This is a genomic window from Acidimicrobiales bacterium (assembly GCA_035294085.1).
Taxonomy (GTDB): Bacteria; Actinomycetota; Acidimicrobiia; order Acidimicrobiales; family Bog-793; genus DATGLP01.
On sequence record DATGLP010000008.1, the window covers coordinates 1 to 113999 of the forward strand.

118 protein-coding genes, 1 tRNA gene and 3 pseudogenes (1 of these 122 running past the window's edge) are annotated in these 113999 nt (G+C 74.7%); 103 read left to right on the top strand and 19 right to left on the bottom strand.

What is annotated here, in order from left to right; all coding sequences use genetic code 11:
- Positions 1 to 806: beta-propeller fold lactonase family protein (locus VKV23_02505; protein ID HLI14908.1), on the bottom strand; the 806-nt coding region annotated here is incomplete at its 3' end.
- A gap of 504 nt (positions 807 to 1310) precedes the next feature.
- Here VKV23_02505 and VKV23_02510 point away from each other — a divergent pair.
- The 58 genes and pseudogenes from VKV23_02510 to VKV23_02795 all read left to right on the top strand — a co-directional run bounded on the left by VKV23_02510 (position 1311) and on the right by VKV23_02795 (position 47637).
- Positions 1311 to 2117, top strand: coding sequence for a 3'(2'),5'-bisphosphate nucleotidase CysQ (locus VKV23_02510; protein ID HLI14909.1), 807 nt, complete (start codon positions 1311 to 1313; stop codon positions 2115 to 2117).
- A 176-nt stretch (positions 2118 to 2293) separates the two neighbouring features.
- Entirely contained in the window at positions 2294 to 4090 is a 1797-nt protein-coding gene (locus tag VKV23_02515) for an arylsulfotransferase family protein (GenBank protein HLI14910.1), read from the top strand.
- Positions 4091 to 4217: 127 nt separating this feature from the next.
- The gene (rpsL, locus tag VKV23_02520; GenBank protein HLI14911.1) at positions 4218 to 4589 is read left to right on the top strand and encodes a 30S ribosomal protein S12; all 372 of its coding nucleotides are present in this window, start codon (positions 4218 to 4220) and stop codon (positions 4587 to 4589) included.
- Positions 4589 to 5059, top strand: a complete 471-nt coding sequence (rpsG, locus tag VKV23_02525) for a 30S ribosomal protein S7 (protein ID HLI14912.1) — start codon at positions 4589 to 4591, stop codon at positions 5057 to 5059. Before rpsL ends, rpsG begins: the two co-directional genes overlap by 1 nt.
- 89 nt (positions 5060 to 5148) lie before the next feature.
- Positions 5149 to 7242 carry an elongation factor G gene (gene fusA, locus VKV23_02530; GenBank protein HLI14913.1) on the top strand — a complete coding sequence of 698 codons (2094 nt, stop codon included), beginning with the start codon at positions 5149 to 5151 and terminating at the stop codon, positions 7240 to 7242.
- Between the two features lie 155 nt (positions 7243 to 7397).
- A complete protein-coding gene (tuf, locus tag VKV23_02535; protein HLI14914.1) occupies positions 7398 to 8585 on the top strand; it encodes an elongation factor Tu in 1188 nt (395 codons plus the stop codon).
- A gap of 9 nt (positions 8586 to 8594) precedes the next feature.
- Positions 8595 to 8921 carry a 30S ribosomal protein S10 gene (gene rpsJ, locus VKV23_02540; GenBank protein HLI14915.1) on the top strand — a complete coding sequence of 109 codons (327 nt, stop codon included), beginning with the start codon at positions 8595 to 8597 and terminating at the stop codon, positions 8919 to 8921.
- Positions 8922 to 9160: 239 nt separating this feature from the next.
- The gene (gene rplC / locus VKV23_02545) at positions 9161 to 9805 is read left to right on the top strand and encodes a 50S ribosomal protein L3 (protein ID HLI14916.1); all 645 of its coding nucleotides are present in this window, start codon (positions 9161 to 9163) and stop codon (positions 9803 to 9805) included.
- Positions 9802 to 10521, top strand: coding sequence for a 50S ribosomal protein L4 (gene rplD / locus VKV23_02550; GenBank protein HLI14917.1), 720 nt, complete (start codon positions 9802 to 9804; stop codon positions 10519 to 10521). The genes rplC and rplD overlap by 4 nt, the downstream gene beginning before the upstream one ends.
- Entirely contained in the window at positions 10518 to 10808 is a 291-nt protein-coding gene (rplW, locus tag VKV23_02555; protein HLI14918.1) for a 50S ribosomal protein L23, read from the top strand. Before rplD ends, rplW begins: the two co-directional genes overlap by 4 nt.
- Positions 10809 to 10817: 9 nt before the next feature.
- Positions 10818 to 11654 carry a 50S ribosomal protein L2 gene (rplB, locus tag VKV23_02560; GenBank protein ID HLI14919.1) on the top strand — a complete coding sequence of 279 codons (837 nt, stop codon included), beginning with the start codon at positions 10818 to 10820 and terminating at the stop codon, positions 11652 to 11654.
- A gap of 13 nt (positions 11655 to 11667) precedes the next feature.
- Positions 11668 to 11946 carry a 30S ribosomal protein S19 gene (gene rpsS, locus VKV23_02565; GenBank protein ID HLI14920.1) on the top strand — a complete coding sequence of 93 codons (279 nt, stop codon included), beginning with the start codon at positions 11668 to 11670 and terminating at the stop codon, positions 11944 to 11946.
- A 1-nt stretch (position 11947) separates the two neighbouring features.
- A pseudogene (gene rplV / locus VKV23_02570) lies at positions 11948 to 12292 on the top strand (50S ribosomal protein L22).
- 299 nt (positions 12293 to 12591) lie between these two features.
- Positions 12592 to 13224: pseudogene (gene rpsC, locus VKV23_02575) on the top strand (30S ribosomal protein S3).
- A gap of 302 nt (positions 13225 to 13526) precedes the next feature.
- Positions 13527 to 13964, top strand: coding sequence for a 50S ribosomal protein L16 (rplP, locus tag VKV23_02580; GenBank protein HLI14921.1), 438 nt, complete (start codon positions 13527 to 13529; stop codon positions 13962 to 13964).
- A complete protein-coding gene (gene rpmC / locus VKV23_02585; GenBank protein ID HLI14922.1) occupies positions 13964 to 14167 on the top strand; it encodes a 50S ribosomal protein L29 in 204 nt (67 codons plus the stop codon). The genes rplP and rpmC overlap by 1 nt, the downstream gene beginning before the upstream one ends.
- Positions 14167 to 14436 (top strand): 30S ribosomal protein S17, encoded by a 270-nt coding sequence (gene rpsQ, locus VKV23_02590; protein ID HLI14923.1) that lies wholly within the window; start codon positions 14167 to 14169, stop codon positions 14434 to 14436. The genes rpmC and rpsQ overlap by 1 nt, the downstream gene beginning before the upstream one ends.
- Positions 14433 to 14801: a 50S ribosomal protein L14 gene (gene rplN / locus VKV23_02595; GenBank protein HLI14924.1), complete on the top strand. Its 369-nt coding sequence runs from the start codon at positions 14433 to 14435 to the stop codon at positions 14799 to 14801. Before rpsQ ends, rplN begins: the two co-directional genes overlap by 4 nt.
- Positions 14802 to 15107 (top strand): 50S ribosomal protein L24, encoded by a 306-nt coding sequence (gene rplX, locus VKV23_02600; protein ID HLI14925.1) that lies wholly within the window; start codon positions 14802 to 14804, stop codon positions 15105 to 15107. It abuts the gene before it with no gap.
- An 8-nt stretch (positions 15108 to 15115) separates the two neighbouring features.
- Positions 15116 to 15673 (top strand): 50S ribosomal protein L5, encoded by a 558-nt coding sequence (gene rplE, locus VKV23_02605; protein HLI14926.1) that lies wholly within the window; start codon positions 15116 to 15118, stop codon positions 15671 to 15673.
- Positions 15674 to 15675: 2 nt separating this feature from the next.
- On the top strand, positions 15676 to 15861 hold the full coding sequence (locus VKV23_02610; protein HLI14927.1) for a type Z 30S ribosomal protein S14: 186 nt from the start codon (positions 15676 to 15678) through the stop codon (positions 15859 to 15861).
- Positions 15862 to 15877: 16 nt separating this feature from the next.
- Positions 15878 to 16282 (top strand): 30S ribosomal protein S8, encoded by a 405-nt coding sequence (gene rpsH, locus VKV23_02615; GenBank protein ID HLI14928.1) that lies wholly within the window; start codon positions 15878 to 15880, stop codon positions 16280 to 16282.
- A gap of 33 nt (positions 16283 to 16315) precedes the next feature.
- A complete protein-coding gene (rplF, locus tag VKV23_02620) occupies positions 16316 to 16861 on the top strand; it encodes a 50S ribosomal protein L6 (GenBank protein ID HLI14929.1) in 546 nt (181 codons plus the stop codon).
- Complete coding sequence (rplR, locus tag VKV23_02625; protein ID HLI14930.1) at positions 16861 to 17223, top strand: 50S ribosomal protein L18; 363 nt, start codon at positions 16861 to 16863, stop codon at positions 17221 to 17223. The genes rplF and rplR overlap by 1 nt, the downstream gene beginning before the upstream one ends.
- 2 nt (positions 17224 to 17225) lie before the next feature.
- A complete protein-coding gene (rpsE, locus tag VKV23_02630) occupies positions 17226 to 17771 on the top strand; it encodes a 30S ribosomal protein S5 (protein HLI14931.1) in 546 nt (181 codons plus the stop codon).
- A 1-nt stretch (position 17772) separates the two neighbouring features.
- A complete protein-coding gene (gene rpmD, locus VKV23_02635) occupies positions 17773 to 18015 on the top strand; it encodes a 50S ribosomal protein L30 (protein ID HLI14932.1) in 243 nt (80 codons plus the stop codon).
- A 7-nt stretch (positions 18016 to 18022) separates the two neighbouring features.
- Complete coding sequence (rplO, locus tag VKV23_02640) at positions 18023 to 18511, top strand: 50S ribosomal protein L15 (protein HLI14933.1); 489 nt, start codon at positions 18023 to 18025, stop codon at positions 18509 to 18511.
- A gap of 72 nt (positions 18512 to 18583) precedes the next feature.
- Positions 18584 to 19879, top strand: a complete 1296-nt coding sequence (gene secY / locus VKV23_02645; GenBank protein HLI14934.1) for a preprotein translocase subunit SecY — start codon at positions 18584 to 18586, stop codon at positions 19877 to 19879.
- Positions 19880 to 20563 carry an adenylate kinase gene (locus VKV23_02650; protein HLI14935.1) on the top strand — a complete coding sequence of 228 codons (684 nt, stop codon included), beginning with the start codon at positions 19880 to 19882 and terminating at the stop codon, positions 20561 to 20563.
- Complete coding sequence (gene map / locus VKV23_02655; protein ID HLI14936.1) at positions 20560 to 21300, top strand: type I methionyl aminopeptidase; 741 nt, start codon at positions 20560 to 20562, stop codon at positions 21298 to 21300. Before VKV23_02650 ends, map begins: the two co-directional genes overlap by 4 nt.
- Before the next feature lie 154 nt (positions 21301 to 21454).
- Entirely contained in the window at positions 21455 to 21679 is a 225-nt protein-coding gene (gene infA, locus VKV23_02660) for a translation initiation factor IF-1 (GenBank protein ID HLI14937.1), read from the top strand.
- Positions 21680 to 21695: 16 nt separating this feature from the next.
- Positions 21696 to 21809, top strand: a complete 114-nt coding sequence (gene rpmJ / locus VKV23_02665) for a 50S ribosomal protein L36 (protein HLI14938.1) — start codon at positions 21696 to 21698, stop codon at positions 21807 to 21809.
- A gap of 2 nt (positions 21810 to 21811) precedes the next feature.
- Positions 21812 to 22189, top strand: coding sequence for a 30S ribosomal protein S13 (gene rpsM / locus VKV23_02670; GenBank protein HLI14939.1), 378 nt, complete (start codon positions 21812 to 21814; stop codon positions 22187 to 22189).
- 70 nt (positions 22190 to 22259) lie between these two features.
- On the top strand, positions 22260 to 22661 hold the full coding sequence (rpsK, locus tag VKV23_02675) for a 30S ribosomal protein S11 (GenBank protein HLI14940.1): 402 nt from the start codon (positions 22260 to 22262) through the stop codon (positions 22659 to 22661).
- Between the two features lie 16 nt (positions 22662 to 22677).
- On the top strand, positions 22678 to 23304 hold the full coding sequence (gene rpsD, locus VKV23_02680; GenBank protein HLI14941.1) for a 30S ribosomal protein S4: 627 nt from the start codon (positions 22678 to 22680) through the stop codon (positions 23302 to 23304).
- Positions 23305 to 23328: 24 nt separating this feature from the next.
- Positions 23329 to 24270: a DNA-directed RNA polymerase subunit alpha gene (locus tag VKV23_02685; GenBank protein HLI14942.1), complete on the top strand. Its 942-nt coding sequence runs from the start codon at positions 23329 to 23331 to the stop codon at positions 24268 to 24270.
- Positions 24270 to 24626 carry a 50S ribosomal protein L17 gene (gene rplQ / locus VKV23_02690; GenBank protein HLI14943.1) on the top strand — a complete coding sequence of 119 codons (357 nt, stop codon included), beginning with the start codon at positions 24270 to 24272 and terminating at the stop codon, positions 24624 to 24626. Before VKV23_02685 ends, rplQ begins: the two co-directional genes overlap by 1 nt.
- A complete protein-coding gene (gene truA / locus VKV23_02695; protein HLI14944.1) occupies positions 24623 to 25492 on the top strand; it encodes a tRNA pseudouridine(38-40) synthase TruA in 870 nt (289 codons plus the stop codon). The genes rplQ and truA overlap by 4 nt, the downstream gene beginning before the upstream one ends.
- A gap of 119 nt (positions 25493 to 25611) precedes the next feature.
- A complete protein-coding gene (gene rplM, locus VKV23_02700) occupies positions 25612 to 26061 on the top strand; it encodes a 50S ribosomal protein L13 (protein HLI14945.1) in 450 nt (149 codons plus the stop codon).
- A gap of 19 nt (positions 26062 to 26080) precedes the next feature.
- Positions 26081 to 26473, top strand: coding sequence for a 30S ribosomal protein S9 (rpsI, locus tag VKV23_02705; protein ID HLI14946.1), 393 nt, complete (start codon positions 26081 to 26083; stop codon positions 26471 to 26473).
- 7 nt (positions 26474 to 26480) lie between these two features.
- Positions 26481 to 27836 (top strand): phosphoglucosamine mutase, encoded by a 1356-nt coding sequence (gene glmM / locus VKV23_02710; protein HLI14947.1) that lies wholly within the window; start codon positions 26481 to 26483, stop codon positions 27834 to 27836.
- A 42-nt stretch (positions 27837 to 27878) separates the two neighbouring features.
- Entirely contained in the window at positions 27879 to 29723 is a 1845-nt protein-coding gene (gene glmS, locus VKV23_02715; protein HLI14948.1) for a glutamine--fructose-6-phosphate transaminase (isomerizing), read from the top strand.
- A complete protein-coding gene (locus tag VKV23_02720; protein HLI14949.1) occupies positions 29720 to 30112 on the top strand; it encodes a holo-ACP synthase in 393 nt (130 codons plus the stop codon). The genes glmS and VKV23_02720 overlap by 4 nt, the downstream gene beginning before the upstream one ends.
- Positions 30113 to 30115: 3 nt before the next feature.
- Positions 30116 to 31489 (top strand): NAD(P)H-hydrate dehydratase, encoded by a 1374-nt coding sequence (locus VKV23_02725; protein ID HLI14950.1) that lies wholly within the window; start codon positions 30116 to 30118, stop codon positions 31487 to 31489.
- On the top strand, positions 31482 to 32639 hold the full coding sequence (alr, locus tag VKV23_02730; protein ID HLI14951.1) for an alanine racemase: 1158 nt from the start codon (positions 31482 to 31484) through the stop codon (positions 32637 to 32639). The genes VKV23_02725 and alr overlap by 8 nt, the downstream gene beginning before the upstream one ends.
- Complete coding sequence (locus VKV23_02735; protein HLI14952.1) at positions 32629 to 33204, top strand: uracil-DNA glycosylase; 576 nt, start codon at positions 32629 to 32631, stop codon at positions 33202 to 33204. Before alr ends, VKV23_02735 begins: the two co-directional genes overlap by 11 nt.
- Position 33205: 1 nt before the next feature.
- Positions 33206 to 33721, top strand: a complete 516-nt coding sequence (gene tsaE, locus VKV23_02740; protein ID HLI14953.1) for a tRNA (adenosine(37)-N6)-threonylcarbamoyltransferase complex ATPase subunit type 1 TsaE — start codon at positions 33206 to 33208, stop codon at positions 33719 to 33721.
- Entirely contained in the window at positions 33718 to 34413 is a 696-nt protein-coding gene (gene tsaB, locus VKV23_02745; GenBank protein HLI14954.1) for a tRNA (adenosine(37)-N6)-threonylcarbamoyltransferase complex dimerization subunit type 1 TsaB, read from the top strand. The genes tsaE and tsaB overlap by 4 nt, the downstream gene beginning before the upstream one ends.
- Positions 34413 to 34976, top strand: coding sequence for a ribosomal protein S18-alanine N-acetyltransferase (gene rimI / locus VKV23_02750; GenBank protein ID HLI14955.1), 564 nt, complete (start codon positions 34413 to 34415; stop codon positions 34974 to 34976). Before tsaB ends, rimI begins: the two co-directional genes overlap by 1 nt.
- Positions 34976 to 36007, top strand: a complete 1032-nt coding sequence (gene tsaD / locus VKV23_02755; GenBank protein ID HLI14956.1) for a tRNA (adenosine(37)-N6)-threonylcarbamoyltransferase complex transferase subunit TsaD — start codon at positions 34976 to 34978, stop codon at positions 36005 to 36007. Before rimI ends, tsaD begins: the two co-directional genes overlap by 1 nt.
- 85 nt (positions 36008 to 36092) lie before the next feature.
- Positions 36093 to 36386: a co-chaperone GroES gene (groES, locus tag VKV23_02760; GenBank protein ID HLI14957.1), complete on the top strand. Its 294-nt coding sequence runs from the start codon at positions 36093 to 36095 to the stop codon at positions 36384 to 36386.
- A complete protein-coding gene (gene groL / locus VKV23_02765; GenBank protein ID HLI14958.1) occupies positions 36386 to 38014 on the top strand; it encodes a chaperonin GroEL in 1629 nt (542 codons plus the stop codon). Before groES ends, groL begins: the two co-directional genes overlap by 1 nt.
- Before the next feature lie 65 nt (positions 38015 to 38079).
- Positions 38080 to 38778 carry a CoA pyrophosphatase gene (locus VKV23_02770; GenBank protein ID HLI14959.1) on the top strand — a complete coding sequence of 233 codons (699 nt, stop codon included), beginning with the start codon at positions 38080 to 38082 and terminating at the stop codon, positions 38776 to 38778.
- A 52-nt stretch (positions 38779 to 38830) separates the two neighbouring features.
- The gene (locus tag VKV23_02775; GenBank protein HLI14960.1) at positions 38831 to 40399 is read left to right on the top strand and encodes a DUF2142 domain-containing protein; all 1569 of its coding nucleotides are present in this window, start codon (positions 38831 to 38833) and stop codon (positions 40397 to 40399) included.
- A 33-nt stretch (positions 40400 to 40432) separates the two neighbouring features.
- On the top strand, positions 40433 to 41554 hold the full coding sequence (locus tag VKV23_02780) for a GuaB3 family IMP dehydrogenase-related protein (protein ID HLI14961.1): 1122 nt from the start codon (positions 40433 to 40435) through the stop codon (positions 41552 to 41554).
- On the top strand, positions 41551 to 43938 hold the full coding sequence (locus VKV23_02785) for a hypothetical protein (protein HLI14962.1): 2388 nt from the start codon (positions 41551 to 41553) through the stop codon (positions 43936 to 43938). The genes VKV23_02780 and VKV23_02785 overlap by 4 nt, the downstream gene beginning before the upstream one ends.
- Positions 43931 to 45469, top strand: a complete 1539-nt coding sequence (gene guaA / locus VKV23_02790) for a glutamine-hydrolyzing GMP synthase (protein ID HLI14963.1) — start codon at positions 43931 to 43933, stop codon at positions 45467 to 45469. The genes VKV23_02785 and guaA overlap by 8 nt, the downstream gene beginning before the upstream one ends.
- Entirely contained in the window at positions 45466 to 47637 is a 2172-nt protein-coding gene (locus VKV23_02795) for a UvrD-helicase domain-containing protein (protein ID HLI14964.1), read from the top strand. Before guaA ends, VKV23_02795 begins: the two co-directional genes overlap by 4 nt.
- On the opposite strand, the gene VKV23_02800 is transcribed toward VKV23_02795, so the two are convergent.
- Positions 47615 to 49243, bottom strand: a complete 1629-nt coding sequence (locus VKV23_02800) for a hypothetical protein (GenBank protein HLI14965.1) — start codon at positions 49241 to 49243, stop codon at positions 47615 to 47617. The two genes, VKV23_02795 and VKV23_02800, sit on opposite strands and share 23 nt — an antisense overlap.
- A 643-nt stretch (positions 49244 to 49886) precedes the next feature.
- On the opposite strand from VKV23_02800, the gene sucC reads away from it, so the two are divergent.
- From sucC to icd, 7 genes are all read left to right on the top strand, one after another.
- Entirely contained in the window at positions 49887 to 51035 is a 1149-nt protein-coding gene (sucC, locus tag VKV23_02805; GenBank protein ID HLI14966.1) for an ADP-forming succinate--CoA ligase subunit beta, read from the top strand.
- Complete coding sequence (gene sucD, locus VKV23_02810) at positions 51032 to 51919, top strand: succinate--CoA ligase subunit alpha (GenBank protein HLI14967.1); 888 nt, start codon at positions 51032 to 51034, stop codon at positions 51917 to 51919. Before sucC ends, sucD begins: the two co-directional genes overlap by 4 nt.
- 254 nt (positions 51920 to 52173) lie before the next feature.
- Positions 52174 to 52758, top strand: coding sequence for a phosphoribosylglycinamide formyltransferase (gene purN / locus VKV23_02815; GenBank protein HLI14968.1), 585 nt, complete (start codon positions 52174 to 52176; stop codon positions 52756 to 52758).
- Positions 52755 to 54272, top strand: coding sequence for a bifunctional phosphoribosylaminoimidazolecarboxamide formyltransferase/IMP cyclohydrolase (gene purH, locus VKV23_02820; protein ID HLI14969.1), 1518 nt, complete (start codon positions 52755 to 52757; stop codon positions 54270 to 54272). The genes purN and purH overlap by 4 nt, the downstream gene beginning before the upstream one ends.
- Before the next feature lie 79 nt (positions 54273 to 54351).
- Positions 54352 to 55215, top strand: a complete 864-nt coding sequence (locus VKV23_02825; protein HLI14970.1) for a tetrahydrofolate dehydrogenase/cyclohydrolase catalytic domain-containing protein — start codon at positions 54352 to 54354, stop codon at positions 55213 to 55215.
- 42 nt (positions 55216 to 55257) lie between these two features.
- Positions 55258 to 56127: a methylenetetrahydrofolate reductase gene (locus tag VKV23_02830; GenBank protein HLI14971.1), complete on the top strand. Its 870-nt coding sequence runs from the start codon at positions 55258 to 55260 to the stop codon at positions 56125 to 56127.
- A 50-nt stretch (positions 56128 to 56177) separates the two neighbouring features.
- Entirely contained in the window at positions 56178 to 57374 is a 1197-nt protein-coding gene (gene icd, locus VKV23_02835; protein HLI14972.1) for an NADP-dependent isocitrate dehydrogenase, read from the top strand.
- 11 nt (positions 57375 to 57385) lie between these two features.
- On the opposite strand, the gene aceA is transcribed toward icd, so the two are convergent.
- Positions 57386 to 58672, bottom strand: a complete 1287-nt coding sequence (gene aceA / locus VKV23_02840) for an isocitrate lyase (GenBank protein HLI14973.1) — start codon at positions 58670 to 58672, stop codon at positions 57386 to 57388.
- A gap of 37 nt (positions 58673 to 58709) precedes the next feature.
- Complete coding sequence (gene aceB / locus VKV23_02845; GenBank protein ID HLI14974.1) at positions 58710 to 60398, bottom strand: malate synthase A; 1689 nt, start codon at positions 60396 to 60398, stop codon at positions 58710 to 58712.
- Positions 60399 to 60410: 12 nt separating this feature from the next.
- Here aceB and VKV23_02850 point away from each other — a divergent pair, with 12 nt between their 5' ends.
- On the top strand, positions 60411 to 61895 hold the full coding sequence (locus VKV23_02850; GenBank protein HLI14975.1) for a helix-turn-helix domain-containing protein: 1485 nt from the start codon (positions 60411 to 60413) through the stop codon (positions 61893 to 61895).
- A gap of 38 nt (positions 61896 to 61933) precedes the next feature.
- Positions 61934 to 62938, top strand: a complete 1005-nt coding sequence (locus VKV23_02855) for a malate dehydrogenase (protein HLI14976.1) — start codon at positions 61934 to 61936, stop codon at positions 62936 to 62938.
- Between the two features lie 384 nt (positions 62939 to 63322).
- Here VKV23_02855 and VKV23_02860 read toward each other — a convergent pair whose 3' ends face one another.
- From VKV23_02860 to VKV23_02875, 4 genes are read right to left on the bottom strand one after another with little or no spacing between them, the layout of a single operon-like run.
- Positions 63323 to 63703 (bottom strand): hypothetical protein, encoded by a 381-nt coding sequence (locus VKV23_02860; protein ID HLI14977.1) that lies wholly within the window; start codon positions 63701 to 63703, stop codon positions 63323 to 63325.
- Positions 63704 to 63709: 6 nt separating this feature from the next.
- Entirely contained in the window at positions 63710 to 64576 is an 867-nt protein-coding gene (locus tag VKV23_02865) for a succinate dehydrogenase/fumarate reductase iron-sulfur subunit (GenBank protein ID HLI14978.1), read from the bottom strand.
- Positions 64576 to 66378, bottom strand: coding sequence for a fumarate reductase/succinate dehydrogenase flavoprotein subunit (locus VKV23_02870; GenBank protein ID HLI14979.1), 1803 nt, complete (start codon positions 66376 to 66378; stop codon positions 64576 to 64578). The genes VKV23_02865 and VKV23_02870 overlap by 1 nt, the downstream gene beginning before the upstream one ends.
- On the bottom strand, positions 66378 to 67241 hold the full coding sequence (locus tag VKV23_02875; protein HLI14980.1) for a hypothetical protein: 864 nt from the start codon (positions 67239 to 67241) through the stop codon (positions 66378 to 66380). The genes VKV23_02870 and VKV23_02875 overlap by 1 nt, the downstream gene beginning before the upstream one ends.
- 133 nt (positions 67242 to 67374) lie before the next feature.
- Between VKV23_02875 and VKV23_02880 the strand changes: the two genes are divergently transcribed.
- The 3 genes from VKV23_02880 (at position 67375) to VKV23_02890 (ending at position 71322) form a co-directional block, all read left to right on the top strand.
- The gene (locus tag VKV23_02880; GenBank protein ID HLI14981.1) at positions 67375 to 68799 is read left to right on the top strand and encodes a sigma 54-interacting transcriptional regulator; all 1425 of its coding nucleotides are present in this window, start codon (positions 67375 to 67377) and stop codon (positions 68797 to 68799) included.
- A gap of 1 nt (position 68800) precedes the next feature.
- Entirely contained in the window at positions 68801 to 70834 is a 2034-nt protein-coding gene (locus VKV23_02885; GenBank protein HLI14982.1) for a VWA domain-containing protein, read from the top strand.
- Between the two features lie 215 nt (positions 70835 to 71049).
- On the top strand, positions 71050 to 71322 hold the full coding sequence (locus tag VKV23_02890) for a WhiB family transcriptional regulator (protein ID HLI14983.1): 273 nt from the start codon (positions 71050 to 71052) through the stop codon (positions 71320 to 71322).
- A 22-nt stretch (positions 71323 to 71344) separates the two neighbouring features.
- Here VKV23_02890 and VKV23_02895 read toward each other — a convergent pair whose 3' ends face one another.
- On the bottom strand, positions 71345 to 72172 hold the full coding sequence (locus tag VKV23_02895) for a hypothetical protein (GenBank protein ID HLI14984.1): 828 nt from the start codon (positions 72170 to 72172) through the stop codon (positions 71345 to 71347).
- A gap of 20 nt (positions 72173 to 72192) precedes the next feature.
- Positions 72193 to 72438 carry a WhiB family transcriptional regulator gene (locus VKV23_02900; protein ID HLI14985.1) on the bottom strand — a complete coding sequence of 82 codons (246 nt, stop codon included), beginning with the start codon at positions 72436 to 72438 and terminating at the stop codon, positions 72193 to 72195.
- Between the two features lie 185 nt (positions 72439 to 72623).
- Between VKV23_02900 and VKV23_02905 the strand changes: the two genes are divergently transcribed.
- Complete coding sequence (locus tag VKV23_02905; protein HLI14986.1) at positions 72624 to 72917, top strand: hypothetical protein; 294 nt, start codon at positions 72624 to 72626, stop codon at positions 72915 to 72917.
- 25 nt (positions 72918 to 72942) lie between these two features.
- Here VKV23_02905 and VKV23_02910 read toward each other — a convergent pair whose 3' ends face one another.
- Together VKV23_02910 and VKV23_02915 are read right to left on the bottom strand one after the other, a co-directional pair.
- Positions 72943 to 74124, bottom strand: coding sequence for a zinc-dependent metalloprotease (locus tag VKV23_02910; GenBank protein HLI14987.1), 1182 nt, complete (start codon positions 74122 to 74124; stop codon positions 72943 to 72945).
- A 59-nt stretch (positions 74125 to 74183) separates the two neighbouring features.
- A complete protein-coding gene (locus VKV23_02915) occupies positions 74184 to 75347 on the bottom strand; it encodes a PDZ domain-containing protein (GenBank protein ID HLI14988.1) in 1164 nt (387 codons plus the stop codon).
- A 113-nt stretch (positions 75348 to 75460) separates the two neighbouring features.
- Here VKV23_02915 and VKV23_02920 point away from each other — a divergent pair, with 113 nt between their 5' ends.
- Positions 75461 to 76468 (top strand): rod shape-determining protein, encoded by a 1008-nt coding sequence (locus VKV23_02920; protein ID HLI14989.1) that lies wholly within the window; start codon positions 75461 to 75463, stop codon positions 76466 to 76468.
- Here the strand turns inward: VKV23_02920 and VKV23_02925 are convergent.
- Complete coding sequence (locus tag VKV23_02925) at positions 76446 to 77090, bottom strand: HEAT repeat domain-containing protein (protein HLI14990.1); 645 nt, start codon at positions 77088 to 77090, stop codon at positions 76446 to 76448. The genes VKV23_02920 and VKV23_02925 overlap by 23 nt on opposite strands.
- A gap of 22 nt (positions 77091 to 77112) precedes the next feature.
- Here VKV23_02925 and VKV23_02930 point away from each other — a divergent pair, with 22 nt between their 5' ends.
- From VKV23_02930 to VKV23_02970, 9 genes and pseudogenes are all read left to right on the top strand, one after another.
- On the top strand, positions 77113 to 78321 hold the full coding sequence (locus tag VKV23_02930; GenBank protein HLI14991.1) for a PDZ domain-containing protein: 1209 nt from the start codon (positions 77113 to 77115) through the stop codon (positions 78319 to 78321).
- 18 nt (positions 78322 to 78339) lie between these two features.
- Positions 78340 to 80079, top strand: coding sequence for a DivIVA domain-containing protein (locus VKV23_02935; GenBank protein HLI14992.1), 1740 nt, complete (start codon positions 78340 to 78342; stop codon positions 80077 to 80079).
- On the top strand, positions 80080 to 83013 hold the full coding sequence (locus VKV23_02940; protein HLI14993.1) for a UPF0182 family protein: 2934 nt from the start codon (positions 80080 to 80082) through the stop codon (positions 83011 to 83013).
- 347 nt (positions 83014 to 83360) lie between these two features.
- A tRNA-Met gene (locus VKV23_02945) sits at positions 83361 to 83437 on the top strand.
- Positions 83438 to 83990: 553 nt separating this feature from the next.
- On the top strand, positions 83991 to 84881 hold the full coding sequence (locus tag VKV23_02950) for a restriction endonuclease (protein HLI14994.1): 891 nt from the start codon (positions 83991 to 83993) through the stop codon (positions 84879 to 84881).
- Between the two features lie 291 nt (positions 84882 to 85172).
- A pseudogene (locus VKV23_02955) lies at positions 85173 to 85262 on the top strand (transposase).
- Positions 85263 to 85552: 290 nt separating this feature from the next.
- Complete coding sequence (locus VKV23_02960; protein ID HLI14995.1) at positions 85553 to 85798, top strand: type II toxin-antitoxin system prevent-host-death family antitoxin; 246 nt, start codon at positions 85553 to 85555, stop codon at positions 85796 to 85798.
- Positions 85795 to 86184: a PIN domain-containing protein gene (locus tag VKV23_02965; GenBank protein HLI14996.1), complete on the top strand. Its 390-nt coding sequence runs from the start codon at positions 85795 to 85797 to the stop codon at positions 86182 to 86184. Before VKV23_02960 ends, VKV23_02965 begins: the two co-directional genes overlap by 4 nt.
- Positions 86185 to 86481: 297 nt before the next feature.
- Positions 86482 to 87186: an isochorismatase family protein gene (locus VKV23_02970; GenBank protein ID HLI14997.1), complete on the top strand. Its 705-nt coding sequence runs from the start codon at positions 86482 to 86484 to the stop codon at positions 87184 to 87186.
- Between the two features lie 178 nt (positions 87187 to 87364).
- Here VKV23_02970 and valS read toward each other — a convergent pair whose 3' ends face one another.
- Positions 87365 to 89977, bottom strand: coding sequence for a valine--tRNA ligase (gene valS, locus VKV23_02975; protein ID HLI14998.1), 2613 nt, complete (start codon positions 89975 to 89977; stop codon positions 87365 to 87367).
- 20 nt (positions 89978 to 89997) lie between these two features.
- Here valS and cysS point away from each other — a divergent pair, with 20 nt between their 5' ends.
- From cysS to VKV23_03040, 13 genes are all read left to right on the top strand, one after another.
- Entirely contained in the window at positions 89998 to 91353 is a 1356-nt protein-coding gene (cysS, locus tag VKV23_02980) for a cysteine--tRNA ligase (protein HLI14999.1), read from the top strand.
- A gap of 178 nt (positions 91354 to 91531) precedes the next feature.
- A complete protein-coding gene (locus VKV23_02985) occupies positions 91532 to 91732 on the top strand; it encodes a cold-shock protein (GenBank protein ID HLI15000.1) in 201 nt (66 codons plus the stop codon).
- 100 nt (positions 91733 to 91832) lie between these two features.
- Positions 91833 to 93065 (top strand): MFS transporter, encoded by a 1233-nt coding sequence (locus tag VKV23_02990; protein HLI15001.1) that lies wholly within the window; start codon positions 91833 to 91835, stop codon positions 93063 to 93065.
- Between the two features lie 695 nt (positions 93066 to 93760).
- A complete protein-coding gene (gene gmd / locus VKV23_02995) occupies positions 93761 to 94723 on the top strand; it encodes a GDP-mannose 4,6-dehydratase (GenBank protein ID HLI15002.1) in 963 nt (320 codons plus the stop codon).
- Positions 94724 to 94781: 58 nt separating this feature from the next.
- A complete protein-coding gene (gene ccmA, locus VKV23_03000) occupies positions 94782 to 95489 on the top strand; it encodes a heme ABC exporter ATP-binding protein CcmA (protein HLI15003.1) in 708 nt (235 codons plus the stop codon).
- A complete protein-coding gene (locus VKV23_03005) occupies positions 95479 to 96147 on the top strand; it encodes a heme exporter protein CcmB (GenBank protein HLI15004.1) in 669 nt (222 codons plus the stop codon). Before ccmA ends, VKV23_03005 begins: the two co-directional genes overlap by 11 nt.
- Positions 96144 to 96947: a cytochrome c biogenesis protein CcsA gene (ccsA, locus tag VKV23_03010; GenBank protein HLI15005.1), complete on the top strand. Its 804-nt coding sequence runs from the start codon at positions 96144 to 96146 to the stop codon at positions 96945 to 96947. The genes VKV23_03005 and ccsA overlap by 4 nt, the downstream gene beginning before the upstream one ends.
- A complete protein-coding gene (locus VKV23_03015; protein HLI15006.1) occupies positions 96944 to 97093 on the top strand; it encodes a hypothetical protein in 150 nt (49 codons plus the stop codon). The genes ccsA and VKV23_03015 overlap by 4 nt, the downstream gene beginning before the upstream one ends.
- Positions 97090 to 97575, top strand: a complete 486-nt coding sequence (locus VKV23_03020; protein HLI15007.1) for a cytochrome c maturation protein CcmE — start codon at positions 97090 to 97092, stop codon at positions 97573 to 97575. The genes VKV23_03015 and VKV23_03020 overlap by 4 nt, the downstream gene beginning before the upstream one ends.
- Positions 97576 to 97598: 23 nt before the next feature.
- On the top strand, positions 97599 to 99593 hold the full coding sequence (locus VKV23_03025; protein ID HLI15008.1) for a cytochrome c-type biogenesis CcmF C-terminal domain-containing protein: 1995 nt from the start codon (positions 97599 to 97601) through the stop codon (positions 99591 to 99593).
- Positions 99590 to 100141: a TlpA disulfide reductase family protein gene (locus tag VKV23_03030; GenBank protein HLI15009.1), complete on the top strand. Its 552-nt coding sequence runs from the start codon at positions 99590 to 99592 to the stop codon at positions 100139 to 100141. The genes VKV23_03025 and VKV23_03030 overlap by 4 nt, the downstream gene beginning before the upstream one ends.
- Positions 100138 to 100647: a cytochrome c-type biogenesis protein CcmH gene (locus VKV23_03035; GenBank protein ID HLI15010.1), complete on the top strand. Its 510-nt coding sequence runs from the start codon at positions 100138 to 100140 to the stop codon at positions 100645 to 100647. The genes VKV23_03030 and VKV23_03035 overlap by 4 nt, the downstream gene beginning before the upstream one ends.
- Positions 100644 to 101456, top strand: coding sequence for a hypothetical protein (locus tag VKV23_03040; protein HLI15011.1), 813 nt, complete (start codon positions 100644 to 100646; stop codon positions 101454 to 101456). The genes VKV23_03035 and VKV23_03040 overlap by 4 nt, the downstream gene beginning before the upstream one ends.
- A gap of 7 nt (positions 101457 to 101463) precedes the next feature.
- Here VKV23_03040 and VKV23_03045 read toward each other — a convergent pair whose 3' ends face one another.
- Positions 101464 to 102606, bottom strand: coding sequence for a cysteine desulfurase family protein (locus VKV23_03045; protein HLI15012.1), 1143 nt, complete (start codon positions 102604 to 102606; stop codon positions 101464 to 101466).
- Between the two features lie 4 nt (positions 102607 to 102610).
- Complete coding sequence (locus VKV23_03050; protein ID HLI15013.1) at positions 102611 to 103372, bottom strand: helix-turn-helix domain-containing protein; 762 nt, start codon at positions 103370 to 103372, stop codon at positions 102611 to 102613.
- A gap of 57 nt (positions 103373 to 103429) precedes the next feature.
- On the opposite strand from VKV23_03050, the gene VKV23_03055 reads away from it, so the two are divergent.
- The 3 genes from VKV23_03055 to purU are packed head-to-tail and all read left to right on the top strand — an operon-like array spanning position 103430 to position 106612.
- The gene (locus tag VKV23_03055) at positions 103430 to 104557 is read left to right on the top strand and encodes a P-loop NTPase (protein ID HLI15014.1); all 1128 of its coding nucleotides are present in this window, start codon (positions 103430 to 103432) and stop codon (positions 104555 to 104557) included.
- Positions 104558 to 104597: 40 nt separating this feature from the next.
- A complete protein-coding gene (locus tag VKV23_03060) occupies positions 104598 to 105749 on the top strand; it encodes an HD domain-containing protein (protein ID HLI15015.1) in 1152 nt (383 codons plus the stop codon).
- Positions 105746 to 106612, top strand: a complete 867-nt coding sequence (purU, locus tag VKV23_03065; protein HLI15016.1) for a formyltetrahydrofolate deformylase — start codon at positions 105746 to 105748, stop codon at positions 106610 to 106612. Before VKV23_03060 ends, purU begins: the two co-directional genes overlap by 4 nt.
- A 51-nt stretch (positions 106613 to 106663) precedes the next feature.
- On the opposite strand, the gene VKV23_03070 is transcribed toward purU, so the two are convergent.
- Positions 106664 to 107587, bottom strand: coding sequence for an SPFH domain-containing protein (locus VKV23_03070; GenBank protein HLI15017.1), 924 nt, complete (start codon positions 107585 to 107587; stop codon positions 106664 to 106666).
- A complete protein-coding gene (locus VKV23_03075) occupies positions 107584 to 108087 on the bottom strand; it encodes an NfeD family protein (protein HLI15018.1) in 504 nt (167 codons plus the stop codon). The genes VKV23_03070 and VKV23_03075 overlap by 4 nt, the downstream gene beginning before the upstream one ends.
- Positions 108088 to 108213: 126 nt before the next feature.
- On the opposite strand from VKV23_03075, the gene VKV23_03080 reads away from it, so the two are divergent.
- From VKV23_03080 to VKV23_03100, 5 genes are read left to right on the top strand one after another with little or no spacing between them, the layout of a single operon-like run.
- Positions 108214 to 108450: a DUF3107 domain-containing protein gene (locus VKV23_03080; protein ID HLI15019.1), complete on the top strand. Its 237-nt coding sequence runs from the start codon at positions 108214 to 108216 to the stop codon at positions 108448 to 108450.
- Between the two features lie 39 nt (positions 108451 to 108489).
- A complete protein-coding gene (locus tag VKV23_03085; protein HLI15020.1) occupies positions 108490 to 109443 on the top strand; it encodes an ArsA family ATPase in 954 nt (317 codons plus the stop codon).
- A complete protein-coding gene (locus tag VKV23_03090) occupies positions 109440 to 110606 on the top strand; it encodes an ArsA-related P-loop ATPase (protein ID HLI15021.1) in 1167 nt (388 codons plus the stop codon). The genes VKV23_03085 and VKV23_03090 overlap by 4 nt, the downstream gene beginning before the upstream one ends.
- 47 nt (positions 110607 to 110653) lie before the next feature.
- Positions 110654 to 111571, top strand: a complete 918-nt coding sequence (locus VKV23_03095; protein HLI15022.1) for a histidinol-phosphatase — start codon at positions 110654 to 110656, stop codon at positions 111569 to 111571.
- On the top strand, positions 111568 to 113055 hold the full coding sequence (locus VKV23_03100; protein HLI15023.1) for a sensor histidine kinase: 1488 nt from the start codon (positions 111568 to 111570) through the stop codon (positions 113053 to 113055). Before VKV23_03095 ends, VKV23_03100 begins: the two co-directional genes overlap by 4 nt.
- A gap of 10 nt (positions 113056 to 113065) precedes the next feature.
- Here the strand turns inward: VKV23_03100 and VKV23_03105 are convergent, their stop codons facing one another.
- On the bottom strand, positions 113066 to 113350 hold the full coding sequence (locus VKV23_03105) for a WhiB family transcriptional regulator (protein ID HLI15024.1): 285 nt from the start codon (positions 113348 to 113350) through the stop codon (positions 113066 to 113068).
- 253 nt (positions 113351 to 113603) lie between these two features.
- Here VKV23_03105 and VKV23_03110 point away from each other — a divergent pair, with 253 nt between their 5' ends.
- On the top strand, positions 113604 to 113999 hold the start of the coding sequence (locus VKV23_03110) for an MBOAT family protein (protein ID HLI15025.1). It continues 1044 nt past the right edge of the window; the window shows 396 of its 1440 coding nt (coding positions 1-396); the start codon lies at positions 113604 to 113606; the stop codon falls past the right edge of the window.

Consider the following 113999-nt stretch of genomic DNA (forward strand, 5'->3'; position numbering starts at 1 on the left):
CCGACGGTGATCGGCGACCCCGCCTGGCCGGTGGCGAGGTCGATCGGCGTGACGGTGTTCGAGCCCTCGTTCACGACGTAGGCGGTCGTGCCGTCGGGCGTGATGGCGATGGCCGTCGGAAAGTCCCCGACGGTGATCGGCGACCCCGCCTGGCCGGTGGCGAGGTCGATGGGCGTGACGGTGCCGGGAGGGCCGCCGGAGCCCAGGGGGCTGTTGGCGTTCACGACGTAGGCGGTCGTGCCGTCGGGCGTGATGGCGATCGCGTCCGGGTTCGTGCCGACGGTGATCGGCGACCCCGCCTGGCCGGTGGCGAGGTCGATCGGCGTGACGGTGTTCGAGCCCTCGTTCACGACGTAGGCGGTCCTCCCGTCCGGCGTGATGGCGATGGCCCTGGGGAAGGCGCCGACCGGGATCGCCTGCCCGTCCGTGCCGGTCCCGAGGTCGATCGGGGTGACGATGTTGTTGTTGTAGTTCACGACGTAGGCGGTCGTGCCGTCCGGCGTGATGGCGAGGTAGAAGGGACCGGGACCGGCCGGCATCGGCGAGCCCGCCTGGCCGGTGGCGAGGTCGATCGGCGTGACGGTGTCCCCCGAGCCGCCGTTCAAGATCGCGACGACCGCCGTCCAGCCGGTCGTGCTCGCCGACGCGGGCCCGGCGGCGATCGCGGGCCCCGTTGACGCGCCGAGCGCGAGGGCGCTGACGAAGCACGCGAGCCGGGCAGATGGCGAGGGCCGGCGGCCACCGCCGGCGCGACCCCGGCGTCGCACCGTCGATCGCGCCGTCTCGCGTCGCGGCGTACAGCGCATCGCTGCTCCCGGCACCCTCCTCGCACAGCGTCGCGAGCGTCGGGGACAGCGTACGCGGCGGCGCCGCGCGGCGCGCAAGGGGTCGCCTCCCCCTCGATCGCCGGGGTCGCGGGCGCTGGCGCGGGTGGATCGCCGGGGTCGCCGACCGAGTGCCGGGCCGGCACGCTAGCGTGGCGCTGGCGTGTCACGAGGAAGCGTCCGCAGGGTGACCGGCGCCGAGCGGCGCCTCGTGGGGCGAGGACGGGGCGCACGTACGGGCGGGGCGGGCGCGCCGCCTGTCGCACGGCCGGCAGCCCGCGGCTCGCTCGCCGACGTCGCGCGCGTCAGGACAGGACGCGCGCCGTGGCGATCGCCGGTCGAGCCGTCGCACGGCCGTCCGACGCGCGTGTCGCCGTCAGCGCCCACTCGATGGGGCGGGCGCAGGCCGGTGCCGCTGCCGCGGCCGTGCGCTCGCGGCGCGATCGCCCCTCGCGTCCGGGATCGCCTGGCGTCGGAGCGAGCGCTGTGACGGCCGCGAGGCGAGCGCCCGGATCCGGCCCGCGGCCGATCACCTCCCCGGACGTCCGAGGCCTCGAGGTCGCGCCCACGGACGACATCACGGCGGCCTGCATCGCGTTCGAGGCGGGCCAGCTGCTGCTCTCGCTGCGGGAGCGGCCCGACTCGGCCGTGAGCGCCGACGTGCGGTCGAACGAGCTCATCGTGGCGCGCCTTCGCCAGTCCTTTCCCGGCGACGCGGTGCTGTCCGAGGAGGCGCCCGACAGCGCCGAGCGCCTCGCGGCGGCACGGACGTGGATCGTCGACCCGCTGGATGGGACGCGCGAGTACGGCGAGCCCGGGCGCGAGGACTGGGCCGTCCACGTCGCCCTCGTGGTGGGCCACGAGCTACGCGCCGGGGCCGTGGCGCTGCCCGCGAGCGGGATGCTCTTCTCCACGAGCGCGCCGCTCCCCACCAGGCTCCGGCGCGAGGGACCGCCGCGCCTCGCGGTCAGCAGGACGAGGCCGCCGCCGGTCGCGGCGGCCGTCGCGGCCGCGCTGGGCGCCGAGCTCGTCCCGCTCGGATCGGCCGGCGCGAAGACGATGGCCGTCGTGCGCGGCGAGGTCGACGCCTACCTCCACGCCGGGGGCCAGTACGAGTGGGACTCGGCCGCGCCGGTTGCGGTGGCGGTGGCGAACGGGCTCCACGCGTCGCGCGTCGACGGCTCCGAGCTGCGCTGGAACCAGCCGAGCCCCTGGCTCCCCGACCTGCTCGTGTGCCGCCCCGAGCTCGCTCCCCGCCTCCTCGACGCGCTCGCCTCGGTCGGCGCCTCCTGAGCGGCAGCCGGGCACGCGGCCCGCCGCGAGGGCGCGGCCGCTATCGTCGGCCCGACCCCGGATGCGTCGGCGCCTCCCCGCGCCGGCGCGCGCGTGCCCGAGGGGAGGAGACACTGGCACGAACCGGCGACCGTCGAGCGCCCGGCCGCCTCGCCGCCCTCGTCGGCGTCGGCCTCGTGCTGTCGGCCTTCGGCGGCCGGGCCGCGTCCTTCCGCGTCCACCCCGACGTCTCGCGGGCTGACCCCCGCATCGCCCTGCTCGGCCGTCGGCTCGCGCCCGGCCAGCCCGTCGTCGTCTCGCCCGCGCCGGGCACCCGCACCGCCTCGCGAACGACCCAGATCAGCTTCCTCGGCGTGGCTCCCGCAGCGATCGGCCCCGTCGTGGTGACCGGCTCGCGCTCGGGGGCGCACCCGGGGGTGCTCCGCCCGTACTCGGACGGGGCCGGGGCGAGCTTCCTGCCGGCGAGGCCCTTCGACGCCGGCGAGGCCGTCACCGTGCGGACCGGCCTCGACCTCGTCGGCGCGCCCTCCGGCACGTTCCGCTTCGTCGTCGGCGAGCGCGTGCCGGTGACGCCGGGGCCGAAGCGCCCGGGTCCCGAGCTCTCGACGGGGGTCGAGCGCTTCGCGTCCGCGCCCGGCCTCGTCCCGCCGCAGGTGCGAGTCGTGCACTCCTCGCCTGCGGCGCGGCCCGGCGGCGACTTCTTCCTCGCGCCGAAGGGCGCGGTCGGCCAGTTCGGCCCCATGATCGTCGGACCGACCGGCCGCCTCATCTGGTTCCACCCGCTCCCGCCGGGCGAGGTGGCCTTCAGCTTCGACCTCCAGCGCTACCGGGGTCGCCCCGCGCTCGTGTGGTTCCAGGGACGGGTCGTGCGAGGCCACGGGGTCGGCGAGGACGTGATCGCCAGCACCTCCTACCGGAGGCTCGCCGTCATCCGCGGGGGCAACGGCTTCGCCCCGGACCTGCACGAGCTCCAGCTCGACGGCGCGACCACGGCGCTCGTCACGAGCTACCAGGCGCTGCGCTGGCCCGTCTCGCTCGGCGGCGTCCCGCGCACGGTCACCGCGCTCGACGGCATCGTCCAGGCGATCGACGTCCCGACCGGGCTCGTGATGTTCGAGTGGCACAGCCTCGACCACGTCCCGGTCACGAGGTCCGACTTCGCGCTGCCGGCGGGGCCGGCCGGCCTGTTCGACTACTTCCACGTCAACTCGATCCAGCAGCTGCCCGACGGCAGCCTGCTCGTCGGCTCGCGCAACACCTCCGCCGCGTACGACGTCTCGGTGCGCGACGGCGGCAGGGTCCTCTGGCAGCTCGGCGGCCGGGGCAGTACCTTCGCGCTCGGCCCCGGCGCCCGCTTCGCCTTCCAGCACGACACGCGCCTCGTGACGCCCGACACGATGACGATCTTCGACGACGAGGCGGCCCCGCGTCGCGGACCCCAGTCGCGCGCGCTCGTCCTCCACCTCGACCTGCGGACCCGGCGCGCGACGCTCGTGCGCGCCTACACCCACCCCGACCCGCCGCTCCTCGCGGCGGCGCTCGGCAACGTCCAGCTGCTGGCCAACGGCGACGTCGTCGTCGGGTGGGGGACGACGCCGTACGTCTCGCAGTTCACGCAGGCGGGCAGGCTCCTGCTCGACCTCGAGCTGCCCGCCGGCGACGACACGTACCGAGCCACCCGGCACCCCTTCGTCGGCCGCCCCGCCACGCCGCCGTCGGTGGCGCTCGCCCGCCTGCCCAGCGGGGCGCTGCGCGTCGAGGTGAGCTGGAACGGCGCGACCCAGGTCGCCGCGTGGCGGGCGCGCACGGGTCCCACCCCGGCCGAGCTGCGACCCGGCGCGAGCGCCCCCGACGCCGGCTTCCAGACGAGCTTCGCGATCGCCCGGCCCGGACGCTGGGTGGCGGTCGAGGCGATCGACGCCGCCGGGCACGTGCTCGGGCGCTCGCGCGTGCTCGCCGTGCCGAGCCGCTAGCCTCGAGGGCGACGGCGTGCCGGCGCGGGCGCCTTGCCTGCCGTCGGCTCCTCCCCTAGGATTGCCGGGCCGCTTCGGCGCGATGAGCGCCGCGGCGCGGCTCGTACCACGGCTCGAGAGGTCTCGCGTGCCCACGATCGCCCAGCTCGTCCGCAAGGGGCGGGCGTCCAAGCGAACGAAGACGAAGACGCCGGCGCTGAAGGGCGCGCCGCAGCGCCGGGGCGTGTGCACGCGCGTCTACACGACGACGCCGAAGAAGCCGAACTCCGCGCTGCGCAAGGTGGCTCGCGTCCGGCTCACGAGCGGCGTCGAGGTCACCGCCTACATCCCCGGCGTCGGCCACAACCTCCAGGAGCACTCGATCGTGCTCGTGCGCGGCGGGCGCGTGAAGGACCTGCCGGGCGTCCGCTACAAGATCGTGCGCGGCGCGCTCGACACCTCCGGGGTGCGCGACCGCGCCCAGGCTCGCAGCCGCTACGGCGCGAAGAGGGAGTCGTAGTGCCCCGCCACGGTCCCGCCCCCCGACGCGAGCTCCAGCCCGATCCGGTCTACCGTTCCGTCCTCGTCACGCAGCTCATCAACAAGGTGCTGAGCCGCGGCAAGCGCAGCCTCGCCGAGCGCATCGTCTACCGCGCGCTCGACGTCGTCGCCGAGAAGACGGCCGGCGACCCGATCGCGACCTTGAAGCGGGCCCTCGAGAACACGAGGCCGGAGCTCGAGGTGCGCAGCCGGCGCGTCGGCGGCGCCACCTACCAGGTGCCCGTCGAGGTCCGGCCACGGCGGGCGACGACGCTGTCGATCCGCTGGATCGTCGGCTACGCGAGGCAGCGGCGGGAGCGGACGATGGCGCTGCGCCTCGCGAACGAGATCCTCGACGCGGCGAACGGCCTCGGTGCGGCCGTCAAGCGCCGCGAGGACCTCCACAAGATGGCCGAGTCGAACAAGGCCTTCGCGCACTACCGCTGGTAGCGCGAACCCTCGGCAGCCTTCGCGCCCCAGGGCCTGGCCCTCGCGGCGCGTGTGACGGATCGAGTGCGACGAGCAGGAATACTGGACCTATGGCAGAGACCCCGAGCCGCGAGTTCCCCCTCGCCAAGACGCGCAACATCGGCATCATGGCGCACATCGATGCCGGCAAGACGACGACGACCGAGCGCATCCTCTACTACACGGGCCGCAGCTACAAGATCGGCGAGGTGCACGAGGGCGCGGCGACGATGGACTGGATGGTCCAGGAGCAGGAGCGGGGGATCACCATCACCTCGGCCGCGACGACCTGCCGCTGGCGGGACTGCTGGATCAACCTGATCGACACGCCGGGCCACGTCGACTTCACCGTCGAGGTGGAGCGGTCGCTGCGCGTCCTCGACGGCGCCGTGGCCGTCTTCGACGCCGTCGCGGGGGTCGAGCCCCAGACCGAGACGGTATGGCGCCAGGCGAACCGCTACCACGTCCCGCGCTTCTGCTTCGTGAACAAGATGGACCGTACCGGCGCGGACTTCTTCCGCACCGTCGAGATGATCCGCGACCGCCTCGACGCCACGCCGGCGGTCGTCCAGCTCCCGATCGGCGCCGAGGCGGACTTCGTCGGGGTCGTCGACCTCGTCGAGATGCGCGCCCTGACCTGGCGGGACCCGCTCGGCGAGAAGGTGGAGGAGGGCGAGATCCCCGCCTCGATGCGCGAGCAGGCCGAGATCGGCCGTCACGACCTGCTCGACGTGCTGTCGAACTTCGACGACGTCGTGATGTCCAAGTACGTCCACGACGAGGAGATCAGGCCGGAGGACCTGCGTCGCGCCCTGCGCGCCGGGACGATCGAGGGCCGGGTCGTGCCCGTGCTGTGCGGCTCGGCCTTCCGCAACAAGGGTGTCCAGCCCCTGCTCGACGCCGTCGTCGACTACCTGCCGAGCCCGCTCGACCTCCCCCCGACGACGGGCCATTCGCTCCGGGGCGACGAGGAGCTCGTGCGCGAGCCGCGCGACGACGCGCCCTTCAGTGCCCTCGCCTTCAAGATCATGAGCGACCCGTTCGTCGGCAAGCTCACCTACCTGCGCGTCTACTCGGGCACCCTCGCGAAGGGCTCGACGGTGCTCAACTCGACGAAGGACCGCCGCGAGCGGATCGGCCGGATCCTCCAGATGCACGCCAACCACCGCGAGGACAAGGACGTCATCTTCACCGGCGACATCGTCGCGGTCGTCGGCCTGAAGAACGTGACGACGGGCGACACGCTGTGCGACCCCGCGCACCCGATCGTCCTCGAGTCGCTCGAGTTCCCCGAGCCCGTCATCCACGTCGCCGTCGAGCCGAAGACGAAGGCCGACCAGGACAAGCTGGCGCGGGCCCTGTTCGCGCTCGCCGAGGAGGACCCGACGTTCCGCGTCCGCACCGACGAGGAGACCGGCCAGACGGTGATCTCGGGGATGGGGGAGCTCCACCTCGAGGTGCTCGTCGACCGGATGCTTCGCGAGTTCAAGGTCGACGCGAACGTCGGCAAGCCGCAGGTCGCCTACCGCGAGACGATCCGGGAGGCCGCGCACAAGGTCGAGGAGCGCTACGTGCGCCAGACCGGCGGGCGGGGCCAGTACGGGCACGTCGTCATCGACCTCGAGCCCACCGGGCCCGGCGGCGGCTACGAGTTCGTCGACAAGATCACCGGCGGCGTGATCCCGAAGGAGTACATCCCCGCCGTCGACCAGGGCATCCGCGAGGCCATGGAGTCGGGGGTGCTCGCCGGCTACCCGGTCGTCGACGTCCGCGCCACCCTCGTGTTCGGCTCCTACCACGAGGTCGACTCCTCCGAGATGGCCTTCAAGATCGCCGGCTCGCTCGCCTTCAAGAAGGCCGCCCGCCAGGCGCACCCCGTGCTGCTCGAGCCGATCATGGCCGTCGAGGTGGTGACCGCCGAGGAGTACATGGGCGACGTCATCGGCGACCTCTCGGCCCGGCGCGGCCGGGTCGAGGGGATGGAGCAGCGCGGCTCGAACCAGGTGATCCGGGCCCAGGTTCCATTGTCGGAGATGTTCGGCTACGCTACCGACCTGCGTTCTCGCACGCAGGGCCGCGCGACGTACACGATGCAGTTCGACTCCTACCAGGAGGTCCCCGAGTCGATCGCCCGGGAGATCGTCGCCCGGGCGACCGGGGAGTGACCGGCGAGGGCGCGGCGGCGCGACGGAGACGGAGGCGGCGGGGGCGACCCCGCCCGGCGAGTGGACCACGCGATCGAGGGTCTCGAGGCGGTCAACCCAACCAACGGCGGCGGGCCCGAGCGGTCCCGCCCTAAGAGACGGAGCTGTCGGCACCAATGGCGAAGCAGAAGTTCGAGAGGACCAAGCCCCACATCAACGTCGGGACGATGGGGCACATCGACCACGGCAAGACGACCCTCACGGCGGCGATCACCAAGGTCCTCCACGACCGGAACCCGAACGTCGCGTTCACGGCGTTCGACCAGATCGACAAGGCGCCGGAGGAGAAGGCCCGGGGCATCACGATCTCGATCGCGCACGTCGAGTACGAGACGGACAAGCGTCACTACGCCCACGTCGACATGCCGGGGCACGCCGACTACATCAAGAACATGATCACCGGGGCCGCCCAGGTCGACGGCGCGATCCTCGTCGTCTCCGCCGCCGACGGCCCGATGCCCCAGACGCGTGAGCACGTCCTGCTCGCCCGTCAGGTCGGCGTTCCGTCCATCGTGGTCGCGCTGAACAAGGCGGACATGGTCGACGACGAGGAGCTCCTCGACCTCGTCGAGCTCGAGGTGCGCGAGCTGCTCAACGAGTACGAGTTCCCCGGCGACGACACGCCCATCGTGCGGGTGTCGGCGCTCAAGGCGCTCGAGGGCGACCCCGAGGCCGCGGAGGGGATCCTCCGGCTCATGGAGGCGGTCGACAACTACATCCCCCAGCCCCAGCGCGACATCGACAAGCCCTTCCTCATGTCCGTCGAGGACGTGATGACGATCACCGGTCGGGGCACCGTGGCGACCGGCCGCATCGAGCAGGGCCAGGTGAAGGTGGGCGACGACGTCGAGATCGTCGGCCTGCGCCCGACGCAGAAGACGGTCGTCACCGGGGTCGAGATGTTCCGCAAGCTCCTCGACGCCGGGCAGGCCGGCGACAACGTCGGCGTGCTCCTGCGGGGGACGAAGAAGGAGGACGTCGAGCGCGGCCAGGTGCTGTGCAAGCCGGGCTCGATCACGCCGCACACCCAGTTCGAGGCCAACGTCTACGTCCTCACGAAGGAGGAGGGCGGCCGCCACAAGCCGTTCTTCACGAACTACCGGCCGCAGTTCTACTTCCGCACGACCGACGTGACCGGGACCATCAACCTGCCCGAGGGCACCGAGATGGTCATGCCCGGCGACAACACCTCGATGACCGTCGAGCTCCAGAAGCCGATCGCGATGGACGAGGGGCTCCGCTTCGCCATCCGCGAGGGCGGGCGCACGGTGGGGGCCGGTCGCGTCACGAAGATCTTGAAGTAGGGGCCCGACGTGGCTGACGGCGCCCGCCAGCGGATCCGCATCCGCCTCAAGGCCTACGACCACGAGGTCGTCGACCAGTCGACGAAGAAGATCGTCGAGACGGTGCTGCGCACGCAGGCGAAGGTGCGCGGGCCGGTACCGCTGCCGACGGAGCGGCACCGCTACACGGTGATCCGCTCGCCGCACAAGTACAAGGACAGCCGCGAGCACTTCGAGATGCGGGTCCACAAGCGGCTCGTCGACATCGTCGAGCACAGCCCGAAGACGGTCGACTCGCTCCAGCGGCTCGACCTGCCCGCCGGCGTCGACATCGAGATCAAGATCCAGACGGCCTGACCGGCCCCTTCTGCTATAGTCCACCCCTCGCCGCGCCCTCGGGCGCGGCAGGCCCGAGTACGACGTCCATGCGTGCCCCGTGCGCGGGGGACCGCGTGGCAACGCGTCGGATGCTCCGCCCGGTCCTCGGGCGGAGCACCCGCGTGGGAGACGGAGCGAGCGTGCCCCGGCTCCCTGCCGGGAGACGGCGCACGCAGCAGCGCAGCGAGCACGGCAGCGAGACAGCGAGACAGGAACCGATGGCAACGAAGGCGATCGTCGGCGAGAAGGTCGGGATGACCCAGATCTTCGACGCGGACCACCGTGCGATCCCGGTGACCGTCCTGCGCGTCTCGCCGGTGCGCGTCGTCCAGGTGAAGACGCCCGAGCGGGAGGGGTACGCGGCCCTCCAGGTCACCTACGGCGTGCGCCGGGCGAGCTCGCTCAGCAAGCCGGCGGCGGGGCACTTCGCCCGGGCCGGGGTCGAGCCGGGCCGGGCGCTCGTCGAGCTGCGCCTCGACGACACGACCGGCTTCTCGGTCGGCCAGGAGCTCGACGCGTCGATCCTCGCCGCGGGCGAGCGGGTCGACGTCACGGCGGTCTCCAAGGGGAAGGGCTTCGCCGGCGGGATGAAGCGGCACCACTTCGCCGGCCAGGGGGCCGCGCACGGCAACCACAAGAAGCACCGGGCCCCCGGATCGGTCGGGGCGTGCGCCACGCCGGCGCGCGTCTTCAAGGGGACGCGCATGGCCGGCCGGCTCGGCTCGGTGCGGGTCACGACGCTGAACCTCGAGGTCGTCGAGTCGGATGCCGAGCGCCAGCTCGTGCTCGTGAAGGGGGCGGTGCCGGGGCCGCGCGGCGGCCTCGTGGTGCTGCGCGACGCCGTGAAGGGTGGCTCGAGGTGAGCGCGCCGGCTGCGGGGACCGAGGCGGTGACGCTCGAGCGCCGCTCGGTGAGCGGCGAGCTCCTCGGGCGCGTCCTGCTCGACCCGGCGGTCTTCGCCGTGCCGGTCAACGTGCCGCTCCTGCACCAGGTCGTCACCGCCCAGCTCGCGGCGCGCCGCGCCGGTACCCACAGCACGCGCACCCGTGCCGAGGTGCGCGGCGGGTCGGCGAAGCCCTACCGTCAGAAGGGCACGGGGCGGGCCCGTCAGGGCTCGATCCGCGCCCCGCACTTCGCCGGCGGCGGCATCGCGCTCGGGCCCAAGCCCCGCAGCTACGCCCAGCGGACGCCGAAGAAGATGGTGCGCCAGGCCCTGCGCTGCGCGCTCTCGGCGCGGGCCTCGGCCGGCGGCCTCCGCCTCGTCGACCGCTGGGGGTTCGCCGTGCCGCGGACGAAGGACGCCGTCGCCGCGCTCGGCGCCCTCGGGTGCTCGGGCAAGGTGCTCGTCGTGCTCGAGCGCGCCGACGAGGCGGCTCGGCGCTCCTTCGCCAACCTGCGCCAGGTCGTCACCGTGCCCGCCGACCAGCTGAGCGCGTACGACGTCCTCGGGGCCGACGTCGTCGTGTTCACCGACGCGACCCTGCCGGGCACCGCGGTACCGCTGGAGGGCGCGGCCACGGGGCAGGCGGCCGGGGCGCCCTCGGCGCCGGACGACGAGCCGGGAGGCGAGGCCGCATGACGAGCGAGCGGACGGTGCTGCTGCGCCCGGTGATCTCGGAGAAGTCCTACGGGCTCATGGACGACGGGGCCTACGTCTTCGTCGTCGACCCCCGAGCGTCGAAGGTGGAGATCCGCCAGGCCGTCGAGCGGGCGTTCTCGGTGCGCGTCGCGAGCGTCAACACGCTCGTGCGCAAGGGCAAGCGCAAGCGGAACCGCCGCGCCGCCACCTACGGCAGGCGCCCCGACACGAAGCGGGCCATCGTCCGCCTCGCCGGCGGGGACCGCATCGAGCTGTTCGAGAGCTGAGGAACCGGGATGGGAGTGCGCAAGCGCAGGCCGACGAGCGCCGCTCGGCGGTTCCAGTCGGTCTCGGACTTCTCCGAGATCACGAAGGACCGCCCGGAGCGCTCGCTCACCGCGCCGCTGCCCGCGAGCGGCGGACGCAACAGCTACGGGCGCAAGACGGCGCGCCACCGGGGCGGCGGCCACAAGCGCCGGTACCGGATCGTCGACTTCTGGCGCGACAAGGACGGGGTACCGGCGCGCGTCGCTGCCATCGAGTACGACCCGAACCGCAACGCTCGGATCGCCCTGCTGCACTACGCGGACGGGGAGAAGCGCTACATCCTCGCGCCCCAGCAGGTCGGCGTCGGCGACGTCCTCCAGTCCGGCCAGGGCGCGGAGATCCGGCCAGGCAACGCGCTGCCGATCCGCTACATCCCCGTCGGCTCGGTCGTCCACAACGTCGAGCTGCGGCCGGGCGGCGGCGGGAAGCTGGCGCGCGGCGCCGGGATGAGCGTGCAGGTCGTGGCGAAGGAGGGCGCCTTCGCCACGCTGCGGCTGCCGTCGACGGAGATGCGGCGGGTCTCGATCGACTGCCGGGCGACGATCGGCGTCGTCGGCAACGCCGAGGCGGAGCTCGTGTCGATCGGCAAGGCGGGGCGCAACCGCTGGCGTGGGGTGCGCCCCCAGACGCGCGGGGTGGCGATGAACCCGGTCGACCACCCCCTCGGCGGGGGCGAGGGCAAGAGCTCGGGCGGCCGCCACCCGGTGTCGCCCTGGGGCAAGCCGGAGGGACGGACTCGGCGCCGCCACAAGGACTCCGACCGGCTGATCGTCCGGCGCCGGCGCACGCGCGGCGCGCGGCGCTAGGCAGGGAGGGAGCATGCCTCGCAGCCTGAAGAAGGGCCCGTTCGTCGACGAGCACCTGCTGCGCAAGGTCGACGCGCTCAACGCGAGCCGCGAGAAACGGGTCATCAAGACGTGGTCGCGTCGCTCGACGATCATCCCCGACATGGTCGGCCACACGATCGCGGTGCACGACGGGCGCAAGCACGTCCCCGTCTACATCACCGAGTCGATGGTCGGCCACAAGCTCGGCGAGTTCGCGCCGACGCGCACCTTCCGCTACCACGCAGGCCAGGAACGCCAGGGGAGGCGCTGACGTGGCGACGAGGACGAACGAGCGTCCCGGGACGCGCGCCGTGCTGCGCCACTCGAGGATGTCGAGCTACAAGGCGCGCGAGGTGCTCGACCTGATCCGCGGCCTCGACCTGGCGCGGGCGCGCGAGGTCCTCGAGCACTGCGACCGGGCCGCGGCGCCGGTGATCGCGAAGCTCCTCGCCTCCGCGGCGGCCAACGCCGAGAACAACGACGGCCTCGACCCCGAGGAGCTCTACGTCGCGACCTGCTACGCGGACGAGGGGGCGACGCTGAAGCGCTGGCGCCCCCGGGCCAGGGGCCGGGCGACGCGCATCCGCAAGCGGACGTGCCACATCACCGTCGTGCTCGCCCGCATGGACGAGCAGACCCTCGCGCGGCGCCGGGCGCGCGCCGCAGCCGAGGCCGCCGAGCGCCGGGCGCGCCGCGTCGCGGCGACGCGCCGCCGGCGCGCCGAGGAGGCCGGGAGCGCCGCGCCGGCGCCCGAACCGACGGCGGGTGAGGTCGGGGAGGGCGCGGCCGAGGCACCGCCCGAGGGCGCCCGGGTCGAGCAGGACGCCGAGCCGGAGGCCGCCGCGCCGACCGCGTCGGCGGAGGCGGGCGACCCGGGCGCGCCCGAGGAGCGTGCCCTTGAGGAGGGCGAGGACTGATGGGCCAGAAGGTCAACCCCTACGGCTTCCGCCTCGGCGTCACGACCGACTGGAAGTCCCGCTGGTTCGACGACCGCGGCTACCAGGACGCCGTGGTCGAGGACTGGAAGATCCGCGACTACCTGATGCGCCAGCTCGAGGCGGCGGCCGTCAGCCGGATCGAGATCGAGCGGACGCGCGACCGCCTGCGGGTCGACGTGCACACGGCCCGCCCCGGCATCGTGATCGGCCGGCGAGGCGCGGAGGCCGACCGGCTGCGCCGCCAGCTCGCTCGGATCGCGAAGAACCCGAACGTCCAGCTCAACATCCAGGAGATCAAGCAGCCGGAGCTCGACGCGGCGCTCATCGCGCAGGGAATCTGCGACCAGCTCGCTCGCCGGATCAGCTTCCGCCGGGCGATGAAGCGTGCCATCCAGACGGTCCAGAAGGCGGGCGGCCTCGGCGTCCGGGTCCAGTGCTCGGGTCGGCTCGGCGGCTCGGAGATGGCGAGGCGCGAGTCCTACCGCGAGGGGCGAGTCCCCCTGCACACCCTGCGGGCCGACATCGACTACGGGATGCGCGAGGCGCGGACGAGCACCGGTCGGGTCGGGGTGAAGGTCTGGATCTACAAGGGCGACATCCTCCCCTACCGCGCTGTTGCGGAGGACAAGATCGCGCGCGAGGCGGCGATGGCGGTCGGGGAGACCTCCGGCCAGGCGCGGCGGCGCATCGTCACCGCGGGCGGCGGCCGACGGCGCGTCGAGGGCGTCGGCGAGGTTCCCGTGCCGGGAGCGCCCGAGGAGGTCGCCGCCGCGGCGCCGGACGCCGAGCCCGCCCCCGCGGCGCTGCCCGACGACGCCCTCGAGCGGCTCCTCGCCGAGGAGGAGGAGATCGAGCGGCGGACGCGCGGCGAGCACCACGAGGCACCGCACTTCCGCAAGGAGGCTGACTGACGATGCTCATGCCTCGCAAGGTCAAGCACCGCAAGCAGCACCGGGGACGGCTCACCGGCGCGGCGAAGGGCGGTACCAGCGTGGAGTTCGGGGACTTCGGCATCCAGGCGCTCGAGCCGGCGTGGGTGACGGCGCGCCAGATCGAGGCCGCCCGGATCGCCATGACGCGCCACGTGCGCCGCGGCGGCAAGGTGTGGATCCGGGTCTTCCCCGACAAGCCCGTGACCCAGAAGCCGGCCGAGACGCGCATGGGGTCCGGCAAGGGGAACCCCGAGCGCTGGGTCGCCGTCGTGCGGCCGGGCCGCATCCTCTTCGAGCTCGCCGGGGTCGACGAGCACCTCGCGCGTGCCGCCATGGAGCGCGCCATCCAGAAGCTGCCGATGAAGGCCCGCTTCGTCGTCCGCCAGACCGCGGGCGCGGCCTCGGAGGTGCAGGTCTGATGGCGAAGGCCTCCGAGCTGCGCAAGCTCGAGCCGGCGGACCGCGCGCAGCGCCTCGCCGAGGCGCGCCAGGAGCTGTTCAACCTGCGCTTCCAGCTCGCGACGGGCCGGCTCGACAACGTGAGTCGCCTGCGCGTCCTGCGCCGGGAGATCGCGCGCCTGCTCACCATCGAGGCAGAGCAGGCGGCAGGCAGGGGGGCGTGATGGGCGAGGCGACGGCGCGGCGCAACGCGCGCAAGGTGCGGGAGGGCACGGTGGTGTCGCGTGCGATGGACAAGACCGCGGTCGTGAGCGTCGTCGAGCGCGTGCGCCACCCGCGCTACGCGAAGACCGTCCAGCGCACGAAGCGGCTGTACGTCCACGACGAGGAGAACGCCACCGGCGTCGGGGACCGGGTGCGGGTCGCCGAGACCCGCCCGCTGTCCAGGCTGAAGCGCTGGCGGCTCGTCGAGATCCTGGAGCGTGCGCGGTGATCCAGCAGGAGACACGCCTCAAGGTCGCCGACAACTCCGGCGCGAAGGAGGTGCTCTGCATCAAGGTGCTCGGCGGGTCGCGCCGGCGCTACGCGCGCATCGGGGACGTCTTCATCGCGACGGTGAAGGACGCCGCGCCCGGCGGCGCCGTGAAGAAGGGCGACGTCGTGCGCTGCGTCGTGGTGCGCGCGAAGAAGGAGAAGCGACGGCCGGACGGCAGCTACATCCGCTTCGACGAGAACGCCGCGGTGCTGATCAACGACCAGCTGCAGCCGCGGGGGACGCGCATCTTCGGGCCGGTCGGTCGGGAGCTTCGCGACAAGCGCTTCATGCGCATCGTGAGCCTCGCGCCGGAGGTGATCTAGGTGAAGATCCGCAAGGGCGACCGGGTCCAGGTGCTCTCGGGCAAGAGCCGGGGCAGGACGGGCGAGGTGATCCGCGCCCTGCCCGCCGAGAACAAGGTGATCGTCTCCGGCGTGAACATCGCCAAGCGCCACACGAGGCCGACGAGGGCGACCATGCAGGGCGGCATCATCGACAAGGACATGCCCCTGCCGGTGTCGTCCGTCGCGATCATCTGCGGCCGCTGCGGGCCGACGCGCGTCGGCTACGCCTTCGACGACGACGGCGCGAAGCGCCGGGTGTGCCGCAAGTGCGGGGGGGCGCTGTGAGCGCCGCCGTGCTCGCCCCGCCTCGGCTCAAGGTCCGCTACGAGACCGAGCTCCGCCAGGCGCTCAAGGCCGAGCTCGGGCTCGCGAACGTGATGGAGGTGCCGCGCCTCGAGAAGATCGTCCTCAACTGCGGCGTCGGGCGGGCGACCCAGCAGCAGTCGCTGCTCGAGGGGGCGGTGCGCGACCTCGAGGTCATCTCCGGCCAGCGGCCGGTCGTGACGAGGGCGCGCCGCTCGATCGCGGGCTTCAAGCTGCGAGAGGGCAACGCGATCGGCGCCATGGTCACCCTGCGCGGCGACCGGATGTGGGAGTTCCTCGACCGGCTGATCAGCCTGGCGATCCCGCGCATCCGCGACTTCCGGGGCCTGTCCCCGAGGTCGTTCGACGGCCGGGGCAACTACACCTTCGGGGTGAGCGAGCAGCTCATCTTCCCGGAGGTCGACTACGACCGCATCGACACCGTACGCGGCATGGACATCACGATCGTGACGACGGCTCGCACCGACGCCGAGGGCAGGGCGCTGCTCACCGCGCTCGGCTTCCCGTTCCGACGCGAGGGGCAGTAGCGATGGCGAAGAAGGCACTGGTCCAAAAGCAGCAGCGCAAGCCGAAGTTCAAGGTCCGCGCCTACACGCGCTGTCGTCGTTGCGGGCGGCCGCGGGCGGTCTTCCGCCACTTCGGCCTGTGCCGGATCTGCCTGCGCCAGCTGGTCCACGCCGGCGAGGTTCCCGGCGTCACGAAGGCGAGCTGGTGAGAGGAGGCGAAGGCCGATGACGGTGACGGACCCGATCGCCGACATGCTGACGCGCCTTCGCAACGCCAACGCGGCGATGCACGAGACGGTCCGCATGCCCGGCTCCAAGCTGAAGGTGTCGCTCGCCTCGATCCTCGAGCGGGAGGGCTACATCGCCGGCTTCTCGACGACGACCGACCGGCGGTCGCCCGGCACGGTCCTCGAGATCAAGATGAAGTACGCCCCCGACCGGACCCGGGCGATCGCGGGGCTGCGTCGCGTGTCGACGCCAGGGCTTCGCGTCTACGCGCGCGCCGACCAGCTGCCGCGCGTGCTCGGCGGGCTCGGCGTGGCCGTGCTCTCGACGAGCAGGGGCCTGCTCACCGACCGCGAGGCGCGCCAGCAGCACGTCGGCGGCGAGGTGCTCTGCTATGTCTGGTGACCGGGCGCGCCGGCCCGGCGGGAGGTCGGCGTGATGTCGCGCATCGGACGTGCACCGATACCGCTGCCCGCGGGCGTCGACGTGCGCCTGGAGGACGGCCGCATCGCCGTGAGCGGACCGAGGGGGCGCCTCGAGCGGGCGCTCCCGCCGCAGATCTCGGTCCGCCACGACGCGCCGGGCTCCCGCCTCGTCGTCGAGCGGATCGACGACGCGCGCACGAGCCGTGCCCTGCACGGGCTCACCCGCTCGCTCGTCGCGAACATGGTGACGGGCGTCACGGAGGGCTTCGCGAAGGAGCTTGAGATCGTCGGCGTCGGCTACCGGGCGAGCGCGCGCGGGCCGTCCCAGCTCGAGCTCGCCCTCGGCTTCAGCCACCCGGTCGTCGTCGACGCCCCGGAGGGGATCACCTTCGAGGTCCCCGCACCGACGCGCGTGACGGTGCGCGGGATCGACAAGGAGAAGGTCGGCCAGGTGGCAGCCGACATCCGCAGGATCCGCAAGCCCGAACCCTACAAGGGCAAGGGCGTCCGCTACGCAGGCGAGGTCGTCCTCCGCAAGGCAGGGAAGGCTGGCAAGTGATGAGCAGCGCAGCACGCACCCACGAGCTGCGGGCCCGGCGGCACCGCCGCGTCCGCGTCAAGGTCGTCGGGACGCCCGAGCGTCCCCGGCTCGCCGTCTACCGCTCGAACCGCCACATCGTCGCCCAGGTGATCGACGACGTCGCGGGGCGCACGATCGCCGCCGCCTCGACGGTCGAGCCGGCGCTGCGCTCGGGGCCGACCGGGAACGTCGCCGCGGCGAGCACGGTCGGCCGCCTCGTCGCCGAGCGGGCCCGGGCACGAGGCGTGGTTCGCGTCGTCTTCGACCGGGGTTCCTCCCGCTACCACGGCCGCGTCGCCGCGCTCGCGCAGGCGGCGCGCGCGGCGGGATTGGAGTTCTAGCGATGGCCGAGCTGCAGCTCGAGGAGCGCACGATCAAGGTGAACCGGGTCGCCAAGGTGGTGAAGGGCGGCCGGCGCTTCTCCTTCACGGCGCTCATGGTCCTCGGCGACGGACAGGGACGCGTCGGCCTCGGCTACGGCAAGGCGAAGGAGGCCGGGCTCGCGGTGCAGAAGGGGATCGAGGAGGCCCGCAAGCACCTCTTCGAGGTCCCGCTTGCGGGCTCGACGATCACGCACCCCGTGATCGGCGAGGCCGGGGCGGGGAGGATCCTGCTCAAGCCCGCCGCGCCGGGCACCGGCGTGATCGCCGGGGGTGCGGCGCGGGCCATCCTCGAGATGGCCGGCATTCGCGACATCGTCGCGAAGTCCCTCGGGACCTCGAACGCCATCAACGTCGCGCACGCCACCATCGCCGGGCTGCGGGCGCTGCGCCGTCCGGACGAGGTGGCGCGCCTGCGCGGGAAGGCCGCCGGCGAGATCGTGCCCGCCGGCGTCCTGCGCGCCTACGAGGAGCGCCGGCGCACCCAGCTCGCGGCGGGGGGGCGCTGACGTGGCCCGACAGGCTGAGTCCCTCCTCGTCACCCAGGTCCGCTCCGCGATCGGTACGAAGCCGAAGCACCGCGGGACGCTGCGGGCGCTCGGTCTGCGCCGCATCGGCTCCCGGCGGGTCCTGCCCGACCGCCCCGAGGTGCGCGGCATGCTGGCGCGCGTCGCCCACCTCGTGCGGGTCGAGCCCGCCGAGGCGGCCGACGCCCCGGGTGCCGCCCGGCCCCGGCCGTCGAGAGCGAGGTGACCGCCTGATGTACCTGCACGAGCTCACCCCGGCCCCCGGCGCGCACCGGCGTCGGCGCCGCGTCGCCCGGGGCATCGCGGGCAAGGGGGGCAAGACCGCCGGACGAGGGACGAAGGGCCAGCGGGCGCGCGCGAGCGTGCGGCCCGGCTTCGAGGGCGGGCAGCTCCCCCTCACCCAGCGCGTCCCGAAGCTGCGCGGCTTCGCCAACCCCTTCCGCGTCGCCTACAACGTCGTCAACCTCGACGCCCTCGACGCCGTCGAGGGCGACGAAGTCACGCCCGCCACCCTCGAGGCGGCCGGGCTCGTCCACCACGGGGGCCTCGTCAAGGTGCTCGCCCGCGGGAGCGTGGGGCGCCCGCTGCACGTCTCCGCCCACGCCTTCTCGCGTGCCGCCGCCGCGGCGATCGAGGCGGCGGGCGGCCGCGTGACCGTGCTCGAGCCGCCCGACGGGGCCCGCCGGCCACCCGCCTCGGGGAACGCCCTCGCGAACCGGTAGGGTAGGCGTCCTGCTCGCGAGTCGCGGCGAGGTGGGGCGGCCCGGCGTGGGCCGAGACGCACGGGAGGCACGGTGCTCTCGAGTCTGAAGCAGATCGTCCGGGTCGCCGACCTGCGGAACAAGGTCCTGTTCACGCTGTTCATCATCGCCGTCTACCAGCTCGGCGCGAACATCCCGGTGCCCGGCATCAGCGTGAGCGCCATCCAGAGCATCACGAACAAGTCGCGCGGCTCGGGCATCCTCGGCTTCCTCGACCTGTTCTCCGGCGGTGCGCTCGCGCGCGCCGCGGTGCTCGGGCTCGGGATCATGCCCTACATCACCGCGTCGATCATCATCCAGCTCCTCGTCACGGTGATCCCGAAGTTCGCCGAGTGGCGCGACCAGGGTGCCGTCGGCCAGCGCAAGCTCACCCAGGCGACGCGCTACCTCACCGTCGTGCTCGCCATCATGCAGTCGTCCGGCCTCGTCTTCCTGCTCCACTCCGGCCAGCTCTTCGGTGGCTCGGCCTCGGGCAGCCTCAACCTCATCCCGGACTTCACGGCCTGGCGCGTGCTCTTCATCATCCTCACCTTCACGGCGGGCACGGCCTTCGTGATGTGGCTCGGCGAGCTCATCACCCAGCGGGGCATCGGGCAGGGGATGTCGATCCTCGTCTTCGCCAACGTGGTCGCCACGCTGCCGCTCGACGTCACCTTGATCCGCAGCCAGCGGGGGTGGGCGGGCCTCGCCATCATCGCCCTCGTGTGCCTCGCGCTGCTCGTCGCGATCGTCTTCACCGAGCTCGGCCAGCGGCGCATCCCGGTGACCTTCGCCCGGCGGGTCCAGGGCCGGCGCATGTACGGGGGGCAGAGCACCTACATCCCGCTCAAGGTCAACCACGCCGGCGTGATCCCGATCATCTTCGCGTCGTCGCTGCTGTACATCCCGGTCCTCGTCGCCACCGTCCTGCCCTGGCAGGGAGTGCGCAACTGGATCCAGGCGAACCTCTACAGCGCCACGGGCGGCGTGTACCTCGCGCTCTACGGGCTGTTCATCATCGTCTTCACCTTCTTCTACGTGCAGGTCAACTTCGACCCGCCGCAGCAGGCCGACACCATCCGCAAGCAGGGGGGCTACATCCCGGGGATCCGGCCCGGCCCGCCGACCGAGGCGCACCTGTCGCGGATCTTGAACCGGATCACCCTGCCCGGGTCGCTCTTCCTCGCCTTCGTCGCCCTCGTGCCGTCCGCGCTCCTCGCCGCCTGGCACATCTCGGGGATCCCCTTCTTCGGCACGACGCTGCTCATCAGCGTCGGCGTCGCCCTCGAGACGAACAAGCAGATCGACAGCCAGCTGACGATGCGCAACTACGAGGGCTTCCTGCGCTAGGTGGTACCGGGCGCACGGCTCATCGTCCTCGGCAAGCAGGGCGCAGGCAAGGGGACACAGTGCGTCCGGCTGTCGCGCCACTACGTCGTGCCGCACATCGCGACGGGCGACATGCTGCGTGCCGCGGTGAAGGCGGGGACGTCGCTCGGGCGCGAGGCGAAGCGCTACATGGACGCGGGCGAGCTCATCCCCGACGAGGTCGTCCTCCAGCTGGTCGCCGAGCGCCTCGACCAGGACGACACGAAGCGGCGGGGCTTCGTCCTCGACGGCTTCCCCCGCACGGTCGTGCAGGCGGAGCGCCTCGACGAGCTGCTCAGGCCGCTCGAGCTCGACTGCGTCGTCGACCTCGTCGTGGCGACCGAGGTCGTGCTGCAGCGTCTGGCAGGTCGGCGCGTCTGTGCCGACTGCGGCGCCAACTACTCCCTCTCCGCGCCGCCGCGGGTCGACTGGATCTGCGACGTGTGCGGCGGCGAGGTCGTCCAGCGCCCCGACGACACGGAGAGCGCGATCAAGCGCCGTCTCGCCCTCTACGAGGCGCAGACGAAGCCCCTCGTCGCCCGCTACGAGGCGTCGGGCAAGCTCGTGTGCGTCGACGGCGAGGGGAGCCCCGACGAGGTCACGGACCGGCTCGTCAAGGTGGTCGACCAGCGCCTCGAGCCGAGGCTCGCGGGGGACACCCGGTGATCCGCACCCCCGAGGAGATCGCCAAGATGCGGCGCGCCGGCCGGGTCGTCGCCGAGATCATGGAGCGGACACGGGCCGCGATCCGTCCGGGGGTCACGACGCGCGAGCTCGACCGCGTCGCCCGCGAGGTCCTCGCGGCGCGAGGGGCGCGCTCGAACTTCCTCAACTACCACGGCTTCCCCGCCACGATCTGCACCTCGCCGAACTCGATGATCGTCCACGGCATCCCCGGCGACTACGTCATCGAGGAGGGCGACCTCATCTCCGTCGACTGCGGCGCGATCGTCGAGGGCTACCATGGCGACGCCGCCTACACCCACCCCGTCGGCGAGGTCTCCCCGCTCGCGCGCTCCCTCGTCGAGGTCACGCAGGCGGCGCTGTGGGCCGGGATCGAGCAGATGCACCCCGGCCGCCGCCTCCACGAGATCGGTCGGGCCGTGCAGGCGGTCGCCGAGGCGGCCGGCTTCTCGGTCGTGCGCAAGTACGTCGGCCACGCCATCGGCACGGCCATGCACGAGGAGCCGCAGGTGCCGAACTACTGGCCGGGGGTCCCCGGCCCGAAGCTCCAGGTGGGCAACGTCTTCGCGATCGAGCCGATGGTGAACGCGGGCGGTCCCGACACGATCGAGCTGGACGACGGCTGGAGCGTGCTCACGGCGGACGGGAGCCTGTCCGCGCACTTCGAGCACACCGTGGCGGTCACCGAGGACGGGCCGGAGGTCCTCACGGCCCCGTAACGGCGAGGGGCCGGAGCTGCTAAGCTCGCGCATCGCCTCGGTCACCGGGGAAGAGCACGCGCGTGCGCTCGGTGCCGATGGCTCGTGGCCGGCCGGCCTGCGGGTGCCCCGATCGCCGGCGCGCCGCTAGTGGGATCGCTGCGAGGAGGAAGACCTGCCCAAGCCGAAGGAGGATGCGATCGTGCTCGAGGGCACGGTCGTCGAGCCGCTCCCGAACGCCATGTTCCGGGTCGAGCTCGAGAACGGCCACAAGGTGCTCGCCCACTCCTCGGGCAAGATGCGCATGCACCGCATCCGCATCCTCCCCGGGGACCGGGTCCAGGTCGAGATCACGCCGTACGACCTGACGCGCGGCCGCATCACCTACCGGTACAAGTAGGCGGGGAGGGGACGACGTGAAGGTGCGACCGAGCGTGAAGCCGATGTGCGAGAAGTGCAAGGTCATCCGCCGCCACGGGCGGGTCATGGTGATCTGCGACAACCCGCGCCACAAGCAGCGGCAGGGCTAGCGATGGCACGCATCGCCGGAGTGGACATCCCGCGGGAGAAGCGGCTCGAGATCGCCCTCACCTACATCTACGGCATCGGGCTCTCGACCGCCCAGCAGATCTGCGCGGCGACGGGGATCAGCCTCGACACGCGCGTGCGCGACCTCACCGACGAGGAGGTCGCGACGCTGCGCACCTACATCGACCAGCACCTCAAGGTCGAGGGCGACCTGCGACGCGACGTCGCCCAGGACATCAAGCGGAAGATGGAGATCGGCTCCTACCAGGGCCTGCGGCACCGCCGCGGGCTCCCCGTGCGTGGCCAGCGCACGCACACGAACGCCCGGACCCGCAAGGGGCCGAAGAAGACGGTCGCCGGCAAGAAGAAGGTGCGCAAGTAGTGGGCGCCTCGCCTGCCGGCGGCGTGCTGCGAGCGCTGGGGCTCGCCCGCGCGCTCGACGGGGAGGTTTGATGGCGAAGACGACGAAGCCAGGCGGGCGCCGTCCGCGTCGGCGCGAGCGGAAGAACGTCGCGCACGGCGTCGCCCACATCAAGAGCTCCTTCAACAACACCATCGTGTCGATCACCGACCACGAGGGGAACGTCATCGCCTGGGCATCCGCCGGCAACGTGGGCTTCAAGGGCTCGCGCAAGTCGACGCCCTTCGCCGCCCAGATGGCGGCCGAGCAGTGCGCCCGGCGGGCGATGGAGCACGGGGTGCGGCGCGTCGACGTGCTCGTGCGCGGCCCGGGCTCCGGGCGCGAGACGGCGGTGCGCTCGCTCGCGGCCACGGGCATCGAGGTGACCGGCATCAAGGACGTCACGCCCATCCCGCACAACGGGTGCCGCCCGAAGAAGCGGCGCCGGGTCTAGGCGGCGGAGGAGGAGGATGGCCCGCTACACGGGCCCGGCGTGCCGCCTGTGCCGCCGGGAGAAGGTGAAGCTCTTCTTGAAGGGCCCGAAGTGCGAGAGCATGGCGTGCCCCATCGAGCGCCGTCCCTACCCACCGGGCGAGCACGGACGCGACCGCTCGCGCCAGGGCTCGGAGTACCTCGCGCAGCTGCGCGAGAAGCAGAAGGCGCGCCGCATCTACGGCGTCGTCGAGCGCCAGTTCCGCAACCTCTACGGCGAGGCGAGCCGCCAGAGCGGCATCACCGGCGAGAACCTGCTGCGGATGCTCGAGCTGCGCCTCGACAACCTCGCCTACCGAGCGCTGTGGGGGACGAGCCGTGCCCAGGCGCGTCAGCTCGTCAGCCACGGGCACGTGCGCGTGAACGGCAGGCGGGTCACCATCCCGAGCTACCGCGTCCGGCTGGGCGACGTCGTCTCCCTCGCGCCGGGGCTGCGGGGCAACATCGTCGTCCGCCACAACCTCGACACGATCGACCGCCCCGTCCCCGGCTGGCTCGAGGTCGAGGAGGACGGCTTCGCCGTGCGCGTGCGCGCGCTCCCCGAGCGCGAGCAGATCGACACGCAGGTGCGCGAGCAGCTCATCGTCGAGCTCTACTCGAAGTAGCGGAAGGACAGGAGCGAGCGAACGATGCTCATCATCCAGCGGCCCACCGTCGAGGCGGTCGGGGAGGAGGAGGGCAACCGCCAGCGCTTCTCCATCGGTCCGCTCGACCCCGGCTTCGGCCACACCCTCGGCAACTCGCTGCGGCGGACCCTGCTCTCGTCGATCCCGGGGGCGGCCGTCACCCAGGTGCGCTTCGACGACGCCCTCCACGAGTTCACCTACCTGCAGGGGGTGAAGGAGGACGTCTCCGACATCATCTTGAACCTGAAGGACCTCGTCCTGCGCGTCGAGTCGGACGAGCCGGTGACGCTGCGCGTCGACGTCCGAGGCCCGGCCGAGGTCACCGGTGCCGACCTGCAGGCCACCGCCGAGGTCGAGATCTTGAACCCGGACCTGCACCTCGCGACGGTGAACGCGAAGGGCCGCCTCGCCATGGACGTGACCGTCGAGCGGGGCAAGGGCTACGTCTCGGCGGAGCGCAACAAGCGGTCCTCGGCGATCGGGGTCATCCCGGTCGACGCCATCTTCTCGCCGGTGCGACGGGTCGCCTTCAGCGTCGAGCCGACCCGCGTCGAGCAGTCGACGGACTACGACCGCCTCGTCCTCGACGTCGAGACGGACGGCTCGATCTCGCCGCGCGCCGCGCTCGCCTCGGCGGGCCAGACGCTGCGGGCGCTCGTCGGCCTCGTCGCCGAGCTCTCCGAGGAGGCCGAGGGGCTCGAGCTCGGCGACGCCGCCACGGCGACGAGCGGCTCGCCCGACCTCGACCTGCCCATCGAGGACCTCGACCTGTCCGAGCGGCCGCGCAACTGCCTGAAGCGGGCCCAGATCAACACGATCGGCGAGCTCGTCCAGCGCACCTACGCTGACCTGCTCGCGATCACGAACTTCGGGCAGAAGTCCCTCGACGAGGTGATCCAGCGCCTCGACGAGCGCGGCCTGTCGCTCGCCGGCGAGGGCTTCTGATGCCGGCTGCCCCGAAGAAGGGCCGCCGCCTCGGGGGCGACGCGGCCCACCAGAAGGCGATGCTCGCCAACCTCGCGGCCTCGCTGTTCGCCGCGGAGGCGATCGTCACGACCGAGGCGAAGGCGAAGGCGCTGCGGCCGGTCGCGGAGAAGCTCATCACGAAGGCGCGCGCCGGCGGCGTGCACAACCACCGCCAGGTCGTCGCCTTCCTGCGCGACAAGGACATGGCCCACAAGCTCTTCGCCGAGATCGGCCCACGCTACGCGGACCGCCCCGGCGGCTACCTGCGCATCCTGAAGCTCGGGCCGCGCCCGGGCGACAACGCCCCGATGGCGCGCGTCGAGCTCGTGGGTTGACGCCGCCGGCGGGCACCGTCGGCGAGGCGAGCGACGAAGCGGCCCCGGGCGGGCCGCTTCGTCGCGTCGTGCTCGGCCTCGCCTACGACGGCACCTGCTTCCGCGGCTTCGCCCCGCAAGCCGGCGAGCGCACCGTCGCCGGCGCGCTCGGCGCCGCGCTCGAGGTTGCGCTCGGCGAGCCCGTCGAGCTCACCTGCGCGGGGCGCACCGACGCCGGGGTGCACGCCCTGGCCCAGGTCGTCCACCTCGACGCGCCCGCCGATCGCCTCTCGAGGCGCCTTCGCGCGCCGAGCCTCGAGCCCGGGGCGCCGCTCGAGCGCCTGCAGCGCTCGCTCAACCGGCAGCTCGCGGGCGAGGTCGTCGTCTGGCGGGCGGAGCTCGCGCGGCCCGGCTTCGACGCCCGGCGCTCGGCGCTGTCCCGCCGCTACCGCTACCTCGTCGATGCGCGCCCCCGACCCGACCCGCTGCGCCGGCGAGACACCTGGCAGGTCGGCGCCGCCCTCGACCTCGCCGCGATGCGCCTCGGGGCGGACCCGCTCATCGGCGAGCACGACTTCTCCGCGTTCTGCCGGCGAGGGCGCACGGCCGCCGGCCCGCTCGTGCGCCGGGTGCTCGACGCGAGCTGGACGGTGCTCGCCGACGGCCGGTGGGCCTTCGAGGTCGAGGCGCAGGCGTTCTGCCAGCAGATGGTGCGTGCCGTCGTGGGGATGCTCGTCGCCATCGGTCGGGGTCGCGCGCGCCCGAGCGACGTCGTGGCCCGGCTGCGCAGCGGTCGGCGCGAGGGCGCGCCACCGGTCGCCCCGCCGCACGGCCTCGCGCTCGTCGCCGTCCGCTACCCCGCCGAGCTCGGTGGGACCTTCTGCTGAGGAACCGCCGTTTGCAGCGGGCGGTGGCGTCGCCTAGCCTGGTGGCGCCGCAGGCCGGCGCGCGCTCGGCGAGCGCTGGCGCGGCGCTCGCCGCGACCTCGCGACCAAAGGACCACGCAGTGCGCACCTACTCCCCGAAGCCCGCCGACGTCGTGCGGGCCTGGCACGTCGTCGACGCGGACGGCGCCGTCCTCGGCCGGCTGGCGAGCGAGGTGGCACGGGTGCTGCGCGGGAAGCACAAGGCGATCTTCGCCCCGCACCTCGACGCCGGCGACCACGTCGTCGTCGTCAACGCGGCGAAGGTGGTGCTGAGCGCCGGCAAGGCGGCCGACAAGCGCGCGTGGCGTCACAGCGGCTACCCCGGTGGCCTGCGCTCGACCACCTACGCCGAGCTCCTCGCGACCCGTCCCGAGGAGGTCGTGCGGCGCGCCGTGCGCGGCATGCTGCCGAAGAACGCCCTCGGGCGCCGGCTGCTCGGGCGGCTGAAGGTGTACGCCGGGCCGCTGCACCCGCACGCGGCCCAGGCCCCGGTGCCGCTCGTGCTGGCGGGTGTCCGCCGGGCGAGCTAGCGAGAGCTCGAGGAGGGACGTGCCCACCCCGCTCACCCAGTCGACCGGTCGACGGAAGGCGGCCGTCGCGCGCGTCCGGCTGCGCGCTGGCACGGGCAGCGTCACCGTCAACCGCCGCCCGCTCGAGGAGTACTTCCCCTCGGCGACCCTCCGCCAGCACGCCACCGAGGCGCTGCGCGTGAGCGGTCGGGCCGGCGGCTACGACGTCGAGGCGACGATCGACGGCGGCGGCGTCTCGGGGCAGGCCGGGGCGCTGCGCCTCGGGATCGCGCGCGGCCTCGCCGCGCTCGAGCCGGAGCTGCGCGCCACGCTGAAGCGCGCCGGCCTGCTCACACGGGACGCCCGCGAGAAGGAGAGCAAGAAGTACGGGCTGAAGAAGGCGCGCAAGGCACCGCAGTACTCCAAGCGCTGAGCCGCCCGTGACCCTGCGGTTCGGCACCGACGGCATCCGCGGGGTCGCCAACGTCGAGCTGACCCCCGAGCTCGCGCTCGCCGTCGGGCGCGCCGCGGCCCGCCGGCTCGCGGGCGACGCCTTCCTCGTCGGGTCCGACACCCGCCGCTCGAGCCCGATGCTCAAGGCCGCCCTCGCCGCGGGCCTCGCGGCCGAGGGGCGCCGCGTCGTCGACGTCGACGTGCTCCCGACGCCCGGGCTGGCCTTCCTCGCGGCCTCGCGTGCCGTGCCGGCCGCGATGGTGTCGGCTTCCCACAACCCCTTCGACGACAACGGGATCAAGCTCCTCTCGTCGGCGGGCACGAAGCTCCCCGACGCCGAGGAGCGCGACGTCGAGGAGGAGCTCGAGGCGATCATGGCGGGCGAGCGCCGGCCAGCCGAGCCCGTGCTCGGCGCACGCGTCGGCTCGATCGCCGCCGACGGCAGGGGGCTCGAGGAGTACGCGGCGCACCTCGCCGGCTCCGTCGACCTCCGGCGCGCGCCTCGCCTCGCCGTCGTCTGCGACTGCGCGAACGGCGCGGCGTCCACCCTCGCCCCGCAGGTGCTGCGGAGCGTCGGCCTCGCCGTGCACGCCGTCGCGGCAGAGCCGAACGGCACGAACATCAACGACGGGTGCGGCTCGACGCACCCGGAGCGGCTCGCCGCCGAGGTCGTGGCGCGCCGCGCCGACCTCGGGCTCGCCTTCGACGGCGACGCGGACCGCCTCATCGCCGTCGACCACCTCGGCCAGGTCGTCGACGGCGACCAGCTGCTCGCCCTCTTCGCCCTCGACCTGCACCGCCGGGGCGAGCTCGCGAGCAACGGCGTCGTCGTCACGGTGATGAGCAACCTCGGCCTGCGCATCGCCCTCGAGGCGGCCGGGATCACCGTCGTCGAGACGCCCGTCGGCGACCGCTACGTCGCCGACGCCCTCGACGAGCACGGCTTCGTGCTCGGCGGCGAGCAGTCTGGCCACATCGTCTTCCGGCGCCAGGCGACGACGGGGGACGGGATCCTGACGGCGCTGCGGCTCGTCGACCTCCTCGCGCGCGAGCGGCGGCCGCTCGCCGAGCTCGCCGCAGCGGCGATGGTGCGCCTCCCCCAGGAGCTGCGCAGCGTGCGCGTCCTCGCCCCGAGCCGCCTCAGCGAGGCGGCTGGCGTCTGGAGGGAGGTCGAGGCCGTCGAGGCGCGCCTCGGCGCGCACGGCCGGGTCGTGCTGCGGGCGAGCGGGACCGAGCCCGCCGTCCGGGTGATGGTCGAAGCCGGGACGCACGAGCTCGCCCGCTCGTGTGCCGAGCACCTCGCCGCCGTCGTCGCGCGCGAGCTCGGGGTGGCGAGGCGCTGAGCCGGGCGCGGCGTGCGCCGGCGCGCGCTTAGCCTTGCTCGCGTGTGCGGCATCATCGGGGCGACCGGGGCGGGCGAGCCCTTCGGGGTCATCGCCGCCGGGCTCGCCGCCCTCGAGTACCGCGGCTACGACTCCGCCGGGCTCGCGGTCGTCGACGCCGAGCACGGGCGCCTGTTTCGCGTCCGGGCGGCGGAGCGTGCCCGCTCCCTCGAGCGCCTCGAGCTCGCCCGCGCCTCGGCGCCGGCGGCCGGCGCCGCGATCGGCCACACGCGCTGGGCGACGCACGGGCCGCCGACCGAGGAGAACGCGCACCCGCACCTCGACTGCACCGGCCGGGTGGCCATCGTGCACAACGGGATCATCGAGAACCACCGCGAGCTCGCCGCCGAGCTCGAGGCCCGCGGGCACGCGCGGGCGTCGGCGACCGACTCGGAGGTCCTCGCGCACCTCCTCGAGGAGGAGATCGGCGAGGGCCGCTGCCTCGGCGAGGCGCTGCGCCGGGCGGCCGGTCGCCTGCGCGGGGACTTCGCCGTCGCCGCGATCTCGACGAGCGAGCCGGACTGCATCGTCGCGACGCGCTCGAGCGCGCCGCTCATCGTCGGGCTCACCGACTCGCTCGGGCTCGTCGCGTCCGACGTCGCCGCGCTCCTCGCCACGACGCGGCGCCTCTACGCGCTCGGGGACGGCGAGGTGGCGACGATTCGGCCCGGCTCGCTCGAGGTCGTCGGCCCCGACGGCGCGCCCGTCGTCCCGGTGCCGCTCGCCGTCGACTGGGACGTCGCCGCGGCGCGAAAGGGCGGCTACCCGGACTTCATGTCGAAGGAGATGCACGAGCAGCCGCTCGCGCTCGCCGAGACGCTCCTCGGGAGGGTGGGCCCGGCCGGCGAGACCGAGCTCGAGGAGCTCGAGCTGCGCGAGGCGGACCTCGCCTCGCTGCGGCGCGTCGTCTTCGTCGCGTGCGGCTCGAGCTTCCACGCCGGCCTCGTCGCCCGCCAGGCCGTGGAGGCCTGGGCGCGGCTGCCGGCCGAGGCGGACATCGCGAGCGAGTTCCGCTACCGCGAGCCGGTCCTCGAGCCGGGCACCCTCGTCGTCGCGATCAGCCAGTCCGGCGAGACCGCCGACACCTTGCACGCCGTGCGCGAGGCGCGTCGGCGCGGCGCAGCGGTCCTCGCGCTGACGAACGTCGTCGGCTCGGTGATGGCCCGCGAGGCGGACGGCGCGCTCTACACGCGTGCGGGACCCGAGGTCGGCGTCGCCTCGACGAAGTGCCACCTCGCCCAGCTCGCCCTGCTCGAGGCGTTCGCCCTCCACCTCGCGCGCGTGCGCGGGGCGCTCGGCGGCGAGCGGCTCCGCTCGATCGCACGTGCGTTGCGCGCCCTGCCCGACGCCGTCGCCGCCTCGCTCGCGCGCGCCGCCGACTACGAGGCCGTGGCGCGGCGCTTCGCCGGGGTGGAGGACTTCTACTTCCTCGGGCGACGCGCCGGCCTGCCGGTCGCCCTCGAGGGGGCGCTCAAGCTGAAGGAGCTCGCCTACGTGCGCGCCGAGGCGTACCCGGCGGGGGAGATGAAGCACGGGCCGATCTCGCTCATCGAGCCGGGGGCGGTCGTCGTCGTCGTCGCGACGCGCTCGGCCCTCTGGGAGAAGCTGATGTCGAACGTCGCCGAGATGCAGGCGCGCGGTGCCACGGTCGTCGCCGTCGCCGAGGAGGGCGACGCCGAGACGGCCCGTCGCGTCGACGCCGTCTTGGAGGTCCCGGCGGTCTGCGAGCTGTGCTCGCCCGTCGTCGACGTCGTCCCGCTCCAGTTCTTCGCGTACACGATCGCGCGCGCGCGCGGCAACGACGTCGACCGGCCGCGGAACCTGGCGAAGGTCGTCACCGTCGAATGAGGCGCGCGCAGGCAGGCGTCCTCGGCATCGGGCTCGACGCCGTCGAGGTGGAACGCTTCCGTTCCGCCCTCGAGCGGCGCCCCGAGCTCGCCCGGCGCCTGTTCACCGCCGGCGAGCTCGCGGCCTGCGCGCCCCGGCGGGACCCGGTGCCGGGCCTCGCGGCGCGCTTTTGCGCGAAGGAGGCGGCGATGAAGGCGCTCGGGGTGGGGCTCGGCGCGTTCGGCTTCCACGACGTCGAGGTGGTCCGCACGGCCTCGGGCCGGCCCGAGCTGGCGGTGACCGGCCGGGCCCGCGAGCGCGCCGCCGCGCTCGGGGCTCGCCGGCTCACGGTCTCGCTCACCCACACGGCCCGCCTCGCCTCGGCGGTCGTCCTCGCGTCCGGGGGCTGACGCGTGCAGCCCCTCCTCACCGCCGCGGAGATGGCCGCCGCCGACGAGCGGGCGCGCGCCGAGGTCGGCCTCGAGACGCTCGTCGAGCGCGCCGGGCGTGCGGTCGCCACCGAGGCGATCGGGCTCCTCGGCGGCGCCTACGGTCGGCGCGTCGTCGTGCTCGCGGGCCGGGGCCACAACGGCGACGACGGACGCGTCGCCGCCGCCTGGCTGCGCCGGCGCGGCGCGCAGGTGCTCGTCGTGCCCCTCGCCGAGGCGCCCGCCCAGCTGCCCGCGTGCGACCTCGTCGTCGACGCCGCGCTCGGCACGGGGTTCAGGGGAACCTTCGACGCCCCGGCGGCCCCGCCGGGGGCCGCCGTGCTCGCCGTCGACCTCCCCTCGGGCGTCGCCGCCGACACCGGCGAGGCCTGCGGGCGGCCGCTGCGAGCCGACCTCACCTGCACGCTCGCGGCCCTCAAGCCCGGCCTCGTCCTCGGGGAGGGGCGGGCGCTCGCGGGCAGGGTACGCCTCCACCGCATCGGGATCGACGTCGGCACGCCGGCCCAGCACCTCGTGGGCGACGAGGACCTGGCCTGGCTCCCGGCCCGCGGCCTCGAGAGCCACAAGTGGCAGAGCGCGCTCTACCTCCTCGCCGGCTCGCCCGCGATGGCCGGCGCCGCCGCCCTCGCCGCGTCGGGGGCGGCGCGGGCCGGCTCGGGGATGGTGCGCGTCGGCACCCCGGGCTCGCTCGGACCGGCACCGGTCGCCGAGGCGGTCGCCCGTCCGCTGCCGGCGGAGGGCTTCGCCAGCGACGTCCTCGCCGAGCTCGGGCGCTGCCGGGTCCTCGTCGCCGGCCCGGGGCTCGGCACCGCACCGGCGACGCGCGCCGAGCTGCGGGAGGTCCTGCGCGGCGCGAGCCTGCCGCTCGTGCTCGACGCCGACGCGCTCAACCTGCTCGGCACGGCCGAGGAGGCGGCCGAGCTCCTCGCCGCGGCCGGGGACCCCGCCCGCGCCGTGCTCACCCCCCACGACGGGGAGTACGCGCGCCTCGAGGGCGCGCCGCCCGGGCCGGACCGCCTCGCCGCGGCGCGCCGCCTCGCCCGGCGCACCGGCGCCGTCGTGCTCGTGAAGGGCAGCACGACCGTCGTCGCCCACCCGCTCGGCGAGGCCCTCGTCGTCACGGCCGGCTCGGCGCGCCTCGCGACGGCGGGGACCGGGGACGTCCTCGCGGGGATGATCGGCGCCTTCGTGGCGCGCGGGCTCCCGCCGCTTCGCGCCGCCGCGCTCGCCGCGCACGTCCACGGGCGCGCCGCGTCCGCCGGCCTCGCCGAGGGCCTCGTCGCGTCGGACCTGCCGGCGCTCGTCGCCGCCCACCTGAGCGGACGCGGCGGTGGCTGAGCGGTTCCGGCCCGCCTGGGTCGAGGTCGACCTCGACGCCCTCGAGGCGAACGCCCGGCGCCTCGCCGCCCACGCGGCACCAGCCGCCCTGTGCGCCGTCGTGAAGGCCGACGCCTACGGGCACGGCGCCGTCGAGGCCGCACGGGCCCTCGTCGCCGGCGGGGCGGCCGCGCTCGCCGTCGCGCTCGTCGAGGAGGGCGTCGCGCTGCGCGAGGCGGGGATAGACCGGCCCGTCCTCGTCCTCGCCGAGCCGACCGCCGAGGCGATGGTCGAGGCCGCGGCGCGCGACCTCACCCTCACCGTCTACCGGCCGGAGGGCGTCGCCGCCGCGCGCTCGGCGGCCCGGGCGGCTCGGCGCACGCTGCGCGTGCACCTCAAGGTCGACACGGGCATGCACCGGCTCGGGGCCGACCCGGGCGACGTCCTCGAGCTCGCCGCCGCCGTCGCCGCCGCGCCCGAGCTCGAGCTGGAGGGGGTCTACACGCACCTCGCGACGGCGGATGCCCCCGACGACCCGTTCACCGATTACCAGCTCGCCTGCTTCGCGGCGCTGCGCGCCGAGCTCAAGGCCGCCGGCCTGGCGCCGCCGGTCGCGCACGCGGCGAACTCGGCGGCGACGATCGCGCGCCGCGACGCCCACCTCGACTGGGTGCGCTGCGGCATCGCCTGCTACGGCCTCGCGCCGAGCCTGGAGCTCGCCGAGGCGGTCGCCGCCGTGGGCGGGCTGCGCCCGGCGCTCTCGCTCAAGGCCCGGGTCCACCTCGTGCGCCGCCTGCCGGCCGGCAGCCGACCGAGCTACGGGCGCCTCCAGGCGCTCGCGACGGACAGCTTCGTCGCGGTCGTGCCCCTCGGCTACTACGACGGCGTGCCCCGCGCGCTCTCCCGCCACGGCGGGGAGGTCCTGATCGGCGGGCGCCGGCGCCCGATCGTCGGGGCGGTGACGATGGACCAGCTCCTCGTCGACTGCGGCCCGGCGGGCGACGTCGCTCCCGGCGACGAGGTCGTGCTCCTCGGCCGCCAGGGCGCCGAGGAGGTGACCGCCTGGGAGTGGGCGCAGCGCCTGTCGACGATCGCCTACGAGGTGCTCTGCGGCATCGGGCCGCGCGTGCCGCGGCGCGCGCTGCGCTCGACCGGAGGCGGTGGCCGCTAGCATGCTCGCCGTGTCGGCGCTCGCCGAGCTCGAGCGCGCCGCCCTCGCGTGCACGGCCTGCCCGCTCGCCGCGGGCCGGACCACGGTCGTCTTCGGCACGGGGGACCCGTCGGCCGACCTGATGCTCGTCGGGGAGGCGCCCGGGCGCGACGAGGACCTCGTCGGCGAGCCCTTCGTCGGCCGCTCCGGGCGGCTCCTCGACCGCCTGCTCGAGGAGGAGCTCGGGCGCAGCCGCGCCGAGTGCTACATCGCGAACGTCGTGAAGTGCCGTCCCCCCGGCAATCGCGACCCGCTGCCCGAGGAGGTGGCGGCCTGCCGGCACTTCCTCGACGGCCAGGTGGCGATCGTCGCGCCCCGCGTCGTCGTCACCCTCGGCAACTTCGCGGCGCGCACGCTCCTCGGGACCCCGGACGGCGTCACCCGGCTGCGCGGCCGCACCTACCCCTTCGCCGGCGGCGTCGTCGTCCCGACCTACCACCCCGCCGCGGCGCTGCGCGGCGGCGGCCTCGTGCTCGCGCAGATGCGGGCCGACCTCGTGCGCGCGAAGCGCGCGCTCGCGTCCTGACGTGGGGCCGCACGCCCGCCTCACCCTGCGCTGCCGCGACGCGGCGGAGACGGCCGCGTTCGGGGGCCTGCTCGCGCTCGTCGTGGAGGTCGGCGACGTCGTCCTGCTCTCGGGCGAGCTCGGCGCCGGCAAGACGACCCTCGTGAGCGGCCTCGTCGCCGCGCTCGGCGGGGGGGCGGCGACGAGCCCGACGTTCACCCTCTGCCACCGCTACGACACGGCGCCGGTCGTCTGGCACGCCGACTGCTGGCGGCTCGCCGATGCGGCGGAGGCAGCCGACCTCGCCCTCGACGAGGCCCTCGAGGAGGGCGTCGTCGTCGTCGAGTGGGGAGAGCTCGTCGCGCCCGTGCTCGGCGCGTCGGCGCTTCGCGTCGACCTGGCGCCCGTGCCGGGCGCGCCCGGCGAGCGGGTCGTCGACTGCCGGGGCCCCGCCGCCTGGGAAGCGCGCCTCGAGCGACTGCGCGCCCGGTGCCTCGAGCGCGGCCTCGCGATCCAGGCGGCGAGGGCGGCGCCGTGAGGGTGCTCGCCATCGAGACGGCGACCGAGGAGGTCGGCGTCGGCCTCGGCGTCGACGGGACGCTCGCCGCGTCCGTCGCCGTGCGCTCGGGGCACCGCCACACCGAGGCGCTGCACCCCGCCGTCGAGGCGGTGCTCCGGGAGGGCGGGCTGCGCCCCGCCGACCTCGACGCCATCGCCGTCGACGTCGGGCCCGGGCTGTTCACGGGCCTTCGCGCCGGGATCGCCGCGGCGAAGGCGCTCGGCTTCGCCCTCGGCGTGCGCCTCGTGCCGGTGACGAGCACCGCCGTGCTCGCGCACGCGGCGGCCTGCGCCGAAGCCGCCGTCGTCCCCGTCGTCGACCTGCGGCGCCGGTCGCTCGCCTTCAGCCTGCCGGGGGAGGAGGACGAGCCACGCCTCGGGCCGCTCGAGGACCTCGTCGCCGCGCTGCGCGAGCTCGGCGACGTCGTGCTCGTCGGCGACGGGGCGCTTCGCCGGCGCGAGGAGCTGGCCGCCGCGCTCGCCGCTCGTCGGGGGTCGCTCGCCTTCGCGGGCCGCGAGCTGGCGGCGCCGCCGGTCGTCGCGCTCGCCGAGCTCGGCGAGCACCGGGCCACGCAGGGCGCGCTCGTCGACCCGGCGGCGGTGGTCCCCTGCTACCTGCGCGAGCCGGACGCCCGGGCGAACTTCGCGACGCGCGCCGGCGCGAGCGTCTGATGCTGCGCCGCCGCCGGGCCGTCGCGCCCCCGGCGCCGCCGGGCGAGGTGTCCATCGCCGCGATGCGACGACGGCACGTGCGCGCCGTCGTGGCGATCGAGGAGCGGATCTTCCCCCGGCCGTGGTCCGCCGCGCTGTACCTGAGCGAGCTCGCCGCACCGAAGGGGCGCGCCTACTACGTCGCCCTCGCCGGCGGGGCGGTCGTCGGCTACGCGGGGGCGATGCTCGTCGGGGACGAGGCGCACGTGACGACGATCGGCGTGGCGCCCGAGTGGCAGCGCCGGCGAGTCGGGACGCGGCTGCTCGCGCGCCTGCTTCGCGACGCGCGCCGAGCCGGGGCGCGCTCGGCGACCCTCGAGGTCCGGATGTCCAACACCGGCGCCCAGGAGCTGTACCGACGGTTCGGCTTCGCACCGGCGGGGATCCGCAAGAACTACTACGCCGAGGTCGGGGAGGACGCGCTCGTCATGTGGGCGCACGACGTCGACTCCGACGCCTACGGCGAGCGCCTGGAGGCGATCGAGCGCGCCCTCGCCGCGGCGCAGGAGGAGGCGCAGCGCTGATGGGCGATCGGGCTCGCCTCGTGCTCGGCGTCGAGACCTCCTGCGACGAGACCGCCGCGGCGGTCGTCGCGGGGGGCCTCGAGCTGCGCTCGTCGGTCGTCTCGAGCCAGGTCGACCTGCACGCCCGCTTCGGCGGCGTCGTCCCCGAGATCGCCGGCCGGGCGCACCTCGAGCGGATCGTCCCGGTCGTGGCCGCCGCGCTCGCCGACGCCGGCTGCGGGCCGGACGGGCGCGGCGGGGAGCCGATCGAGGCGGTGGCGGCGACGATCGGACCCGGTCTCACGAGCGCGCTCGTGGTGGGCGTCTCGGCGGCCAAGGCGCTCGCCCTCGCCTGGGGCGTGCCCTTCGTCGGGGTGAACCACCTCGAGGGACACCTGTACGCGGCGCTGCTCGACGACCCGGGCCTCGTCTTCCCCGCCGTCGTCCTCCTCGTCTCGGGCGGCCACACGCTCCTCGTCGCGATGGACGGCCCCGGCCGCTACCGCCTGCTCGGCCGGACGCTCGACGACGCGGCGGGGGAGGCCTTCGACAAGGTGGCCCGCTTCCTCGGCCTCGGCTACCCGGGCGGGCCGGCGATCCAGGCGGCGGCGGCCGGCGGGGACCCCGGCGCCGTCGCGCTGCCCCGCCCGCTGCTCGGCCAGGGCCTCGACTGCTCCTTCAGCGGCCTGAAGACGGCCGTCGTCCGCTACGTGCGCGAGCACCCCGGCGTGGCGAGCGCGGACGTCGCCGCCGCGTTCCAGGCGGCGGTGGTCGACGTCCTCGTCGACAAGGCGCTGGCCGGGGCGCTCGCCGTCTCGGCGCGCTCGATCTGCCTGGCGGGCGGCGTCGCCGCGAACGGGCCGCTCCGGGCCGCCGTCGCCGCGGCCGCGGCCGAGCGCGACCTGCACCTCTTCCTGCCGAGTCCGGCGATGTGCACGGACAACGCGGCGATGATCGCCGCGGCGGGCCACTTCCGCCTCGAGCGGGACGGGCCGACCCCGCTCGACGCGGGCGCCGAGCCGAACCTGCCGCTCGCCCCCGTGCCGGCCTGAGCGACGGTTGCCAGCGGCCGGGCGGACCGGTATGGTTAGCACTCGCAAGGTTCGAGTGCCAACGCAGCGAAACAGGAGGCCGCACATGAAGCTCCAGCCGCTGGAGGACCGCATCGTCGTCCGCCCGAGCGAGGCGGAGGCGACGACCGCCTCGGGCCTCGTCATCCCCGACACGGCCAAGGAGAAGCCCCAGCAGGGCGAGGTGCTCGCGGCCGGCCCCGGCCGGCGCGCCGAGAACACCGGCGAGCTCATCCCCCTCGACGTGAAGGTCGGCGACACCGTCGTCTACTCGAAGTACGGCGGCACCGAGATCACGATCGAGGGCGAGGACCTGCTCATCCTGTCGAGCCGTGACGTGCTCGCCAAGGTGGTGAGCTGATGGCGAAGGCCCTGCGCTTCGACGAGCCGGCCCGGCGCGGCCTCGAGGCGGGCGTGAACAAGCTCGCCGACACGGTGAAGGTCACGCTCGGGCCGAAGGGGCGCAACGTCGTGCTCGACAAGAAGTTCGGCGCGCCGACCATCACGAACGACGGCGTGACGATCGCGAAGGAGATCGAGCTCGAGGACCCCTACGAGAACATGGGGGCGCAGCTGCTGCGCGAGGTGGCGACGAAGACGAACGACGTCGCCGGTGACGGGACGACCACCGCGACGGTGCTCGCCCAGGCGCTCGTGCGCGAGGGGCTGCGCAACGTGGTCGCCGGGGCGAACCCGATGGCCCTGAAGCGCGGCATCGAGCGCGGCGTCGCGGCGGCCGTGGAGTCGATCCGCGCCCAGGCCCGCGACGTCGAGGGGCGCAACGAGATCGCGCAGGTCGCGGCGATCTCTGCCGCGGATGCCTCGATCGGCGAGGTGCTCGCCGAGGCGATCGACAAGGTGGGCAAGGACGGCACGGTGACGGTCGAGGAGTCGAACACCTTCGGGCTCGAGCTCGACTTCACCGAGGGCATGCAGTTCGACAAGGGCTTCCTCTCGCCCTACTTCGTCACCGACGCCGAGCGCCAGGAGGCGGTCCTCGAGGACCCCTACGTCCTCATCGTCAACTCGAAGATCTCGGCGGTGCACGACCTCGTGCCGCTCCTCGAGAAGGTGATGCAGACCGGCAAGCCGCTCCTCGTGATCGCCGAGGACGTCGAGGGCGAGGCGCTCGCCACGCTCGTCGTCAACAAGATCCGGGGGACCTTCTCCTCGGTCGCCGTGAAGGCGCCCGGCTTCGGCGAGCGCCGCAAGGCGATGCTCGGCGACATCGCCGTGCTCACCGGCGGCCAGGTGATCTCGGAGGAGGTCGGTATCAAGCTCGAGAACGCGACGCTCGACCTGCTCGGCCGGGCGCGCCGCGTCGTCGTGACGAAGGACGACACGACGATCGTCGACGGCGCCGGCTCGCCCGAGGAGGTGAAGGGCCGGATCAACCAGATCAAGCGCGAGATCGAGGAGACCGACTCCGACTGGGACCGCGAGAAGCTCCAGGAGCGCCTCGCCAAGCTCGCCGGTGGCGTCGCCGTCGTGCGCGTCGGGGCGGCCACCGAGGTCGAGCTGAAGGAGAAGAAGCACCGCATCGAGGACGCGCTCTCGGCGACGAGGGCGGCGATCGAGGAGGGCATCGTCGCCGGCGGCGGCACCGCCCTGCTGCGCGCCCGCGCCGCGGTGCGCAAGGCCGCCGAGTCGCTCGCCGGCGACGAGGCGACCGGGGCCCAGATCGTGGCGCGCTCGCTCGAGGAGCCGCTCAAGTGGATCGCCCTGAACGCCGGCCTGGAGGGCGCCGTGCTCGTCCAGGAGGTGGAGGCGCAGGAGGGCCCCGTCGGCCTGAACGCGGCCACGGGCGAGCTCGTCGACCTCGTCAAGGCCGGGATCATCGACCCGGCGAAGGTGACGCGCTCCGCGCTGCAGAACGCCGCGTCGATCGCGGGCCTCCTGCTCACGACCGAGGTGCTCATCGCCGAGAAGCCGGAGAAGAAGCCCGAGCCCGCCCACGCCGGACACGGCGGGGGCATGGGGATGATGTAGCGCCGCTCGCCCCGGGGGCGACCCGCCGCTCGCCCGGCCGCCCCCGGGGCCACTACGCTCGCGCAGTGCGACCCGGGACCTTCCGACAGGCGGTGCCGCGCCCGCCCGGGGCACGCCCCGGCGCCCCCCCGCCGTGGGAGGCCCTGCCCGGTGCCGCCCGCTCGCACGTGCCGCTCGCGGCGGTCGTGGCCGCGCTCGAGGGCCTGCGCGACGGCGGCGAGCCCGCCGACTGGGCGGTGCTCGTCCCCCTCTTCGAGCGCGCCGGCGAGGCGCACGTCGTGCTCACCCGTCGGGCTCGCTCCCTGCGGCGCAACCCCGGCCAGGTCGCCTTCCCCGGTGGCCGGCGCGACGAGGGCGAGGGGCTGCTCGCCGCCGCGCTGCGGGAGGCGGCCGAGGAGGTCTCGCTCGACGCCAGCCTCGTGACGTGCTCGGCGCCGCTCGGGGTGGCGCCGGAGGCGACGAGCGACCGGCTCGTCGGCGCCTTCGCCGCCGTCCTCGCCGAGGCCCCGCTGCTGCGCCCGAACGCCGCGGAGGTCGAGGCGGTCCTCGAGGTGCCCCTCGTCGCCCTCCTCGCCCCCGGCGCCGCGTGGAGCGAGCGCTGGACGAGCCCCGGGCGGGCCGAGCGCACCCTCTACTTCTTCGCCGACGGCGCGAGCCTCGGCGACGACCTCGTGTGGGGACTCACGGCGCGGCTGCTGTGGGCACTCCTCGAGCGGGTCGCCGCGGCGCTGCCGGGCCTCGCCGCCGCTCCGGCGCTCGGCTAGCGTGCTCGCCGGTACGCCGGCGCGAGGCGGTAGGAGGGGGCGGGACGGCGCGGTGATCGAGCGACGACGCGCAGGGGCGCGCAGCCGCCCGCTCCGGGCGTTCGCCGTCGCCTTCGCCCTGTGCTTCGCCGCGATGGCGCTCTGGAGCCTCGCCACGCCGCTGTTCGGCGCGCCCGACGAGCCGGTGCACGTCGAGAAGGCGGCGGCGGTCGTGCGCGGCGAGCTCGTCGGCCGGCTCGTCGGGGGCGCGTCGAACCCGCTCGCCGTGGTGACGGTGCCCGCCTTCTACGCCGAGATCCGCAACGAGCCGACCTGCTTCCACACCCACCCGAAGGTGCCGGCGAGCTGCGCGAGCCTGCCGGCGCCGAGCGCGAAGCCCGAGCCGGTGCTCATCTACACGGCCCGCTACCCGCCGCTGTACTACGCGCTCGTCGGCCTGCCGAGCCTGCTCGGCGAGGGGAGGCTCGAGCTCTACCTCATGCGCCTCGTGTCGGCCGCGCTCGCCTCGGCCTTCGTCGCCCTGGCCTTCGCGTGCGCCGCCGCCTCCTCGCGAAGCCGCCTCCTCGTCCCGGCGCTCGTCGTCGCGCTGACCCCGATGGTCCTGTTCCTCGGGGGGGTGGTCAACCCGTCGAGCTTCGAGATCGCCGCCGCCCTGTGCGCCTGGACGAGCGGCGCCCTCCTCGTCCTCGAGCGCCACGAGGCCCCGCCGAGGGCCCTCGTGGCCGCCTTCGCGGTCTCGGCGTGCGCCTTCGAGCTGGCGCGCGCCATCTCGCCGTTCTGGCTCGCGCTCGAGGGGCTCGTGCTCGTCGCCCTCGCCGAGCGGCGCGCGCTGCGCTCGCTCCTGACGGACGCGCGGGTGCACGTCGCCCTCGGCGCCATCGTGTGCTGCGGGATCGTGGCGGTCGCCTGGACCGTGCGCGAGCACGCGACCGACGTCTTCTCGCGCGTCTCGGTGCCCGCGGGGGTCCCCGAGCTCACGATCCTCGAGCGCTCCTTCGCCCACAACGCCTTCTACGTCCCCGACATGGTGGGCATCTTCGGGTGGTTCGACACGCACCCGCCGCTCGCCACCTTCGTGCTGTGGTACGCGATGGTGGGCGCGCTGCTCGTCGGGGGCGCGCTGGCCGCGACCCGCCGCCAGCTCGCCGTGCTCGCGTCGTTCGTCCTCGCCGTGCTCGTCGTCCCCGTCGCGATCTCCTCCTCGCAGGCGCACGCCGTCGGCTACGTCTGGCAGGGGCGCGACACCCTGCCCTTCGCCGTCGGCCTGCCCGTCGTCGCGGCCTCGCTCGTCGCCCGGCGCCTCGCCGGCGCAGCGGACGTCGTGTGCGCCCGGGCGACCGCCGTCCTCGCCGTCCTCGCCGTCCTCGCCCAGCTCGCGGCGTTCTTCGAGGCGCTGCGCCGCTACGCGGTCGGCGTCGCCGGGCCGGACTTCGCGTTCCTCCTCCACGCGCCCTGGCAGCCTCCCGCCGGGTCGCTGGCGCTCGTCGTGGCCGAGGCCGTCGTGCTGGTCCTCGCCGGCGCGGCCGCCGTCGCCGCCGCCCGCGCCCCGGCGGCGGGGGAAGGCGCCCGGCTGGCGGCGTCGCCCCTGCTCGAGCGGGCGGGCGCCGGCGCCGCCCGTTAGCCTGGGTCCTCCGTCCGGCGGGGAGGGGCGCAGGTGGGCGAGGTGGACATCGGGCTCGGCAGGTCGGCGCGGGTCGGCTACGCCCTCGAGGACCTCGCCATCGTGCCCTCCCGCCGCACGCGCGACCCGGACGAGGTCGACCTCGGCTGGCAGCTCGACGCCTTCCGCCTCGAGCTGCCCGTGCTCGTCGCTCCCCTCGACGCCGTCGTGAGCCCGGCGAGCGCCGCGCTGGCCGGGCGGCTCGGGGCGCTCGCCGTCTTGGACCTCGAGGGCCTGTGGACGCGCCACGAGGACCCGGCGCCGCTGCTGGCCTCCCTCGCCGGCCTCGACCCCGAGCGTGCCGTCGCTCGCCTGCGGGAGCTGTACGCCGCGCCGGTGCGGCGCGACCTCCTCGTCGCGCGCATCGCCGAGCTGCGGGCCGCCGGCCTGAGCGCCGGGGCCGTGAGCCCGCGCTGCGTCGCCGAGCTCGGCCCCGCCCTCGTCGAGGCGGAGCTCGACCTCCTCGTCATCGCCGGCACCGTCGTGTCCGCCGAGCACGTGGCGAGGGGAGGCGAGCCCCTCAACCTGAAGCGCTTCATCCGGGAGCTCGACCTGCCGGTCGTCGTCGGCGGCTGCGCCTCCTACCAGGCCGCGCTCCACCTCATGCGCACCGGCGCGGTGGGCGTCCTCGTCGGCGTGCCGAGCGCGCCCGGCGAGCGCTGCGGGATCGAGCCGGTGCTCGGCATCGGCGCCCCGCTCGCCACCGCGATCGCCGACGCCGCGGCGGCGAGGACGCGCCACCTCGAAGAGACGGGCGTCTACGTCCAGGTGATCGCGACCGGCGGGCTGCGCACCGGGGCGGAGGTGGCCGTCGCCATCGCCTGCGGCGCGGACGCCGTGATGCTCGGCGCGCCCTTCGCCGCGGCTCGCGAGGCCCCCGGCGGCGGGGCGCTGTGGGGGGCGTCGGGCGCTCACCGCAGCCTCCCCCTCGGCGGGTGGTGGCGCGAGCCGGTGACGACCACCTTCGCCGAGCTGCTGCGCGGGCCGGCGCGGGCCGCGGACGGGCGGACGAACCTCGTCGGGGCGCTGCGCGCGGCGATGGCGCTGTGCGGCTACGCGAGCGTGCGCGAGCTCCACAAGGCCGAGCTCGTCCTGCGCCGGCCGCCCGGGCGGTGAGCGCGCCCGTGGCGCCGCCGGCGGTGGCGCCGGCGCCGGGGCGCCCGGGGCTCGGGCGGCTGCGGCGGTGGCGCCACCGAGACGACGCGCTCGCGATCGGCGGCCTGCTCCTCGTCACCGTCGCCTACCTCGCGCCGGCCTTCAAGGACGGCGCCGCCTTCGCCCCGGCGGACCTCGGGCGCGGCCTCTCGTTCCTCACGAGCCTCGCCCACGCGGCGCCGAACCACGACGTCGTGAACGGGGACATCATCACGCAGTCCCTGCCCTGGCACCTGCTCGACTGGCGCCTCGTGCACCGCGGGGAGCTCCCGCTGTGGAACGGGCTCGCGGGGACCGGGATGCCGCAGCTCCTCAACTTCGAGTCGGCCGCCCTCGCCCTGCCGACCCTCGTCTCCTACCTCTTCCCGCAGTCCCTCTCGTTCCTCGTGGCGGTCGCGGCGACGCTCTTCCTCGCCGGCTGCGGCGCCTACGTCTGCTGCCGGGTGCTCGGCGCCCGCCCCGGGCCGGCCGCGCTCGGCGGGGTCACCTTCATGCTCTCGGGCTTCTTCAGCGGCCGGCTCGGCTGGTCGATCACCGGCCCGTTCGCCTTCACGGGCTTCCTCGCCGCCTTCCTCCTCCTCGCCTACCGCCGGCCGGGGCTGCGCCACGTCGTCGGGCTCGCCGCGTCGGTCGCCTTCGCCGTCTACGGCGGCTTCCCGGAGGCCTACCCGCTCATCGCCATCGGCCTCGCGGCCTTCCTCGGCGTCGGGGGCCTCGCCGCCCTCGCCCAGGGCCGCCTCGAGCTCGCCGGGATCGGGCGCGCCCTCGCCGGCTCGCTCGCCGGCCTCGCCCTCGCGGCGCCGCTGTGGCTCGGCGGCCTGCCGCTGCTCCGGGCGTCGACGCGCTCGGGCGCCCACCTCTCGGCGGGCCTCCCGCTCTCGGCGCTCGCCCTCGTCGTCACCCAGGGCTACGACGGCCTCCCGCTCGGCACCCCGGCGCACCCGCAGGGCACCTACTTCGGGCCGCTCAACTACTTCGAGACCGCCGCGTACGTCGGGGTCGTCGCGCTCTTCCTCGCCGCCGTGGCGCTCCTCGCGGCCTGGCGCCGCCCCGCCGTCCTCGGTGCGGCGGCCGGCGCGCTCGCGTCGGCGCTCGTCGCCTACCAGCTCGGCAGCCACGCCCCCGTCCAGCGCCTCCTCGCCGACGTGGGGCTCGGGGCGGTCGCCGTCCAGCGCATGCTCGTCCTCCTCGCCTTCTTCCTCGCCGTGCTCGCCGCCCTCGGCGCCGAGGCGCTGTGGGCGCGCGCCGGCGAGCGCCGCCTGCGCGTCGCCTCGGGCCTCGCCCTCGCCCTCGCCGTGCTCGCCGTGGCCGCCCTGTGGGCGAAGTCCGGGGGGTCGCTCCCGCCGGCGGACGCGGCGGTGCGCCGGCGCTCGCTCGCCTGGCCGAGCGCGTCGCTCCTCGTCGTTGCGGCCGTCGCCCTGGCAGCTCGCGCCGGCCCCCGCCGGGCGCTCGGCCGCCAGGTGCGCGCCGCGCTGGCGGCGCTCACGGGGGGCGCGCAGGTGGCCTTCCTCCTCGTCGCGGGGGTGGGGATCAACTCCTACGCCCGCGACCCCTTCCCGGTGACGCCGGCCGTGGCCGCGCTCGCACGCCGGGTGGGCACCGGCCTCGTCGCCCTCGACGGCGGGAACGTCGCGTGCCCGAGCCCCGCCGGGGCGTGCGGCGTGCGCCAGTGGACGGACACGGGCCTGTACCCGGAGATGAACGTCGCCTACGGCATCGACGAGCTCGCCGTCCACGACCCGCTCATCCCGAAGGCGTACTTCGACGCCTGGCCGGTGCCCGACGCCGGCCAGGACGCCGGCGGGACGAACCTGTTCGCCCCGGCGGTGACGAGCGCGGCGCTCGCCCGCCGCTACGGCGCGGCCTACGTCCTCGCCGGCCCGCACCGGCCCGCACCGGCCGGAACGCGCCTCGTCGCGGCGATCCCGACGCACGCCGGCCGTCTCCGCCTCTACGCGGTGCCCGGCGCCAGCCGCTTCAGCCTCGAGGCGGGCGGGCGCGACCTCCCGGCGAGCGGCCGCTCCGCCGGCGACGCGGCCTACCAGGTCGCGCTCCCGGCGTCGAGCGGCGGCACGCTCGTCGCCCGCATCACCGCCGTGCCCGGCTGGCACGCGAGCGCCGGCGGGCGGCCGCTCGCCGTGCGGGCCGTCGACGGCCTGCTCGCCGTCGAGGTGCCGCCGGGCACGCGCTCGGTCACCCTCCGCTACTTCCCGGCGCTGCTCGGCGTCGGCTTCCTCCTCGCGCTCGTGGCGCTCGTCGCGCTCGTGCTGGCGGGCGTCCTCGGCCGCTTCGTCGCGCCCGGACGCCGCCGGCGGGGCTCGCTGGTAGCCTCGGCGGGTGGCTAGCGGCTTCGACACCGTCCTCGTCGTCGACTTCGGCGCCCAGTACGCGCAGCTGATCGCCCGGCGCGTCCGGGAGGCGCGCGTGCACTCGGAGATCGTCCCGCACACGCTGAGCGCCGCCGAGCTGGCGCGCCGGCGGCCGGCCGGGATCATCCTCTCGGGTGGCCCTCGCTCGGTCTACGCCGAGTCCGCCCCCGACCTCGACCCCGGCGTCTACCGCCTCGGCGTACCGCTGCTCGGCATCTGCTACGGCGCCCAGCTCATCGCCCGTCAGCTCGGCGGGGAGGTCGCCCGTACCGGCAGCGGCGAGTACGGGCGCACCCCCCTCGAGGTGACCGCCTCCTCGCCCCTGCTCGGCGCCGCGCCGGCGCGCCTCGACGTGTGGATGAGCCACGCGGACTCGATCGTCGCGGCGCCGCCCGGCTTCAGCGTGAGCGCTCGCACGGCCGAGGTCGCCGTCGCCGCCCTCGAGGACCGCGAGCGCAAGCTGTTCGGCGTGCAGTTCCACCCCGAGGTGGCGCACACCGAGCGCGGCCAGGAGCTCCTCGAGCGCTTCGTGCGCGACGTCTGCGGGTGCCGGCCCACCTGGACGCGCACCTCGGTCATCGAGCGCGCCGTCGAGGCGGTGCGCGCCCAGGTGGGCAGCGGCCGGGTGCTGTGCGCCCTGTCGGGCGGCGTCGACTCGGCGGTCACCGCGGCCCTCGTCCACAAGGCGGTGGGCGACCAGCTCACCTGCGTCTTCGTGGACACCGGGCTGCTGCGAGCCGGCGAGCCCGAGCAGGTCGAGGAGACCTTCCGCCGCCAGTTCGGGCTGGACCTCGTCCACGTGAAGGCGGCGGATCGCTTCTTCGCCGCGCTCGCGGGCGTCGTGGATCCCGAGGCGAAGCGCAAGGCGGTCGGCGAGCTGTTCGTCCGCATCTTCGAGGAGGTCGCGGCCGACCTGCCCGACGCGTCCTACCTCGCCCAGGGGACGCTGTACCCGGACGTGATCGAGTCCGGCTCGGCCCACGCGGCGACGATCAAGTCGCACCACAACGTCGGGGGCCTGCCCGAGGAGATGGGCCTCGAGCTCGTCGAGCCGCTCCGGGACCTGTTCAAGGACGAGGTGCGGGCGATCGGCGAGGAGCTCGGCCTGCCCGAGGAGCTCGTGAGGCGCCAGCCCTTCCCCGGGCCCGGGCTCGCGGTGCGCGTCGTCGGCGAGGTGACCCCCGAGCGGGTCGCCACCGTGCGCGCCGCCGACGCGATCGTCCTCGAGGAGGTGCGCCGTGCCGGGCTCGACGGCCGGCTGTGGCAGGCCTTCGCCGTCCTCCTCGGCCTGCGCTCGGTCGGCGTCATGGGCGACGAGCGCACCTACGCGCACCCGGTCGTCGTGCGTGCCGTCGAGAGCGAGGACGCGATGACGGCGGACTGGGCCCGGCTTCCCGCCGAGCTGCTCGAGCGCATCTCGAGCCGCATCGTGAACGAGGTGCCCGGCGTCAACCGGGTGTGCTACGACGTCACGTCGAAGCCGCCGGGCACGATCGAGTGGGAGTGAGCGCGACGCCGGTACCCGAGACCGCCGGCCCCCGGCGCGCCGCCTTCCTCGAGGGCCTCAACCCGGCCCAGCTCGAGGCGGTGACCTACGACGGCGGCCCGCTCGTCGTCCTCGCCGGCGCCGGCTCGGGCAAGACGCGCGTGCTCACCCGGCGCATCGCCCGCCTCGTCGCGGACGGCGTCGCGCCGTGGCGCATCCTCGCCATCACCTTCACGAACAAGGCCGCCGACGAGATGCGCCGGCGCGTCGTCGACCTCGTCGGCGAGGCAGCCGAGGAGATGTGGCTCGCCACCTTCCACGCGGCGTGCGCGCGCATCCTGCGGCGCGAGGCGCCCCGCCTCGGCTACCGGCCGGGCTTCACCATCTACGACGAGGGCGACCAGCGCCGCCTCGTCGAGCACGTGCTCGAGGCGCTCGGCCTCGACACGCGCCGCTACGCGGCGCGCGCCGTGGTCGGCGCGATCAGCCGGGCGAAGGCCGCCCTCCTCGACCCGACGGCGTACGCGGCGCGCGCCACGACGCCCTTCGAGGAGGTGGTCGCCGAGGTCTTCGCCGTCTACGACCGCCGGCTGCGCGCGGCGAACGCCTTCGACTTCGACGACCTGCTTGGCGTGACGCTGCGCCTGCTCGCCGGGGACGAGGAGGTCGCCGAGCGCTACGCGGGGCGCTTCAGCCACCTCCTCGTCGACGAGTACCAGGACACGAGCTACGTCCAGGGCGAGCTCGTGGCCCTCCTCGGGGCGCGCCACCGCAACGTCTGCGTCGTCGGCGACCCGGACCAGTCGATCTACGGCTTTCGCGGGGCCGAGGTGCGCAACCTCCTCGACTTCGAGCGCGCCTTCCCCGAGGCGCGCACCATCGTCCTGGACCAGAACTACCGGTCGACGACGACGATCCTCGACGCGGCGAACGCCGTGATCGGCAACAACGTGGCGCGCGAGGACAAGCGCCTGTGGAGCGCCCTCGGGCGCGGCGAGCCCGTCGCCTGCTACCGCGCCGGCGACGAGCGCGACGAGGCGACCTTCGTGGCGGGCGAGATCGCCGCGCTCGCCCGCGCCGGCTCGCGCCTCGGCGACATCGCCGTCTTCTACCGGACGAACGCCCAGAGCCGGGCGATCGAGCAGGCGCTGGCGGACCGCGGCATCCCCTACAAGGTGGTCGGGGGCACCCGCTTCTACGACCGCCGGGAGGTGCGCGACGCGCTCGCGTTCTGCCGGCTGGCGGCGAACCCCGACGACGAGGTCGCCCTGCGCCGGGTGGTGAACGTGCCGCCGCGAGGCATCGGCGCGACGACGCTGCGGCGCCTCGAGGAGCTCGCGGCGAGCGAGGGCCTCTCCTTCGCCGCCGCGCTCGAGCGCCACGGCGCGGCGAAGGTGACCGGCCGGGCGGCGGCCGGCGTCGAGGCCTTCCTCGCCCTGCGCCGCCTGCTCGCCGAGCTCGCGCCCGAGCGCCCCGACAAGGTGCTCGCGACGGCCCTCGAGCGCAGCGGCTACCTCGCGGCCCTCGAGGCGGAGGCGGAGGGGCCCGCCGGGCACGAGGCAGCGGGGCGCCTCGAGAACCTCGCCGAGCTCGCCGGCGTCGCGGCCGGCTTCGAGGACCTCGAGTCCTTCCTCGCCGCGACCTCCCTCGTCGCGGCGGCCGACGAGCTCGACGACTCGGGGGGACGGGTCGCCCTCATGACCCTGCACGCGGCCAAGGGCCTCGAGTTCGGCACCGTCTTCCTCACCGGCATGGAGGAGGGCGTCTTCCCCCACGGCCGGGCGCTCGAGGACCCCGACGACCTCGAGGAGGAGCGGCGGCTGTGCTACGTGGGGATCACCCGCGCCCGCCAGCGCCTCTACCTCACCCACACCTACCAGCGCACCCTCTTCGGCCAGACCCGCGACAGCCTCGTCAGCCGCTTCCTGCGGGAGATCCCCGCCGAGCTGCGCACCGAGGTGGGCGCCCCCGCCCCGGCCCCGCGGCCCGCGCCGGCCGAGCGCGCCGGCACGACCGGCGCCGAGGCGCTCGGGCTCGTGCCGGGCGACCGGGTCGTGCACGCCCGCTGGGGCGAGGGCCGGGTCGTCGCGACCCGCGGCGAGGGAGAGCGCGCCGAGGCGACGATCGCCTTCCCCGGGCGCGGCGAGCGGCGCTTCCTCCTCGCCCTCACCCCCCTCGAGCGGGCCTGAGCGGGCTGCGCCGGGCGTAGAGGGCGAGGGGGGCGGGCACGGGCTCGAAGCGGGCGCGCAGCTCGGCGCGAAGCGCCGGGGTCCAGGGCACCCGGAAGCTCGCGGGCGACTCGAGCAGGACGTAGTCGGCGCGCTCGAGCCAGGACCGCCACTGGCCGACGAGGGCCGCGGCGGGCACCCCGCCGCTCTGCGGGGGGTGCCTCGGGTCGAGGGCGAGCCAGTCGCCGGTCGAGTCGACGACGGCGGGGCAGCCCGGGCGGGCGGCGAGGAAGCGGTCGGCGGTGATCGTGAGGATGGCCGCGTCCGTGAGGACGCACGCGCCGGGGGGGATCGCGTCCATGAGGAGCGGCCCGGGGTCGCCGGTGCGAGCCGTCGCCGCGGCGACGAAGCCGGCGGTCGCCGCGGCGACGAGGCCGACGCCCGCGAGCAGCGCGGCGGCGGCGACGGCGCCAGCGGCCGCGCCGGCGCGGCGCGCCCGGCGCGAGCGGGCGAGCGCGCCGGCGAGGCGGACGGCGCGCGCCGCGGCGCAGCCGGCGGCGGGGGCGAGGAAGGCCCAGGCGAAGTAGACGTAGTGGGCGTAGTACTCGGGGGGGACGAAGATCGCGCCGACCACGGCGAGGCCGCTGGCGAGGGCGAAGCACTCCGCCGCGTCGGCGCGTCGGGCGAGGGCGGGCGCCAGGCTGCCGGCGCCGAGCGCCGCGAGCTCCGCCGCGCCGACGACGTCGGGCAGGAGCGACGTCGAGTTCGGGGAGAAGGCGCTCGACAGCCCCCGGAGTCCGGTCAGCCCCCAGAGCCGGTCGCGCACGGGCGAGCGCCGGCGCGTCGCGTGGCGCAGGAGCTGGGACGTGACGACGTCGTGGGCGAAGGCGTGGGGGGCGAGGAGCGCGAAGGGGAGCACGAGGGCGCCCGCCCCGGCGAGGGTGCCGGCGGCGAAGGGGAGGAGGCGCCGGGGCCCTCGGGTGGCGAGGACGAGGCAGGCCAGCGCGATCGGCGCCAGCGCGAAGAGCTTCACCGCGACCGCGACGCCGAAGGCGAGGCCGCCCGCCGCGAGGCGCCGCGGCGAGGCCGGCGCGCCCGACGAGAAGGCGAGGTTGGCACCGAGCAGGCAGAACAGTGCGCAGTAGGGCTCGAGCATGACGGTGCGCAGCGCGAAGTAGGCGGTGGGGAGGACGGCGAGCACCGTGCCGGCGGTCGCCGCGGCGACGAGGCCACGGTGGCGCACGAGGAAGGCGGCGAGGAAGGCGTTCAGCCCCCCGACGAGCGCCGTCGCGACGCGCGCCCACGCGAGCGCCTCACGGGTCCCGACGAGGTGGGCGAGGCCGGCGAAGGGGCTGAGCAGGAGGGCGATGCCGGGCGGCTGGAGGAAGACGAAGTCCCGGTAGGGGAGGAGGCCGCTCGTGAGGCGCAGCGAGGCGCCGAAGTTGACCCCGTCGTCGTACTCGAGCACCCCGTAGAGGGCGTTGTGGGCGCCGAGGTGCGCGAGGGCGAGCGCTGCGCCGAGCAGGCCGACCGCACCGAGCACCGCCGCGCGCGCGGCGCGCCCCCCGCCCGGGCGGGCAGGCCGCGCGCTCCGGGGCGCGTCGAGGGCGAGCGGTCCGGCGCGCACCTCGGGATGGTAGCCGGGGGCTCGGGAGGCGGCCGAGGCACTCGCCGTGGGCGCGTGACCGGGCCGGGCGCCCGGCGCCCGACCCGCCGGCGCGACGACGGGGCACGCTCGCGAGGTGCCGCTCGGCGTCGCGACCGCAGAACGGCGATCGTGAGGCGGCGCGACGGCGTGGCGAAAGCTGGGGGAGCCTGCTCGGCAGCAGCGTTCAACGGCTCTGATCGACGTCGTCGCGATGTCCGTGCACACTGGCCCTCATCGGCGAGCTCGGCGGCAGCCGGCTTCCTCGCCGAGGAGCACGGCGTCGACGTGCAGGCGATCCGCCGGCGCTGCCTGGGCGTCGCGGCGCGAGCCCGGGCCGGGCGGCACCTCGTTCCACCCCGTCGGCTTCGCCGCGCTGCGCGCGCTTCGAGCCGGCGTGCGCCGACGCGCTCGCGCAGGAGGCGCTCGAGCGCCCGGTCGACGACGAGGAGCTCGTGGCGGCAACCTGCGACGCGCTCGGCGTCGAGCCGAGCCGTCTGGGCGCCTGAGCCCGGCGGCGGATTGGGAGCCGAATCCGCCGCTGCGTAGTATTGGCCCGCACCCCGAGGCCGGAGCCGCCGCTCGAGATGGGTCGCGGGCCGCTGTTCGTCGCGAGGAGGCGCTCGTGGACCTGTTCGAGTACCAGGGCAAGCGGTACTTCGCCCGCTACGGCATCCCGGTCTCCGAGGGCGACATCGCGGACACGGTCGACGAGGCGGTCTCGGTCGCCGGCCGCCTCGGGTACCCGGTCGTCGTGAAGGCGCAGGTCCTCGTCGGCGGACGCGGCAAGGCGGGCGGGGTCCGACTGGCAGCCGACGAAGCCGAGGTCCGCGCCAACGCGGCGGCGATCCTCGGCCTCGACATCCGGGGACATCGCGTCCGCCGGCTCTGGCTCGAGCGGGCCTCGGAGATCGCCGCCGAGTACTACGTGAGCTGCACGCTCGATCGCGCCGCGAGGAGCCACCTCGTCCTGTGCTCGGCGCGCGGCGGCGTCGACATCGAGGAGGTGGCGGCGAGCGACCCGGGCGCCATCGCCCGCCGCCTCGTCGACCCGCTCGACGGCCTGTCGGCCGAGGAGGCCGAGGCGCTCGCCGAGGAGGCCGGGATCGACCTCGGGGCCCGCCGAGGCGTCGCTCGCGTCCTCGTCGACGCCTACCGCTGCTACGTCGAGGGCGACTGCGACCTCGTCGAGATCAACCCGCTCATCTTCACCCCCGACGGCCGGGTCCACGCGCTCGACGCCAAGGTGACCCTCGACGACGCCGCGGCGTTCCGCCACCCCGAGTGGGCGGAGTTCGCGAGCTTCGACGAGCTCGACGCGCGCGACCGGCTCGCGAGGGAGAAGGGGCTGCAGTACGTCGGGCTGGACGGCTACGTCGGGATCATCGCCAACGGCGCCGGGCTCGCGATGAGCACGTGCGACGTCGTCGAGCAGGTCGGGGCAGAGCCCGCCAACTTCCTGGACATCGGCGGCGGGGCGAGCGCGGAGCAGATGGCGACGGCGCTCGAGGTCATCAGCAGCGACCCGAAGGTGCGCTCCATCCTCATCAACATCTTCGGCGGGATCACCCGGGGCGAGGAGGTGGCGAACGGGATCGTCCAGGCGCTCGGGCGAGTCGACATCGCTGCCCCGATCGTCGTGCGCCTCGACGGGACGAACGCCGAGGAGGGCCGGGCGATCCTCGCCCGGCACGCCTCGGGCCGCCTGCGCACCTGCGCCACGATGGTCGAGGCGGCGCGCACCGCCGGCGAGCTCGCGAGGGCGGCGCGGTGAGCATCTTCGTCGACCGGGAGACGCGCGTCGTCGTCCAGGGCGTGAGCCCGACGAGCCAGGGCCTCTACCACGCGCTGCGCAACCGCGCCTACGGCACGGCCGTCGTCGCCGGCACGAACCCGCGCCGGGGCGGCGAGGTCATCGAGGGCATCCCCGTCTACGCGACGGTGCGCGAGGCGGTGGCCGAGACCGGGGCGAACGCCTCCTTCATCGCCGTGCCGCCGGCCGGCGCCCCCGGCGCGATCCTCGAGGCCGCCGAGGCCGGGATCCCCTTCGTCGTGTGCATCACCGAGTTCATCCCCGCCAAGGACGAGGCGCTCGTCTTCGCGACGCTGCGGCGTCGGTACCCGGGGACCCGGCTCCTCGGGCCGAACTGCCCCGGCGTGATCAGCCCCGGGCAGGCGAACATCGGCATCACACCGAGCGACATCGCCCTCGGCGGCGGGCCCGTCGGCCTCGTCAGCCGCTCGGGCACCGTGTTCTACCAGGCACTCTACGACCTCACGCAGCACGGGGTCGGCCAGACGACGGGGGTCGGCATCGGCGGCGATCCCGTGCCCGGGACCGGCTTCATCGACGTGCTGGCTGCCTTCGAGGCGGACGAGGAGACGAGGGCCGTGCTCTTGATCGGGGAGATCGGCGGCTCGGAGGAAGAGCGCGCCGCGAGGTTCATCGCCGAGCAGATGACGAAGCCCGTCGTCGCCTACATCGCCGGGGTCACCGCGCCCGAAGGGCGCAAGATGGGGCACGCCGGCGCCATCGTCTCCGGCTCGCACGGCACCGCGCGCGCCAAGATGGAAGCCCTCGCGGCCGCGGGGGTCGAGGTGGCCCAGAACCCGACCGAGGCCGCCGAGCGCATGGTCGAGGTGGTCTCGAAGCTGTAGGTGCAGCAGGCCGCGCCCGGGCAGCGGCTGTCGCAGGTCCTCGCCGCCGCCGGGCGCCTCCGTGCCGCGGCGGGGCCGGTTGCCGGGCGCGAGGCGGCGCCGGCCCCGGCGCCGAGCGTGGGGCGCGGCGGTCGCCTCGCCGCTCGGAGCGGTCGCGGCGCGGCGCGCGCCGGGACGCGGAGCTGGCGCCCGGGGCGCCTGCCGCTGGTCCGTTGGCCAGGCTCGCACGCGTCGGGTCCCTGTAGGGTGCGTACGTGCGCGTCGCTGTGCTCGCGTCCGGGACCGGATCGCTCCTCGGGGCGATCGTCGAGGCAGGCCTGCCCGTCGTCGTCGCCGTCGTGGACCGCCCCTGCCCGGCAGAGTCCGTGGCGCGAGCGGCCGGCGTCGCCGTGCTCCGGGTGGAGCGCCGGGACTTCTCGCCGTCGTTCGATCGCGAGGCCTACACGAAGGAGCTCGTGGCGGCGCTCGAGGCCTACCGGGTCGACGTGCTCGCGATGGCCGGCTTCGGCACCGTGCTCGGCGCCGCGGCCCACGAGGCCTACCCCGGCCGCATCCTCAACACGCACCCGGCGCTGCTGCCGGCGTTCCGCGGCTGGCACGCGGTCGCGGACGCCCTGCGCGCCGGGGTGAAGGTGACGGGCTGCACCGTCCACGTCGCGACCCTCGAGGTCGACGCCGGGCCGATCCTCGCCCAGGAGGCGGTGCCCGTGCTGCCCGGCGACGACGAGGCGAGCCTGCACGAGCGGATCAAGGCCGTCGAGCGCCGGCTCTACCCGGCGACCATCGCCGAGTTCCTCGAGGGCCTCGAGGGCGCGGCGCGCGAAGGAGGTTCCCGGTGAGGGCGCTGCTGTCCGTCTACGACAAGACCGGGCTCGTCGCGTTCGCCCGCGGGCTCGAGGCGCTCGGCGTCGAGCTCGTCGCGAGCGGCAACACGGCTGCGGCGCTCGCCTCCGCCGGCGTCGCGCACCGCGAGGTGGCCGAGGTGACGGGGGCGCCCGAGATGCTCGGCGGTCGGGTGAAGACGCTCCACCCGGCGATCCACGGCGGCATCCTCGCCGACCGGGGCGACCCCACGCACCTCGCCGACCTCTCGGCGCGGGGCATCGAGCCGATCGACCTCGTCGTGTGCAACCTCTACCCGTTCGCCGCTGCGCCCTCCGTGGAGATGATCGACGTCGGCGGGCCCGCCATGGTGCGCGCCGCGGCGAAGAACCACGAGCACGTCGCGGTCGTCGTCGATCCCGCCGACTACGGCGAGGTCCTCGACGAGCTGCGCCGCGAGGGCGCGCTCAGCGCGCCGACCCGCCGGCGCCTGGCCCGCGCCGCCTTCGCGCACACCGCCGCCTACGACGCGGCCATCGTCGCGTGGTTCGACGAGGGCGCCGCCGACCCGCTGCCGCCGACGCTCCACCTCGCCCTCGAGCGCTGCCAGGAGCTGCGCTACGGCGAGAACCCCCACCAGGCCGCCGCCCGCTACCGGCGCGTCGGCGGGCCGGCGGGCTTCTGGGAGGGCGTCGTCCAGCACGGCGGGCGCGAGCTCTCCTACCTCAACCTCTTCGACGCCGAGGCCGCCTGGCGCCTCGTCCACGAGCTCGCCGCGCTCGAGCCGGGGGGCGCGGCGGCAGTGATCGTGAAGCACGCGAACCCCTGCGGCGCCGCCATCGCCCCGGACCTCGCGAGCGCGTACGCCCGCGCCGTGCAGGGGGACCCGCTCTCGGCCTTCGGGGGGATCGTCGCCCTGTCGGGGCCGGTCGACGCGGCCCTCGCCGAGGCCATCGCGGCGGGCCCGCTCGCGGACGTCCTCGTCGCCCCGTCGCTCGAGCCGGCGGCGGTCGAGGTCTTCGCCGCGAGGCGCAAGAACATGCGGACGCTCGTCGCCCCGGCCCCCTCGCCCGAGCCACTCTCGCTGCGCCAGGTGGCGGGCGGCTTCCTCGTGCAGGAGCCCGACCGCCTCCTCGCGGCCCGGTCCTCCTGGCGGGTCGTGACGAAGGCGGTGCCGAGCGAGGCGCAGTGGCGGGACCTCGAGCTCGCCTGGCGCGTGTGCGCGCGCACCGGCTCGAACGCGATCGTCCTGGCGCGAGACGGCGAGGTCGTCGGCGTCGGGGCCGGCCAGCAGAGCCGCGTCGACGCGGCCCTCCTCGCCGGACGCAAGGCCGCCGGCAGGGCAGCGGGCGGGGCCGGCGCGAGCGACGCCTTCTTCCCCTTCCGCGACGGGCTCGACGCCCTCGCCGACGCGGGGGTGGGCGCCGTCGTCCAGCCGGGCGGCTCGCTGCGCGACGACGAGGTGGTCGCCGCGGCCGACGAGCGCGGCCTCGCCATGGTGCTGACCGGGGAGCGCCACTTCCGCCACTGAGCGCGCTCCCGGGGAGGGTCGGGGCCGCCGCCTATCGTTGCGCTGTCCGGGCGCCTTGCCCGGCGGGGGAGGCAGGCCGGTGACCGCGATCGTGCTCGACGGCGACGCCCTTGCGAAGAGGATCCGCGCCGAGGTGGCCGAGGAGGCCGAGGCGATGGCACGCGCCGGGGTGCGGCCCGGCCTCGGCACGATCCTCGTCGGCGACGACCCGCGCAGCGCCCGCTACGTCGCGATGAAGCACGCGGACTGCGCCGAGGTCGGTATCGCCTCCTTCCACGAGGAGCTCCCGGCGAGCGCCACCCAGGCCGAGCTCGAGGCGGCGATCGAGCGCTTCAACTCGAACCCCGCCGTCGACGCCTACCTCGTCCAGCTCCCGCTGCCGTCGCACCTCGACGAGGAGGCGGCGCTGCGGGCCGTCGACCCGGACAAGGACGTCGACGGTCTGCACCCGGTCAACCTCGGCCGCCTCGTCATGGGCAGGCCCGGTCCGCTGCCGTGCACGCCGGCCGGCATCGTCGAGCTCCTCGCGGCCTACGAGGTGCCCGTCGAGGGGCGTCACGCGGTCGTCATCGGCCGCGGGCTCACGATCGGGCGCCCGCTCGCCCTCCTCCTCGCGCTCCGCCGGCCGGGCTGCAACGCCGCGGTCACCGTCGTGCACACCGGCGTGGCCGATCTCGGCGCCTACACCCGGCAGGCCGACGTGCTCGTCGCCGCGGCCGGCCAGGCGGGGCTCGTGACGAGGGACATGGTGAAGCCCGGCGCGGCCGTCGTCGCCGCGGGGGTGAGCTTCGACGGCCGTCGCCTGCTCTCCGACGTCGCCGACGACGTCGCAGAGGTCGCCGGCTGGCTCACGCCGCGCCTCGGCGGTGTCGGTCCGATGACGAGGGCGGAGCTCCTGCGCAACGCGATCGCCGCGGCCCGCCGGCGCCTCCCGCCCGCCTGAGGGTCCTGCCGGCTCGCCGGCAGGTGCGAGACTGGTCCACCCATGGCGCGCATCGTCGATCTCCTCGCGAGCGGGTGGTCGCTGTCGGTCGAGCTGTGGCCACCGCGCACCGAGGAGGCCGCGCGCCGCCTCGAGGCGACGCTCACGGGCCTGGAGGCGCTGCACCCGACCTTCGCCTCCATCACCTACGGCGCGGCCGGCTCGACGCGCGAGCGCACGCACGAGCTCGTGCTCGCGATCCAGCGAGCCGGGCGCATGACGCCGATGGCGCACCTCGTGTGCGCCGCGCACCGGCGGGCCGAGCTCGTCGACATCCTCACCCGCTACCGCGACCACGGCGTCGAGAACATCCTCGCGCTGCGCGGCGACCCGCCCCTCGACACCGAGGGCCCGCTGCCGGCGGGGGACCTGCGCCACGCCATCGAGCTCGTCGTGCTCGCGAAGTCGCTCGGCGACTTCTGCGTGGCCGTCGCCGCGCACCCCGAGGGCCACCCCGAGGCGCCGGACCTCGCGACGGACCGGGCGCACCTCGCCGAGAAGCTCGCCCTCGCCGACTTCGCGATCACGCAGTTCTTCTTCCGTGCCGACGACTACTTCGGCCTCGTCGCCGACCTCGAGGCTCGCGGCGTGCGCAAGCCGGTGCTGCCGGGCATCATGCCGGTGACGAACGTGCGCACCCTGAAGCGGATGGCCGAGCTGTCCGGCTGCACGATCCCGCCCGAGGTCGCCGGCCGCGTCGAGGCCGTGGCGGGCGACCCCGAGGCGGTCGTCGCCGTCGGCGTCGAGGTCGCGACCCGCCTCGGGGAGGAGCTCCTCGCCGGCGGCGTGCCGGGCCTGCACTTCTACACGATGAACCAGGTGCGGGCCACGCTCGCCATCTGCGAGAACCTCGGGATCGCGCGCCGCGCCTAGCGCGCTGGCTCGATGGGCGCCTCGCGCCGGCCCGGCGGTAGTGTCGGCGCATGGCCGACAAGATCACCATGGCGCCCGACGGCACCCTCTCGGTGCCCGACGAGCCGATCATCCCCTTCATCGCCGGCGACGGGACCGGGGTCGACATCTGGCCCGCCGCGCGCCTCGTCCTCGATGCGGCTGCCCGCAAGCACGGCAAGTCGATCGCCTGGAAGGAGGTGCTCGCCGGGGAGCGGGCGTTCCAGGAGACCGGGAGCTGGCTGCCCGACGAGACCGTCGAGGCCTTCCGGGAGCACCTGATCGGCATCAAGGGGCCGCTCACGACGCCGGTCGGGGGCGGGTTCCGGTCGCTCAACGTGGCGCTGCGCCAGCTCCTCGACCTGTACGTCTGCCTGCGGCCGGTGCGGTGGTTCACGGGCGTGCCCTCGCCGGTGCGCCATCCCGAGAAGGTCGACATGGTCATCTTCCGGGAGAACGTCGAGGACGTCTACGCCGGCTACGAGGTCCAGGAGGGGACCGAGCAGGCCCGCGAGCTCATCGAGCTGCTGCGCGAGCGCTTCGGCTTCGAGATCCGACCCGACTCGGGCGTGGGCATCAAGCCGATCTCCGAGTTCGGCTCGAAGCGCCTCGTCCGGGCGGCGATCCAGTACGCGCTGCGCCGCGGGCGCCGCAGCGTCACCCTCGTCCACAAGGGGAACATCCAGAAGTTCACCGAGGGCGCGTTCCGCAACTGGGGCTACGAGCTCGTGCGCGAGGAGTTCGCCGACGTCGCCGTCGGCTGGGACGACTGCGGGGGAAAGCCCGGCGAGCGCCTCCTCGTGAAGGACGTCATCGCCGACATCGCGTTCCAGCAGGTGCTCACCCGTCCCGACGAGTTCGACGTCATCGCGACGACGAACCTGAACGGCGACTACCTCTCCGACGCGCTCGCCGCCCAGGTCGGCGGGATCGGCATCGCCCCGGGGGCGAACGTCAACTACGTGACGGGCCATGGCGTCTTCGAGGCGACGCACGGGACCGCCCCTCGCTACGCGGGGCAGGACAAGGTGAACCCCGGCTCGGTGATCCTGTCGGGGGTGCTCATGTTCGAGCACCTGGGCTGGGACGGCCCGGCGCGCGACATCGTCGCGGCCCTCGAGGCGACGATCGCCGAGAAGATCGTCACCTACGACTTCGCCCGCCTCATGGAGGGGGCGAAGGAGGTGCGCTGCTCGGAGTTCGCCGAGGCCATCGTCGAGCGCCTCTAGGCGGGCGCCGCTCAGAACTGCTGCTCCTCGGTCGACCCGGCGAGGGCGAGCGTCGAGGAGCGGCCCGCCGAGACGACCCGCAGCAGCTCGTCGAACCAGCCGGCACCGACCTCCCGCTGGTGGCGCGTCGCCGTGTAGCCCTCCGCCTCGAGCGCGAGCTCGCGCCCTTGGAGGTCGACGTAGGCGGGCATGCCGTCGCGCGCGTAGCCGAGGGCGAGCTCGAAGGCCGACGCGTTCAGCGCGTGCCAGCCCGCGAGGGTGACGAACTGGAAGCGGTAGCCCATGGCGGCGAGCTCCTTCTGGAAGCGGGCGATCGTCTCGTCGTCGAGGTGCCGCCGCCAGTTGAACGAGGGCGAGCAGTTGTAGGCGAGGAGCTTGTCGGGGTACTGGGCCTTCACCGCCTCGGCGAAGCGGCGTGCCTCGGCGAGGTCGGGCGTCGAGGTCTCGCACCACAGCAGGTCGGCGTAGGGGGCGTAGGCGAGCGCGCGGGCGATCGCCGCCTCGAGGCCGGGGCGGCAGACGAAGTAGCCCTCGTCGGTGCGCTCGCCGGTGAGGAAGGGGCGGTCGCGCTCGTCGACGTCGCTCGTCACGAGGGCGGCGCCGAGCGCGTCGGTGCGCGCGATGAGCAGCGTCGGGACGTCCGCCACGTCCGCGGCGAGGCGTGCGGCGGCGAGCGTCCGCAGGTGCTGCGAGGTGGGCACGAGGACCTTGCCACCCATGTGGCCGCACTTCTTCGCCGAGGCGAGCTGGTCCTCGAAGTGCACGCCGGCCGCGCCTGCCTCGATCATGGCCCGCATCAGCTCGTAGGCGTTGAGCGGGCCGCCGAAGCCGGCCTCGGCGTCGGCGACGATCGGCACGAGCCAGTCGCGCCCCTCGACGGCGCCCCCACGCTCGAGGCGCTCGACCTCGTCGGCGCGCCGGAGGGCGTTGTTGAGCCGGCGGACGAGCGCGGGGACGCTGTTGGAGGGGTAGAGGCTCTGGTCGGGGTAGACCTCGCCGGCGAGGTTCGCGTCGGCGGCCACCTGCCAGCCCGACAGGTAGATGGCCTGCAGGCCGGCGCGCACCATCTCGACCGCCTGGGCACCGGTCATCGCGCCGAGCGCGGCGACGTAGTCCTGCGAGGACAGCAGCTCGAAGAGCCGCTCGGCGCCGCGGCGCGCGAGCGTGTGCTCGACGAGCACGGAGCTGCGCAGCCGGACGACGTCCGCCCCTCGGTAGGGGCGCTCGACCCCGCGCCAGCGAGGCGCCTCGCGCCAGCGCCGCTCGAGGGCCGCTGCCTCGTCCATGGTCCGGTCCATCGTCACCTCGCTTCGTCGCACGCCGGCACCAGCCCCCTCACTCGAGGAGCTCGCCGGCAGGGATGGTGAGGAAGGGGAGGAAGTCGTCGGAGAGCGCGACCTGCTCGAAGACGGCGCGGGCGCGTGCGAGGCGCCCGTCGGCGGCCGGGTCCCCCGTCGTGCGCCGGGCGACCTCGGCCGCGGCGAGGGCGCGCACGAGGGGCGCGTCGACCCTCGCGCCGTCGGGCAGCACGACGCCGTGGTGCACCCACTGCCAGACCTGGGCGCGGCAGATCTCGGCGGTCGCGGCGTCCTCCATGAGGTCGTCGATCGCGGCCGCCCCGGTGCCGCCGAGCCAGGCGTCGAGGTAGGCGATGCCGACCGAGACGTTGCGCCACAGCCCCTCGCGGGTGATCCCGCCCGGGGGGCACTCGACCGCGAGCAGGTCGGCGGCGCCGACGGCGACGTCGTCGCGGGTGCGCTCGAGCTGGTTCGGCCGCTCGCCGAGCACGGCGTCGAACTCGGCGCGCGCCGTCGCGACGAGGTCGGGGTGGGCGACCCAGGTACCGTCGAAGCCGTCGCGGGCCTCGCGCCGCTTGTCCTCGGCGACCTTGCGCAGCGCCTCGGCCGTGACCTCGGGCTTGCGCCGGTTCGGGATGAAGGCGGCCATCCCGCCGATGGCGTGCGCCCCGCGCCGGTGGCAGGTCGCGACGAGCAGCTCGGTGTACGCGCGCATGAACGGGACCGTCATCGTCACGCTGGAGCGATCCGGGAGGAGGAAGCGCTCGTGGCGCCCGAGCTTCTTCGCCACCGAGAAGATGTAGTCCCACCGCCCCGCGTTCAGCCCGCAGGCGTGCTGGCGCAGCTCGAAGAGGATCTCGTCCATCTCGAACGCGGCGAGGATCGTCTCGATGAGCACGGTGACGCGGATGCTGCCGCGCTCGAGGCCGAGCTCGTCCTCGGCGAAGCAGAGCACGTCCCGCCAGAGCCGGGCCTCGAGGTGGCCCTCGAGCTTCGGCAGGTACAGGTAGGGGCCGGCGCCGGCCTCGAGGAGGGCTCGGGCGTTGTGGAACAGGTGGCAGCCGGCGTCGAACAGGCTCGCGGACATCGCCTCGCCGTCCACGACGACGTGCCGCTCGTCGAGGTGCCAGCCGCGGGGGCGCACGACGAGCGTGGCCAGCTCCTCGCCGAGGCGGTAGACGCGCTCGGGGGTGGCGAGCTCGAGGCTGCGGCGGGCGGCGTCCTGCAGGTTGGCCTGCCCCGTGACGATGTTCGACCAGGTCGGCGACGTGGCGTCCTCGAGGTCGGCCATGAAGACGCGCGCGCCGGAGTTCAAGGCGTTGATCATCATCTTGCGGTCGGTGGGCCCGGTGATCTCGACCCGCCGGTCGACGAGCGGCGCCGGCGCGGGCGCCACCTTCCAGGCCCCGGCGCGCACCGCGGCGGTCTCGGCGAGGAAGTCGGGGAGCTCGCCGGCGTCGAGGCGGGCCTGGCGTGCGCGGCGGGCCTCGAGCAGCTCGGCCCGGCGCGCGCGGAAGCGGCGCTCCAAGGCGACGAGGAAGTCGACGGCGTCCGGCGTGAGGACCCGCGCGGCGAGCGGGTGCGCGTCGTGCGCGAAGCCGGTCGCCTGCTCCATCGTCTGCGTCGTCGCTTCCATGACCCTCCCTGCGACCTCCGTGCGCTTGAACTCGCGCTCTGCGCCAAGTATTGACAGAAGCGCCAAAATTTGTAAGGAATAGATCTGCACTTCTGCATAGATATGAGAAAAATCTCCGAAATTTCATCGGACGGGCGGCTGGATCCTCTCGTCTTCGGCCTGCGCCTGCGGCACCAGCGCCGGCGGGCGGGGATGACGCTCGCGCGCCTCGGCGAGGCGGTCGGGCGCCCCGCCTCCTACCTCTCGCAGCTCGAGAACGGGCGACGCGAGCCGCGCCTGTCCACGGTGAACGACCTCGCCCGGGCGCTCGGGTGCGCGCCGGGCGACCTCCTCGAGCCCGAGCCGCCGGACCGGCGGGCCGCCCTCGAGCTCGCGCTGGCGCGCCTGCAGGAGGACCCCCGGTACCGCGCGCTCCGCCTCCCCTACCTGCGGCCGTCGGCGCGCACGGAGGATGCCGTGCTCGAGCACATCGTCGCGCTCTTCGAGCGCGTCTCGGCCCTCGAACGGTCGCGGTCCTCGGCACCCGCCGGCCAGGGGGCGCGCGCCGCGAACGCGGCGATGCGCGAGGAGATGCGCCGGCGGGACAACTACTACCCCGAGATCGAGGCCGTGGCGGCCGAGGCGGTCGCCGCCATCGGCGAGGAGGGCGGCACCATCGTCTCCGAGCGCGCCCTCGCCGCGCTCGCCGCCCACTTCGGCTTCTCGATCGCCCGAGCGGCCGACCTGCCGGCGTCGACGCGCTCGGTCACGGACCTGCGCAACCGGGTGATCTACGTGGCGCAGCGCAACGACCTCCCGCCGCGCGCTGCCCGCTCGGTCGTCGCGCAGACCCTCGGCCACTTCGCGCTCGGCCACAGCGACCCCGCGGACTTCGCCGAGTACGTGCGCCAGCGCGTCGAGGCGAACTACTTCGCGGGGGCGCTGCTCGCGCCTGAGCGCCTCGCCGTGCCGCTGCTGGCGCACGCCAGGGCGACCGGCGACATCTCCGTCGAGGACCTGCGCGACGTCTTCTACATCTCCTACGAGATGGCCGCGCACCGGATGACGAACCTCCTGACGCGGCACTTCGACATCCCCGTCCACTTCCAGCGTTCGGACCCCGAGGGGGTGCTATGGAAGGCGTACGAGAACGACGGGGTCCCGCTGCCCGCCGACGACGACGGCACGGTCGAGGGCCAGCGCCTGTGCCGCCACTGGAGCGCCCGAGCCGCGTTCGACGCGGAGGACGCCTTCAGCCTCCACTACCAGTACACCGAGACGCCGGCGGGCGAGTTCTGGTGCTCGACGAGCATCGAGGCCGACGGCTCGACGCGCCACGCGGTCACCTTCGGCGTGCCCGCCGCCTACGCGCGGCACTTCCGCGGCCACGACACGGTGCGGCGGGCCCGATCGACCTGCCCGGACCCGTCCTGCTGCCGGGAGCCGAGTGCGGCGTCGGCCGCCCGCTGGGCGGGGCGCGCCTGGGCCTCCGCGCGCGACCGCAGCCACTTCGTCTCGGGCCTGCCGGCCGACGTCGCCTCGTTCAACCCCTTCCCGGGCGTCGACATGGCCGAGGTCTTCGCCTTCCTGGACCGCCACGCCGACTGAAGGTGCGCCGGGCGACCGCCTGCCGCTAACCTCCGGCCGTGACTGACCGCTCCTCGCCCACCAGGCGCCCGCTGCGCGTCGCCGTGACCGGCGCAGCCGGCCAGATCGGCTACTCGCTGGTCTTCCGCATCGCGGCCGGCGAGGCGTTCGGCCCGGACCAGCCCGTCGAGCTCCGCCTCCTCGAGATCGAGCCGGCGATGCCGGCGCTCGAGGGCGTCGTGATGGAGCTCGAGGACTGCGCGTTCCCGCTGCTCACCGACGTCGTTGCGACGACCGACCTGGCCCGGGCCTTCGACGGGGCCTCCTTCGCGCTCCTCGTCGGCTCGGTCCCGCGCAAGGCCGGGATGGAGCGCAAGGACCTCCTCGGCGTGAACGGCGCCATCTTCCGCCCCCAGGGCCGTGCGCTCGCCGAGCACGGCGCGAGCGACCTGCGCGTCCTCGTCGTCGGCAACCCCTGCAACACGAACTGCCTGATCGCCCGGTCGAACGCGCCGGAGGTGCCGGCCGAGCGCTTCTTCGCGATGACCCGCCTCGACGAGAACCGAGCCAAGTCCCAGCTCGCGAGGAAGGCGCAGGTGCCGGTGCGGGCGGTGACGAACGTCGCCATCTGGGGGAACCACTCCTCGACGCAGTTCCCGGACTTCGCGCACGCTCGCATCGACGGCCGGCCGGCGCCCGAGGTGATCCCCGAGCGCGCCTGGCTCGAGGGGGAGTTCATCTCGACCGTCCAGCAGCGCGGCGCCGCGGTGATCCAGGCGCGCGGCGCGTCGTCCGCGGCGTCGGCTGCGAACGCGGCGATCGACTCGGTGCGCTCCATCGTCAGCCCGACGCCGCCGGGGGACTGGTGCTCGCTCGCCGTCGTGTCCCACGGCGAGTACGGCATCCCCGAGGGGCTGCAGTTCGGCTTCCCGGTGCGCTCGGACGGCACGGCCTGGAGCGTCGTCGAGGGCCTCGAGCACGACGAGTTCGCCCGCGAGCGCATCCGCATCACGACCGAGGAGTTGCTCGCCGAGCGGGCCGAGGTCCTCGACCTGCTCACCTGAGCCGTCGCGCGCCGCGTCGGCGCGGCGCCGGCTCGCCGTCGGGCTCGGCGGCGGACCCGGCTCGGGCGAGGGCTTCCTGACGACGAGGGCGTGGGCGTCGGGCCAGCTCGCCGGGCGACCACCCGGGCGCGTCCCGCGCCGCGCCTCCTCGCGGACGAGGACGGGCGAGCGCCGCGTCGGGCGGTTCGGGCGTGCACGGCGTCGCCTCGGGCCGCACGAGGGCGCTGGCCGCGCCCGGGCGCTCGCCGCCCGCCGGCAGGGGGCATCCTTCCCGCTCGTGGTCGTGCGGCGCTGAGGAGCCCCGACCGTCTCGCCTCGCTCGTGCGTCGCCTCCTCCGGGGCTGGCGCGCCGCGGCCGTCCCCGCTCCGGGCGCGCTCGCCGCCCTACCCGAGCTCCGTCGCCTCGGCGAGCTCGCCGAGGGGGCCGGCGAGCGCGGCGAGGCGCTCCTGGGCGGCGAGGAGGACCGCCGCGTCGCCGCGCACCTTCACGCGCCCGGCGGCGAGCACCTCGGCGAGGGCCCGCCCCGAGGCGATCTGGAGGGCCGTCTCGTAGTCCTCGACGAGGACGACCTGCGCGTCGGCGACGCCCGGGCGACGCACGCCGGGCGAGGGTCCCCCGAGGACGACGGTGTAGGCGACGTCCCCTGCCGGCGTGCCGGTGATGACCTGGCCGATCGCGAGCGGCGGGCCGTCGGTGGCGCCGTCTCCCCCCTGGCTGACGACGTCCGCGAGGGCGCAGAACCACTCGTCGGACAGGAAGCGCATCCCCACCTACGAGCGGCGTCCCCGGCGCGTGCCGGCCACGATGACCTCGTTCGCCCGCGCCGCGGGGGTGTCGGCGAGGGCGACGTGCGCGGGCGTGGGTGCCGGGCGGCGGCGGATCTTGCGGCCCAGCCACGCGACTGGGTCGTAGCGGACGTCGACCGCCCGCTCCTTCAGGGGGATGATCGCGTTGTCGGTGATGTGGATCCCCTCGGGGCACACCTCCGTGCAGCACTTCGTGATGTTGCACAGGCCGATGCCGAAGGCGCGCGAGACGGCGTCTCGGCGGTCCAGCGTGTCGAGCGGGTGCATCTCGAGCTCCGCCAGGCGCACGAAGAAGCGGGGGCCGACGTAGCGCTCCTTGTTCTCCTCGTGGTCACGGATCACGTGGCAGACGTTCTGGCACAGGAAGCACTCGATGCACTTGTGGAACTCCTGGAGCCGGTCGATGTCGATCTGGGCCATGCGCCGCATGCCGTCGGGGTCCCGCGGGCCGAGGCGCGTCGTCGGGATGCGGCGCGCCTCGGCGAAGTTGAACGAGACGTCGGTCACGAGGTCGCGCAGGATCGGGAAGGTGCGCAGCGGGGAGATCGTGACCGGCTCGCCCGCGGGCAGGCTGGACATGCGCGTCATGCACATGAGGCGCGGGATGCCGTTGACCTCCGCGCTGCACGAGCCGCACTTGCCGGCCTTGCAGTTCCAGCGCACCGCGAGGTCCGGCGCCAGCTCCGCCTGGACGCGGTGGACGACGTCGAGCACGACCTCGCCCTCCTGGGCCGCGAGCGTGTAGTCGCGGAACTCCCCGCCCTGCTCGTCGCCGCGCCAGATGCGCAGCGTCACCTGCGCCGGCCGGTCGGCGCCCGCTCCGGTCGCCATCAGTGCGCCTCCTCGAACAGCGCCCGCAGCTCGGCGGGCATCTCGGGGAGCGGCTCGGGGGAGACGACGACGTCACCGCCGACGAGCCGCGTCACCATGTTCAGCTTCCCGAACCGCTCGTCGTCGGCGCTCGGGTAGTCGTCGCGGGTGTGTCCGCCGCGGCTCTCCTTGCGCTCGATCGCCGCGAGCGTCGTGCAGCGCGCCACCGCGAGCATCGACTCGAGGTCGAGCGCGAGGTGCCAGCCCGGGTTGAACTGGCGGTTGCCCTCGACGGTCACCTCGGCCGCCCGCTTGTCGAGCTCGTCGAGGCGGTGGACGGCCTCGACGAGCTCGGCCTCCGTCCGGATGATCCCGACGAGGTCCTGCATCGTCTCCTGCAGGGCGTGGTGCACCGCGTAGGGGTTCTCGCCGCCCTCGTGCTCGAAGTAGGCGAGGGCGTGCCGGGTGGCCTCGTCGACGAGCGCGTCGTCGACCGGCGCCGCCTCGCGCCGGCCGAGCGCGTGCTCGGCGGCCGCGGCGCCGGCGCGCCGGCCGAAGACGAGGAGGTCGGAGAGGGAGTTGCCCCCGAGCCGGTTCGCGCCGTGCATCCCGCCTGCCACCTCGCCGGCGGCGTACAGCCCGGGGACGGTCGTGGCCGCGGTGTCGGCGTCGACGCGCACGCCGCCCATGACGTAGTGGCAGGTCGGCCCGATCTCCATCGGGTCCTTCGTGATGTCGACGTCGGCGAGCTCCTTGAACTGGTGGTACATCGAGGGCAGGCGCCGCCGGATGTACTCGGGGGGGCGGCGCGAGGCGATGTCGAGGTAGACGCCGCCGTGCGGGCTGCCCCGCCCGGCCTTCACCTCGGCGTTGATCGCCCGGGCGACCTCGTCGCGCGGCAGGAGCTCGGGGGGTCGGCGGAAGTCCTTCTTGTTGTCGTACCACTGGTCCGCCTCCTCGATCGAGGAGGCGGTCTCCTTCGCGTAGTACTCGGGGATGTAGTTGAACATGAAGCGCTCGCCGTCGCGGTTGCGCAGCACCCCGCCGTCCCCGCGGACGCCCTCGGTGACGAGCAGGCCGCGCGCCGAGGGCGGCCAGACCATGCCGGTCGGGTGGAACTGGACGAACTCCATGTCGATGAGGTCGGCGCCTGCCCACAGGGCGAGTGCGTGGCCGTCGCCGGTCGACTCCCAGGAGTTCGAGGTGAACTTCCAGGCCTTCCCGATCCCGCCGGACGCGAGCACGACCGCCTTCGCCCGGAAGACGACGAAGCGGCCCGACTCGCGCCACAGCCCGAGCGCCCCGTTCACCGCGCCCGAGGAGTCCTTGAGGAGGCGGAGCACCTTGCACTCCATGAAGACCTCGATGCCGAGGCTCACCGCCTGGTGCTGCACCGTCCGCAGCAGCTCGAGCCCGGTCCGGTCGCCGACGTGCGCGAGGCGGGCGTAGCGGTGGCCGCCGAAGTCCCGCTGGAGGATCCGGCCGTCGGGCGTGCGGTCGAAGATCGCGCCCCAGTCCTCGAGCTCGAGGACGCGCTCGGGCGCCTCCTGGGCGTGCAGCTGCGCCATGCGCCAGTTGTTCAGCATCTTGCCGCCGCGCATCGTGTCCCGGAAGTGGACCTTCCAGTTGTCCTCGGGCCAGACGTTGCCGAGGGCCGCGGCGACCCCCCCCTCGGCCATCACCGTGTGCGCCTTGCCGAGGAGCGACTTGCACACGACCGCGGTGCGCGCGCCGAGCGAGCTCGCCTCGATCGCGGCGCGCAGCCCCGCGCCGCCGGCGCCGATGACGAGGACGTCGCAGGTGTGCGTCTCGAGGTCCGGCATCAGATGATCCTCGGGTCGTGGATCGTGCCGCTCGCCACGAGCCAGGTGTACAGGTCGGTCACGACGATCGAGAAGAGCGAGCACCAGGCCCACAGCTGGTGGTGCTCGTTGAGCGGCGTCGAGACGTTCTTCCAGAAGAAGTAGCGCAGGCGCGCCCGGGAGAAGCGCTTCAGGCCCCCGCCGCACAGGTGCCGGCAGGCGTGGCAGCCGAGCGTGTAGGCCCAGATGAGCACGGCGTTGGCGACGAAGATGAGCGTCCCCACGCCGAGGCCGACCCCGTCGCGAAAGCGGAAGGCGGTGATCGCGTCCCAGGTGAGGATGCCGGCGAAGATCACCGCGAAGTACCAGGTGTAGCGGTGGATGTTCTGGAGGACGAGCGGGAAGCGGGTCTCGCCGGTGTAGCGGCGGCGCAGCCCCCGGGCCCGCTGGGAGCCGGCGTCGGGCACGGCGCACGCCGGCGGGGACAGCCACAGCGAGCGGTAGTAGGCCTTGCGGTAGTAGTAGCAGGTGGTGCGGAAGGCGCCGGGGAAGATGAGGATCAGCCAGGCCGGCGAGATGCGCCAGAAGTCGCCGAAGAGCGGTCCCCACACGTAGCCGGCCGTGACGCACGAGTGGGTGAGGCACGGCGAGTAGTAGGGCGAGAGGTAGTCGCGCCCGACCGAGCCGGCGTAGAAGTCGCCGTTGCGCAGGGCCGCCCAGATCGAGTAGCCGATGAAGCCGAGCAGGCCGGCGGCGACGGCGATGGGCTGGACGCGCCAGCGGTCCCGGCGCAGCACGCTCGAGAGCGGCGGCCCGCCGCGCGGCCCCCCGATCTCGACCGGCGTCGGCGTCGCCTCGCGCTGTTCAACGACGGTCACGGCCATCCTCCATTCCTCGGTGAGCCGGCTCGGCGGGCGCTCGCCAACCCGACCGGGCCCAGGCCGTCGGACATCCTCGCGCGCCGCGCCGGCGGGCGGCGAAACGGCGACCGGCCGGCGCAGCGGTAGGGTGGGGCGGGTGACCGACGCGCCGAACGAGCGGACGCCGCGCCCGAGCACCGTCGGCGAGCTGCGCGAGAGCGGCTGGGTGTCGGTCCCGGTCCGGGAGGAGGTGCGGCGCAACGCGCTGGCGCGCATCGCCGCCGGCCTCCCCGTCGTGGCGGGGGTGCTCGGCTTCGAGCACAGCGTCATCCCCCAGCTCGAGCACGCCCTCCTGGCAGGCCACGACATCATCCTCCTCGGCGAGCGCGGCCAGGCGAAGTCCCGCATCATCCGCTCGCTCGTCGACCTGCTCGACCCCTTCGTCCCGGCCCTCGCCGGCTCCGAGGTGCACGACGACCCCTTCCGGCCGGCGTCGCGCCAGGGGCGCGACCTCGTCGCCGAGCTCGGCGACAAGGCGCCGATCACCTGGGTGGGGCGGGCCGAGCGCTACGCGGAGAAGCTCGCCACCCCCGACACCACGATCGCCGACCTGATCGGGGAGGTCGACCCGATCAAGGTGGCGGAGGGCCGCTACCTGTCGGACGAACTCACGATCCACTACGGCCTCGTTCCGCGAGCCAACCGCGGCATCTTCGCGGTGAACGAGCTGCCGGACCTCGCCGAGCGGATCCAGGTCGGCCTCCTCAACGTGCTCGAGGAGCGCGACGTCCAGATCCGGGGCTTCCGCGTCCGCCTGCCCCTCGACGTCCTCCTCGTCGCGTCCGCCAACCCGGAGGACTACACGAGCCGCGGCCGGATCATCACCCCCCTCAAGGACCGCTTCGGCGCCCAGATCCGCACGCACTACCCGCCCGACGTCGCCACGGAGGTCGCGATCGTCGCCCAGGAGGCCCGCCCCGCCTCGGCGCCGGGCATTGCCGTGCGGGTCCCGGCGTTCATGGCCGAGGTGACGGCCCGCCTCAGCCAGCGCGCCCGGGCGAGCCCGAAGGTGAACCAGCGCTCGGGGGTCTCGGTCCGCCTCAGCATCGCCAACTACGAGACCCTCGTCGCCGCCGCGCTGCGGCGCGGCGCACGCCTTCGCGAGGCGGAGGTCGCGCCCCGCCCGAGCGACCTGTCGGCGCTCGCCGCCTCCACCCTCGGCAAGGTCGAGGTGGAGTCCTTCGACGAGGAGGACGACGCCGCGATCCTCGCCGAGCTGGTCGACGCCGCGCTCTTGGAGACCTTCCGCGCCGCCGGCCCCGGCGGCTCGCTCGCCGAGGTCGTCGCCGGCTTCGACGCCGGCCTCGTCGCCGAGGTCGGCCCCGAGGTGCCCCTCGCCGCCTACGAGGCGCTCGCCGCCAGCCTCCCCGCCCTCGGGGAGGCGGCGGCCGCCGTCGTCGGCGCCGAGGCAGGAGCCGCCGAGCGCGCGAGCGCCGTCGAGCTCGTCCTCGAGGGCCTCCACCTCACCCGCCGGCTCGCCAAGTCGGTCGAGGGCGGCACCGCCGCCTACCGGGGCAGGTAGCGTGGGCGCGCTGCGCTGGCGCTACGAGCGCTGGACGGGCGCGGTGGGCGAGGGGCCCGCGCCGCCCGGCGCGGACGACGTCCTCGCTGCCGCCGCCGACGATCTCGCCTACCACGGGGATCTCGACGCCGCCCTGCGGCGCCTGCTGCGCGAGGGCTTCACCACCGCCGCCGGGCGCCGCGTCGCTGGGCTGCGCGAGCTCCTCGAGGAGGTGCGCCGCCGCCGCCGGGAGCTGCTCGCGGCGCACGACGCCGACGGGCTCACGCGATCGGTGCGCGAGGAGCTCGACGCGATCGTCGAGCGCGAGCGCGCCGAGCTCGAGGCCCGGGTAGCGGCCGCTCGCGGCGAGGACGCTCCGCCGAGCGCCAGGTCGGCCGGCGACGCCGCGCTCGAGGCGCTCGGCGAGCTCGACCTCCTCCCGGCGCCCCTCGGCCAGCGCCTGGCCGCCCTCCAGCGCTACGAGTTCGCGTCGCCCGAGGCGGCGAGCGCCTTCTCGCGCCTCATCGAGCGGCTCCGACGCTCGCTCGTCGAGCTCCAGCTCTCGCGGGCCGCAGGGCTGGCCGCGGCGTCGCCCGCCGAGCGGGCGCGCCTCGGCGAGGCGCTCGACGCCCTGAGCACGCTGCTCGAGCAGCGCCGGGCCGGACTACCCCTCGAGCCCGACTTCTCGTCGTTCGTCGAGCGCTTCGGCGACCTCTTCCCCCCGGCGGAGGACCTCGACGGCCTGCTCGCCAGGCTGGCCTCGCGCCTGCAGGCGGCGGGCGCCGTCCTCGCCTCGATGACGCCGGCCGAGCGAGCCGAGCTCGAGGCGCTCGCCGCCGGGCTGCTCGCGGACGAGGAGCTCGGCCGCCGTCTCGACCGCCTCGCCGCTGCGCTCGCCGGCACGCTCGCCCCCCTCGAGCCGGTGGACGGACCGGGCGGGCTCGCGCTCTCCTTCGAGGAGGCGAGCGACGTCGCCGCGCAGCTCGCCGAGCTCTCGGAGCTCGAGGCGTTCCTCGCCGGCACCGACACGCCCGCGGCCCTCGCGGAGGCGGACCTCGAGCGGGTGGCGGAGCTCGTCTCGCGAGACGCGGCCGCGTCGCTCGAGGCGCTCGCGCAGCTGACGCGCCGGCTCGAGGCCGAAGGCCTCGTCGCGCGCCGCGGCGAGCGCCTCGCGCTCACGCCGCGGGGCCTCCGCCGCCTCGGGGCGCACGCACTCGGGGAGGTGTTCTCCCGGCTGGGGCGCGCTCGCTCGGGCGAGCACCTCGTCCTCGAGCCGGGACCGGGGCACGAGCGTGCCGAGACGACTCGGCCCTACGAGCCCGGCGACGCCTTCGATCTCAACGTCGAGCGGACGCTGCGCAACGGCCTCGTCCGCCTGGCCCGGGCCCGCGAGACGCCCTCGGTGGCGCTGGCGCGGCCGATCGCGCTGTCCGTCGAGGACTTCGAGATCGACGAGCGCGAGCGGGTGACGGGCGCGGCGAGCGTGCTCGCGCTCGACCTGTCGCTGTCGATGCCGATGCGCGACAACTTCCTCGCCGCGAAGAAGGTCGCGCTCGCGCTGCAGTCGCTCATCGCGTCGCGCTACCCCCGCGACTTCCTCGGCCTGATCGGCTTCTCGGCGACGGCGCGCGTCATCGAGCCGTCGAAGCTCGCCGAGGTCTCGTGGGACTACACCTACGGGACGAACCTGCAGCACGCCCTGGCGCTCAGCCGGAGGATGCTCGCGCACCGCCGGGGGACCCGCCAGGTGCTCCTCGTCACCGACGGCGAGCCCACGGCGCACGTCGAGCCCGACGGCCAGGTCTTCTTCAGCTACCCGCCGACGCGCGAGACGATCGAGGAGACCCTCGCCGAGGTGGCCCGCTGCACGCGCGAGAAGATCGTCATCAACACCTTCGCCCTCGACGCCACCGGGTCGCTGCGGCGCTTCGTCGAGACGATGGCTCGCCTGAACGGCGGGCGCGCGTTCTTCGCGACGCCCGAGGACCTCGGCCCCTGCCTCCTCGTCGACTTCGTGTCGGGCCACCGGGCGACGCGGCGCCTCGCCGGCGCCTAGGCGCGCCGAGGCCGGGTCGGGCGCCCCGCCGTCGGGGGCGTGGGTCGTCGCGAAGCCGTCGCGAGGCCGGAGCCGGCGTGCAGGCCCGAGGCGGGAGCGGCCGCTCGCGCCGCGCCGACCCCTTGCGCGGCGCCTGGCTGCCGGCCATCATGGTAACAACGGTGTAATTTCACCGTTGCCACTCCTCGGGTGGCGCAGCGCAAGGGAGGGTGCCGGTGGACATCCAGGCGCTCGTCAGCGGAGAGGGTCGGTCCTGGCAGGCGCGGGCGAACTGCCTCGGCGTGGATCCCGAGCTCTTCTTCCCGGAGCGGGGCACCTCGACCCGTGAGGCGAAGGAGGTCTGCAGGGGATGCGTCGTGCGCGAGGACTGCCTCGACTTCGCCATCGCGAACGGCGAGAAGTTCGGCATCTGGGGGGGCATGAGCGAGCGTGAGCGGCGTCGCGTCCGGCGCGCCCGCATCCTCGAGACCCGCCACGCGGCGTCGTAGCCGTCGCGGCGCGCAGCGCCGCTCAGCCGCACGTGCCGCCTCGCCGCCTCCGGGCGAGGCGGGCCTCGATCGTCCGGTCCTCGCCGAGGTCGAGCTCGGCGTGGCGAGCCCGCGGGATCCGCTCGAGCAGGCCGGCCGGCACGAGGCCGACGAGCTCGGCGCGTTCGATCCTGGTACGGGCGCGCACGGCGTCGAAGACCGCGTCCGGCCCGACGAGCTCTGGCGCGACGAGGTTGCAGGAGACCTGGGCACGCCCGCCGAGCTCGAGGCCGAGGGCGCGCACCGCGGGGGAGCGCAGCTCGCGCGCCAGGCTGCGGGCCAGCTCGACGTCGGGCTCGGCGAGCCAGAGGTTGTAGGCGACGAGGACCTGGCGGGCGCCGACGCAGGTCGCGCCCCAGCGGGGGTGCGGGTGCGGCTCCCCGACGTCCGGGTCGAGGCCGCGGAAGGCCCGGCGCCGAACGTCAGGGAGCGTGCGCTCGGGCCCGTAGTAGAAGCAGGGGAGTCCGTGGGTCCTGGCGGCCCACTCGGCGAAGGCGCGACGGGCCGCGAGCGCCTCGGCGAGGTCGAGCGGGCCGAGGTGGCCCGGCTCGAAGGGGACGAAGGGGACGACGTCGACGACGCCGAGGCGAGGGTGCGCGCCCTCGTGCCGGGCGAGGTCGAGCCGGTCGAGTGCCGCGCTCGTGAGCGCCCGGGCTGCCTCGTCGACGCCGTCGCCGACGAGGGTCCACACGCTGCGGTTGTGCCACGGATCCGCGTGCCGGTCGGCGAGGGCGTCGCCCGCGGCGGCGGCGAGCTCGTCGAGGAGCGCTCCGCTGCGGCCCTCGCTCAGGTTGACGACGCACTCGAGCACGCGTCGGGCGCGCTCGTGGCTCAGTCGACGCGGTGCAGCGACAGGTGGCGGCGCTGGCGCGCCAGGCGTCGGCGCTCGCGCTCGGAGGTCCCGCCCCAGACCCCGTGGTCGATGTGGTTCTCCATCGCGTACTCGAGGCAGGGCGCCTTCACGGGGCAGTCGACGCAGATCTTTCGTGCCGCCTCGACGCCGACGCCGTCGCTCGGGAAGAAGGTCTCGGGCGGCAGGTCCCGGCACTTGCCCCGCGCCATCCACTCCGTGTCCATCACACCACCCGTCCTCCGTCTGGCGACCACGCACCGGGCACGGAGCTGGCCGCGAGTGTCGCTCAGCGCGATCTGGCCTGCAGCCTCAGGATATACCCTCGTGCTCGCCGGACCAGACCCGCTGCCGAGGGCGCCCGGCGCTCGCCGGTAGACTGCGCCGTCGCCGAGCGACCGAGGGAGCGACCATGACGATGCCTGACGAGACCGCTGCGCCCGAGCCGCCGCGTGGGCACGTCCGGATCGTCTACCTCGGGCCGGTCGCCCCGCACTGGGAGGTGGAGTCGGAGTTCGGGGACCGCAGCGTCATCGAGGCCTTCCGCGAGCGGGCCCTCGCACGCCTCGTGCTCCTCCCGCCGCACGACCCGCAGTTCCGGCGCAACCGAGAGCGAGTCGTGCGAGACGCCGAACGGGAGAACCTCCTGCTCGAGTGGGACCTCGGCATCCCCGAGGCGGACGCGGAGGCCGGCTCGTCGGCGTGAGCGCACCGAGCCGGGCTCGCCGGTCCTAGTCGGCGCCCGGGTCCGGGAGGTGGATCCGCTCGATCCACAGCCCGGGCGCCTCCACCTCGGCCGGCGTCGGCAGGCTGGTGGCGGAGCGCCAGAGGAGCGCGAGCTCCTCCTCGCCGCCGCGCTCGAGCACGCCACGCACGAAGGCCTCGCCCCGGTCGAGCGTCGCCTGGTCGAGCCGTAGCCCGAGGAGCGCCTCGGCGCCACGCGACGCGTCGTCGTGCTCGACGCGCCGCCGCCGCATCGCCTCGCGGATCGGCAGGCGCGTCCCGACGACCCGCCGGGCGACGGTGTCGGTGACCCACTCGACGAAGCCGCCGGCCACGGCGGCGAGCGCCGAGAGCTCGGCGTCCACCCTTCGCAGCTCGGCCGAGTCGACGAGCCGGCCGAGCATCGCGGGGTCGCCGAGCAGGCGCGTCAGCGCGGGCAGGTCGCCGGCGTCCCCGAGCTGGGAGAGGTGCGACTCGAAGGCCCCGGGGTCCGGCGCGAAGCTCCCGGCGCGCTCGAGCAGGAGCGTCTCGAGGCGCTCGCGTACGTGCGGCCGCGACCAGACCGCGTGGGCGGCGACGTCGCGCACCGCGAGCCACACCACCGTGTCGTCGATGGGCAGGCTCCAGTCCGCGCAGAAGGAGCGGACGTTCTGGGGGACGGCGAGGAGCTCGTTGCCCGGGCGCGGGAGCGGCAGGTCGTACTGGCCGAGGGCGCGCTGCGCGAGGTGGCCGACGAGCGAGCCGATCTGCATCGCGATCATCGCCGGCGCGATCGTCTCCGCCCACAGACCGAGCAGCGCGGAGAGCTCGCCCTCGGCCTCCGGGGCGGGTGGCGGCGCCGCGCGCCGGTTGAGCGCGGCGGCGAGTCGCTCGAGCAGCGGGCGCCACGCGAGCAGGCTGCGGCGCGCCCACTCGGCGCGCCCGACCGGGTGCACCTCGAGGCGGCCGCTCGCCGGCGAGATGCCCGCCACGTCCGCCACGTGCAGCTCGGCGAGGTGGGTGAGCTCCTCGAAGCGCATCCGCTCGACCGGGTCGACGTTGCCGTCCTCGGCGCCCTCGCTCGCCACGCTGAGCGCGAGCTGGAGCGCGAGCTCCCACTGGAAGGGCGAGTCGGTCCGCAGGAGCTTCAGCAGGTCGCCGAGCAGGCCCTGGAAGAAGCCCCCCATGCCCGCGGGCACCTCCGGGTCCATACCGCCGAATCTAGGGCGCGCGCGGCGTGCGCCGTTCGGGGCGCCGGCGTGCCGTGTCGCTACGGCCGGTCCTCGAGGAGGGCGTGCACGCTGCGCGCCCTGCCGGCGCGCTCGACCCGCAGCAGCACGGCGACGTGCGGGCGGAGGGCGTAGAGCCGCCCGAGGAGGACCGCCGTCGAGCCGACGGCGTGGCCGTCGATCGCCTCGATCACGTCCCCTGGCTGCAGCCCCGCCGCCGCGGCGGCGCTGTCGGGCGCGACCGCGACGACCTCTGCCCCGTCGGCCGCACCCTGGACGGTCACGCCGAGCCAGCCGTGGCGCACGCGTCCGGTGTGCATGAGCTGGGCGGCGACGGCGAGCTCGAGCCAGGACGGCACTGCGCTGTCCGGGCCGGCGAGCATCCCGACGACCTCGCCGCGGCCGTCCACGATCGTGCTGCCGAGCGGCGCGTCCGGCGGGAGCCCGAGCGACATGGCGTCGACGAGGCCGGCACCTGCGCCGTCCGGGGCGCGCACCGTGGCGAGGTCGTCGTCGGCGCCGCCCGGTGCGGTGAGCGCGATGGCGAGCTCGCCGCGTCGAGGCGAGGTGGTCGTGAAGGGCGCGACGGGCAGTGCCGTCACGGCGTTGACGTGGACCACGGCGAGGCCGCTCGCCCGGTCCAGGCCGACGAGCGTGCCCACGTAGGGGTTGTCGTCGTCGGCGAGCGTGACGAGGATCGCCGAGGCGCCGTCCACCGCCTCGGCGGGCACGAGGATCATCCCATCGGAGCGGACCACGAGGCCGAGGCCGTGCACGCTCGTGCCGTCGCGCGTCGTGTCGACGGCGGCGACCGAGGCGCCCGCGCGCGCGACGGCCCTCGCCAGGCTCGGCGCGAGCGCCGGGGCGGCGCCCCGCGCCGTCACGCTCGCGCTCGCCGTCGTGAGCGTCGGGCGGGCCTCGTCCTGGACGGTACCGCCCGTGATCGCGGTGGCGAGGTGGGTGCCAAGCACGACGAGACCCGTCGCGAGGAGCGCGCCGACGATCCCCGCCGTCCAGGCACTGGCGCGGCTCGGCTCCGTCGTGAGCCACCGGCGCCGGACGGCGACGGGGTCGAGGTGCAGCGACGGGTTGGCGCTGCCGAGCTCAGAGGGGTGGCGCCAGAGCCGGTCCTCGAGGGGGAGCGGCGGCCGGAGCGGCTCTTCCTCCTCCGGCGAGTCGTCGAAGTCCCCAGCGAAGGCCGCCACGGCGCAGCAGGCTAGCGCCGCCTCGCTGGGGAGGGTCGTCGCGGGCTGGCGACGGCACGGCCCGGTCGGGCGGCTCCTCCTAGCATGGCGGCCGTGGACCGCTGCGCCGTCCGATGAGCGCCGAGCTCGCGCTCGACCTCGGCACCGCCTTCACGCGCGTCGCCGACGCGAGCGGCGCCGTCGTGCTCGAGGAGCCGACCGTCGCGGCGGTGCACGCCGACAGCGGCCGCCTCGTCTGCTTCGGGCGGGCGGCGCTGGCCCTGGCACGGCGCGCCGCGGGGCGCGTCCGGCTCGTGCGGCCGGTGCGCCACGGCCAGCTGGCCGACCTGCGCACCGCCGAGGCGGTCCTCGGCGAGGTGCTCCGCCGCCTGCGGGCTGCCGGTCACGGGCGCCCCGCGGTGCTCGCCTGCGTGCACTGCGGGGCGACAGGCGTCGACCGGCGCGCCCTCGAGCGGGCGCTGCGCCGGGGCGGCGCGCGCCGCGTGGGCTTCATCGAGGCCCCCCTCGCTGGCGCGATCGCCCTCGGCCTCGCGGTCGAGGAGCCACGCGGGGCGATGGTCGTCGACGTCGGCGCGGGAACGGCGGACCTCGCCGTGCTCGCGCTCGGGGGGATCGCCTGCTCGCGCTCGGTCCGACGCGGCGGCGACGACGTGCTCGAGGCGATCCGCACCCTCCTGGCTCGACGCCACAACGTCGTCGTCGACGCTGGCGTCGCCGCCGAGGTGCGAGCTGCGCTCGCGACCCTCGACCCACGCGCCCCCGAGGCCTACGTCGAGGTCCTCGGACGCGACGCGAAGACCGGCCGTCCGGCGAGCGCCGTGCTGGCCCGTTCCGAGCTGCGTCCGCTGCTCGCCGACGTCTACGCGCCGCTGCTCGAGGCGGCGCGCGCCTGCCTCGCCGAGGCGCCGCCCGAGCTCGCGAACGACGTGCTCGGCTCGGGCGCCGTCCTCCTAGGGGGCGCCCTCGTCGACGGGCTCGAGCGTGCCGTGGCGGGCGCGACGGGCGTGAGCGTGCGCGTGGCCGGCGACGGCGGCCGCAGCGCCGTGCTCGGCGCGGCGCGCCGCCTCGGGCCGCGGGCGGGCGGGCGTGCGCCCGCGCTCAGCAGCGGTCTTCGCCGCTGAGCGACAGGACCTCGGCGGCGGCCTGGCGCACCTGCCAGTCGCGGTCCGCGAGGCAGCCGCGCAGCGCGGCGACGACCTCGGGGCCCTCGAAGGCCGCGAGCGCGACGGCCGCCCGGCGGCGCACCGCGGGGACGTCGCCGAGCGCGGCGAGCACGGCGGCGCGCCCGGCCTCGTCGCCGATGGCGCCGAGCGCGGCGACGGCCGCCTCGCGGCACAGCGGGTCCGGGTGCGCGCGCGCCACCGTGGCGAGGCGGGCGACCGCACGGCTGTCCCCCACCTCGCCGAGGGCGAACGACGCGGCCTCGACGACCGCGGGGTCAGCGTCGTCGAGCAGGGGCCGGAAGTCGGCGCCGGGCAGCAGCGCGGCGAGCTCGCAGGCGGTCACCCGCACGGCGGGGTCGCGATCGCTGAGGGCGCGCGCGACGTCCCGGGGTCCGGCGAGTCCGCCGCGTGCCAGGGCGACGAGCGCGCCGGCGCGCGCCGAGGGGCGCTCGTCGTCGAGCGCGGCGCGCACCGTCGCCCAGTCCCCGGCTCGCGCGGCGAGGGCGATCTCGCCGCGCCGGCGCGCGCCGGCGAGCGCGTCGGCGCCGACGTCCACGGCGGGTGCGCGCTCGGCGCGCACCGGGCGTGGCAGGCTACGGCGCATGTCGCTCGAACCCGGGGACGCTGGCGCGACCGCCCCAGGGGGCTCCGCAGGAGAGGGGCAGCCGACGGCCCGCTCGCACGGCCGCAGGCTAGCGGCGCTGCGGCAGCGACCGGCGCAGCAGCGCGCCCGACGGCGCCGCCTCGGCTACGGCGTCGGCGCGCTCGTCGCGGCGGTGCTCGCGGCCACGCTCGTGTCGCTGCCGTACTACGCGATCGTGCCGGGTGCGGGCGTGGACGTCGCCGGCCTCATCGCCGTGCCGCGCCGCTTCGCCCACCACCACCGTGGCCAGGTCCTGCTCACCGACGTCGAGCTCGTGCCGCTACGCGCCATCACCTGGCCGTACTACCGACTCGATCCGAACGCCGAGATCGTGCCGGCCGCCGAGCTCACCGGCCCGGCGAGCGCCGCGCAGTACGACGAGCAGGGCGTGATCGACATGGCCGCGGCGCGCGAGGCAGCCACCTACGTCGCCCTGCGGACTCTCGGCTACCGGGTGCGAGCCGTCGAGCAGGCGCCGGTCGTCTACCAGCCGTTCCCGGGAGCGCCGGCCGCGGGCGAGCTCGCCGTCGGCGACGTGGTCACGGCCGTCGACGGGCACCCGACCGGTTCGTTCGGTGCCCTCGTGGCTGCCGTGCGGGCGCACCGGCCGGGCACGACGGTGATCGTGCGCACCCACCTGCTCGGCGCGGCGTCCTCGAGCACGCGCCAGGTCACCCTCGGCGTGCTCTACCGGCTGGCGAGCGGCGTGGTGTGCGAGCGCGCCGGCGCGCCGGCGCCGCGGGGCGCGACGGCGACCGCGACCGCCTGCCTCGGCCTCGCCTTCGCGCGCCGCTACGCCGTCGCCGGGGCGCCCTTCGCCGTGCGCCTGCGCAGCGACGGCATCGTCGGGCCCTCGGCCGGGCTGGCGTTCACGCTCGGGCTCATCGAGGAGCTCGACCGGGGCGACCTCACCGGCGGTCGCCGGGTGGCCGCGACGGGCACGATGTCGCTGGACGGGCAGGTCGGGGACGTCGGGGGCGTCGCGCAGAAGACGGTGGCCGTGCGCGACGCCGGTGCGAGCGTCTTCTTCGTCCCGCCCGCCGAGCTCGCGACGGCGCGCGCCCACGCGGGACCCCGCCTCAAGGTCTTCGCCGTCTCCTCGGTCGGCCAGGCGATCGACGACCTACGGCGCCTCGGCGGGTCCCTCGTGGCCTCCACGGGTCCCTGACGTCGTAGGCTTTCGGCCGTGCCAGAGGCAGCGACGACCAGGCCGAGCGCCCTCACGCCCGACGACGTCGCCTCGCACGCGTTCCCGACGGCCCGCCGTGGTCTCGACCCCGACGCCGTGCGACGATTCCTCCAGGAGGTCGCGGCGCAGCTGCGGGAGGCGAGCCGGCGGGAGGAGGAGCTGCGGAGCGCGCTCGCGCAGGCGGAGCAGCGCGCGGCGTCGCCCGAGCTCGACGAGGCGGCGCTCTCGGCGGCCGTCGGCAGCGAGACGGCTCGGGTGCTCCAGGCCGCCCACGAGGCGGCCCGCGAGGTCGTGGCGAGGGCGGAGGAGCGCGCCAGGGCGCTCGCCGAGAGCGCCGAGCGCTCCCTGGCGGAGGAGCGGCGGCGAGCGAGTGCGGAGGCGGCCGCCGCCGTCAGCGCGGCGCGCGTCGAGGCGGACGAGCTCGTGTCGAGGGCGAAGGACGAGTGCCGGGCGATGATCGACGAGGCCCGCGAGGCGCGCCGGCGCATCCTCGCCGACCTCGCCGAGCGCCGCCACGAGCTCCACGTCCAGCTCGAGCAGCTGCGCGCCGGCAAGGACGCGCTGGCGGCCATCGTCGAGGAGGTCGCCGGCTCCGTCGAGTCCGTGCGCGCCCGCCTGCGCGGCGCCGAGGAGGAGGTGCGCGTCGTGGCCGACGAGGCCGCGAGGGCCGCCCAGGCCGCGCCGAGCGTCCCCGGGCCCGCCGTGCTCGAGGAGCCCGAGGAGCCCGCGCCGCCGGCCGCGGCGGACGATGCCGGCCTCGCCGCGCCCGCCTCCCCGCCGGAGGCCGACGGGCTCGTTGCGGCGCAGGTAGCGGCGGCGCCGGCGGTCCCGGCAGGGGACGCGCCGGGGACCGCGGGCACCGAGACCGGGCCGTCGCTGCGAAGCGTCGACGAGCTCTTCGCGCGCATCCGGGCGAGCCGCGAGGAGGAGGTGGGCCGGGCGCGAGCGCTCCTCGAGGAGGAGTCGGCGGGGGCCGGTCGACCGGAGAGCGTCGGCGCCGGAGAGCTGGCGGACGACGTCGGCGCTGGCGCGCCGACGCCGCCGGCCGAGGCGGCCAGCCCCGCGCTCGAGGCGCGCGACGAGCACCTCGCCCCGGCGATGCGCGGCCTCGTCCAGGGCCTCAAGCGCGCCCTGCGCCTCGAGCAGAACGAGCTCCTCGACGCGCTGCGCCACCTCCCGGCGCGCGAGCGCCTCGACGAGCTCCTGCCGGGAGCGGTCCTGGCCGAGCGCCTCGCCGGCGTCGCCGGCGAGCACCTGGCCGAGGCGTTCGCGGGCGGTCGCCGCTACGCGGCCGCGCTCCTCGGTGCGCCCGATCCGCCGGGCGAGGCGGGCGAGCGGTTGGCGAGCGTCGAGCGCGTCGCGCGCGGCCTCGGCGAGGAGGTCTCGGCCGAGCTGCGCCGGCGCATCGCCGAGGGGCTCGCGCCCGTGGCGTCGGCCGACGCCGATCCCGCGGCCGCGGTCAGCGTCGCGTTCCGAGCCCTCAAGGGCGCGCGCATCGAGGGCGTCGCGGCCGACGCCGCCACCGAGGCGTTCGCGCTCGGCACGCTCCAGGTGGCGCGCGAGCAGCGGGGGAGCGTCGCCTGGCTCGCCGACGACGGCGGCTCGGCGTGCCCCGACTGCGACGACAACGTCCTCGCTGGCGCGCTGGCGCCGGGGACCACCTTCCCGACGGGCCAGGCGCACCCCCCGGTGCACCCCGGCTGCCGCTGCCTCCTCGTGCCCGAGAAACCCTCGTAGGTGCGGGTCACGCCCGAGGCCACGCGCCCGGCGCACGTGCGGCGCCGCGGGCTCGTCGCCCTCGGCGTGCTCGCCGCGCTCGGCCTGTGCTTCCTCGCAGTCCAGGCCCTCGCCGACCTCGACATCAACTACCTCTGGTTCCACTACGCCGGCCTCGGCGACGTGTTCGCCACCGTGCTCGGCACGAAGCTCGCGCTCGGCACGGTCTTCGTCGCGTTCGCCTTCGGGCTGTTCTGGCTCAACCTCTTCCTCGTCGACAAGGCGGCCGTGCGGGCGCTGCTCACGGCACCGCGGGGCGACCTCGCCGCGCGCTTCCAGGGCGCCGTCGGCCCGCACGCGCTCGGCGTGCGCACGCTCGTCGCGCTCGTCCTCGCGCTCGCGGTCGGGACGGGCGCGTCCTCCCAGTGGCAGAACTGGCTCCTGTTCGAGCACGCGGTGCCCTTCGGGATGAAGGACCCCGTCTTCGGGCGGGACGTGAGCTTCTTCGTCTTCCGCCTGCCGTTCCTCTCCTTCCTCGTCGCCTGGCTCACCGTGGCCCTCCTCGTCGCGCTCGGGCTCAGCGCGCTCGCGCACGGCCTGAACGGCGGCATCAGCGTGCGCACCCGTCCGCACCTCGAGCCCCGCGCGCTCGCGCACCTCTCGGCCCTGGCCGGGCTCCTCGCGCTCGAGCGGGCCGCCGCCTACTACTACGTCGACCGGTTCTCGCTCGAGGTCTCCGGCTCGGGGGTCGTCGCCGGGGCCGGCTACACGGCGCTGCACGTCCGGCTCCCGGCGATCACGCTGCTCGCCGTCGTGTGCCTGGTCGCCTTCGTCCTGCTGACCTTCAACGCCTACCAGCGGACGCTCGCGCTGCCGGCGATCGCCCTCGGTCTGTGGGGCTTCCTCGCCCTCGTGATCGGCGTGCTCTACCCGGCGGTGATGCAGCTGCTCAAGGTGACCCCCTCGCAGAGCCTCCTCGAGCGCCCCTACATCGAGCGCAACATCGCGGCGACGAGGTTCGCGATGGGGATCGACCACGTCGTGTCGCACCTGCTGCCGGCCAACGAGGACCTCACGCCCGGCGTGCTCCTGCGGTACGCGGCGACGCTGGACGCGACCGAGCTGTGGGACCCGCAGCTCGCCGGGTCGGCGTTCTCGAGGCTGCAGGACGCCCGCGGCTACTACCGTCTCACGCCGCCCGCCGTCGACCGCTACGTCGTCGGCGGGACGCTCACCCCCGTCCTCGTCAGCGCGCGCGCCCTCGACCCCGCTCGGCTGGCACGCCCGACCTGGGTGAACGACCACCTGCGCTTCACGCACGGGATCGGCGCGGTCGTCGCCGAGGGCAACGGGGCGTCGGCGACCGGGGCGCTGCGCTTCCTCGTCTCGAACGTGCCGCCGAGCGCGTCGAGCCCGGTGCTGCGCCTCGCGCAGCCCGACGTCTACTTCGCGCCCGGGGAGAACCACTACGTGGTCGTCGACACGAAGGAGCAGTCGGCCGGCGCGACCTCGGGCGAGGTCCGACGCGACTCGGCGGCCGACGCCAGCGACACCGGCATCCCGCTGCGGCCGCTCAGCACGCGGCTCGCGTTCGCGATCCGCTTCGGCGATCCGAACCTGCTCGTCTCCAACCTCGTCACGGCCCGCTCGCGCCTCCTCTACCTCACCGACGTACGCGCCCTCGTGGAGAAGGCGCTCCCGTTCCTCAGGGTCGACGCCAACCCCTACCCCGTGCTCGTCCCGCACGGCCCCCTCGACTGGATGGTGGACGCCTACACGACGAGCGACTCCTTCCCCTACGGGGAGCCCGCGTCGACGAGTGGCCTCGCGGCGACGAGCGGGCTGAAGGGTCGGTTCGACTACGTGCGAGACGCGGTGAAGGTGGTCGTCAACGCCGCCACCGGCAGGCTCGAGGCCTACGTGGTCGCTCCTTCGGACCCGCTCGTCCAGGCCTACGAGCGGATCTTCCCCGGCTTGTTCCACCCGCTCTCGCAGATGCCGGCCGTGCTGCGCGCCCACCTGCGCTACCCGCAGGACCTCCTGCTCGTGCAGGCCGAGATGTACGGCACCTACCACGTCACGAACCCCGCCAGCTTCTACAGCCTGGCGGACGCCTGGGCGCCGTCGCAGGGCTCGGGCGTCGCGGGACCGGGATCTCGCGTCGCGTCCGCCCTGCCCGACGAGCCCTCCTACGAGCTGCTCCAGCTTCCCGACGAGCCCTCCCTCCAGTTCAGCCTCGTCGAGCCGCTGGTGCGCGCCAGCCCAGCCGGGTCGCTGCAGCAGCTCGCCGGGCTCTTCATCGCCGACTCGAGCCCCGCCGCGTACGGGCGCCTCGAGGTCCTCCAGACGCCAGGCCGCCGCCTCGTCGACGGGCCGGGGCTCGTAGGTGCGGCGCTGCTCGGCGACGCGACTGTCTCCCGAGAGCTCGCGAGCCTCGAACGGTCGGGGTCACGCGTCGTCCTCGGCTCGGTCGTGGTGCTCCCGATCGCCGACTCCGTCCTCTACGTGCGCCCGGTCTACGCGGTCTCCCTGCAGGCCGGCTACCCCGAGCTGGCCGCCGTCGCCGTCGTCTACGGCAGGCGCGTGGCGATGGCCGCGACGCTCGGCGAGGCGATCGGCCAGCTCTTCGGCTCGAACGCCGCGCTCGGCGCCGGGCCGTCGACGAGCGGCGGGGTGACGGTGCCGAACGCGGCAGGCGCTCTCGTCGCGACGGCGCTGCACGATCTCGACCTCGCCCAGGCCGCGCTCGCTCGAAGGAACCTCGGGACCTACCAGCGCGACGTCGCGGAGGCGGTCGCGGCGCTCACGACGGCGAACCGGCTCTTCAGGGTCGCGAAGTCAGCCTCGTCACCGTCGCAAACCACACCCGCGGCGGCAGTGCCGGCACCCGCGGGTGCCGGGACGAGTAGTCGGGGGGGTGCAGGACCCGTCGGCAGGACGCTCGAGGCCGGCTGAGGTGGCGGCCGGCCGTATCTCTCGTCCGGGCGGGCACAAGGGAGGAATCGGCAGTCGGCTCACTTCCGGACCGCCGAGCCCTCGGAGGCTGAGCCGGCGAGGATGGCGGCCAAGTGCCGATGGTTCGCCTGCGAGACGGCGGACGAAGAATCATCGATTGGCGCGCCCTGCCCGCGCGACCCGGAGCTCGTCAGGGCCGAGAGCTCCGGCGCGGCGCGCGCTCGCCCGGTGTCCGCTTTGTCGAGTGCGTCGATGTCGTCACGCCGGTGGCTGGCGACGGGTGCCCGTCCGACGACAGCTGCGCTGCTCGGTCGGGTATCGCGGTGCTGCTACACTGACGACAGCGCCGCGGGGTGGAGCAGTCTGGTAGCTCGTCGGGCTCATAACCCGAAGGTCGCAGGTTCAAATCCTGCCCCCGCCACCAGGAGGTCTTCACGTTTGACCTCGCTCCATCCTCACGTTTGGGTGTGACACCCTCGGGCGGCCCCTCGGTGGGCCGTTCGTCGCTTCCGGGGCGTATCGAGTCCGTGGCGGACGAGACGACCTCCGAACGCGGGCGTGATGACGGCGGTGCGTTCGGTGCGGTGCGGACGAGCTCGGCAAGGGTCGGCTGCCGACGTGCTGGCGGTCTCGGCTGGCGTGGTGTGCTTCGCCCGGCCTCCTCGAGCTCGTGGGCCTCGAAGGCGTCGACGAGGCCGAGGTTCACGACCACGGAGGCACACGCGACGAACAGGGCGAGCGGGGTGAGGCCCGTGAGCTTGCACCAGCCGCGCACGTCGAGGTTGATCCGCGCTGGGTCGTCGAGGTGAGAGTTGGAGTGCTCGACGGCGCTGCGCCTGCGTAAGGCATCCTGCGAGCGCATCCAGAAGACTGCAGCGGCCATCGTGCCGGCCTTCGAGCCCGCAGGACAGGAGGAGGACGCGGCGTAAGCCGTCTCCTCCTAGCTCGCCTGCGGCGTGCTGTGCGACAATCGGCTCATGGCAGCCACGACCATCCCGCAGTATCACGAGCTGATGTGGCCAGTGTTGACTGCTCTCAGGGAGTTGGGCGGTTCTGCCACGGTCAAGGAGATGTACGAGCGGGTCGTTGAAGACGAGCACCTCTCCGAGGACCAGCAGGCTGTCTCGACCAAGGATGGCCGCATGTCCGAAATTGAGTACCGCCTCCACTGGGCGAGGACTCACTTGAAGGGAATCGGCGCGATCGAGAATAGTGCTCGTGGTGTGTGGACGCTAACGGAGAAGGGCCAGACGATCACGCCGGACCAGATGCGGGCCGATACGAAGGCGTATCGAAACGAAGTGCAGCGGCGAGCGAAACAGAAGCAGGCTTCGAATGACAGAGCCGCGGAAGCTGGCGATGAGGAGTTGGAGACCTGGAAGGACCAGCTCATCGCCCGGCTCCTCATCATCCCGCCGGATGGCTTCGAACGACTCGCTCAGCGACTGCTTCGTGAGGCTGGATTCGTGAACGTCACGGTGCTCGGGCGAAGCGGGGATGGAGGCATCGACGGCGTCGGGGTGTACCGATTGTCCTTCGTCTCGTTTCCCGTCTACTTCCAGTGTAAGCGCTACAAAGGAACCGTGACGGCAGGCGCGGTCCGAGACTTTCGAGGCGCCATGGCAGGCCGTGGAGAGAAGGGTCTCCTCATCACTACCGGTTCCTTCACCAAGGACGCTCAGAACGAGGCCAGTCGTGACGGAGCTCCCCCTGTCGAGCTGATCGACGGGGATCGGCTCTGCGACCTCCTCCGTGACTACCGGCTCGGCGTGGATGTCCGAGAGCGCGTCGAGTTTGAGGTTGCGCTCGATTCCTCGTTCTTTGACGAGTACGATTCCGCCGATGCTGCCGGTCTGACACCTGCGTGAACCCCGTTGCAATGCGTGTCACCTGATTGTCCCCCTCTTCCGAGGCGTCATGCCCCTCGGGATGGTTGGCTGATTCGTCGCCAAATCTCTGCCGGGCCACGTCGTCGTTGACGTGGTGTAGATCGTCTACGAACGCCCTACGGTCATCGTTGCTCTTCCCCGGTATTAGCCCGCTGCCCCTTCGCTGCAAGGATTGCGTCCCGCTGAGTGGTGGGGATCACGATCTCGAATCCCTAGGGCTCGGTGGGATGCGATCTTGACCCCCGCTCCCATGGCCGGTTAGGGTTCAAAGAGCGGCTGAACCGGGAGATCTGTCGCAGGACCGACATGGTCGGTGTCTTCCCTGATCGGAGCTCGATCATTTGGCTCATCGGCGCCGTCTGAGGTCTGCACGTAGACCGAAGCCGTTGTCCACAAAGTCCTCGCCAACCGGACCCCGGGCGCCGTCGTCACGAAGGAAGCCGGGGCCCTCTCGGTGATGGGCTTGACCGTCATTGACGGGCAGATTGACGAGATCGAGATCCTCCGCGACCCCGCCCGCCTCGACTGCCTCGAGCCCTCTGGTTCGCGCGGCCGCCACGAGGGGCGAGCGGCAGCTCTGGCTACGTCGTGACCGGCTGTCCCTCCGGCGGATCGGACACGTGTGGTAGCAGTTCTGCTACCATATGGACGTGGGCAATATCGCACAGAAGGAGTTGCGGAACAACGTCGGCCAGGTGCTCCGTCGGGCCGAGGCCGGCGAGATCATCACCGTGACCGTCGCCGGTCGTCCCGTGGCCGAGCTCGGCCCAGTGCATCGCCGCCGGTGGGTTCGCGGTGCTGCACTCGCCGCTATCTGGCGTTCAGAGGCGCCACGAGGGCTGGAGGTCGACCTCGAGCGACTGCCGGCCGGCGTCGTGGACCCCTTCGCTTCGTGAGGGCCCTACTCGACACATCGGTGCTCATCGGGGAGCTGCCCCCGCCTGAGGAGGTCGAGGCCGCGATCAGCGTCGTTTCGATCACCGAGCTGCACTTCGGTGTCCTCATCGCTGACGACGATGACGAGCGGGCGCGCCGCATCGCTCGGCTCTCAGCGATCGAGGCGACGTTCGACCCCCTGCCTGTGAGCGTCGACATCGCGCGTGTCTGGGGTCAGCTCGCCGCCGCGGTGGCCCGTCGTGGTGGCAACCCGAGACGGCGTGAGCTCGACCTCGCCATCGCGGCCACCGCGCGCGTTGAAGGAGTGCCCCTCCTCACCGAGAACGTTGGCGACTTCCAGATCATTCACGACCTCGTCGACGCTCGGCGACTCTCCGACCGTTAGTTCGGAGCGAGGTCGTACGAACGTGGAACCAGTGTCCCGATTGGGTGAGGCTCCGGGGGCGCCTCCGAGGAACCCAGGGTGGTTCAAGGCCGCCGGAGGCCCGACCCTGCGGCCTGACAGCGCTCGTCGCCGAAGAGCACCGCGTCGGGCCAGTTCCGTCCAGTTCAGCGACGACGCCGTCAGCATCCCGACGGCCAAGCACCCGTCGATGTGTAGACCGACCACCGCTGTCGGACGAAGCAGGGGGAGCGCCCTCGAGCACCTGACCCCCCCATTGGCCACACTCAGAGCCAGGGAGTGCAGAGCCAGGCCGTCGCGAGCTTCGATTATCAGAAAGCGCGACGTTCGTGTGATCGACCACAGGGGAATCGCAGCTGCCCGCCGCTGCGCCATATCGTCGGCAGAGACATGATGCCGGTTGCTTATGATTCGCAGACAGCCTTGGTCGTGGTGGACCTCCAGAATGACTTCGTCGACCCGGCCGGCTCGCTCTTCGTTCCGGGCGCCGACAGACTCGTCGAAGCCGCCAACGCCGAGATCCGCGACGCCCGGGAGGCGGGTGCGCTCGTCGTCTACACGCAGGACTGGCATCCGGCGCAGACTCCGCACTTCGTCACGAGCGGCGGTCGGTGGCCGGTCCACTGCGTCGCGGGGAGCTGGGGAGCGCAGTTCCAACCAGGACTCACGCTGGAGGGTGAGGTAGTACGCAAGGGCACCGGGGGAGAGGACGGTTACTCTGCCTTCAGTGTTCGTGACCCAGCAACGGGCCGCACCACCTCGACGGAATTGGAGGCGCTGCTGCGTCGGTGGGGCATCGAACGGGTGGTGGTGATCGGCGTTGCCACCGACTACTGCGTGCGCGAGTCGGCACTCGATGCGCTCCGCCTCGGATTCGACGTCAGTGTGATGACGTCCGCGGTGCGAGCGGTGGACGAGCCACCGGGCACGGGTGACGCAGCTCTCGCGGAGCTCGCCGCGGCCGGGGCGCACCTCGTCCCGTGATCCACTGACGGACGCGAGTGCAGAGCCCTCTCGCGCGCGCCGGCGTCGATTGGACCGAGCCTGCCTCATTGCTCAAATGGCTGCCGAGGCCGCGCGCTCCGACCGAGGGGCGGCACCCGGTGGTAGTGGGGGGCGGTGGAGCGACGCGCGAGGGCGCGGGAAGAACCGGATCGGTCCTTCAGATCCCGAGGACGACCTCCGCGCCGAGCTCATAGCCAGTCGTGTACTCGATCCTTCGCACGCGGCCTGCGTCGACGAGGTCGGCCTCAGCGAGGCGCACGAGCTCGAGGACATGGTCGGGCGCGCGCACGGTGAGGTGCTCGACCTCGGCGCGCATCGACGCTTTCGCCTGTGTCTTCGCCCGCCGTACCTCGCCGAGCACGGCGCCGGTGTGGTCGAGGAGGGCAGCTGGTACGTCAGGCCCGGGGGCCTCGAGCTCGGCAGGATCCGGCCAAGGAGCGCGATGGATGGAACCGTCGTGCCACCAGGACCAGGCCTCCTCGGCGACGAAGGGGAGGAATGGCGCGAACAGCCGCAGGACGACCGAGAGGGCGGTGCTCAGCGCGTGGCGGGCAGAGTCGGCGCCGCTGCCCTCCCCGTAGGCGCGGCCCTTGGCGAGCTCCAGGTAGTCGTCGCAGAAGGCCCAGAAGAACTGCTCGCTCACCTCGAGCGACCGGGCGTGCTCGTACGCTTCCATCGCCTCGGTGGACCTGGCCACGACGTCGCGAAGGCGCGCGAGCATCGCCGCGTCGAGCGGCTCGAGGCGCTCCGGAGCGCCCAGGCGCCCCTCGCAGCGCCCGAGCACGAACCTCGTTGCGTTGAGCAGCTTGATGGCGAGTCGTCGTCCGATTCGCATCTGCTGCTCGTCGTAGATGGTGTCGACGCCGAGGCGCGCCGATCCCGCCCAGTAGCGCACGGCGTCGGTGCCGTGGCGCTCCAGGAGATCGGTCGGCACGACCACGTTGCCCTTCGACTTCGACATCTTCTTGCGCTCCGGGTCGAGGATCCACCCGGAGATCGCAGCGTCTGACCACGGCAGGCAGCCGTGCTCGAGCTCGGAGCGCACGATCGTGGTGAACAGCCAGGTGCGGATGATCTCGTGCGCCTGGGGCCGTAGGTCCATCGGGAAGACCCGTGCGAACAGGTCGGGATCGTCCGCCCACTGCCCGGCGATCTGGGGGGTGAGGGACGAGGTGGCCCAGGTGTCCATGACGTCCGGGTCGCCGACGAAGCCCCCCGGCTGGCCGCGCTGGGCAGGTTCGTAGCCGTCGGGTACGTCCGTCGAGGGGTCGACGGGCAGGGAGGACTCCGACGCGAGGATCGGGTGCTCGTCGTCGACGCTGCCGTCGGGCTCGACGGGGTACCACACCGGGAAGGGGACGCCGAAGAAGCGCTGGCGCGAGATGTTCCAGTCGCCGTTCAGGCCATCGACCCACGCCTCGAAGCGGGTTCGCATGAACTCGGGATGCCAGATGAGCGCTCGACCTGCCTCGAGGAGCTTCTCGCGAAGCGCCAGCGTCGACACGTACCACTGTCGGGAGGAGACGATCTCGAGCGGGTGCTCGCCGCGCTCGTAGTGCTTCACGGCGTGCACGATCGGGCGCGGCGCGCCGAGGAGCTCGCCGGACTCGCCGAGCAGCTCGACGACGCGCCGGCGCGCGTCCTCCACGCGGCGCCCCTCGAGCTGCGCGTAGCGGGCGCGCGCCGCTGCTGGGTCGCGAGACTCCCAGCCGGGTGTGCCGAAGGGCGCGGGACCGAGGCGGCCGTCGCGCCCGACGACGGTGCGCAGTGCGAGCCCGAGCTCTCGCCACCACACGACGTCGGTGAGGTCGCCGAAGGTGCACACCATCGCGATACCGGTCCCCTTCTCGGGGTCCGCGAGCGGGTGGGCGAGGACTGGGACCTCGACGCGAAACAGCGGCGTCAGCGCCTTCGACCCGACGAGCGAGCGGTACCGGGGGTCGTCAGGGTGCGCGACGAGACCGACGCACGCCGCGAGCAGTTCGGGTCGGGTCGTCTCGACCTCGATGGGGGCGCCGCCGTCGGCGCGGGCAAACGCAAGGCGGTGGTAGGCGCCGGGGATCTCGCGGTCCTCGAGCTCGGCCTGCGCGACCGCCGTCCGGAAGTCGACGTCCCACAGCGTCGGCGCCTCCTGGCGGTAGGCGTCGCCGCGCCGGACCATACGGAGGAACGCGCGCTGGGAGGCTCGGCGCGCGGCCTCGCCGATCGTCGTGTACTTCGTCGTCCAGTCGACGGAGAGCCCGAGGCGGCGGAACAGGTCCTCGAACGCCTGCTCGTCGGTCGCCGTGAGCTCGTGGCACAGCTCGACGAAGTTCGGGCGGGACACCGCGACGGGCGGGCTCGGCGGATCGCTCGGCGCGATGAAGCCGGGGTCGTAGGGGAGGCTCGGGTCGCAGCGGACCCCGAAGTGGTTCTGGACCCGGCGCTCGGTCGGCAGGCCGTTGTCGTCCCAGCCGATGGGGTAGAAGACCTCCCTGCCTCGCATGCGCCGGTAGCGGGCCACGATGTCGGTCTGGGTGTAGGAGAAGACGTGCCCGACGTGCAGCTGGCCCGACACCGTCGGCGGCGGCGTGTCGATCGAGAAGATCTCCTCGCGCGGTCGCGTCCGGTCGAAGCGGTACGTGCCCGCCGCCTCCCAGGCCGCGATCCAGCGAGCCTCGAGGCCCTCGAGGGCGGGGCGCTCGGGCACCCGCCAGTGCGCCGCCACCTCGAGCGTGCGCACGCCCCGGGCGTCCGGACGCGCCAGGCCGTTCGGGTCATCGCTCGGCATCGGCCTAGTACGGTAGCCGTGTGCTGCGGCTGCACGACACAGCGCGTGGCCGGGTGGTCGAGGTCGCCCTGCGGCAGCCGGGGCGGGTCGGCATGTACGTGTGCGGGCCGACCGTGTACGGCCCGCCGCATCTCGGCCACGGCCGCTTCGCGATCGTCTTCGACGTCCTCCGCCGCTACCTTGCGTGGCGCGGCCTCGAGGTCGACTACGTCTCCAACGTCACCGACATCGACGACAAGATCCTCGACCGGGCTGCCGCAGAGGGCCGGAGCTGGCGAGACGTCGCGAGCGAGTTCGAGGCGCAGTGGTGGGACGCGCTCGCCGCGCTCGAGGTGCTCCGGCCGACGAGGTCCCCGCACGCGTCGGAGTACGTCGACCAGATGGTGGCGCTCGTCGGGGAGCTCGTGGGAAGGGGGGCGGCCTACGAGACCGACGACGGCGTCTACCTCGAGGTGGCTCGCGTGCCCGGCTACGGGCTGCTCGCCCACCAGAGCCTCGAGTCCCTGCGGGCCGGGGCGCGAGTCGAGGTGCGCGAGCACAAGCGTTCGCCAGCGGACTTCGCCCTGTGGAAGAAGGCGAAGCCGGGTGAGCCGTCGTGGCCCTCGCCCTGGGGACCGGGCCGCCCCGGTTGGCACACCGAGTGCGTCGTGATGGCGCTGGCGCTCCTCGGCGAGGGGTTCGAGATCCACGGCGGCGGCCAGGACCTCGCGTTCCCCCACCACGAGAACGAGCGCGCCCAGGCCGTCGCCCTCGGCAGGCGCTTCGCCGGCCACTGGGTGCACAACGGTTTCGTCGAGGTCGAGGGCGAGAAGATGTCCAAGTCGCTCGGGAACTACACCACGCTCCCCGAGCTCGTCGAGCACGGGCAGGCGCGAGCCTTCCGGCTCCTCGTCCTGCGCGCCCACTACCGCTCGCCGCTCGAGGTGAGCGAAGCGGCACTCGCCGACGCCGCGAGCGCGCTCGAGCGCCTCGACGCGCTCGGGCGCCGCTTCGGCGAAGCTCCCGCTCCGGCCTCGACGGACGCGTCGAGGGAGCTCGTCGAGACGTTCCGGGAGGCGATGGACGACGACCTGGACACCCCTCGCGCGCTCGCGCTCCTCTTCGAGGCGCTCCGTCGGGCCAACGGCCTCGCGGACAGCGGCGAGCGCGCGCCGGCCGCGGCGCTCGCGGACGGCGTCGTCGGCTGCTTCGCGGTCCTCGGCCTCTCGCCGCAGCGCGCCGCGCCCCCCGACGCCGCGGCGCGGGAGCTCCTCACCCGGCGCGAGGCTGCCCGGATCGCGCGCGACTTCGACCTCGCCGACCGCTTGCGCGCCGAGATCGAAGCCCTCGGCTGGCGGGTCGAGGACACCGCGCAGGGACCCCGGCTGCGCCGCTGAGGAGCGTGCCGGCAACGTGGGTGACGCCGGCGGCGTTTCGCTGGTAGCCTGCGCAGTGAGAGAACGCGGACCGTCGACGGTCTGGCCGACCTCTGCGGCCCGGCAGGGTCCGGTGGTCCGCCGCCGTGGCCCGATCCCTCTCGCTGTACGCATCACCGAAAGAAGGGGGATCGCCGAGGTGGCGACCGGAACAGTGAAGTGGTTCAACGCCGAGAAGGGCTACGGCTTCATCTCGCAGCCCGACGGGGCGGACGTCTTCGTCCATCACTCCGCCATCCAGATGGCGGGCTACCGCACCCTCGAGGAGGGCCAGGCGGTCGAGTTCGACGTCCAGCAGGGCCAGAAGGGGCTGCAGGCCGCGAACGTCCGGCCGGCCTGAGGCTCGTGCCCCGGCGCCCGAGGGCGCAGGGGCACGCCGAGCGGGCGAGGGCCGGCGCCGCGATTTGACGGCGCCAGCTCCCGCCGGTCCACTAGACAGCGTGGAGCTTCGTGGCGCGCGCTCGGGCGCGCCCGTGCATCGGTCCGGCGCGGGGCTGGGCGCGCTGCGGATCGTCGTCGCCGTCGACTTCCTCGTCTTCGGCCTCACCTTCCCGATCCTGCCCCTCTACGCGCGCCACCTCGGGCTGCCCGTCGTCGCCGTCGGTGCCCTCGTGGCCACCTACTCGCTCGCCCAGCTCCTCGCCGCGCCGGCGTGGGGCCGCGTCTCCGACCGGCTGGGCCGCCGTTCGGCGCTGCTCGCGTCGCTCGCTGGCAGCGCAGCCTCGAGCCTGCTGATCGCGCTCGCTCCGGCAGGGTCCTTCCTCTTCGTCGCGGTCGCCGTGAACGGCGCCTCCGGCGGGAGCATCGCCGTCGCCCAGGCCTCCGTGGTCGACGTCGTTCCACCAGCGGACCAGTCGCGGGCTCTGGGTCTGCTCGGCGCCGGGATCGCCGCCGGCTTCGTCCTCGGCCCCGGCCTCGCGGGCCTCGCGGCCCTCGGTGGTGCCCGCCTACCCTTCGTGCTCGCCGCGGTCCTCGCCGCGGCGAACGCCGCCTACGGGACGCGCCATCTCCCCGAGACGAGGCCGGCCGCAGCGTCCGGGTCGGCTGCCTCCGACCCCCTTCGGTCCACCGTGCCCAGCGGGCGCGTCGCGCGTGCGGAGCTGCTCGGGGTGGTCGGCCTGGCAGCTGGAGCCTTCGGGATCTTCGAGGCCACCTTCGCGCTCGTCGGTCGGCGGCACTTCGGGTTCGGCGAGTCGGGCGCCGGCCTGTGCTTCGCGCTCGTCGGGCTCTCGATGGCGTTCGCCCAGGCACGCGGCGTGGGGCCGCTGGCCCGCCGGCTCGGGCCTGCCCGCACCGCGCTCGCCGGCGGGGTGGCCTTCGCCGTCGGGCTGGTGTGCGTCGCGCTCTGGGCGAGCTGGTGGACGCTCGCGGTCGGGCTCGCCCTCGTCGGCGCGGGCAACGGAGTCATCAGCCCGGTCGTCGTGCCGGCCCTCGCCCGCAGCGCCCCGGCCGCTGGCCGCGGCGCGCTGCTCGGCCGCCAGCAGGCCGTCGTCAGCTCCGCTCGCATCCTCGGTCCCCTCCTCGGCGGGATCGTGCTCGCCGGGTCGGGGACGCTCGCAACGTACGCGCTCGCCGCAGCCGTGGTGCTCGCAGCGCTCGGCCTCGTCGGGTCGCGCCGCGCCCGGGCGCTGCTCGGGGCGACCTCGGCCGCGCTGGCCCCCCTCGCACGCTGAGCAACCCGGGCGGCGCCCGAGGACGGCCTCGGCGGAGCCGCTCGGCTGCCCCGCTGGCCCAGCTCGTGTCGATCCTCGCTCGCCTCGAGGGCCGTTGCCGACCGGGCCCGCGTCCTTGCGCACGAGCGCGGCGCGCACGGCCGGCGCTCGCCCTCCAGAGGACCGCTCGAGCCGGCGCGAGGTCCCTCTTCGCGCCGGACCGAGGCGATCGGTGCGGGCGAGGCGCATCGCGTCGTCGAGGCGGGCCGCGCGCCGGTCGCACCGGCCGAGGACCTCGAGCTCGACGGTGTCGGGCTCGGCTGCGACGAAGCGCGTCGCGACGCGGCCGTCGCGGCCCGGGGCCATCGGGACCGTGCGCCAGAGGACTCGCCGCGGGGAGGGAACCGAGCCCGAGCTCGCTCGATCGCTCTCCCGTGGGCGAGGGCGTCGGCTGCGCCGACCTCGCTGCGCAGGCCGTCCTCGCGCGAAGACGCCTCGGTCGACTGCGGCACGGTGCCTCGAGTCGCGACGCCAGCGGCTCCGTCGGCTGGGGCGAGGCATCCCGCCCCGGCCTGCCTCCTCGTCGCCGGCCACCGCACGCATGTGGGCAGCGCAACCTTCCGCTGCGGCGCACCGCGCCGAGTGGCCGTCCCCCCGCTCCGACCTGGCTCGAGGGGCTCCTTGCCTGGGTGCGCCGCTTCGCCTAGAACAGGGCAGTGCCGCGTCGCGCGCTCATCACCGGGATCACCGGTCAGGATGGCTCGTACCTCGCCGAGCTGCTCCTCGAGCAGGGCTACGAGGTGATCGGGATGGTGCGGCGCTCGAGCACGGTGAACTTCGAGCGGGTGGCGCACATCCAGGACCGGATCACCTTCGTACCGGGCGACCTGCTCGACGAGATGTCGCTCATCGACGTGCTGCGCGAGTGGCGGCCCGCCGAGGTGTACAACCTCGCGGCGCAGTCCTTCGTGCAGACCTCCTTCAGCCAGCCCGTCTTCACCGGCGAGGCGACCGCGCTCGGCGTCACCCGGATGCTCGACGCGATCCGCTTCGTCGACCCGGAGATCCGCTTCTACCAGGCGAGCTCCTCCGAGATGTTCGGCAAGGTGCGCGAGGTGCCCCAGACGGAGCTGACCCCCTTCCATCCGCGCAGCCCCTACGGGGTCGCGAAGGTCTACGGGCACTGGATCACCGTCAACTACCGCGAGAGCTACGGCCTCCACGCCTCGTCGGGCATCCTCTTCAACCACGAGAGCCCTCGGCGCGGCCTCGAGTTCGTGACGCGCAAGGTCACCCACGGCGCGGCGCGCGTCGCGCTCGGCCTCGATCGGGAGCTGCGCCTCGGGAACCTCGACGCCAAGCGCGACTGGGGCTTCGCCGGCGACTACGTGCGCGCCATGTGGCTCATGCTCCAGCAGCCCGAGCCCTCGGACTACGTGGTCGCTACCGGGCAGACGCACTCGGTCCGGGAGCTGTGCGAGATCGCCTTCGCACGCGTCGGTCTCGACTACGAGGACTACGTCGTCGTCGACGAGCGCTTCTTCCGTCCGGCCGAGGTCGACGTCCTGGTCGGCGACGCGAAGCGGGCACGCGCCGAGCTCGGCTGGGCTCCCGAGGTCGGCTTCGTCGAGCTCGTCGAGATGATGGTGGACGCCGACCTCGCCCAGCTGAAGAGCTAGCAGACCGGCCGCCGCTTGGCCGAGACGTCGCCCCTGCTCCTACCATGGGGCCGTCCTCATGACGTTGGCCGTGCGCTTCCGTGACGCCGTCTCGCTCGCCGGACGGTTCCCCCTGCTCGCAGGCGTCTCCCTCGACGTCGCCGAGGGGGAGGTCGTGCACCTGCGCGGGCCGAACGGCGCCGGCAAGACGAGCCTGCTGCGCGCGTGCGCCGGCCTCGTGGCGATCGTCTCCGGCGAGGCCGTCGTGCTCGGGCACGACCTGCGCACCGACCGCCAGTCGGTCCGGCGCGACGTCGGCCTGCTCGGGCACGCGGGCTTCCTCTACGACGACCTGAGCGTCGAGGACAACGTGACCTTCGCCGTGCGCGCGGCGCGCGGCGACGTTCGGCGGGTGGCTCCCGCGCTCGAACGACTCGGGCTCGCCGGGCGCCTCAGCGCCGTACCGGTCGGCCAGCTCTCCGCAGGGCAGCGCCGGCGCAGTGCCCTCGCGGTCCTCGTCGCCCGTGCCCCGCGCCTGTGGCTGCTCGACGAGCCGCACGCCGGCCTCGACGCGCAGGGCCGCTCGCTCCTCGACGCGCTCATCGCCGAGGAGCGGGCCCGCGGCACGACGCTCCTCGTCGCCTCGCACGAGCACGACCGTGCCGGCGCCATCTGCGACCGGGTCGTCGACATCGCGGGCGGCTGCGTGCACGCGCCGGTGACGACGACCGCCGAGGTGCCTGCCGCCGTCGCCGTCCTCGAGGGGGCGGGACGCGATGTGGCGTGACGCGCTCCTCGTCGCGGCGAAGGACCTGCGCGTCGAGTGGCGGTCGCGCGTCGCGCGCAACCAGCTCGTCCCGTTCGCGCTCGCCGTCCTGCTCCTGTTCGGGCTGGCGCTCGGGCCCGACCGGGCCCTCCTGCAGTCGAGCGCGGCGGGGCTGTTCTGGGTGGCGGTGCTCCTGGCGACACTGCTCGCCGTGCAGCGGAGCTTCGCCATCGAGTCCGCCGACGACGCCCGGGACGGGCTGCGCCTTTCCGGCCTCGACCCCGGCGGCATCTTCGTCGGCAAGGCCGCGGCGATCGCCGTGGAGCTCGTCTGCCTGGAGGCGGTCCTCGGCGTCGGGGCCTCGGTGCTCTTCGACGTGCACCTCGGCGCGGCGCTCGCCCTCGGCGCGACCTGCCTGCTCGCCACCGCGGCCCTCGCCTCGCTCGGCACGGTGCACGGCGTCGTCACCGCGGGGGCGCGCGCGAGGGAGACGCTCCTCCCGCTGCTCTTCCTCCCCGTCGTCGCCCCGGTGCTGATCGCCGCCGTGAAGGCCTCGCGCGCCGCGCTCGACGGGCACCCGGGGGCAGCGGCCGGCTGGCTCGACCTCCTCGGCGTGCTCGCCCTCGTCTACGGCGCGCTCGGCACGGTCGCCTTCGGGCCCCTCCTCGAGGACCAGTGAGCACGGTCACGACTCGACCTGCGCGGGCGACGGCGCCCGGTGCCGACGGGGGAGCGCCGCCGCGCCGGCCCGCCCCCCCCAGGTCGCGGGGGCTGCGCCTCCTCGGCGTCAGCGCGCTCGCGGGTGTGGCGGCGACCGTCGCGCTCGGGCTCTTCGTCACGCCGCCCGACGAGTTCATGGGCAACCTCGTGCGGCTGCTCTACGTCCACCCCCCGATGGCGTGGGTGTCGTTCCTCGCCTACGGCGTCTCGTTCCTCGCCAGCCTCGGCTACCTGTGGCGCCGCACGCGCACGCTCGCCCTCGACCGCCTCGCCGGCTCCTCGGCCGAGGTCGGTGTCGTCTTCACGGCCCTCACCCTGGTCACCGGCTCGATCTGGGGCCGGCCGACGTGGGGGACGTGGTGGACCTGGGACCCGCTGCTCACGACGACGGCGCTCCTCCTCGTCGTCTACCTCGGCTACCTCGCCCTGCGGGCGGTGCCCGCGACGCCGGAGGTGCGCGCGAGGCGCGCCGCCATCGCGGCGCTCGTCGCCTTCGTCGACGTGCCGGTCGTCTACTTCTCCGTACTGTGGTGGCGCAGCCTCCACCAGGCCCCCACGGTCCTCGACCCCACCACCCACCGGACCTACGTCCACGGCTCGATGGCCTGGACGCTGCTCCTCGGCTTCGTCTCGTTCACGCTCGTCTACGCGTGGCTGCTCGCCCACCGCTACCGGCTCGCCGCGCTCGCCGATCGCCAGGCCGACGAGGGCCTCGCCGCCGCGCTCGCCGAGCGCCGCGCCGAGGCGGGCGCGCCGTGAGCGGCTACATCGAGGCCGGCTACCTCGCCGTCCTCGTCGGCCTCGGCAGCTACGGATCGAGCCTGCTGTGGCGCGAGCGGCTGGCACGCCGGCGCCTGCCGCCGGAGGACGCCGGCGAGCGGCAGGCGGCGGGGGAGGACCGGTGAGCGCGACCGCCGAAGCCGTGGCGCCGTCGCCGGCGCGCGTCCCCTCGGCGCGCGCCCGTCAGGTCCGCCGGCGCCTCCTCGTCGTTGCGCTCGTCCTCGCGGCGGCCTTCGGCCTGCTCATCGACAAGGTGCTCACCTCCGCAGTCGTCTACTTCAAGACCGCCCAGGAGGCGCTGCGGGCGCGCGCCACCCTCGGCAACGCCACCTTCCAGCTCGAGGGCGTCGTCGTCCCGGGCTCGATCGTCCGCCAGCGCGGCGCCCGCCTGCGCTTCGTCGTCGCGTCCGGGCCGGCGCGGGTGCGCGTCGAGGAGCGGGGCACCCCGCCTCAGCTGTTCCAGGCGAACATCCCGGTCGTCCTCGTCGGCCACTTCGTCGGCTCGAGCGACCTGTTCGCCTCCGACCAGATCCTCGTCAAGCACTCGAACGTGTACATCGCCGCCCACCCCGGCCGGGTGCGGGCCCCGGACGGCTCGGTGCGCTGAGGGACCTGGCGGGGCGCCGAGCAGTGGACGGGGTCATTGGCCACGTGGGGGTCGCCCTCGGGCTCGCCGGCGCCCTCGCGGCGATCGTCGCCCTCGTCCTCGGGCAGGTGCTCGGCCGACGCGCCCTCGGCGCAACGGCGCCGACGTACGTAGCCGTCATGGTGCTCGGCGGGCTCGTCGCCGCCGGCGTGATGGAGCACGCCCTCGTCGCCCACGACTTCTCGCTCGCCTTCGTGGCGGCGAACAACTCTCGCGAGACGCCGCTCCTCTTCTCGGTCACGGGGATGTGGTCCGCGCTCCAGGGCTCGATCCTGCTGTGGACGATCATCCTGAGCGGCTACCTCGCCGTCCTCGCCCTGCGCCTGCGTCGCCGCCTCGACGACGCCGTCGTGGCCTGGGCGCTCGTCGTCGGGCTCGCGGTGGCCGTGTTCTTCTACGCGCTCATGCTCGGTCCCGCCGACCCGTTCGCGGCCACGCCCGGCGTCCCGCCCCCCGACGGCGCGGGCCCGAACCCCCTGCTCCAGGACAACACGCTGATCGCCTTCCACCCGGTGTTCCTCTACCTCGGCTACGTCGGCTTCACCGTCCCGTTCGCCTTCGCCGTCGCCTCGCTCGCCACGGGCCGGGTCGGGGAGGGCTGGCTCGCCGCGACGCGCCGCTTCGCGCTCGTCGCCTGGATGTTCCTCACCGTGGGCATCGTCCTCGGCGCGTGGTGGTCCTACCAGGTCCTCGGCTGGGGGGGGTTCTGGGGCTGGGACCCCGTCGAGAACGCCGCCTTCCTGCCGTGGCTGACGGCCACCGCCTACCTGCACTCGGTGATGGTGCAGGAGCGGCGCGGCCTGCTTCGGATCTGGAACCTCTCGCTCCTCGTCGCGACCTTCTCCCTCACGATCCTCGGGACCTTCCTCACCCGCTCGGGCGTGGTCCAGTCGGTGCACGCCTTCTCCGACTCGGGCATCGGTCCGGCGCTGCTCGGCCTGTTCGCCGCCGCCGTGCTCGGCGGGGTGGTGCTCATCGGCTGGCGCGGCGACCGGCTGCGCGCGCCGGGCTCGATCGACGCCGCGGCCTCGCGCGAGGGCGCCTTCCTCGTCAACAACCTCCTCTTCGCCGGCTTCGCCCTCGTGGTCCTCGTCGGGACGGTCTTCCCGCTCTTCGTCCAGGCGATCGACGGCCAGCAGCTCACGATCGGCCGCCCGTACTTTGACGCCTTCGGCCTGCCCATCGGCCTCGCCCTGCTCTTCTTCATGGCGATCGCCCCGGCACTTCCCTGGCGCAAGGCCGCCCCGGGCGTGCTGCGCCGCCGCCTCGTCGTGCCTGCCTGGACCGCCGTCGCCACGGTCGCCGCCTGCGTCGGCGCCGGCCTGCGCGGGCTCGCGCCGCTCCTGGCCTTCGGCCTCGCCGGCTTCGCCGGCGCCTCGGCGCTGCGCCAGCTCGCGCTCGCCGCCGCGGCGGCGCGGCGGCGGGGGCTGTCGCCGCTCACGGGCCTCGTCGGGCGCGCCAACGGCGGCATGGTCGTCCACCTCGGCGTCGTGGTCGTCGCCGTCGGGCTGGCCGCGGCGAGCTCGTTCGGCCAGCGCGCGGAGCTCACGCTGCGTCCGGGGCAGAGCGCGCGCGTCGACGGCCACGAGCTCACCTTGCTCGCGGTGCGCAGCTTCTCCGACCCCAGCCGATCGGGCAGCGAGGCCCTCGTTCGCGTCGACGGCGGCGGGGTGTTCCGGCCGGCCATCGACACCTTCCGCGGCGACACCGAGAGCGTCGGCACGCCCTCGATCGACTCGGGCGCACTCGACGACGTCTACCTCTCGCCGGTCGAGATCACCCCGGGGCGCCAGGTCGTCACCCTCGACGTCGTCGTCCAGCCGCTCGTCGTCTGGCTCTGGATCGGCGGCGCCCTCGTCGCGCTCGGGGCGCTGCTCGCCGCGCTGCCCGGCCGGCGACGCCGGCCGACCGATCCCGCCTCCCTGCTGTTCCCCGAGCTCGCCGAGGAGCTGCCGCCGGCGGTGGGAGCGGTCCGGTGACCGGCCGGCGGGGCCCCGGCAGGGCGCTCGTCGCCGCGAGCGCGGCGGGCGTCGTCGTCCTCGCCCTCGTGGCCGTGCTCGCCACCCGTCACGCCGCGCCCGGCACGAGCGTGCCGAGCAACCTCGGGGGCAGGCCGGCGCCGCCGGCGGCAGGGCGCGACCTGCTCACGGGGCGCCGGGTGAGCCTCGCCGAGTACCGCGGCCGCTTCGTCCTCGTCGACTTCTTCGCCAGCTGGTGCGCGCCCTGCCAGGCCGAGGCGCCGGCGCTCGAGACGCTCGCGTTCCGCGACCGGCGCGAGCTCGCCGTGTTCGGGGTGGCCGTGAAGGACAGCGCGGCGAACGCACGCGCCTTCCTCGAGCGGACGGGAGCGACCTGGCCCGCCGTCGCGGACCCGGGCGAGTCGATCGCCCTCGCCTACGGCGTCGCGGACCCACCGCAGTCCTTCCTCGTCGCTCCCGACGGCGTCGTCGTGGGCCAGATCCTCGGCCAGGTCTCCGTCGCGGCGGTCGACCGCCTCATCGCCGCGGCGAGGAGGGCCGGCGCGTGACCGGCTTGGTGCGTCGAGGCGCCGAGCGCGCCGGCGCGCTCGGCGCGACGCCAGCTGCGTACGTGCTCGCCTGCCTCGCAGCGGCGGCGCTCCTCGCCGTCGGCAGCGTGCACGGCTCCCCGCAGGCCCCGGCGGCTCGCGCCGCCTACCTCGACAGCGTCATCCGGTGCCCGAGCTGCACCGGGCTGTCGATCGCCCAGTCGGACGACCCGATCGCCGTCGCGCTGCGCGCCGAGGTTCGGCGCCTCGTGGACGCCGGGTGGTCGAACGGGGCGATCGAGCGCAAGGTGGTCGCCGAGTACCACGAGAGCGTCCTCCTGTCGCCGCCCGCACACGGCCTCGGCGCCGCCGCCTGGTTCGTCCCGCTCGCGGCGATCGCGGCGGGGGCGGTGGCGCTCGGGGCGGTGCTCGTGCGCCGTCGCCGACTCGCCCCCGGAGACGGCGCCGTGTCGGCGGCGGACGCCGCTCTCGTCGAGGCAGCCCTGCGTGACCAGGGGGGACCGTGAGCCGCCCGGAGCGCCTCGACGAGCTCCACGCGGCCCGCGACCACCTCCTCGCGTCGCTCGCCGACCTCGAGCGCGAGCGCGCCGCGGGTGACGTCGCGGCGGCGGACTACGAGGCGCTGCGCCAGCGCTACGTGGCGCGCACGGCGGCGGTGCTGCGCGCGATCTCGGCCGCCGAGGCGGCACCGGAAAGGGCGCCGGCCGGCCGCTGGCGGGGGCTGCGTCGGCGCCTCGGCCGCCCCGCGACGCGCCGGGGCCTGTGGGCCGGCGTCGTCGTCTGCCTCCTCGGCGCGCTCGTCGTCGTCGCCGCGAGCCTCGCCGGACTGCGCCTCCCGGGACAGTCGGCCACGGGTTCGGTCGCCCTCCCGCCGGCCGGCGTTCTCCGCCAGGAGCTCGTCGACGCGCGCCTGCTCGGCAGCGAGGGCGAGGTGCAGGCGGCGATCGCGCTCTACGACCGCGTCCTCGCTGCGGTGCCGCACCAGCCCGAGGCGCTCACCTACCGCGGCTGGCTCGTGCGCCTCGTCGGCGTCGCCGCCGGCTCGCGCTCGGCGATCGCCCGCGGCGACGCGCAGCTCGCCGAGGCGGTGCGCGTCGCGCCACGCTACCCCGACGCCCGGGCGCTCTACGGCCTCGCGCTGGCCGACGACCGCCACGCCTTCGCCGCGGCCGCGGCGCAGCTGCGCGCCTTCCTCGCCGATCGCCCACCGGCCTCCCTGCTCGAGCCGCTCCGGCCGGCGATGGCCCGGGTGTTCGAGCGAGCGGGCGAGCCCGTGCCTGCAGCCCTCGCGACCGGCGAGCGCCGCGCCCGCTGAGCGGGAGCTACGCGAGGCGCTGCCCGAGCTCGCGCAGCGAGCGCACGACCGCCGGGAAGGCCTCGGCGAAGGCCGAGACGTCCGCCTCGGTCGTCGACCAGCCGACCGACACGCGCAGCGAGCGCTGCGCGTCGACGCCCATCGCCTGGAGCACGGGGGAGGGCTCGAAGGCCTCCGACGAGCAGGCAGATCCCGAGTGCACGGCGACGCCGGACTGGTCGAGGCCGAGGACGACGCCCTCGGCCTCGACCCCGGCAACCTGCACGCACGCGAGGTGAGGGACGCGCCGCTCGGGATCGCCGAGGCAGCTCACCCCGGGGACCTCGAGCGCGGCGGCGAGGAGCGCGTCGGCCTGCCGTCGGGCGCGCGCGGCCGCCGCCTCGAGGGCCCCCGGTGCGGCGAGCGCCCGGGCGACGGCGCCGAAGGCCACGATCCCGCCGGCGTTCTCCGTGCCGGCGCGCCGCCCCCGCTCCTGGTCGGGGCCGACGAGGAGGGGCGCGAGGCGCTGGCCGCGGCGGATGACGAGGGCGCCGACGCCTGGCGGGCCGCCGAGCTTGTGCGCGGAGAGCGAGACGAAGTCGGCGCCGAGCGCCCCGAGGTCGACCGGCAGCTGGCCGACGGCCGCGCAGGCGTCGACGTGGACGCGCACGCCGGCGCGCCGGCAGGCAGCCACCACCTCCTCGACCGGCTGGAGGGTGCCGACCTCGTGGTTGGCGTACTGGCAGTGGACGAGCGAGGGGGCGTCGCGCTCGAGGACCTGCGCGACGCTGTCGAGGTCGACACGCCCGAGCCGGTCGACCGCCAGCCAGGCGACGGGGCCCGAGCGCTCGGCAGAGCGGCGCACCGCGGCGTGCTCGACGGGCGCGAGCGCGATCGGTGCGCCCGGCGCGCCGGCGCGAGCCGCCGCGTTCACCCAGTTCGCCGCCTCCGTCCCGCCCGAGGTGAACACGACCTGCCGGGCGCGCACCCCGAGGAGCTCGGCGAGCGACTCCCGCGCCTCCTCGATCGCCGCGCTCGCCTGGCGACCTTCGGCGTAGGGGCGGCCGGGATCGGCGTGCGCGCCCTCGCGCGCCCAGGCGCACAGCGCCTCGACGGCCTCCGGCCGCAGGGGGGAGCTCGAGGCGTGGTCGAGGTAGTGTCGCCCGGCCACCGGCTCAGCCGGCGACGCTGGCGCAGGTCTTCGCGCCGAGCGCCCGCGACGACAGCTGGACGGAGACGGAGTCGCCGCACAGGCCGGCGAGCATCCCCTGGACCATGCCGCGGTCGACCGCGCACAGCACCGGGTGCTGGAGCACGAGCTCACCGAAGGGGCAGTGGTCCCGCACGACCATCGTCACCGCGTCGCGCGTGTCGGCGTGCGCGGCGAAGCCGTGCGCTGTGAGGGCGTCGGCGACGGCCGCCATCGCGGCGCGCAGCGACCGCTGCGCCTCCCCCGGTGCCATCTGGGCGGCGAGCGCCCGGCCGTACTCCTCGCCGACCTCGACGGCGAGGCGCTCGGCCAGCTCGGGCTCGAGCAGGGCGAGGGCGCGCGTCAGCAGGCTGACGACGAGCGCGTCGTGGCGCGGCGGCATCGGCAGGTCGCTCGTGCTCGCCGGGGCGCGGTAGCGCTTCGAGGGGCGGCCCGCACCGCCCGACTGGTGGTCGAGGGTGACCTCGAGGTAGCCGCCCGCGGCGAGCTTGTCGAGGTGGTGGCGGGCGACGTTCGGGTGGAGGGCGAAGCGCCGGGCGACCTCGGCGGCGGTCGCGCCACCCACCTCGCGCGCGAAGAGGTAGATCTGCCGGCGCGTCGCGTCGCCGAACGCGGCGGCGACCGCGGCGACCGCGGCGGAGAAGCTCTCGCCGTCGACGAGCGCGCCGGGAGCGCCAGCGCCGGCCGACGACTCGACGGTCCCCCTCGGGCGATGCGCCGAGCTCACGACGGTATCCTACCTGGGAAGGGTCCCCGAGGCGCCGTCTCGAGGCGGCAGGTGCGCATGGCTCCCACCAACGACGACGATCGCCTCGCGGCCGCAGCCGAGGTCGAGGACCCCGTCCTCTTCCACCGCCTCGGCGACCTCGGCACGCTCGTGTCGGTGCGCGAGCGCCGCGGGCGGGTCGAGGTGGCGCTGCGCGTCCCGCACCGGGACTACCCGGGGCGCGACGAGCTCGAGCGCCGGCTCTCGCAGGCCTTCGCCGGGGCGAGGGTGCGGCTCGCCCTCGAGGAGCTCGACGAGGACGGGCGCGCCGAGCTCGGCGCGCGCCTGCGAGCGCTCGACGGCACGACGGGGGCGACGAGCGCGCCCGGCCGGGCAGGGGTCCGGCCGAACCCCTTCGCGCAGCGCGGCACCCGTACGCGGGTCCTCGCCGTCGCGTCGGGCAAGGGCGGCGTCGGGAAGTCCTCGGTGACGGTCAACCTGGCCGTTGCCCTCGCGGGTCGCGGGCGCCGCGTCGGCGTGCTCGACGCCGACATCTACGGCTTCTCGGTGCCGCGCATGCTCGGCGTGACCTACCCGCCGCTCGTCCTCGGCCGCACGATCGTGCCGCCCGTCGCCCACGGTGTCCGGGTCATCTCGATGGGGTTCTTCGTCGGCGAGGACCAGGCGGTGGCCTGGCGCGGCCCCATGCTCCACAAGGCGCTCGAGCAGTTCCTCGTCGACGTGCACTGGGGGGCGCCCGACTTCCTCGTCGTGGACCTGCCTCCAGGGACCGGCGACGTCGCGCTGTCGATCGGCCAGCAGCTGCCGGGCGCCGAGCTCTACCTCGTCACGACGCCGCAGCCCGCCGCGCAGCGAGTCGCGCAGCGCGCCGGCGTGCTCGCCCGCCAGCTCAAGCTCCCGGTCCGCGGCGTGATCGAGAACCTGTCGTGGTTCACCGGGCTCGACGGGACCCGCTACGAGCTGTTCGGGCGGGGGGGCGGCGAGGCGCTCGCCGAGGCGCTCGGGGCCCCGCTGCTCGCCCGCATCCCGCTCGAGCCGGCGGTGCGCGAGGGTGCGGACGCCGGCGAGCCGGCGGCGCGTGCCGCTCCCGGCGGCGAGGTGGCGGCCGCCTTCGACGCCCTCGCCGCACGGGTCGTCGAGCTCGGGCCGGTCCGCGTCTACCGCTCCGAGCTCACCGTCTCCTAGCGCCGAGCGCGCCGTCGCACGCATCGGGCACACTCGAGCCGTGCGGGCAGACCTACCGAGCGCCTCCGCCCCGTCCCGGCGCGGCCGGCCGCTGACGGCGCGCGCCCGGGAGTGGGCGGCGACGATGGAGGGCCACCGCCAGGTCGCGCTCGGGGTGCGCCAGGCGCACGACGGCCCGCCGCTCGCCTTCGCCGCGGCGTCGGTCCTCGACCGCGAGGCGCGCGAGGCGGCCGAGGCGGCCGAGCTCGCCCGCGGGGCGACCCGCGCCGACGGCGCGGGGGACCGGGCACGGCCGGAGGAGCCCGACCCCTGGCGGACCTGCTTCGAGCGCGACCGCGACCGCATCCTCCACGAGGCGACGAGCTTCCGCCGCCTCGCCGGCAAGACGCAGGTGTTCATCTTCCCGGCCGACCACCAGCGCACGCGCCTCACCCACGCCCTCGAGGTGTCCCAGGTGGCGACGACGATCGCTCGTGCCTGCCGCCTCAACGTGGCGCTCACCGAGGCGATCGCCCTCGGCCACGACTGCGGCCACGGCCCGTTCGGCCACGCCTCCGAGGACGCCTTCGACCCCTACCTGCCGGGCGGCTTCCGCCACGCGCCCTTCGGCGCACGCGTGACCCTCGCCGGCCTCAACCTGTGCCGAGAGACGCTGGACGGGATCGCCAACCACAGCTGGTCGCGGCCCGCTCCCGCGACCCCCGAGGGTGCCGTCGTGCGCTTCGCGGATCGCATCGCCTACGTCTGCCACGACTTCGAGGACGCCGTGCGGGCCGGCGTCGTGCGGCCCGACGCGCTCCCCGCCCAGGTCGCCGCCACCTGCGGCCGCCGTCGATCCGAGCAGCTCCGGGCGTTCATCACCGACGTCGTCGAGACGAGCGTCGCGACGGGCGCGGTGGCCATGAGCGAGGAGATGGGTGCCGCCCTCGCCGCCTTCCGAGCGTTCAACTACGAGCGGATCTACCTGCGCCCGGAGTCGGCCGCGCAGGCGGAGCAGGTGCAGCGGCTGCTGCGCGCCCTCGTCGAGCACTTCGTCGAGCACCCCGAGCTCCTCGGCGCACCGGCGGTCGGCGACGTGACGGCGGCCGCCGTCGCCTACGTCGCGGGGATGACCGACCGCTTCGCCTGCGAGCAGGCCAAGCGGCTCCTCGACTGGCCGGCCGACGACCTGCCGAGGGGCTTCGACACGTGAGCGCCGGCGCACCAGCCGACCGGATCGTCCTGCGCTTCTCGTGCCCCGACCGCGTCGGGATCGTCCACGCCGTCGCCGGCTTCCTCGCGTCGCGTGACCTCAACATCGTGGAGAGCCAGCAGTTCGCGGAGCCCTCGAGCGGGCGCTTCTTCATGCGCGTCGAGGCGAGCGCGAGGCGGGCCCTCGACCTGCGCGCGCTGCGCGGCGAGTTCGCGCCACTCGCCCAGGAGCTCGCCATGGCCTGGGACCTGCTCGACGCCGAGCGGCGGCCGAGGCTGCTCGTCCTCGTCAGCCGGCTCGGTCACTGCCTGAACGACCTGCTCTACCGGTGGCGGACCGGCTCGCTGCGCGCCGACATCGTCGCCGTCGTCTCGAACCACGCCGACTTCGAGGGCCTGGCGCGCTCGAGCGGCGTGCCCTTCTTCCACCTCCCCGTCTCGCCGCACGGTCGAGCCGAGCAGGAGGCCCGGCTGCTCGAGCTCGTCGACGAGTACGACGTCGAGCTCGTCGTGCTCGCCCGCTACATGCAGATCCTGTCCGCCCCGACCGCCGAGCGCCTCGCCGGGCGGGCCATCAACATCCACCACTCGTTCCTGCCGAGCTTCACCGGGGCCCGTCCCTACCACCAGGCCTACGAGCGCGGCGTGAAGCTCGTCGGGGCGACGGCCCACTACCTCACGGCAGCGCTCGACGAAGGCCCGATCATCGAGCAGGAGGTGGTCCGCGTCGACCACTCGCACTCGCCCGAGCGGCTCGCCGAGCTCGGGCGCGACGTGGAGTGCGTGGTGCTCGCCCGCGCCGTGGCCTGGCACCTCGACCAGCGCGTGATGCTCAACGGCGACAAGACCGTCGTCTTCCGCTGACGCCGCGCCGGCCGTCGATCCCCGCACCGGGCGCGCTTGGCGCCGTCGAGGTCAGGCGGTGCCGTCGACGCGAGCCGGCGCGCCGGCCTCGCCGTTGCTGGCGAGGCCCCCGAGGCGCTCGAGGACGGCGGCGAACTCCATCGGCACGACGAACTTCGTCGACGGCGCCGCGCCGACCTGCTTCAAGGTGTCGAGGTACTGGAGCAGCATCGTGTTGGTGTCGAGGCCACGGGCCACGGCGAGGATGGCCTCGAGCCCCTGCGCGAACCCCTCGGCTCGCAGCACCGCGCTCGTCCGCTCTCCCTCCGCCTGGAGGATCGCCGCCTGCTTGCGCCCCTCGGCGAGGGTGATCGCCGCCTGCCGCTCTCCCTCGGCCTGGAGGATCGCCGCCTGCTTCTGCCCCTCCGACTCGGTGACGAGGGCTCGCCGGGTGCGCTCGGCCGACATCTGGCGCGTCATCGCCTCCTGCACCACCGGCGGCGGGTTGACCTCGCGAACCTCGACGTTCGTCACCTTGACGCCCCAGCGCTCGGTGACCTCGTCGAGGCGGACGCGAAGCGAGGCGTTCATCTCCTCCCGCTTGGACAGGACGTCGTCGAGGGGCATGTCGCCGACCACGCTGCGCAGCGTCGTGGCGGCGATGTTGAGCGCCGCGCCGGAGAAGTTCTGCACGGCGAGGACGGACGTCTTCGGGTCGACCACCTTGTAGAAGATGATGAAGTCGATCGAGATCGGGGCGTTGTCCTTCGTGATCGCCGTCTGGTGGGGGATCTCGAGGAAGCGCTCCCGCAGGTCCACCCAGCTCGTCCGGTCGGTCACCGGGTTGACGAGCACGATGCCCGGACCGCGTACCCCCACGGCTCGCCCGAGTCGGAAGAGCACGATCCGCTGGTACTCGCGCACGATCCGCACGGAGAGCGCGGCGCCGAAGAGCGCGGCGACGAGCACGACGGCGACGACGATGCCGACGATCATGGACGGGGCTCCTTCGTGGGGCGGGACGCGCGCTGCGGGGGAGGCCCCAGGGCGTCGCGCTGCGGCGAACCCTCACCCCAGACCTCGAGGCGGACGCCGCGCGCCCGGATGACCTGGACGGTGGCGCCGGCCGGGACGTAGCCGTTCAGGGAGGTCGCGCTCCACGTCTCGCCCCGCACGCGCACGACGCCGTCGGGGTCGAGCGGGGTCGTCGCGACGCCGAGCTCGGACTCGAGCGACGCGAGGCCCTCGCGGGCGCGCCGGCGGTGCCGGAGGCCGGCGAGCGCGAGCGCGCCGACGCCCGCGGAGACGGCGAGGTCCGCGCCGAGGAGGAGGTAGAGGAGCGGGCGGGCGTAGCCGAGGGCGGCCATGGCGACGAGCCAGCAGGCGGCGGCGACGCCGGCGAGCGCGGCGAGCCCGTGGCCGTGGGGCCCGAGGTGGAAGCCGCCGACCACCCCGAGGACGACGAGCCCGAGGAGCACCCCCGCGACCACCCACATGGCCACTCCCTCCGGCGCGTGCGCGCCCTTCGACCCATGCTACCGGCAGCGCCGCCGCCTCCGTGGTGCGCCCTGCGCTGCCCCTACGATGGCGGGCACTGGGCGCGATCGAGAGGAGCGGTCGGGGTGGACGTGCGCATCGGGATCATCCAGACGCCGAAGGAGCTCGACGTCGAGCTCGGCGACTCGGTCGCGAGGGAGGAGGTCCTCGCCAGCATCGAGGCCGCGCTCGCCGAGCCCGAGGGCGTCCTGTGGCTGACCGACCGGCGCGGCCGGCGCGTCGGCGTCCCCGTGGCCAAGGTCGCCTACGTCGAGGTGGGCGCGGCGAGTGACGAGCGGCGGGTCGGCTTCGGCGCCCCCTGAGCGGTCGCGCCCGGCGACCGCCGTGCGGCGGCCGGCGCCGTGAGCCTGCTCGAGCGCCGCCTGCTCTTCGTCACCGGCAAGGGCGGCGTCGGCAAGACGACGATCGCCGCTGCCCTCGGTCTCCTCGCGTCGCGTCGCGGGCGGCGGGTCCTCGTCTGCGAGCTCGAGCCGAAGGGCGACCTCGCCGCCGCCTACGACTGCGGGGAGACGTCCTTCGTCCCGCGCCAGGTGCGTCCCGGGCTGTACGCGATGTCGATGGACACCGAGGCGTCGCTGCGCGAGTACCTGTGGCTGAACCTCAAGGTGCCGGTCGCGGGCCGCATCGGGACGCTCGCTCGGGTCTTCGACTTCGTCGCGACCGCGGCGCCCGGCGTGCGGGAGGTGCTCACCGTCGGGAAGCTCTGCTACGAGGTGCGCGAGGAGCACTACGACCTCGTCGTGGCGGACGCCTCCTCGACCGGGCACATCGTCGGCCAGCTGGCGGCGCCGGTCGGGATCAACGAGCTCGTGCGCGTGGGGGCCGTCCGCAGCCAGACGCGCTGGATGCTCGAGATGCTCTCCGATCCGGCCACGACGGGCGTCTGCCTCGTGGCGACGCCGGAGGAGATGCCGGTCAACGAGGCGATCGAGCTCGCCGGGCGTCTCGAGGGCGAGACGACCGTCAAGCTCGCGCTCCTCGTCGCCAACCGGGTCCTGCCCGAGCTGTTCGGACGGGGCGAGGAGGCGGTCTTCGAGCGACTCGGCGAGCCCGACGCCCTCGACGCCCTCGGCCGGGCGCTCGGCCCGTCCGAGCGGCGCAGCCTCGAGGAGGTCCTCGCCGCCGCTCGCCTCGCCGTGCGCCTGCGGCGCAACGGCGCGTCCCACCTCGAGCGGCTCCGCCGGGCGGCGCCGTCGGTTCCCCTCGTCTACGTCCCGTTCCTCTTCGGGCGATCGCACGGACCGCGCGCCATCAACCGCGTCGCCGCCGCCCTCGCGGAGGAGCTCGGCGAGTGACCTCCTTCGCGCTCGACCGGCTCCTCGCCGCGAAGGACGTCGTCATCGCCTGCGGTCCCGGTGGGGTCGGCAAGACGACGGTGTCCGCCGCGCTCGGGGTCGCCGCGGCCGCGCGCGGCGGGAAGGTGCTCGTGCTCACCGTCGACCCGGCGCGCCGGCTGGCGGACGCGCTCGGGGTCGCCGGCCTCTCGAACGCCCCGCGGCGCGTCGCACCGGAGGCCTTCGGGCCGTCGGGAGCGGCGATGGCCGGCGAGCTGTGGGCCGCGATGCTCCACTCGAAGGAGTCCTGGGACGCCCTCGTGCGACGCCACGCGCCGAGCGCGCGCATCGCCGAGGAGATCATCGCCAACCCGCTCTACCGCAACATCACCGGCCGCTTCGCGCAGAGCCAGGAGTACATCGCGATGGAGCGCCTCTACGAGCTGCACGCCGAGGGCGAGTACGACCTCCTCGTCGTGGACACGCCCCCCTCGCGCAACGCCCTCGACTTCCTCGACGCGCCCGAGCGCATGGCGGAGTTCTTCTCCTCGCCGCTGCTTCGCTGGCTCACCGCCAGCTACCGCTCCCGCCTCGTCGGGCTCGCGTCGAGGCCGTTCTCCCAGATCGCCGACCGCATCCTCGGGACGCAGTTCCTCGAGGACCTCGCCCGCTTCTTCAGCGTCTTCCAGACGATGGCCGACGGCTTCGTCGCGCGAGCGCGCGCCGTGGGCGCGCTGCTGCGCGACCCCCAGACCACCTTCATGCTCGTCAGCACCCTCGAGACCGTCCCCGCGCTCGAGGCGCGCCGGTTCGTCGAGGCGCTCGCGCGCCGCCGGCTGCACCTCGGCCTGCTCGTGGCGAACAAGGCCCTCCCGCCGAGCCTCGCCGACCCGCAGGCGGCTCGGGTCGCCGAGCGCCTGCGCGAGGACGCGGCGCGCCTCGCGGCCGGCCTCGGCGGCGCGCTGGGCGGCGACGTGCGCCTCGTCGAGCGGGTCCTCGCCGAGGTCGGCACGAGCTTCGCCAACTTCCGCCTCGTCGCGACCCGCGAGGCGGAGCTGCTCGCCGAGCTCGCCCGCCTCCACGAGGTGTTCGTCACCGTCCCCCACCTGTCCGAGGACGTCGTCGAGCTCGCCCGGCTCGCTGCGATCGGGGAGCTCCTCTTCGAGGGGGCCGTGGGGAGCTGACGGACGGCCCCGCCGGGGCGGCGGGGGGCAGGACCTACGATGGGTCCGTGCTGGACTACCACGTCCACCTCTGGCCGCACGAGGAGCGCGCCGACGCCCGCGAGCACCGCCTCGAGCGCCTCGCCGCCTACTGCGAGCGGGCGGCCGCCCAGGGCGTGGCCGAGATCGCGCTCACCGAGCACCTGTTCCGCTTCCGCCAGGGCCGTGCCTGCGTCGGGGAGTTCTGGCGCGACGAGGCCGACGAGCGCCTCGCCGCCCACCTCGCCGCCTACTTCGACCACCACGCCACCGCCGACCTCGACGACTACGTCGAGGACGCGCTCGCCGCCCAGGCTGCCGGCCTGCCGGTCGTCGTCGGCCTCGAGGTCGACTACTACCCGGGGCGCATGGAGGCGGTCGCCGCCCTCCTCGCGGGCTACCCGTTCGACGTCCTGCTCGGGTCGGTGCACTGGCTCGGCGCGTGGACCTTCGACGACCTCGGCGACGCGACCTCGCTCGCCGAGTGGGACCGCCGCACCCTCGCCTCGACGTGGCGCGACTACACGCGCGCGCTCGAGGAGCTCGCCGGGACGAAGACCTGCGACGTCCTCGCCCACCCCGACCTCGTCAAGGTGGCCGGGAGGCGACCGTCGCCGGCCCTCGTCGCCGAGTGCCACGCCCGCATCGCCGAGGCGGCGGCCTCCTCCGGGATGGCCGCCGAGCTGTCCTGCGCGGGCTGGCGCAAGCCCGCCGCGGAGGCGTACCCGGCGCCGGAGCTGCTCCGACTGTTCGCCGCGGCGGGCGTCGGGCTCACGACCGCCTCGGACGCCCACGGCCCGGCGCGCGTCGGCGAGCGGTCGGCCGAGCTCGCGGCGCTGGCGCGTGCCGCCGGCTACGAGACGCTGCGTGCCTTCCGACGCCGCAGGGCGCGGCCGGTCCCGATCGGCGAACCGGCGCACGCCTCGCCGGCCGGGTCGGCGCGGTGACCTCCCCGGTCGAGCTCGCTCGCGACCAGACGAGCCTCGACGCCGCGTCGCGCCGGCACCTCGAGCGCCTCATGGCCTCCTGGAGCCTGCTCGCCGACTTCTCCTTCTCGGACCTCCTCCTCTACGCACCGCTGGCGCCCGAGGGGGCCGAGCCCGGCGTCCGCCGCTTCGTCGTGCTCGGCCAGATGCGGCCGACGACGAGCCCGACCGTCTACCGCGACGACCTCGTCGGCCGCGTCGTCGGTGCCGACGCGGTGCCGCTCGTGCGCGAGTGCTTCCGGCGAGGGGCGATCGTCGCAGGGGAGGGCGTCGTCGAGGGCGAGCACCTGCTCGTCCGCTACCAGTGCGTGCCGGTCCGCTTCGACGGGCGCGTCGTCGGCGTGCTCTCGCGTGCCTGGTCGCCGACGGTCGGCCGGCGCACCGGCGAGCTCGAGCGGGTCTACCTGCGCCTGTTCGAGTCGCTCGCCGCGATGGTGAGCGACGGCGTCTACCCCTTCGCCACCGAGCGCGCCGCCGCGGAGGAGGCGCCCCGGGTCGGCGACGGCGTCCTCGTCCTCGACGCCGATCGACGCGTCACCTTCGCCTCGCCGAACGCGGTGAACGCGCTGCACCGGATGGGGATCGTCTCGTCGATCGTCGGCTCGACCCTCGCGCAGCTCGGCGTCGACTCCGAGGCGGTGCGCGTCGCGTTCGCCGACGCCGCGCCGATGACCGAGGAGATCGAGCTGCGGCCCGAGGTCGTCGTGCTGGCCCGCTGCATCCCCCTCATCGAGGCGGGGCGGGTGACGGGCGCCGCCCTGCTCGTGCGCGACGTGACGGACCTGCGCAGCCGGGACCGGCTCCTCCTGTCGAAGGACGCGGCGATCCGCGAGGTCCACCACCGGGTGAAGAACAACCTGCAGACGATCTCGTCGCTGCTGCGGCTGCAGTCACGTCGCCTCGAGGACGAGGCCGGGCGCCTCGCCCTCCTCGAGGCGGAGCGCCGGGTGCGCGCGATCGCCCTCGTGCACGAGATCCTCGCCCGCGAGCCCGGCGAGCAGGTTCCCTTCGGCGACATCGTGCCGGCGCTCGTCGACCTCGCGCGCCACGCCAACGTCTCGCCGCGAGCACTCGAGGTGCACGTCGCCGGCGAGCCGGGGGAGCTCGCGGCCGACGTCGCCACCCCCCTCGCCGTCGTCATCACCGAGCTGCTCCAGAACGCCGTCGAGCACGCCTTTGCCGGTGCCGACGGCGCAGGTCAGCGCGTCGACCTCACCTTCCGCCCGGGCGAGGACGCGCTCACCGTCGAGGTGCGCGACAACGGCCGGGGCTTCCCGCCCGGCTTCGACCTCGACGCGACGGCCAGCCTCGGACTCGCCATCGTGCGCGATCTCGTGCGAACCCAGCTCGGCGGCTCGATCACGATCGAGAGCCGCGACGGCGCGCTCGTGCGGCTCGAGGTCCCGCTCGGCCCGCGGCCAGCGGCTGCCCGGCAGCGCTCGTGACGGCCGCGCCTCACGAGGCGCGCCGCTGCCCGGCCAGCCAGGCCTTGCGCAGCTTGCGGCGCTCCTCCTCCGACGTGCCGCCCCACACCCCCGCCTCCTGGTTCGTCGCGAGGGCGAACTCGAGGCAGGCCGCCCGGACCTCGCAGTCGCTGCAGACCGCCTTCGCCGCCTCGATCTGGTCGATCGCCTGCCCCGTCGTCCCGACGGGGAAGAAGAGGTCGGGGTCGGTGTCACGGCACGAGGCGCGGGCACGCCAGTCCTCGCGGTCCCACTCGATGGACCGGTTCCACGTCAGGGCCACGCCTACCTCCTCGCCGTCCTGCGCGCTCGTGCACGCGTTCACAAGGCAAGACACAGCCCCCCACCGCACCTGCCACGCAGCTCGCCCGCGCCCGCGCGGGCGGCCCCTAGGGCGCGTGCATGTTACGTCCCGGTTGCAAGGCCGGCAAGGATCTCCGCCCCTGGCTGCGGCGCGTCACGGCCGGGCCGCCTGAGTAAGGTGCCAGCGTCAGCGTCAACGGACACCGCCGTGCCGACGAGGGGTGCGCTTGCTCTTCCCGACGATCGACTTCGCCATCTTCTTCGGCATCGCCTTCGTGGGGAACTGGCTGCTCCGCCCCTACCGGCGGGCGTGGAAGCTCTTCATCCTCGCGGCGAGCTACGTCTTCTACGGCTGGTGGGACTGGCGCTTCGTCTTCCTCCTCGCGGCCTCGACGCTGTGCACCGCGGCCGGGGCCCGGCTCGTCCATGGCGCCGCGACCGAAGCCGGCCGGCGGCGCTTCCTCGTCGCGACGCTCGTCGCCGAGCTCGGCCTGCTCGGGTGGTTCAAGTACTACGGCTTCGCGTCGAGCTCGATCGACAGCGCGCTGCACCGCCTCGGCGTCCACGGCGACCCGATCCCGCTGCTCCAGGTCACGCTGCCGGTCGGCATCTCCTTCTTCACC

Bases quoted from the DNA above. Each gene is read 5' to 3' on its own strand.
- fusA (HLI14913.1), top strand. From the start codon at position 5,149: ATGGCAGAGACCCCGAGCCGCGAGTTCCCCCTCGCCAAGACGCGCAAC.
- tuf (HLI14914.1), top strand. From the start codon at position 7,398: ATGGCGAAGCAGAAGTTCGAGAGGACCAAGCCCCACATCAACGTCGGG.
- rplC (HLI14916.1), top strand. From the start codon at position 9,161: ATGGCAACGAAGGCGATCGTCGGCGAGAAGGTCGGGATGACCCAGATC.
- rplW (HLI14918.1), top strand. From the start codon at position 10,518: ATGACGAGCGAGCGGACGGTGCTGCTGCGCCCGGTGATCTCGGAGAAG.
- rplB (HLI14919.1), top strand. From the start codon at position 10,818: ATGGGAGTGCGCAAGCGCAGGCCGACGAGCGCCGCTCGGCGGTTCCAG.
- rpsS (HLI14920.1), top strand. From the start codon at position 11,668: ATGCCTCGCAGCCTGAAGAAGGGCCCGTTCGTCGACGAGCACCTGCTG.
- rplP (HLI14921.1), top strand. From the start codon at position 13,527: ATGCTCATGCCTCGCAAGGTCAAGCACCGCAAGCAGCACCGGGGACGG.
- rpmC (HLI14922.1), top strand. From the start codon at position 13,964: ATGGCGAAGGCCTCCGAGCTGCGCAAGCTCGAGCCGGCGGACCGCGCG.
- rpsQ (HLI14923.1), top strand. From the start codon at position 14,167: ATGGGCGAGGCGACGGCGCGGCGCAACGCGCGCAAGGTGCGGGAGGGC.
- VKV23_02610 (HLI14927.1), top strand. From the start codon at position 15,676: ATGGCGAAGAAGGCACTGGTCCAAAAGCAGCAGCGCAAGCCGAAGTTC.
- rpsH (HLI14928.1), top strand. From the start codon at position 15,878: ATGACGGTGACGGACCCGATCGCCGACATGCTGACGCGCCTTCGCAAC.
- rplF (HLI14929.1), top strand. From the start codon at position 16,316: ATGTCGCGCATCGGACGTGCACCGATACCGCTGCCCGCGGGCGTCGAC.
- rplR (HLI14930.1), top strand. From the start codon at position 16,861: ATGAGCAGCGCAGCACGCACCCACGAGCTGCGGGCCCGGCGGCACCGC.
- rpsE (HLI14931.1), top strand. From the start codon at position 17,226: ATGGCCGAGCTGCAGCTCGAGGAGCGCACGATCAAGGTGAACCGGGTC.
- rplO (HLI14933.1), top strand. From the start codon at position 18,023: ATGTACCTGCACGAGCTCACCCCGGCCCCCGGCGCGCACCGGCGTCGG.
- rpsM (HLI14939.1), top strand. From the start codon at position 21,812: ATGGCACGCATCGCCGGAGTGGACATCCCGCGGGAGAAGCGGCTCGAG.
- rpsK (HLI14940.1), top strand. From the start codon at position 22,260: ATGGCGAAGACGACGAAGCCAGGCGGGCGCCGTCCGCGTCGGCGCGAG.
- rpsD (HLI14941.1), top strand. From the start codon at position 22,678: ATGGCCCGCTACACGGGCCCGGCGTGCCGCCTGTGCCGCCGGGAGAAG.
- VKV23_02685 (HLI14942.1), top strand. From the start codon at position 23,329: ATGCTCATCATCCAGCGGCCCACCGTCGAGGCGGTCGGGGAGGAGGAG.
- rplQ (HLI14943.1), top strand. From the start codon at position 24,270: ATGCCGGCTGCCCCGAAGAAGGGCCGCCGCCTCGGGGGCGACGCGGCC.
- VKV23_02720 (HLI14949.1), top strand. From the start codon at position 29,720: ATGAGGCGCGCGCAGGCAGGCGTCCTCGGCATCGGGCTCGACGCCGTC.
- rimI (HLI14955.1), top strand. From the start codon at position 34,413: ATGCTGCGCCGCCGCCGGGCCGTCGCGCCCCCGGCGCCGCCGGGCGAG.
- tsaD (HLI14956.1), top strand. From the start codon at position 34,976: ATGGGCGATCGGGCTCGCCTCGTGCTCGGCGTCGAGACCTCCTGCGAC.
- groES (HLI14957.1), top strand. From the start codon at position 36,093: ATGAAGCTCCAGCCGCTGGAGGACCGCATCGTCGTCCGCCCGAGCGAG.
- groL (HLI14958.1), top strand. From the start codon at position 36,386: ATGGCGAAGGCCCTGCGCTTCGACGAGCCGGCCCGGCGCGGCCTCGAG.
- VKV23_02830 (HLI14971.1), top strand. From the start codon at position 55,258: ATGGCGCGCATCGTCGATCTCCTCGCGAGCGGGTGGTCGCTGTCGGTC.
- icd (HLI14972.1), top strand. From the start codon at position 56,178: ATGGCCGACAAGATCACCATGGCGCCCGACGGCACCCTCTCGGTGCCC.
- aceA (HLI14973.1), bottom strand. From the start codon at position 58,672: ATGGACCGGACCATGGACGAGGCAGCGGCCCTCGAGCGGCGCTGGCGC.
- VKV23_02850 (HLI14975.1), top strand. From the start codon at position 60,411: ATGAGAAAAATCTCCGAAATTTCATCGGACGGGCGGCTGGATCCTCTC.
- VKV23_02860 (HLI14977.1), bottom strand. From the start codon at position 63,703: ATGCGCTTCCTGTCCGACGAGTGGTTCTGCGCCCTCGCGGACGTCGTC.
- VKV23_02865 (HLI14978.1), bottom strand. From the start codon at position 64,576: ATGGCGACCGGAGCGGGCGCCGACCGGCCGGCGCAGGTGACGCTGCGC.
- VKV23_02870 (HLI14979.1), bottom strand. From the start codon at position 66,378: ATGCCGGACCTCGAGACGCACACCTGCGACGTCCTCGTCATCGGCGCC.
- VKV23_02875 (HLI14980.1), bottom strand. From the start codon at position 67,241: ATGGCCGTGACCGTCGTTGAACAGCGCGAGGCGACGCCGACGCCGGTC.
- VKV23_02900 (HLI14985.1), bottom strand. From the start codon at position 72,438: ATGGACACGGAGTGGATGGCGCGGGGCAAGTGCCGGGACCTGCCGCCC.
- VKV23_02905 (HLI14986.1), top strand. From the start codon at position 72,624: ATGACGATGCCTGACGAGACCGCTGCGCCCGAGCCGCCGCGTGGGCAC.
- VKV23_02910 (HLI14987.1), bottom strand. From the start codon at position 74,124: ATGGACCCGGAGGTGCCCGCGGGCATGGGGGGCTTCTTCCAGGGCCTG.
- VKV23_02920 (HLI14989.1), top strand. From the start codon at position 75,461: ATGAGCGCCGAGCTCGCGCTCGACCTCGGCACCGCCTTCACGCGCGTC.
- VKV23_02930 (HLI14991.1), top strand. From the start codon at position 77,113: ATGTCGCTCGAACCCGGGGACGCTGGCGCGACCGCCCCAGGGGGCTCC.
- VKV23_02950 (HLI14994.1), top strand. From the start codon at position 83,991: ATGGCAGCCACGACCATCCCGCAGTATCACGAGCTGATGTGGCCAGTG.
- valS (HLI14998.1), bottom strand. From the start codon at position 89,977: ATGCCGAGCGATGACCCGAACGGCCTGGCGCGTCCGGACGCCCGGGGC.
- ccmA (HLI15003.1), top strand. From the start codon at position 94,782: ATGACGTTGGCCGTGCGCTTCCGTGACGCCGTCTCGCTCGCCGGACGG.
- VKV23_03005 (HLI15004.1), top strand. From the start codon at position 95,479: ATGTGGCGTGACGCGCTCCTCGTCGCGGCGAAGGACCTGCGCGTCGAG.
- VKV23_03055 (HLI15014.1), top strand. From the start codon at position 103,430: ATGGCTCCCACCAACGACGACGATCGCCTCGCGGCCGCAGCCGAGGTC.
- VKV23_03070 (HLI15017.1), bottom strand. From the start codon at position 107,587: ATGATCGTCGGCATCGTCGTCGCCGTCGTGCTCGTCGCCGCGCTCTTC.
- VKV23_03075 (HLI15018.1), bottom strand. From the start codon at position 108,087: ATGTGGGTGGTCGCGGGGGTGCTCCTCGGGCTCGTCGTCCTCGGGGTG.